General features: G+C 48.0%; 102 protein-coding genes and 1 riboswitch (2 of these 103 running past the window's edge). Of the genes, 72 read left to right on the top strand and 30 right to left on the bottom strand.

The features are described 5' to 3' along the window. Positions 1-218: the end of a dual-specificity RNA methyltransferase RlmN gene (gene rlmN, locus LOZ80_RS30755; RefSeq protein ID WP_238168169.1), read on the top strand. The gene continues 865 nt to the left of window position 1, outside the view; only the last 218 of its 1083 coding nucleotides appear in the window; the start codon falls outside the window, past its left edge; the stop codon is at positions 216-218. Between the two features lie 303 nt (positions 219-521). Here rlmN and LOZ80_RS30750 read toward each other — a convergent pair whose 3' ends face one another. After that, complete coding sequence (locus tag LOZ80_RS30750) at positions 522-1031, bottom strand: hypothetical protein (RefSeq protein ID WP_238173165.1); 510 nt, start codon at positions 1029-1031, stop codon at positions 522-524. A gap of 198 nt (positions 1032-1229) precedes the next feature. Here LOZ80_RS30750 and LOZ80_RS30745 point away from each other — a divergent pair, with 198 nt between their 5' ends. Then, positions 1230-1886 carry a glycosyltransferase gene (locus LOZ80_RS30745; protein WP_238168168.1) on the top strand — a complete coding sequence of 219 codons (657 nt, stop codon included), beginning with the start codon at positions 1230-1232 and terminating at the stop codon, positions 1884-1886. A 51-nt stretch (positions 1887-1937) separates the two neighbouring features. Here the strand turns inward: LOZ80_RS30745 and thrC are convergent, their stop codons facing one another. After that, positions 1938-3326, bottom strand: coding sequence for a threonine synthase (gene thrC, locus LOZ80_RS30740; RefSeq protein WP_238168167.1), 1389 nt, complete (start codon positions 3324-3326; stop codon positions 1938-1940). 141 nt (positions 3327-3467) lie between these two features. Then, on the bottom strand, positions 3468-4532 hold the full coding sequence (locus LOZ80_RS30735) for a copper amine oxidase N-terminal domain-containing protein (protein ID WP_238168166.1): 1065 nt from the start codon (positions 4530-4532) through the stop codon (positions 3468-3470). Positions 4533-4701: 169 nt separating this feature from the next. Between LOZ80_RS30735 and LOZ80_RS30730 the strand changes: the two genes are divergently transcribed. The 12 genes from LOZ80_RS30730 (at position 4702) to LOZ80_RS30675 (ending at position 18918) form a co-directional block, all read left to right on the top strand. Next, complete coding sequence (locus LOZ80_RS30730; protein ID WP_238168165.1) at positions 4702-6444, top strand: ABC transporter ATP-binding protein; 1743 nt, start codon at positions 4702-4704, stop codon at positions 6442-6444. A 24-nt stretch (positions 6445-6468) separates the two neighbouring features. Next, positions 6469-8232 carry an ABC transporter ATP-binding protein gene (locus LOZ80_RS30725; RefSeq protein WP_238168164.1) on the top strand — a complete coding sequence of 588 codons (1764 nt, stop codon included), beginning with the start codon at positions 6469-6471 and terminating at the stop codon, positions 8230-8232. Between the two features lie 32 nt (positions 8233-8264). Further along, entirely contained in the window at positions 8265-8633 is a 369-nt protein-coding gene (locus tag LOZ80_RS30720; protein WP_238168163.1) for a VOC family protein, read from the top strand. 1518 nt (positions 8634-10151) lie between these two features. Then, a complete protein-coding gene (locus tag LOZ80_RS30715) occupies positions 10152-10595 on the top strand; it encodes a MarR family winged helix-turn-helix transcriptional regulator (protein ID WP_238168162.1) in 444 nt (147 codons plus the stop codon). Between the two features lie 83 nt (positions 10596-10678). Next, complete coding sequence (locus LOZ80_RS30710) at positions 10679-11080, top strand: DoxX family protein (protein ID WP_238173164.1); 402 nt, start codon at positions 10679-10681, stop codon at positions 11078-11080. A gap of 76 nt (positions 11081-11156) precedes the next feature. Then, complete coding sequence (locus LOZ80_RS30705; RefSeq protein WP_238168161.1) at positions 11157-12110, top strand: ring-cleaving dioxygenase; 954 nt, start codon at positions 11157-11159, stop codon at positions 12108-12110. Then, positions 12110-12718, top strand: coding sequence for an alpha/beta hydrolase (locus tag LOZ80_RS30700; RefSeq protein WP_238173163.1), 609 nt, complete (start codon positions 12110-12112; stop codon positions 12716-12718). The genes LOZ80_RS30705 and LOZ80_RS30700 overlap by 1 nt, the downstream gene beginning before the upstream one ends. 30 nt (positions 12719-12748) lie before the next feature. After that, positions 12749-13360 (top strand): flavin reductase family protein, encoded by a 612-nt coding sequence (locus tag LOZ80_RS30695; RefSeq protein ID WP_238168160.1) that lies wholly within the window; start codon positions 12749-12751, stop codon positions 13358-13360. 1001 nt (positions 13361-14361) lie between these two features. Then, positions 14362-16260, top strand: coding sequence for a heparinase II/III domain-containing protein (locus LOZ80_RS30690; RefSeq protein ID WP_238168159.1), 1899 nt, complete (start codon positions 14362-14364; stop codon positions 16258-16260). Positions 16261-16278: 18 nt separating this feature from the next. Then, complete coding sequence (locus LOZ80_RS30685; protein ID WP_238168158.1) at positions 16279-17406, top strand: glycoside hydrolase family 88 protein; 1128 nt, start codon at positions 16279-16281, stop codon at positions 17404-17406. A gap of 253 nt (positions 17407-17659) precedes the next feature. Further along, complete coding sequence (locus LOZ80_RS30680) at positions 17660-18019, top strand: transposase (RefSeq protein WP_238167655.1); 360 nt, start codon at positions 17660-17662, stop codon at positions 18017-18019. Positions 18020-18042: 23 nt separating this feature from the next. After that, positions 18043-18918 (top strand): IS3 family transposase, encoded by an 876-nt coding sequence (locus tag LOZ80_RS30675; protein ID WP_238168157.1) that lies wholly within the window; start codon positions 18043-18045, stop codon positions 18916-18918. Between the two features lie 260 nt (positions 18919-19178). Here the strand turns inward: LOZ80_RS30675 and LOZ80_RS30670 are convergent, their stop codons facing one another. The 7 genes from LOZ80_RS30670 to LOZ80_RS30640 all read right to left on the bottom strand — a co-directional run bounded on the left by LOZ80_RS30670 (position 19179) and on the right by LOZ80_RS30640 (position 27155). Further along, the gene (locus LOZ80_RS30670) at positions 19179-20249 is read right to left on the bottom strand and encodes an extracellular solute-binding protein (protein ID WP_238168156.1); all 1071 of its coding nucleotides are present in this window, start codon (positions 20247-20249) and stop codon (positions 19179-19181) included. A 21-nt stretch (positions 20250-20270) separates the two neighbouring features. Next, complete coding sequence (locus LOZ80_RS30665; RefSeq protein ID WP_238168155.1) at positions 20271-21350, bottom strand: ABC transporter ATP-binding protein; 1080 nt, start codon at positions 21348-21350, stop codon at positions 20271-20273. A 48-nt stretch (positions 21351-21398) separates the two neighbouring features. Continuing rightward, positions 21399-23057, bottom strand: coding sequence for an ABC transporter permease (locus LOZ80_RS30660; RefSeq protein ID WP_238168154.1), 1659 nt, complete (start codon positions 23055-23057; stop codon positions 21399-21401). A gap of 92 nt (positions 23058-23149) precedes the next feature. Then, complete coding sequence (locus LOZ80_RS30655; RefSeq protein WP_238168153.1) at positions 23150-24184, bottom strand: ABC transporter substrate-binding protein; 1035 nt, start codon at positions 24182-24184, stop codon at positions 23150-23152. Positions 24185-24208: 24 nt separating this feature from the next. Further along, the gene (locus tag LOZ80_RS30650; RefSeq protein WP_238168152.1) at positions 24209-24997 is read right to left on the bottom strand and encodes a DUF3919 family protein; all 789 of its coding nucleotides are present in this window, start codon (positions 24995-24997) and stop codon (positions 24209-24211) included. A gap of 43 nt (positions 24998-25040) precedes the next feature. After that, positions 25041-26477, bottom strand: coding sequence for a HAMP domain-containing sensor histidine kinase (locus LOZ80_RS30645; protein ID WP_238168151.1), 1437 nt, complete (start codon positions 26475-26477; stop codon positions 25041-25043). Positions 26478-26480: 3 nt separating this feature from the next. Next, on the bottom strand, positions 26481-27155 hold the full coding sequence (locus LOZ80_RS30640; protein ID WP_238168150.1) for a response regulator transcription factor: 675 nt from the start codon (positions 27153-27155) through the stop codon (positions 26481-26483). Between the two features lie 227 nt (positions 27156-27382). Between LOZ80_RS30640 and LOZ80_RS30635 the strand changes: the two genes are divergently transcribed. The 7 genes from LOZ80_RS30635 to LOZ80_RS30605 all read left to right on the top strand — a co-directional run bounded on the left by LOZ80_RS30635 (position 27383) and on the right by LOZ80_RS30605 (position 36709). Then, on the top strand, positions 27383-28291 hold the full coding sequence (locus LOZ80_RS30635; protein WP_238168149.1) for a polysaccharide deacetylase family protein: 909 nt from the start codon (positions 27383-27385) through the stop codon (positions 28289-28291). 172 nt (positions 28292-28463) lie between these two features. Continuing rightward, entirely contained in the window at positions 28464-29510 is a 1047-nt protein-coding gene (locus tag LOZ80_RS30630) for a Delta(5) desaturase DesA (RefSeq protein WP_238168148.1), read from the top strand. A gap of 130 nt (positions 29511-29640) precedes the next feature. Then, on the top strand, positions 29641-30234 hold the full coding sequence (locus tag LOZ80_RS30625; RefSeq protein WP_238168147.1) for a TetR/AcrR family transcriptional regulator: 594 nt from the start codon (positions 29641-29643) through the stop codon (positions 30232-30234). Positions 30235-30298: 64 nt separating this feature from the next. Next, positions 30299-33409 (top strand): MMPL/RND family transporter, encoded by a 3111-nt coding sequence (locus LOZ80_RS30620; protein WP_238168146.1) that lies wholly within the window; start codon positions 30299-30301, stop codon positions 33407-33409. A 542-nt stretch (positions 33410-33951) separates the two neighbouring features. Further along, positions 33952-34635, top strand: coding sequence for a TetR/AcrR family transcriptional regulator (locus tag LOZ80_RS30615; RefSeq protein WP_443147091.1), 684 nt, complete (start codon positions 33952-33954; stop codon positions 34633-34635). Positions 34636-34848: 213 nt separating this feature from the next. Further along, positions 34849-35811: an ABC transporter permease gene (locus LOZ80_RS30610; RefSeq protein WP_238168144.1), complete on the top strand. Its 963-nt coding sequence runs from the start codon at positions 34849-34851 to the stop codon at positions 35809-35811. 16 nt (positions 35812-35827) lie between these two features. Beyond that, a complete protein-coding gene (locus tag LOZ80_RS30605) occupies positions 35828-36709 on the top strand; it encodes a carbohydrate ABC transporter permease (protein WP_238168143.1) in 882 nt (293 codons plus the stop codon). Positions 36710-37374: 665 nt separating this feature from the next. Here the strand turns inward: LOZ80_RS30605 and LOZ80_RS30600 are convergent. Continuing rightward, positions 37375-38421: a DUF7309 domain-containing protein gene (locus LOZ80_RS30600; RefSeq protein ID WP_238168142.1), complete on the bottom strand. Its 1047-nt coding sequence runs from the start codon at positions 38419-38421 to the stop codon at positions 37375-37377. A gap of 325 nt (positions 38422-38746) precedes the next feature. Here LOZ80_RS30600 and LOZ80_RS30595 point away from each other — a divergent pair, with 325 nt between their 5' ends. The 3 genes from LOZ80_RS30595 to LOZ80_RS30585 all read left to right on the top strand — a co-directional run bounded on the left by LOZ80_RS30595 (position 38747) and on the right by LOZ80_RS30585 (position 43319). After that, positions 38747-40342, top strand: a complete 1596-nt coding sequence (locus tag LOZ80_RS30595) for an extracellular solute-binding protein (RefSeq protein WP_238168141.1) — start codon at positions 38747-38749, stop codon at positions 40340-40342. A gap of 86 nt (positions 40343-40428) precedes the next feature. Continuing rightward, complete coding sequence (locus tag LOZ80_RS30590; protein WP_238168140.1) at positions 40429-41469, top strand: response regulator transcription factor; 1041 nt, start codon at positions 40429-40431, stop codon at positions 41467-41469. Beyond that, positions 41466-43319, top strand: a complete 1854-nt coding sequence (locus LOZ80_RS30585; RefSeq protein WP_238168139.1) for a cache domain-containing sensor histidine kinase — start codon at positions 41466-41468, stop codon at positions 43317-43319. Before LOZ80_RS30590 ends, LOZ80_RS30585 begins: the two co-directional genes overlap by 4 nt. Positions 43320-43596: 277 nt before the next feature. On the opposite strand, the gene LOZ80_RS30580 is transcribed toward LOZ80_RS30585, so the two are convergent. Then, positions 43597-43863, bottom strand: a complete 267-nt coding sequence (locus tag LOZ80_RS30580; protein ID WP_238168138.1) for a hypothetical protein — start codon at positions 43861-43863, stop codon at positions 43597-43599. A 40-nt stretch (positions 43864-43903) separates the two neighbouring features. Here LOZ80_RS30580 and LOZ80_RS30575 point away from each other — a divergent pair, with 40 nt between their 5' ends. From LOZ80_RS30575 to LOZ80_RS30505, 16 genes are all read left to right on the top strand, one after another. After that, positions 43904-44671 carry an SDR family NAD(P)-dependent oxidoreductase gene (locus LOZ80_RS30575; protein WP_238168137.1) on the top strand — a complete coding sequence of 256 codons (768 nt, stop codon included), beginning with the start codon at positions 43904-43906 and terminating at the stop codon, positions 44669-44671. After that, the gene (locus LOZ80_RS30570) at positions 44668-46659 is read left to right on the top strand and encodes a heparinase II/III domain-containing protein (RefSeq protein WP_238168136.1); all 1992 of its coding nucleotides are present in this window, start codon (positions 44668-44670) and stop codon (positions 46657-46659) included. Before LOZ80_RS30575 ends, LOZ80_RS30570 begins: the two co-directional genes overlap by 4 nt. Before the next feature lie 27 nt (positions 46660-46686). Then, complete coding sequence (locus tag LOZ80_RS30565) at positions 46687-48990, top strand: DUF4962 domain-containing protein (protein ID WP_238168135.1); 2304 nt, start codon at positions 46687-46689, stop codon at positions 48988-48990. 243 nt (positions 48991-49233) lie between these two features. Next, positions 49234-49482 carry a helix-turn-helix transcriptional regulator gene (locus tag LOZ80_RS39610; RefSeq protein WP_443146990.1) on the top strand — a complete coding sequence of 83 codons (249 nt, stop codon included), beginning with the start codon at positions 49234-49236 and terminating at the stop codon, positions 49480-49482. Between the two features lie 92 nt (positions 49483-49574). Next, positions 49575-50045: a hypothetical protein gene (locus LOZ80_RS30560; protein WP_173220739.1), complete on the top strand. Its 471-nt coding sequence runs from the start codon at positions 49575-49577 to the stop codon at positions 50043-50045. 106 nt (positions 50046-50151) lie between these two features. Next, on the top strand, positions 50152-51438 hold the full coding sequence (locus LOZ80_RS30555; protein WP_238168134.1) for an ABC transporter substrate-binding protein: 1287 nt from the start codon (positions 50152-50154) through the stop codon (positions 51436-51438). Positions 51439-51494: 56 nt separating this feature from the next. Further along, positions 51495-51722, top strand: coding sequence for a hypothetical protein (locus LOZ80_RS30550; protein WP_238168133.1), 228 nt, complete (start codon positions 51495-51497; stop codon positions 51720-51722). 190 nt (positions 51723-51912) lie between these two features. Next, entirely contained in the window at positions 51913-53274 is a 1362-nt protein-coding gene (locus LOZ80_RS30545; protein WP_238168132.1) for an extracellular solute-binding protein, read from the top strand. A gap of 95 nt (positions 53275-53369) precedes the next feature. Next, entirely contained in the window at positions 53370-54260 is an 891-nt protein-coding gene (locus LOZ80_RS30540) for a carbohydrate ABC transporter permease (RefSeq protein WP_238168131.1), read from the top strand. 16 nt (positions 54261-54276) lie between these two features. Continuing rightward, the gene (locus LOZ80_RS30535; RefSeq protein ID WP_238168130.1) at positions 54277-55158 is read left to right on the top strand and encodes a carbohydrate ABC transporter permease; all 882 of its coding nucleotides are present in this window, start codon (positions 54277-54279) and stop codon (positions 55156-55158) included. Between the two features lie 85 nt (positions 55159-55243). After that, positions 55244-57073, top strand: a complete 1830-nt coding sequence (locus LOZ80_RS30530; protein WP_443146989.1) for a sensor histidine kinase — start codon at positions 55244-55246, stop codon at positions 57071-57073. Between the two features lie 2 nt (positions 57074-57075). Beyond that, entirely contained in the window at positions 57076-58248 is a 1173-nt protein-coding gene (locus tag LOZ80_RS30525; protein WP_238168129.1) for a response regulator, read from the top strand. 179 nt (positions 58249-58427) lie between these two features. Next, positions 58428-58958 carry a C40 family peptidase gene (locus LOZ80_RS30520; protein ID WP_238168128.1) on the top strand — a complete coding sequence of 177 codons (531 nt, stop codon included), beginning with the start codon at positions 58428-58430 and terminating at the stop codon, positions 58956-58958. Positions 58959-59085: 127 nt separating this feature from the next. Then, positions 59086-59478 (top strand): pyrophosphohydrolase domain-containing protein, encoded by a 393-nt coding sequence (locus LOZ80_RS30515; RefSeq protein WP_238168127.1) that lies wholly within the window; start codon positions 59086-59088, stop codon positions 59476-59478. 16 nt (positions 59479-59494) lie between these two features. Next, positions 59495-59713, top strand: coding sequence for a helix-turn-helix domain-containing protein (locus tag LOZ80_RS30510; protein ID WP_238168126.1), 219 nt, complete (start codon positions 59495-59497; stop codon positions 59711-59713). 169 nt (positions 59714-59882) lie between these two features. Continuing rightward, a complete protein-coding gene (locus tag LOZ80_RS30505) occupies positions 59883-60083 on the top strand; it encodes a cold-shock protein (protein ID WP_028555213.1) in 201 nt (66 codons plus the stop codon). Between the two features lie 121 nt (positions 60084-60204). Here LOZ80_RS30505 and LOZ80_RS30500 read toward each other — a convergent pair whose 3' ends face one another. The 7 genes from LOZ80_RS30500 to LOZ80_RS30470 form a co-directional block, all read right to left on the bottom strand. Beyond that, the gene (locus LOZ80_RS30500; protein WP_238168125.1) at positions 60205-61530 is read right to left on the bottom strand and encodes an ABC transporter substrate-binding protein; all 1326 of its coding nucleotides are present in this window, start codon (positions 61528-61530) and stop codon (positions 60205-60207) included. 135 nt (positions 61531-61665) lie between these two features. Next, positions 61666-63258 carry a response regulator transcription factor gene (locus LOZ80_RS30495; RefSeq protein ID WP_238168124.1) on the bottom strand — a complete coding sequence of 531 codons (1593 nt, stop codon included), beginning with the start codon at positions 63256-63258 and terminating at the stop codon, positions 61666-61668. Next, complete coding sequence (locus LOZ80_RS30490; protein WP_238173161.1) at positions 63236-64987, bottom strand: sensor histidine kinase; 1752 nt, start codon at positions 64985-64987, stop codon at positions 63236-63238. The genes LOZ80_RS30495 and LOZ80_RS30490 overlap by 23 nt, the downstream gene beginning before the upstream one ends. An 86-nt stretch (positions 64988-65073) precedes the next feature. Then, entirely contained in the window at positions 65074-65919 is an 846-nt protein-coding gene (locus LOZ80_RS30485; protein ID WP_238168123.1) for a carbohydrate ABC transporter permease, read from the bottom strand. Then, on the bottom strand, positions 65916-66878 hold the full coding sequence (locus tag LOZ80_RS30480) for a carbohydrate ABC transporter permease (protein ID WP_238168122.1): 963 nt from the start codon (positions 66876-66878) through the stop codon (positions 65916-65918). Before LOZ80_RS30480 ends, LOZ80_RS30485 begins: the two co-directional genes overlap by 4 nt. Before the next feature lie 443 nt (positions 66879-67321). After that, on the bottom strand, positions 67322-68542 hold the full coding sequence (locus LOZ80_RS30475) for an IS4 family transposase (protein ID WP_238166664.1): 1221 nt from the start codon (positions 68540-68542) through the stop codon (positions 67322-67324). A 328-nt stretch (positions 68543-68870) separates the two neighbouring features. Further along, the gene (locus tag LOZ80_RS30470) at positions 68871-69986 is read right to left on the bottom strand and encodes a YncE family protein (RefSeq protein WP_238168121.1); all 1116 of its coding nucleotides are present in this window, start codon (positions 69984-69986) and stop codon (positions 68871-68873) included. A gap of 181 nt (positions 69987-70167) precedes the next feature. Between LOZ80_RS30470 and LOZ80_RS30465 the strand changes: the two genes are divergently transcribed. Next, on the top strand, positions 70168-71280 hold the full coding sequence (locus LOZ80_RS30465; protein ID WP_238168120.1) for an amidohydrolase family protein: 1113 nt from the start codon (positions 70168-70170) through the stop codon (positions 71278-71280). Positions 71281-71283: 3 nt separating this feature from the next. Here the strand turns inward: LOZ80_RS30465 and LOZ80_RS30460 are convergent, their stop codons facing one another. Continuing rightward, positions 71284-72618, bottom strand: a complete 1335-nt coding sequence (locus tag LOZ80_RS30460) for a 5'-deoxyadenosine deaminase (RefSeq protein ID WP_238168119.1) — start codon at positions 72616-72618, stop codon at positions 71284-71286. 67 nt (positions 72619-72685) lie between these two features. Next, positions 72686-72785, bottom strand: a riboswitch (purine riboswitch). Positions 72786-72887: 102 nt separating this feature from the next. After that, complete coding sequence (locus LOZ80_RS30455) at positions 72888-74930, bottom strand: multicopper oxidase family protein (RefSeq protein WP_238168118.1); 2043 nt, start codon at positions 74928-74930, stop codon at positions 72888-72890. A 347-nt stretch (positions 74931-75277) separates the two neighbouring features. On the opposite strand from LOZ80_RS30455, the gene LOZ80_RS30450 reads away from it, so the two are divergent. From LOZ80_RS30450 to LOZ80_RS30440, 3 genes are all read left to right on the top strand, one after another. Continuing rightward, a complete protein-coding gene (locus tag LOZ80_RS30450; RefSeq protein ID WP_029199448.1) occupies positions 75278-75478 on the top strand; it encodes a cold-shock protein in 201 nt (66 codons plus the stop codon). Positions 75479-75535: 57 nt separating this feature from the next. Next, entirely contained in the window at positions 75536-75811 is a 276-nt protein-coding gene (locus LOZ80_RS30445) for a cold-shock protein (RefSeq protein WP_337951040.1), read from the top strand. A 141-nt stretch (positions 75812-75952) separates the two neighbouring features. Beyond that, positions 75953-77356, top strand: a complete 1404-nt coding sequence (locus tag LOZ80_RS30440) for a peptidoglycan DD-metalloendopeptidase family protein (protein ID WP_238168117.1) — start codon at positions 75953-75955, stop codon at positions 77354-77356. Positions 77357-77402: 46 nt separating this feature from the next. On the opposite strand, the gene LOZ80_RS30435 is transcribed toward LOZ80_RS30440, so the two are convergent. After that, positions 77403-78437, bottom strand: a complete 1035-nt coding sequence (locus tag LOZ80_RS30435; RefSeq protein ID WP_238168116.1) for a potassium channel family protein — start codon at positions 78435-78437, stop codon at positions 77403-77405. 75 nt (positions 78438-78512) lie between these two features. Here LOZ80_RS30435 and LOZ80_RS30430 point away from each other — a divergent pair, with 75 nt between their 5' ends. The 4 genes from LOZ80_RS30430 to LOZ80_RS30415 all read left to right on the top strand — a co-directional run bounded on the left by LOZ80_RS30430 (position 78513) and on the right by LOZ80_RS30415 (position 82067). After that, positions 78513-80834, top strand: a complete 2322-nt coding sequence (locus LOZ80_RS30430) for an ATP-dependent DNA helicase (RefSeq protein WP_238168115.1) — start codon at positions 78513-78515, stop codon at positions 80832-80834. 88 nt (positions 80835-80922) lie between these two features. Continuing rightward, on the top strand, positions 80923-81162 hold the full coding sequence (locus LOZ80_RS30425; protein ID WP_238168114.1) for a hypothetical protein: 240 nt from the start codon (positions 80923-80925) through the stop codon (positions 81160-81162). Positions 81163-81626: 464 nt separating this feature from the next. After that, positions 81627-81737 (top strand): YjcZ family sporulation protein, encoded by a 111-nt coding sequence (locus LOZ80_RS30420; RefSeq protein ID WP_238168113.1) that lies wholly within the window; start codon positions 81627-81629, stop codon positions 81735-81737. Between the two features lie 237 nt (positions 81738-81974). After that, positions 81975-82067, top strand: a complete 93-nt coding sequence (locus tag LOZ80_RS30415) for a YjcZ family sporulation protein (RefSeq protein ID WP_238168112.1) — start codon at positions 81975-81977, stop codon at positions 82065-82067. Positions 82068-82170: 103 nt separating this feature from the next. Here the strand turns inward: LOZ80_RS30415 and LOZ80_RS30410 are convergent, their stop codons facing one another. Then, positions 82171-83334, bottom strand: a complete 1164-nt coding sequence (locus LOZ80_RS30410) for an iron-containing alcohol dehydrogenase (protein ID WP_238168111.1) — start codon at positions 83332-83334, stop codon at positions 82171-82173. Positions 83335-83561: 227 nt separating this feature from the next. Between LOZ80_RS30410 and LOZ80_RS30405 the strand changes: the two genes are divergently transcribed. The 14 genes from LOZ80_RS30405 (at position 83562) to LOZ80_RS30340 (ending at position 99285) form a co-directional block, all read left to right on the top strand. After that, positions 83562-84593, top strand: coding sequence for a GGDEF domain-containing protein (locus LOZ80_RS30405; protein ID WP_238168110.1), 1032 nt, complete (start codon positions 83562-83564; stop codon positions 84591-84593). Positions 84594-84946: 353 nt separating this feature from the next. After that, positions 84947-85954 (top strand): LacI family DNA-binding transcriptional regulator, encoded by a 1008-nt coding sequence (locus LOZ80_RS30400; RefSeq protein ID WP_238168109.1) that lies wholly within the window; start codon positions 84947-84949, stop codon positions 85952-85954. Continuing rightward, entirely contained in the window at positions 85947-86867 is a 921-nt protein-coding gene (gene rbsK, locus LOZ80_RS30395; protein ID WP_238168108.1) for a ribokinase, read from the top strand. Before LOZ80_RS30400 ends, rbsK begins: the two co-directional genes overlap by 8 nt. 23 nt (positions 86868-86890) lie before the next feature. After that, the gene (locus tag LOZ80_RS30390) at positions 86891-87955 is read left to right on the top strand and encodes a BMP family lipoprotein (RefSeq protein WP_189013111.1); all 1065 of its coding nucleotides are present in this window, start codon (positions 86891-86893) and stop codon (positions 87953-87955) included. A 25-nt stretch (positions 87956-87980) separates the two neighbouring features. Beyond that, positions 87981-89528 carry an ABC transporter ATP-binding protein gene (locus LOZ80_RS30385; protein WP_238168107.1) on the top strand — a complete coding sequence of 516 codons (1548 nt, stop codon included), beginning with the start codon at positions 87981-87983 and terminating at the stop codon, positions 89526-89528. Next, positions 89525-90583 (top strand): ABC transporter permease, encoded by a 1059-nt coding sequence (locus LOZ80_RS30380; protein WP_238168106.1) that lies wholly within the window; start codon positions 89525-89527, stop codon positions 90581-90583. The genes LOZ80_RS30385 and LOZ80_RS30380 overlap by 4 nt, the downstream gene beginning before the upstream one ends. A gap of 1 nt (position 90584) precedes the next feature. Next, positions 90585-91553, top strand: a complete 969-nt coding sequence (locus LOZ80_RS30375; RefSeq protein ID WP_238168105.1) for an ABC transporter permease — start codon at positions 90585-90587, stop codon at positions 91551-91553. 35 nt (positions 91554-91588) lie between these two features. Beyond that, entirely contained in the window at positions 91589-92530 is a 942-nt protein-coding gene (locus tag LOZ80_RS30370) for a nucleoside hydrolase (RefSeq protein ID WP_238168104.1), read from the top strand. 11 nt (positions 92531-92541) lie between these two features. Continuing rightward, a complete protein-coding gene (locus LOZ80_RS30365; RefSeq protein ID WP_238168103.1) occupies positions 92542-93489 on the top strand; it encodes a nucleoside hydrolase in 948 nt (315 codons plus the stop codon). Between the two features lie 16 nt (positions 93490-93505). Continuing rightward, the gene (locus LOZ80_RS30360; RefSeq protein WP_238168102.1) at positions 93506-94441 is read left to right on the top strand and encodes a nucleoside hydrolase; all 936 of its coding nucleotides are present in this window, start codon (positions 93506-93508) and stop codon (positions 94439-94441) included. Between the two features lie 75 nt (positions 94442-94516). Continuing rightward, positions 94517-95437 (top strand): EamA family transporter, encoded by a 921-nt coding sequence (locus LOZ80_RS30355; protein ID WP_238168101.1) that lies wholly within the window; start codon positions 94517-94519, stop codon positions 95435-95437. 66 nt (positions 95438-95503) lie between these two features. Next, entirely contained in the window at positions 95504-96355 is an 852-nt protein-coding gene (locus LOZ80_RS30350) for a MerR family transcriptional regulator (protein WP_238168100.1), read from the top strand. A 68-nt stretch (positions 96356-96423) separates the two neighbouring features. Further along, complete coding sequence (locus tag LOZ80_RS30345) at positions 96424-97353, top strand: NAD-dependent epimerase/dehydratase family protein (protein WP_238168099.1); 930 nt, start codon at positions 96424-96426, stop codon at positions 97351-97353. A gap of 132 nt (positions 97354-97485) precedes the next feature. Beyond that, entirely contained in the window at positions 97486-99285 is a 1800-nt protein-coding gene (locus LOZ80_RS30340) for an ABC transporter ATP-binding protein (RefSeq protein WP_238168098.1), read from the top strand. 159 nt (positions 99286-99444) lie between these two features. Here the strand turns inward: LOZ80_RS30340 and LOZ80_RS30335 are convergent, their stop codons facing one another. Beyond that, positions 99445-101388, bottom strand: a complete 1944-nt coding sequence (locus tag LOZ80_RS30335) for an AAA family ATPase (RefSeq protein WP_238168097.1) — start codon at positions 101386-101388, stop codon at positions 99445-99447. A 339-nt stretch (positions 101389-101727) separates the two neighbouring features. Between LOZ80_RS30335 and LOZ80_RS30330 the strand changes: the two genes are divergently transcribed. The 6 genes from LOZ80_RS30330 (at position 101728) to LOZ80_RS30305 (ending at position 107133) form a co-directional block, all read left to right on the top strand. After that, positions 101728-102777 carry a hypothetical protein gene (locus LOZ80_RS30330; RefSeq protein WP_238168096.1) on the top strand — a complete coding sequence of 350 codons (1050 nt, stop codon included), beginning with the start codon at positions 101728-101730 and terminating at the stop codon, positions 102775-102777. Positions 102778-102895: 118 nt separating this feature from the next. Beyond that, positions 102896-103885: a Gfo/Idh/MocA family protein gene (locus LOZ80_RS30325; protein ID WP_238168095.1), complete on the top strand. Its 990-nt coding sequence runs from the start codon at positions 102896-102898 to the stop codon at positions 103883-103885. 214 nt (positions 103886-104099) lie between these two features. Next, the gene (locus LOZ80_RS30320) at positions 104100-105158 is read left to right on the top strand and encodes an ABC transporter substrate-binding protein (protein ID WP_238168094.1); all 1059 of its coding nucleotides are present in this window, start codon (positions 104100-104102) and stop codon (positions 105156-105158) included. Positions 105159-105229: 71 nt separating this feature from the next. Continuing rightward, positions 105230-106144 (top strand): ABC transporter permease, encoded by a 915-nt coding sequence (locus LOZ80_RS30315; protein WP_238168093.1) that lies wholly within the window; start codon positions 105230-105232, stop codon positions 106142-106144. Beyond that, a complete protein-coding gene (locus tag LOZ80_RS30310) occupies positions 106144-106938 on the top strand; it encodes an ABC transporter ATP-binding protein (protein WP_238168092.1) in 795 nt (264 codons plus the stop codon). Before LOZ80_RS30315 ends, LOZ80_RS30310 begins: the two co-directional genes overlap by 1 nt. Positions 106939-106989: 51 nt before the next feature. Further along, positions 106990-107133, top strand: coding sequence for a hypothetical protein (locus LOZ80_RS30305; protein ID WP_238168091.1), 144 nt, complete (start codon positions 106990-106992; stop codon positions 107131-107133). 351 nt (positions 107134-107484) lie between these two features. Here LOZ80_RS30305 and LOZ80_RS30300 read toward each other — a convergent pair whose 3' ends face one another. Continuing rightward, positions 107485-108966, bottom strand: coding sequence for an MDR family MFS transporter (locus LOZ80_RS30300; protein ID WP_337950984.1), 1482 nt, complete (start codon positions 108964-108966; stop codon positions 107485-107487). A gap of 116 nt (positions 108967-109082) precedes the next feature. Here LOZ80_RS30300 and LOZ80_RS30295 point away from each other — a divergent pair, with 116 nt between their 5' ends. Next, complete coding sequence (locus tag LOZ80_RS30295) at positions 109083-109622, top strand: PadR family transcriptional regulator (RefSeq protein WP_238168090.1); 540 nt, start codon at positions 109083-109085, stop codon at positions 109620-109622. A gap of 90 nt (positions 109623-109712) precedes the next feature. Continuing rightward, on the top strand, positions 109713-110348 hold the full coding sequence (locus LOZ80_RS30290) for a DUF2306 domain-containing protein (RefSeq protein ID WP_238168089.1): 636 nt from the start codon (positions 109713-109715) through the stop codon (positions 110346-110348). Between the two features lie 16 nt (positions 110349-110364). Here LOZ80_RS30290 and LOZ80_RS30285 read toward each other — a convergent pair whose 3' ends face one another. Together LOZ80_RS30285 and LOZ80_RS30280 are read right to left on the bottom strand one after the other, a co-directional pair. After that, the gene (locus tag LOZ80_RS30285; protein ID WP_238168088.1) at positions 110365-110838 is read right to left on the bottom strand and encodes a dihydrofolate reductase; all 474 of its coding nucleotides are present in this window, start codon (positions 110836-110838) and stop codon (positions 110365-110367) included. Between the two features lie 40 nt (positions 110839-110878). After that, positions 110879-111382, bottom strand: coding sequence for a hypothetical protein (locus LOZ80_RS30280; RefSeq protein WP_238168087.1), 504 nt, complete (start codon positions 111380-111382; stop codon positions 110879-110881). Positions 111383-111592: 210 nt separating this feature from the next. Between LOZ80_RS30280 and LOZ80_RS30275 the strand changes: the two genes are divergently transcribed. After that, complete coding sequence (locus tag LOZ80_RS30275) at positions 111593-112270, top strand: response regulator transcription factor (RefSeq protein ID WP_238168086.1); 678 nt, start codon at positions 111593-111595, stop codon at positions 112268-112270. Beyond that, positions 112267-113409 (top strand): sensor histidine kinase, encoded by a 1143-nt coding sequence (locus LOZ80_RS30270; protein ID WP_238168085.1) that lies wholly within the window; start codon positions 112267-112269, stop codon positions 113407-113409. Before LOZ80_RS30275 ends, LOZ80_RS30270 begins: the two co-directional genes overlap by 4 nt. Before the next feature lie 595 nt (positions 113410-114004). Here LOZ80_RS30270 and LOZ80_RS30265 read toward each other — a convergent pair. From LOZ80_RS30265 to LOZ80_RS30255, 3 genes are all read right to left on the bottom strand, one after another. Next, positions 114005-114442 (bottom strand): GNAT family N-acetyltransferase, encoded by a 438-nt coding sequence (locus LOZ80_RS30265; protein WP_238168084.1) that lies wholly within the window; start codon positions 114440-114442, stop codon positions 114005-114007. A 129-nt stretch (positions 114443-114571) separates the two neighbouring features. Beyond that, positions 114572-115261 (bottom strand): DUF4956 domain-containing protein, encoded by a 690-nt coding sequence (locus LOZ80_RS30260; protein WP_238168083.1) that lies wholly within the window; start codon positions 115259-115261, stop codon positions 114572-114574. A gap of 24 nt (positions 115262-115285) precedes the next feature. Further along, positions 115286-115343: the 3' end of a polyphosphate polymerase domain-containing protein gene (locus tag LOZ80_RS30255; RefSeq protein ID WP_238168082.1), read on the bottom strand. It continues 638 nt past the right edge of the window; only the last 58 of its 696 coding nucleotides appear in the window; its start codon lies off the right edge, out of view — the gene reads right to left on this strand; its stop codon occupies positions 115286-115288.

The following is a 115343-nucleotide window of genomic DNA, read 5'->3' as shown; positions in this document are numbered from 1 at the left end:
CTAACGTGAACCTGATCCCTTACAATCCGGTGGATGAGCACAGTCAATATCAGCGGAGTGAGCGGGAGTCCGTAAGGGCTTTCTACGATACATTGAAAAAGCAAGGCATCAGCTGCAGCGTACGTCTGGAGCATGGAACAGATATTGATGCAGCTTGTGGACAATTGCGCAGCAAGCAGATCAAACGCTCCACAGAGGACAGTCTGGTTGTGGGCTAAATAAAGTGAAGAAGAACCCGCGGTATCGGCATTTGGCCGAGCGGGTTCTTTTGCGTGGTTGGCTAACCTTTGTTTCATTCTGATACGTGAAGCCTAACAGGAATTCCTCCTGCTAAATTTGCCATGCGTAACTCGGAACCGTCATCTAGCGGGAAAACCTCCCTCTAATTATGAGAGAAATGGCTTTTTAGCGAGAAAAGCTCATAAATAACGGGAGCTTTTCCCTGTAATCCCGCTTTTTGCGCTGAAATTCCCCAAATAACGGGAGGTTTTCCAGATAGTACAACCGCAGGAGCCAACCTGCTAATACGATTTTTGGCGGTTGCGCATAATCATCATCAAGCCGCCGGCTATAATGAGGACAATCGCGATAATCGATTGATTATGGAACAGGGTGCCGAAGAGGGTGCCAATGGAGAAGATGGCGAAAAACAACAGGGACATCACGGTCAAAATGTTGATTGGAATGAGCAACCATTTGTTACGGCCACCGAACCAATATAATTCGAACAAGCCGACAGCCACAGCGAGCATGAAGCCTGGCCAAGTGAGATGCCAGATATCGAACAAGGCGGAGAGCTGGCAAACGACCCCAGCTGTCAGTACGATGCCGCCAGGAACCAGCATGCCTACTCCTTTGCGCTGCAGGATGAAGAAGTACATCCAATGGAAAAAGATCCCGACGGGAATGACGAACAATGTCGGCCAGAAATACTCGAAAATCGTTCCGGTCGAGAAGGTGTTTTCCCCTTTTAGAAACATAAAAATACCTAAAAGAATCAAGATAGGGCCTAGAAAGGCGCTTCGATTCATGTTCAACATCGTCAACTCCTATTCGTATAGTCGCGTAATTCATTACTTTAAGAATAGCATGACAGTAAGATCATGTCTTCCGACTTAGGGGAGAACGGATATCGGTCGGAGGGCTGATTTTTCATGCATGAAAATTTGGTAGACGCTAACAATAAACGGACTGTTCACCAAATCATGCTTTAAAAGGAGAAGATGTAGATGCAAGGCAAGTTCCTCAAGCTAACATTGTTATCGGTTGCAATTGCTTTAAGCGCTGCGCCCATGCAGGCGGAGGCCAAAATGGACGAGCATGCGGTCATCAAGAAGCAAAAGTACACGCAATCGATGGTCAATCTCAAGAATGATCTCAGGAAGCTATGGATGGAGCACGCTCTATGGACGAGAAACTACATTATCAGCGATATCGCCGGTCTCGAGGATCAAGAGAAAACGCTGAACAGGCTGCTCAAAAACCAGCAGGATATTGGTAATGCATTCAAGCCTTATTACGGAGAAGCGGCCGGCAATCAGTTGGCAGAACTGTTGAAGGAGCATATTCTTCTGGCAGGCAAAGTGCTGGATGCCGCCAAAACCAGCAACAAGGCCGATTTCGAGAAATATAATAAAGAGTGGTATCGCAACGCGGATGATCTCGCTGTATTCCTGAGCAAAGCCAACCCCTATTGGTCAGAGAAAGCGCTCAAGGATATCCTCTATAAGCATTTGGATATGATCACGATCGATGTGACGGCGAGGCTGAAAAAGGACTGGGATGCCGATATTGCTGAGTTCGATAAAGGCGTGGATCATCTAATTATGCTCGCTGATTTCCTCTCGGAAGGCGTCATACAGCAGTTCCCTAAGCAGTTTAAATAACTAGAGGCTGTCCCCAAGGTATACAACCTTGAGGACAGCCTCTTCTATTAGTTAGAAAAATTTCACGAGCTGATCCTTGATCTCGTCGTTTGAACCGCCAACAACCGTTTGGAATTGGGGTTTGTCGAACAGGGCTTGGATTTGCTCTGGATAGGTTTGCTTAATGTTACGCAGACGGATCGACTCATCGAATTTAGCGGGATGAGCAGTGGACAGCGCCACCGTGACTTCGCCGTCAGCAACGATTTTATCGGCAGCGGCAACGCCGCAAGCCGTATGCGGATCTAGCAGATACGCATATTTCTCATAGTAAGTGCTGATGGTATCCAAGCACTCCTCGTTCTGCACGCCATATGCGGCAAAATCAGCTTGCACGACTTGCAGCTTGTCGGAAGGGATAATGACGCGGCCTTCGGCTTTGAACTGGTCCATGATGGCCGTAACAGCCTGAGCATCCTCACCGTACAGATAGAACAAGTAGCGCTCAAAGTTGCTGGCGACTTGGATATCCATGGACGGGCTGTAGGTGCCGCGGAATGCGCCTGGTTGGTAGACGCCTTCTTGCACGAAGCGCTCGAGAATATTGTTTTCATTCGTAGCTAGAATGAGTTTATGAATCGGAAGCCCCATCTTCTGAGCCAGATATCCGGCAAAAATATCACCGAAGTTCCCTGTAGGCACACTGAAGTTGATCTTCTCGGCTTGATTGTTCTTAGCTAATTGGAAGTAGGCGTAGAAGTAATACACCGTTTGCGCCAAAATACGAGCGATGTTGATGGAGTTAATCGCACGCAAATGGTAGCGATGCTTGAACTCTACATCGGCAAAAAGTTCCTTGATGATGCGCTGGCAATCATCGAAAGTGCCTTCAACTGCAAGATTCAGCACGTTGGCATCGTCAACCGTTGTCATTTGCAGTTCCTGTACTTGGCTTACCTTTTGGTGCGGATGAAGGATGCAGATGCGAATGCCTTCTTTGCCGCGCACGCCTTCAATGGCCGAAGCGCCGGTATCACCGGATGTTGCGCCAAGAATGTGGATGATGGAGTTCGTTTTCCGAGAAACATAGGCGTAGAGGTTGCCTAGGAATTGCAGGGCAATATCTTTGAACGCAAAAGTAGGTCCGTGGAACAGTTCCAACACATACGTGCCATCGTTCAGACGTTTAACAGGTGTTACCGCTTCGTCGCGGAATGTCGCATAGCTGTCGTCAACAAGCTGTTTCAGCTCATCGCGCGGGATTTCGTTGTTTACGTACAGGGAGAAGATTTCAAGCGCTAACTCCGAGTAGGACAGATTCTGCCACTGTTGCAGTGTTTCCTTTGAGAGCTGCGGGATCGTTTTTGGTACAAGCAAACCACCGTCGTTCGCCAAGCCCATCAGGATGGCGTCGATAAAGCCGAGGGGTTCTACTTTTCCACGCGTGCTAATGTATTCCATATGAGTCCCCTTATTCGAATGAATTTTCAGTTATTGTACCAAAAATCGAGCCATTTGGACAGTGTGATACCTTGGGATGCACAAAGAATAGCAAAAAGAAATCTTCCAGCAGAAGCGCGGAAGATTTCTCACATCATATGCTTATTCGGATTTAGCGGCTACAATGACTTTCCATGCGTTGCCGATCGGCGGCAAGCTTTTCGTCAAGGCAGGACCATAGAACCCGATGACGTTCGCACCCTTCACGAGTGTGGCTTGATCCACTTTGTCCCCGTTTTTATCTACAATAGCGGTGTCGTTGGTCAACTGCAGAACCACTTCACCTGGAGCCGTTTCTGTTAGTCCTTTACCTTTGATCAGAATGCTTTTGTTGCCTTTATCATCTGTACGCACTTCTTCGACCACACCCGCTGTGCCAATGGTGCCAGCATGCTTGGCCGTGTCGAGTACAGTGACTTTGGACGTAGGCGTTTGCGGCGGCAAGCTAAGCGTTGCGATCATCGAATGTTCAGCAGAAACGGTTAAACCAACATGAAGATCGGACAAACTAAGCTTCGTGCCATCCAACATTTGAAACACTGTATCTTTGTTTACATTAAGAACGAGACCTTCTGTGTTGACACCTTGAATTTGAATGGAGGCATCATTGCCATTGGTGCGGATGGACGTAATAACGCCAGTTGCTTGCACTTTCTTTTGGTCTTCAGACAGCGCTACGGATACCGAAGTTCCCTCTGTTTTCACCGTTCCATGCAGCACTTTGCTGACAAAGGAAGCAGGCACATAAAGCTTGTTATCCACGAGCTCAGGCGCCGTGCCGAGCGTTGTAAGCATTTTATTAATAGCATAGCGGTCTTCGCCTGTTTTAACGGCTGTGAAGACATTGCCTTTATTCAAATCAACGGACATCGTTGCTTGGTTCCAAGTCAGGGTGAAGCCTAATTTTTCTGTCACTGCGCGCAGCGGCAGCATGGGCTCTGTCGCTGTTGCTTTCAGGTAACCTTGTTCATTAATTGCTCCGCCATTTACTTGAACAGTGATTGTGGAGGAAGCTGGCGCGTTGATAGGCATTATAGAAATTGGAGCATTGATGGGCATGATGGATATAGGTTGCGCTGTTTCATCCGTTGCTGCATAAGCAGCACTTGTTGTCATCATGGCGGTCAGGGAGAGAACAGCTAGCGTTTTTTTCATCGTAGATTTCATTGGTTTAATTCCTTCCTGTATGTAAGTTTTGTAGGTTGTCTATCTTTCTAACGAGGGGATTCTGAGAAATGTTGCAGGAAAGATTCGTTATAAAACGAGATAGGTAGTAGACTTCCCCAAGATGAACCGATAAAATCAGGAAGTACACATATGGAAAGAGGTGGAAAGCTTGTCTTTTGTGATCAAATTGCAGTGGTTCTTCAAAGAAAGATGGAAATACTATGTGCTGGCTATTGGACTCTTGATCGGCGTTAATTTATTAGCAACGATTCCTCCTAAAATGATCGGAAATACCATTGACCATATTCGCAACGGAGATTTAACGCAAACCAGTTTGAGTCATACCGTGCTTTTGCTTGTGGGACTGTCTTTATTGCTGTATGTGATGGCGTTTATCTGGATTACGACACTGTTCGGCAATTCTGCACTGATTGAGAAAGTGCTTCGGGGTCGTTTATTAACGCATTTGACGAAAATGACACCCGCTTTTTTTCAGCGCAACAGCACGGGACAGTTAATGGCTTTGGCTACGAATGATGTACTGGCGATTGGTCAGACTGCTGGTTATGGCGTGATGACGCTTGTTCATACCCTGGTTGGCGCCTCCGTGGTCATTATCACGATGGTTTCTCTGATTAGTTACAAATTAATGCTAGCTGCGCTCATTCCACTGCCTTTTTTGGTGTTGGTTATTAATAAGCTCGGCAAAAGCGTGCGAACACGCTTCCTCGCGGCCCAAGCCTCTTTCGGCCAAATGAATGATCATGCGCTGGAATCGATCTCGGGAATCCGAGTTCTTCGCTCCTATGTACAGGAGGACCATGATCTAACGGCGTTCGATAAAGTGACGTCCGACGTGATGAATAAGAACAGACGCGTTTCTATGTTAAATGCACTTTTTCAGCCGCTTACAACGTTGATTGTAGGATTAAGCTATTCGATTGGGATCGGCTATGGTTCCTATCTGGTCTTTCATCAGGAAATTACGCTGGGACAGCTGATTTCTTTCAATATTTATCTCGGTATGCTGATCTGGCCGATGATTTCGTTCGGCGAGTTTATTAATGTTCTTCAGCGCGGAAGCGCCTCGGCAGACCGTTTGGATAAAGCTTTGACGCAGCAAGCGGACATCGTTGATGTGCCTAAGCCAATCGCCGTCCATAAACCTGAGAGTATCGAAATGAAAGGGCTAAGCTTCACGTATCCGACGGCTAATCACCCTAGTCTCACGAATGTCTCCTTCCAACTGGAACGCGGACAGACGTTAGGCATCGTTGGTCGCACGGGCAGTGGCAAAAGCACACTTCTCAAACAGCTGCTGCGCCAGTTTCCGATTGAATCGGATAAGCTGCGCATCTCTGGTGTATCAATTGAACAGATCTCTTTGGATCAAGTAAAGGGCTGGGTAGCTTATGTTCCTCAGGAGCATTTGCTGCTGTCCAAATCGATCCGTGATAACGTGGCGCTAGGCAAGCACGACGCCTCGCCGGAGGAGATTGCGCGAGCGATTGAGATGGCTTCTTTTACACAGGATATTAGCCAAATGCCGGAAGGTCTGGGGACCATAGTCGGTGAAAATGGCGTGATGCTGTCCGGTGGGCAGAAACAGCGTCTGGCGATTGCCAGAGCCCTGCTTATCAACTCCGAAATCCTCCTGCTGGACGATTCGCTGTCTGCGGTAGATGCTCGAACGGAGAATCGCATCCTAGGCCATATCCGTCAAGAACGCGCAGGCAAAACAACATTGATCACGACGCACCGCCTATCGGCTGTGAGCCACGCGAACTGGATTCTGGTGCTCGATGAAGGACGGGTTCTCGAAGAAGGAACCCATGAACAGCTTATGCAGTTCGGCGGCTGGTACCGGGAACAGTGGGAACGCCAACAGATGGAAGCGAGTCTGGAAGAATAACGAAGCGAAAGAAGGGAGGATGCCATGAGTCAACTTCAGCATCCACAACAACCAACAACGACGAGACGGCTGATTGCTTATGCACTCGTCTATAAATTCAGAATTATCGGCGCTATGCTTATTCTATGTTGTGCCGTAGGCGCCGAGCTTGCAGGGCCTTACATAACCAAAACCATTATCGATCAGCATCTCACGCCTGACGTTAGTCAAATGGGACCTGTCTTGAAGCTAATTGGCCTCTATATGGGCCTGCTGCTCTTAGCGAGCGTCTGCAACTACTCGCAGGCGTATCTGCTGCAATCTACAGCGCTGCAAATCATCAAGAATATGCGCATGGATTTAATGCGCCACATTCAGCGAATCAGCTTGCGCTACTTCGATAACACGCCGATCGGGCAAGTGGTATCGAGAATTGCCAACGATACAGAAGCTGTTCGGGACTTGTTCATGAGCTTCATGGCCACCTTTGTCGTCAGCATGATGCAGTTGGTCGGTATTTATGTGGCATTATTCATTTTGGATTGGAAGCTGGCCGCTTTTTGCTTAGTACTGCCGCCTATTTTTGTGCTGATTATGAGGATACATTTGAAATATTCGAAGATTTTCATCACCATTATGCGGGCAAGGCTTAGCGATATGAATGCTATGATCAATGAATCGATTGTGGTGATGCCGATTATTCAAGCTTTTCGCCGAGAGAAAGTGACGTTGGAAGAATTCGAGGTCCTGAATAAGGACCGCTATGTGAATCAGGTCAAGCAGTTCCGCATCTACGCCCTATCCTCTCGAAATGTTGTAGGTACGATTGGGAGCTTAGTGACCGCGATGGTCATTTGGTATTTTGGCCATGCATCGCTGCAAGCGGTGATTTCGTTTGGGGTCTTTTATGCGTTTATTGATTATTTGGGGCGGATTTTCCAACCGATTATCGGGATTTTCGATCAATTGACGAATGCGCAGCGCGCGTTTGTATCCGCAGATAAAGTATTCACGATTCTGGACATGGAAGGTCAGGACGTCGAGAAAGTTGAACGGACCGCGCGCCCGGAAGGCATCGTGAAATTCGATAACGTCACTTTTGCTTATAAAGAAGGGGAGAATGTGCTCAAGCACATTTCATTCGAGGCCCGCAAAGGGGAGACGGTCGCTCTGGTCGGGCATACCGGATCTGGCAAAAGCTCGATCATGAACCTCTTGCTTGGTTTCTACGAGCCTGCTGAGGGCCGTATCACGATAGACGGCAACGACATCACACAGATGTCGAAGCAGGCGCTGCGCAAGGATATGGGGATCGTGCTGCAAGATCCGTTCCTATTCGCGGGGGACATCAAGTTCAATGTCAGCCTCTATGAGGAAGATATTTCACTGGATCGTGTGAAAAGCGCGCTGCGAGACGTCGGCGCAGCGACGTTCATCGAGCAGCTGCCTAACGGCTATGATGAGCAGGTTGTGGAGCGGGGCAGCACGCTGTCCTCCGGCCAAAGGCAGCTCATCTCCTTCGCGCGAGCGCTCGCGTTCGATCCGTCGATCCTCATCCTCGATGAGGCGACAGCGAGCATCGACAGCGAGACGGAGGGGCTCATCCAGCAGGCACTTAAGGTCGTCAGCGAAGGGCGGACGACGCTCGTCATCGCGCACAGGCTTTCCACGATCCGCGATGCGGATCAGATTCTTGTGCTGCACCGCGGCGAGATCGCCGAGCGCGGCAATCATGACACGCTGATGGCGCTGGGCGGCCGCTACGCGAAGATGTATCAGCTGCAGAAGGGCGAGGCTGTTGTGGGGTGAATATACTTCGAAAAAGGAAGGAAGTGGCGAGCATGAGCAATCGCGTATTGCGATTCGAAATTCAAGTGCCTGATCCCGAAGCTGCGATCGTTTTTTACAGCCAAACCTTTGGTTGGGAATTCACGAAGTTTCCAGGTCCGCTTGATTATTGGTTTATTAAAACAGGGTCAGAGGAAACCGCCGGCATAGATGGCGGGTTGCTGAAATCGATGGATGGAGCAGCGAGAACAGTCAATTCCATTGAAGTACCCTCAATAGATACGTATCTGGCATCGGCGGTAGAGAATGGAGCAACCATAGTCGTACCTAAGATGAGTATGCCTGGCATGGGCTATCTAGCTTATATCTTAGACCCGTTTGGGATTATATTGGGCGTATCCCAAGTGGATACGAGCGCATAGGGAACTGAACAAAGGGAGCTAAGCGGCTTGTATATAGCTCAGCTCCTTTGTTTTTGGTGTGCACCGCAGATTCCTTGCGCAACAATCTGTCAATTAATGAACTGTATGATGCTTATACACGAAAAACTGGCTACTTTGAAGATCTAATGAACTGAGTTGGCGTTATCGAGCAAATTTTAGGCGGAATGGTGATCATTTTGCTTGAATAACGCAACGAGGATTCGTTAGATTTTTTAAATGCCCTATTTTGAGCAAATAAAGGGTATTGAGTTCGTAAGGGAACTTGCCTCAAAAGTACATTGACCTTGTGGCACCTATTTTCCGTGCAGAACAGCAGAACTGAGTGCCGCCGCTCTGCCTTCCCCCCGCGCGACAGCCGTCTTCCGGCGCACACCAGCCGCTTTCGGGCCCCGCGCATCAGCCTCACCCCCCGAGCCCCCGCACAATCAAGCTGTCATTCTAATGAACTGTATGATGCTTATATACGAGAAACTGGCTACTTTGAAGATCTAATGAACTGAGTTGGCGTTATCGAGCAAATTTTAGGCGGAATGGTGATCAATTTGCTTGAATAACACAGCGGGAATTCGTTAGATTTTTTAAATGCCCTATTTTGAGCAAATAGAGGGTATTGAGTTCGTAAGGGAACTTGCCTCAAAAGTACATTGACTTGTGGCACCTATTTTCCGTGCAGAACAGCAGAACTGAGTGCCGCCGCTTTGCCTTTCCCCCGCGCGACAGCCGCCTTCCGGCGCACACCAGCCGTCTTCGGGCCCCGCGCATCGGCCTCACCCCCCGAGCCCCCGCACAATCAAGCTGTCATTCTAATGAACTGCATGATGCTTATATACGAAAAACTGGCTACTTTGAAGATCTAATGAACTGAGTTGGCGTTATCGAGCAAATTTTAGGCGGAATGGTGATCATTTTGCTTGAATAACACAGCGGGGATTCGTTAGATTTTTTAAATGCCCTATTTTGAGCAAATAGAGGGTATTGAGTTCGTAAGGGAACTTGCCTCCAAAGTTCATTGTCTTGTGGCACCTATTTTCCGTGCAGAACAGCAGAACTGAGTGCCGCCGCTCTGCCTTTCCCCCCCCGCGACAGCCGCCTTCCGGCGCACACCAGCCGTCTTCGGGCCCCGCGCATCAGCCTCACCCCCCGAGCCCCCGCACAATCAAGCTGTCATTCTAATGAACTGCATGATGCTTATATACGAAAAACTGGCTACTTTGAAGATCTAATGAACTGAGTTGGCGTTATCGAGCAAATTTTAGGCGGAATGGTGATCATTTTGCTTGAATAACACATCGGGGATTCGTTAGATTTTCAAAATGCCCTATTTTGAGCAAATAGAGGGTATTGAGTTCGTAAGGGAGCTTGCCTCAAAAGTTCATTATCTTTTGGGGCAGTCCTTTTTTATAAAATAGCTGTTGACATTTATCTTTAAATAAAGTATCTTTAATTCAAGATAGTTGCAACGCAGACGACGAACACTAGGAAATGAGGTGAACGAAGATGAGTGAAGCAAGGAATGATTCCTTAGATCTTTACATTGCACTTTCCAGAGCCAGTGAATGGGTGAATGCCCACGGGGACCGCGATATTCGAAGTCACGGTTTGAATCGCACCGAGTTCGGTGTGCTCGAACTTTTATATCATAAAGGCGCACAAGCGATTCAACAGATTGGCAGCAAGGTGCTGATGAGCAGCGGCAACATCACTTATGTCGTGGATAAACTCGAGAAGAAAGAGTTCGTGAAGCGCAAGACATCAACCGAGGACCGTAGGCTCATTTACGCAGAGATTACAGATAAAGGAAAGCAGTATATCGAAGACATTTTTCCTCAGCATACTTTGGTGATTGAGAACGCAGTAGCGGGTCTTACGCAGGAGGAAAAGAAGGTCGCCAGTCAATTGTTAAAGAAGCTAGGCAAGTTTGCTCAGGATGGTTTTAAGTAGTTGCCCTCGTCAAGAGGCGTTAACTGCTTAACCTTTTATCAAATGTCTTAAAATAAAGATTCTTAAATTGGAGGAGAAAGATGATGAGTATCGCGTTGGGACTTTTAATTATTAGACTGGTTGTAGGATTAAGTTTTGTCGGGCATGGGGCACAGAAACTGTTCGGTTGGTTCGGAGGCTATGGGCCGAAAGGAACCGGTGGTTGGATGGAGTCCATCGGCATTAAACCGGGTGTTGCAATGGCTGTCATCGCTGGATTGATGGAATTTGTTGGCGGTCTATTGTTCGCTGCTGGATTAGGAACGGTTGTCGCCGCGCTGCTGATTGCCATGACGATGATCGTCTCGATTGTCAAAGTACACGGCAAGAATGGCTATTGGGCTACAGCCGGCGGTTACGAATATAACTTGCTGTTGCTTGCGATTGCAGTAGCTGTGGCCGTCATGGGCGCAGGTACTTACTCGATTGATGCACTGCTCAACTAATTCCTGTTGGGTCTGGACATAATTAAAACTTAAATATTGTCATTCAAACAAACTAAATTCTAAGGAGCTGGATATCATGACACAACAACAAACTGCAGGGATTCACCATATAACCGCTTTCGTACAAAACGCACAGGAAACCGTAGACTTCTATGCAGGAATCCTAGGACTTCGCATGATCAAAAAAACAATCAATTTTGACGCACCTGAAGTGTACCATCTGTATTTTGGCAATGAAGCTGGAAGTCCTGGTACCATCATCACCTTCTTCCCTTGGGCTCATTCCCGCAAAGGACGCATAGGCGGCGGTCAAGTCGGCATTACGACATACGCTGTGCCTACTGGCAGCCTGTCTTTCTGGGAAGATCGGTTAACACAGTTCAGCATTGCTTTTGAAAAAACAGTCAGATTCAACGAGACGTACTTGCAATTCGAAGACCGTGACGGCCTCAAAATGGAGATCGTTGAACGCGAACAAGGAGCGCTTAGCCAGTGGTCATTCGGCGGTGTGCCTGTGGAGAAAGCGATCAAAGGCTTCGGTGGCGCTGTTCTGTACAGTACGGCTCCCGACAAAACTTCACAGCTGCTTGAGCAGGTCATGGGCCTTACGAAAGTTGGGCAAGAGGGAGCTTATGCCCGCTTTACGTCCTTCGGTGATCTGGGCAACGTGATTGATATCAATGTGACTCCGATGGCTTACGGTGTGGGTGGAGCAGGTACGGTCCATCATATTGCATGGCGCGCCAAAGATGATCAAGAGCATGCTCTCTGGAGAGCGCATGTGCAAGCGAATGGTTTCCAACCTACGCCTATTGTGGATCGTCAATACTTCAACGCGATCTACTTCCGTGAAGAAGGCGGCATTCTCTTCGAGATTGCTACCGATCCTCCAGGCTTTGCTCGTGACGAACAACCGGAAGCGCTGGGCGAGAAATTGATGCTGCCGGAATGGTTCGAAGAGAACCGTGCCCAAATTGAACGCAATCTGCCACCGATTGCAGTGCGCGTATTGGAGGCGAATCAACAATGATGAAGCATATTTATCAGCAAGGAACGGATGCTGCGGCTCCGGTACTCGTGCTCTTTCACGGAACGGGAGGCACCGAGCGTGACCTCTTGCCCTTGGCTCAAGCGATAGCACCGACTTCGTCGGTGCTCAGCGTGAGAGGCAATGTGCTCGAGAATGGCATGCCGCGGTTCTTCCGCAGGCTGGCAGAGGGGATTTTCGATGAGGAAGATCTCATCTTCCGCACGAAGGAAGTGAACGAATTCCTAGACGAGGCGGCTTTGGAATATGGCTTTGACCGCCGCAACCTCGTAGCGATCGGCTACTCCAATGGTGCCAACATCGCCGGAAGCCTGCTGTTCCACTACCCGGATGCGCTGCGGGGGGCGGTTTTGCACCATCCGATGGTGCCGCGGCGCGGCGTCCAGCTGCCGGATCTGTCAGGAACCCCGATCTTCATCGGGGCGGGGAAGAACGACCCGATTTGCTCCCCGCAGGAGACCGAAGAATTAAATCAACTGCTGAGTGCAGCAGGGGCAGCTGTCGAGATCCACTGGGAGCAAGCAGGGCATCAACTGACACGCTCGGAAGTGGATGCGGCGGCGGTGTGGTATCAGTCTCATTTTGCATAAAACTTCAGGTGAAAAGGGGGAGGGATGCTCATGATTCCTATAGATCCTACCAATCAGAGTGAGAGGGAGAATTATAAGCTTCTTATTGGCAGTATTATTCCAAGGCCGATCGCATTCGTCACCTCCCTCTCGACAGCGGGCGTGCTGAATGCGGCTCCGTACAGCTACTTCACAATTGTTACGGCTAATCCACCGATGGTGGCTATCTCAGTTCAAAGAAAGCAAGGCATTCGCAAGGATACTTCACGCAACGCAGTGGATACAGGTGCTTTCGTCGTTCATATTTCCGACGAGTCTTATATAGAGCAGATCAATCAGACAGCCGCTGCGCTGCCGCCGGATGAAAGTGAAGTTGCTTTGGCCGGCCTTACGCCGGCAGCTAGCGTGAAGATCGCTGTACCTGGCATCGCAGAGGCCAAGATTCGGATGGAATGCGTGCTGGAGCAAGCTATTCCAGTGGGCGGCAGCGAAGGAGTTCCGGCCGCCGACTTATTAATTGGCCGAGTCGTGCAATTCCATATTGACGAGTCGTTATATGAGCAAGGCCGTATCGACGCCGAAAAACTTCAGCCTGTGAGTCGGTTAGCTGGCAATTCCTATGCGAAACTGGGCGAGCAGTTTGAGATCGATCGTCCAGTGTAATAGTTTGAAGCTCCTCAAGCCTGTATGGGTATAAATAAGAGGCTGTCCCGGTTGAAAACGCTGGGGGCAGCTTCTTATTTTGCGTGCAGAGTGTGCGGTGTATATCTATAGTCCATAACTCGGGGCCCCTCAACCACAAGTTTTCCCGGCATATCCTGACTACACTCCGGTATTCCATTGGAGACGTGTAGAGTCTTCGCCTTTTCAAGCTTCGATCCACCTCACCTCTACCTACTCAGATACCTATCCGCGATGGACGAACTGATGGAAAATAGCAGGGCTGCTCCTATAAAAAATGAATAAAGCAGGACTGCAAATTCTGAAATGAAAAATTCCGGTCTTCCTAAATAGCCAAAACCACCGAACATAAAAGGGACCATAGCAGCTGCAAACAAGCTAAACACTATGAACATAACTGTCTTTATTAATGTATTTACTATGATTGAACGAACCTTGAATAGGCGAAGAAATAGGATTATTACCAAATAAATCGGAAGAGCAAAGAACAGAAAAAAGATAGTTATCCAGGGATATAGCAGATTGATCTCGCTTTTTTCAGGTATTGCGAGTAGATTCTGTGTTGCTTTGTAAAATAGAACTCCGGAAAAGTAACTTATGACGACAATTAATGCATAAATTAAGAATCGTTGCATGGCTAGTTAAACCCCTTCCGTGAGACTACCTTTTAATTATGTGATCCAACTCTTTGGATACTATAAATTCCATTTTAACATATTATAGTAATTTTTTGTGGTAAAGTGCTGAATGAAGAATAGCCTTTATAATCAAAAACCTGCAAGACCGCACACAGAAAATTATTGATTCAGCTAAGAAGTAGTTTCTGATATAGTCAAAATAGCTTAGATAAGTTGGGCTGTCCCTAGGGTCGTAAGGCTTTGAGGGCAGCTCCAGTCTGTTTCCCCAATAAGAGTCGCTACGAAACGTACACGACGGAGGGCAGATGCCTTCACATTTTATTCAGGAAAGTGGGTCGTAATACAGTGAATGTACCAACTGGGAACTTGGAAAGTTTGAAGACTGCCTTGCGGAATGTGAGTATGGAGCCATTGGACCTGCTGTTAAACGGAGAAGCGCCGGAGCAAGTGAAGGCGCGTTTGCTGCAAGGCAGACACGGCGCAGAGTTGGTGGAGGAGATTCGGACAGAGGGAAGCAAGCTGCTGGAGACATCCATGCCAGAGCTCAGCTATGCCTTGTTTCGCTTATACGCGGACAAGGGCTCGCGAATTGAATATGAGCAAGTGTATTTCGGTCGTCGGAATCGCTTGACGACATTTGGTCTGTTAGCGTGGTTAGAAGAGGAGAAGGGCGTTTATACAGAGGCTCTTATGAATACAATTTGGTCCATCTTGGATGAGTATACGTGGTGTTTGCCAGCACATATTATGCAGGGGCCGGAGATGCGCGAACAAGGTGCCGGGGCAATAACGGGGAGTCCAAGTCCAGAAGGACTCAGCCGAGGTGCCGAGGAAGCCTTCACGATTGATCTGTTCTCCGCGGAGACCGCCTTCGCGCTGAGTGAAATCAGCGTGCTGCTCGGCGAAGCGATGCCTGCCCTGCTTCGCGTGAGGATTCGCGAAGAGGTGCTGCGCCGCGTGCTGCGGCCGCTGATGATGCAGGCTCCCAGCAGGTGGGAGACGCAGACGCACAACTGGGCCTCTGTCTGCGGAGGCTCCATTGCCGCGGCAGCGATCTATCTGCTGCCTGATGAGGCTGAGCTAGCCGCAGTCCTGACGCGCGTGTTCCCTGCGCTGGCCTCGTACCTGAGCGGCTTCGAGGAAGACGGCGCCTGTACCGAAGGGTACATGTACTGGCAGTACGGATTCGGCTACTTCACGTATGCCGCTGATTTGATTAAACGGCGAACCGGCGGTGCCGTAGACTGGTTCCAAGATGACAAGGTGCGGCAGGTGGCCTTGTTCCAACAGAAATGCTTCATGGATGGACGGAAGGTTGTGAATTTCTCCGACTCCCATTGGCAGGCGGGTATCTTCATGGGTCTCAGCAGCTATCTGAAACAGCTTTATCCGGAGATGGAGCATCCGGAGCTTTCTTTGCGCGCTGGCTTCAGGGATGACCACTGCAGCCGCTGGGCATCGGCGCTGCGGAACTTGTTATGGTCCCGCGAGGATGCGGGAGGCAGTCCGTGGCCGACAGCCTCTTATTATTTACCCGATGCGCAGTGGCTCATCTCCAGACAAATTCAGCCTGCTGGCACGTTCGTTTTTGCAGCCAAAGGCGGCCATAATGATGAGCCGCACAATCATAACGATCTTGGCAATTTCCTGCTGTACGCTCAAGGAGAGACGCTGCTTGCCGATTTGGGGAGCGGCCGCTATACGCGCGCGTATTTTGGGCCGGACCGCTACGAGATTCTGTGCAATGGGTCACAGGGGCATTCCGTTCCGATCCTCGATGGCTTGTACCAGCAAGCCGGGGCCGATTATCGCGCGAAGCTGCTCGAGATCAGCCAAACCGACGAGCAGGACGTGCTTGTAGTGGACATTGCTGGAGCCTATGGCTTAGCGAAGCTGCAAGAACTAGTGCGACGCTTCACGTGGCGCAAGACAGTTCCGCCCACGCTGGAGGTGTCGGACAGCTTTCTTTATGCAGAAGCGCCGGAAAGCGTTGTGGAGCGCTTCATGTCATGGCATTCTCCGCGGCAGCTGGAGGATGGGCGGATCTTGATCGCGCCGACGGATGAGGCGCGGCTTTACATCACCTATGACCAGCGTCAATTCGACTGGTCAGTCCAGATGTTCATCCACGATGATCATTACGAGAATCGACGTGAGTGCTATGCCCTTGATTTCACAGGGAAGTTAAGTCAGCAGGGAAATTTAAGCGTTTCAACAACATTTCAATTTACCTTCGAATACTGAGATAGGGAGTGAGCTTGCATGAGTATACACGCTGGTTGGGCGCAGGGAGCTTGGCAGAAGACTGCTGCTAAGGTTGCAAGAACAAGCAAACGAATCGGAGACGGTTTCCCGCATGCCAGTGTGCAGGGCGAATACAAGCTGGAACCTGCCTACTGGTGGACAGCTGGTTTCTGGCCTGGTCTGCTCTGGCTGTTGTATCGCGAGAGCAAGGACGAGCAGCTGAAGCTACTGGCCGAGTCCTGTGAGCAGCAGCTCGATCAGGTCATCGCGGATTACTACCGCTTAGACCATGATATCGGCTTTATGTGGACACTGACGAGCGTTGCGCGCTACAAACTGCTGGGCGCGGAGGATTCCAAGCGTCGCGGCCTGCTCGCCGCGAATTTGCTGGCTGCACGGTTCAACGTGCAGGGGAACTTCATTCGCGCCTGGAATCCTTGGCGCGAAGGGGAAGACAATGCCGGCTGGGCCATCATCGATTGCCTGATGAACCTGCCGCTGCTACATTGGGCCTCCGATACGACTGGAGACCCGCGGTACAAGCAGATCGCCGTCCGGCATGCCGACATGGCGCTGGAGCACTTCCTCCGTCCGGATGGCTCCGTGAACCATATCGTGATCTTCGATCCGCACACGGGCGAGCAGCTCGAAGTGAATGGCGGGCAGGGCTTCGCCCCTGACTCTGCTTGGTCGCGCGGCACGGCGTGGGCGATCTACGGCATGGCTTTGAGTCATCTCCATACGGGAGATGAACGATACTTGCATGGCGCTAAGCGCGCTGCGCATTTCTTCTTGGCTAACTTGCCGGAGGATCATGTGCCGCATTGGGACTTCCGGTTGCCGGATGATGTGACGGCTTACCGTGACTCCTCGGCTGGCGCTTGCGCAGCCTGCGGCTTGCTGCTGCTCGCTGATCAAGTCAGCGAGCAGGAAAGCGTCCTTTACCGCCAGGCGGGCGAGAGAATTCTGCATTCGCTGTACGTGAACTACGGCGCTTGGGACTCAGAAGCTGAAGAGGGGCTGATCCTGCATGGGACGAGCCATTACCCAGAGGGCAAGAATATCGATGTGCCGCTCATCTACGGGGACTATTACTTCGTAGAGGGACTATCTCGTTTGCTTGGGCATGGCGAGCTGTTCTGGTAGAGTGAAAAGCTGAGCCGTATCCATAGGTTTTGCCTCCTGATAAGAGTCTCCAAGGGCTTCTATTTGTGTGAAATTGCCACTTTTAGCGCAACTAAGAGCTCCTAGAGGCTCCTATTGCTTCATTTGGGGGAGTTTATGTGTGGTTTCGCCGGAAATAAGAGTCTTTAGGGTCCGCTATTCTATTAAGCCCCCTAATTAGATTGGAGAATACCACGGGAAATAAGGTACACTTTTTATTAGGGAGGCGAATACCGTGCAACAACGTAACAAGGTGTTTGAAGAAGTGCGTTTCAAGGTAGCTCAAGAAGCGCTTGGTGGAATTAAGACGGGTGTTCTTTCGCGAAGATATGATGTATCGCCAAAAACCATCCGTAACTGGGTAAAGGAATATCAAGAGACCTTTGGGGATGATGCGTTACCAACATTAGATGAACGTATGGCTGAATCCAAGCGCCTAGCTGAACTGGAAGAAAAATATGCTTGTGCGCTAAAAGCACTCGGAGAGAAAGAGTTGGAAAACAATATTCTGAGAGAACTTGTAAAAAAGTCCAGCCCTGCCTCGAAGATAAACTCAACATTGCCCAAACGTTCATCGAGCAGGGACATCCCATAACGACTGTACTGCGCCTAACTAATGTGGCTTCTTCGACCTACTACGACCGTCACAAAGTTATGCGTTCTTCGCTAAAGCGCCCTTCAGCACCTGGAAGGGGGCGTCCAGCCACACTTCACTCGAAGACGCATACGGGTCAAATCGTAAGCAATGCCCAGATTGAGGAATGGCTGTTAGAGCTAGTTTCGGGTGAGGAGCATAGTTATGGTTACGTTCTACTGACGGAGTGTTTGCGCGTTCAACATAGCCTTGTAATCAACAAAAAGAAAGTGTATCGGTTATGTCAGAAGCTCGGTATTTTAAATCCGCAGCGGCGCAAAAAGATTCATTATCCGAGACGTTTAGCCCGCAATCATACCATTAACGCGTCCAACCAACTATGGCAATTAGACATCAAATATGGGTACGTAGCAGGCTATGATCAATTCTTTTATCTCGCGGATATTATCGATGTATTTGATCGAAGCATCGTCGGCTATCATCTTGGATCCAGCTGCGAAGCTAAGCATGTTTGCCAAGCGGTTAAAGACGCTCTACGTTCACGCATAGCATCAGGTGCAAGCAAGCCGATTATTCGCACAGACAACGGTCCTCAGTTTATTAGCAAGGCTTTTGGAGACATGTGTGAGGATGAAACGATGATTCACGAGCGGATTCCACCCAAAACGCCCAATAAAAATGCCTATATCGAATCATTCCATGCCACATTAGAGCGTGACTTATTGAGGAAAGAAAGCTTTGAAACGTTTGAAGAAGCTTATCGAGCTATTCATACGTACATGGATTTTTATAATAATCGTCGCATGCATAGAAGCCTCGGTAAACGATCGCCAGCCGCATTTATGAGGTGGGTAGAAAAAGCATCGATGGATACGTCCAGCTATGTGCTCGCCATTTAACTAGCAAAAGAAGCCGACAGCGCTTCAAAAAACAAGCAATACGAAGATAACACCTTGTTGTACAACCGATTCTCCGGAATTAGGGGGCCTGACCGTATTCATGAAAAGCCCCCGCTTTTTGTGCAAATAGGAGCTGCTAAAGACTCTTATTTGCACATTTGCACATCTGCAGGTCTGCACATTTGCACATTTGCACATCTGCAGATCTGCACATCTGTACATCTGCACCACAGCTGCACAAGGGCGAGAGCTGCTAGCTGCTACTCCATCGCATCCCGCCAACCGCTCAGCAATTTCTCATGCTGCTGCGCGGCTAGATCAAAGCGGTACGTAGCCAGAAGATTCTCCAGCTTTACGGGAGCAAGGAGCGGGTTCACCGGGATATTCGGTGTCACCGGGAACGAAAAAGCTGTGTTCATGTAATCGGTTTGAATCTCCTGGGACAGCATGAAATCCACGAGCTGTTTGGCTGCTGCGGGGTTGTTCCCTCCCTTGAGGATCGAGACAGCGCCGATCTCCCAACCGGCTTGAGGCGGGATGAACGAACGGATGTTATAGCCCGAATTTTTGAAGCGCAGCTGGTCGCTCAGGAAGGAGACAGCGGCGGCCATCTCGCCCTCTGCCAGATGCTGCGCGCTTGTGTTGCCAGCGAACGTCATCGAAGCGCTTTGCTTCTTGAGCGCCTGCATCAGCTCGATCGCTTCACGGTCCCCGCGCTGCTGCGCGAGTGAGGCGAGCAGCGTATAGCCTGTTCCTGATGTCTCCGGATCAGGAATCTCGATCTTGCCCTTGAGCTCAGGGCGTAGCAAATCCTCATACCGCTGCGGCAGAGGCAGTGCCGCAAGCTGAGGGTCCTGTTGCCAGACGGTTTGGTTCACGCCAATAGCTAACGCGCCCATATACATCCCAGTCCAGTAGCCGTCGCTGTCTTTGTATTTGGCGGGAATGCTGCCTGCGGCGGCGGAGGAATAGCGCAAGGATTTGCTTTTGTTTTTGAGCTGCTCGTGCAGGTCGGCGGGTCCGCCAAGCACTACGTCGATGCCGGTCTTGCCCAGTGTCAGCAGATGATAGCTTGCCTCGCCGCTGGACATCCGGATGATATCATAGGGCTGATCCGTCTTCTTTTTGAAAGTCTCGAGCAGAATTCGCCCAGCGTCCTCCTGAAAGATGACATAGACCTTCAAGGGCTGATTGCTCTTCTTCTCCCCCAGAACGAGAAAGCCAAGGATCACCCCAACACCAACCATAAGCACGAGCAAGCCTTTTTTCCACATGATGCCATTCCCTCCTGAACAGCCAAAAAAGGAAACCAAAGTTCCCCTTTTCAGCAAGCTGCTATTCTTATTTATGTCCTATTCGTTAATCTTGATTAAATGGATTTTATCATCGGCGGCACTGATCTTAACATTTCCTTGGAATCGGGTTAAACCGATGTCATACGCGTCGACAATCCATTCTTTCATATTATCATCCAGAATAAAATACCGTTCCTTCTCGCCGAGGAACATCGATGACTTCACGAAGCCGCTTACGGCGAATTCGCCAGGTTCACTTGCATTAATGCGCATGGATTCTGGGCGGATACTGAGCAGAACCTTCTCGCCGGGCGTCACCGCTTCATCAATGCCTACGCTAGCTGTGCGGCCGCTGCTGCCGTACTCGACAACGGCCTTGCCATTCGCAGATTCGCGGACAATGGCATCAACGAAGTTGGTCGTGCCAATAAAGTCAGCCACATAGGGCGTGCGAGGCTTGTAATAGATTTCGTGCGGTGTGCCGTATTGATCGATCGCGCCTTTGTTGAACACAACGATGTGATCGGACATCGACAGCGCTTCAAGCTGGTCATGCGTTACATAGATCACTGTCAGGCCAAGCTCCTGCTGAATGCTGCGCAATTCCACACGAACTTCTTCCCGCAGTTTCGCATCCAGATTACTGAGCGGTTCATCAAGCAGGATGATTGGCGAATTCATGACCAGAGCGCGCGCCATAGCTACACGCTGCTGCTGACCCCCGGACATCTCATGCGGATAGCGCTCTTCCAGTCCTGTTAATTTGACTTTCGCCATGGCGGACTTCACGCGCTCCTGCACTTCGGCTTCAGGGCGCTTCTGAATATCCAGCCCATAAGCAACATTGTCGAACACAGTCATGTGCGGGAATAGGGCATATTCCTGAAACACCATCGGTGTACCGCGCTTGTAGGGCGGCAGATCGTTGACGAGCTGGCCATCAATCCAAATCTCACCCTCATCCACCGTGTAGAAGCCAGCGATCGAGCGCAGCAGCGTTGTTTTCCCGCATCCGCTCGGTCCAAGGAAGGTAATGAACTTCCCGCGTTCAATTTGCAAATCGATCTGTTTGAGAACGTGATTGCTGCCAAATACTTTACTGACATTTTTTAAATCCAACAATATGTTTGAACTCATGATTTCTCACTCCTTAAAGCTTATCTTCAGATCGTTCATCTTAACCGGTTAGAAATCGAATATTTTGACCTTCGAGCGGAAAATAAGTTTCATGACGCCAAGCGTAGCCAGTGTTGTCCCCATCAAGCCGACGGCAACAGCGGCTGCCCAGTAATAGGTTCCTGTTTCGGCATAGTTGAAGATCGAGACGGCGGCGACCACCCATTTGGGCGTAATGAGAAAGACGATCGTACTTAATGTGTTCATATTTTTCATAAAGGCATAGACGAAGTTGGCGACGATGGTCTTTTGCAGCATGGGGAACACGATAGTTGTCAGCGTGCGGCGGCTGTCGGCCCCAAGATTCGTTGCGGCTTCCTCAATCGATTTGTCCACCTGCTTGAAGGAAGCGGTAAGACCTCGATAACCGACTGGCATCTGCTTGAGCAGCATGGCCACAATAATCAGGATGGCTGATCCTTGCAGCATGATAGGTCCATTGCTGAAAGCGACGATCAAAGCCAAGCCTACGAACGTCCCTGGCAAAGCAATCGGGAGCACGGCAGTGAAGTCCAGTATTTTCTTGCCAGGAAATGGTTTGCGGACTACGACATAAGCCAGGACAAGGGCGAAGCCAACAGCCAGTATGGAGCTGATCAGCGATAGCACCAAGCTGTTAAGGACGGCCGGACTGGACGGATTGAATACGATTTTGAAAATATGATCCAGCGTAAACGTATTATCCCGACCGAAGTTTTTGGTGAAAGCGAACAAAATGGTGATTGCAAACATGGACAAGATGAAGAGCGCCATGATGCTGTTGAAAATAAACAGAAAGACATCTGTCTTGCGGGAAGTTTTCACCCGGTTAAGCCCGGAAACCGGCTTTCCTGTAATAGTGGAATAGGAACCCTTGGACAATAATCGGCTTTGAATCACGAAGACCAGCAGGGCAGGGATGACCAGAATGAGACCCATGACGGACGCGAGGCCCGGTTCGTTATTAATGATTTCTCCATAGATTTCAACAGCCAAGAGAGAATAATTGCCCCCAATCAGCTTGGGATTTCCGAAGTCAGCAAAACAGTTGATAGCTACCAATAAGAAGGCGTTAATTACGCCAGGCAGCGCCAATTTAAACGTAATCGTTCGAAAAAGCTTGAAACCGCGGGCACCCAGATTCTGGGCTGCGATTTCCAAATTCGGCGAAATAGAGCGAAGAACACCTGTAATGGTCATATAAGCAAGCGGGAAATAGGAAATCGTTTGGACGATCCAGAGACCTGGTAATCCGTATAAATCGAGCTCGACATTAAACCATGCTTTCAAGGTTTGCGAGACCATGCCGCCTCGGCCGAAGAGCAGTAGGAACGCTAGACCGGTCATGACGGATGGTGCCAGAATCGGCAGGAATGCGATAAAGCGGAAGAACTTTTTCCCTGCAATGTTGCTGTAATGAATCGAATACGCATAGATAAAGCCGCAAACGGTCGCGGTTAGCGCCGATAGGGAGGAACTGACGACTGTATTCAGCAGTGCGGTGCCATACCGGCTTTTGCTGAAGAAAGTTGTCCAATCCGTGGCTCCCGGAAGGGCAATAACGTAGATCAGCGGATAGATGACGAAGAGACAGAGAACAGCGAAACTGATAAGCACAAGGATCAGCGAGGATGGATCTTTCACCAGTCTGCCGATCGATGAACCCATACCCTTTTTTTCTATGATCATAAGGGGTTCACGACCACCTTCCAAAATTCATTGTGTAGGAGGGCATGGGCAGGCCAGACAGGCCTGCTCCAATGCCCTGTAACCGCTTACTATTATTTGAGGTTTTTCAGCGCATCTTGCAGTTCTTTACGCTGTTCGGCAGCTTTCCACAAGCTGTAGGTCGTGTTGTATTTCGTTGTTTTAATGTCAATTCCGCCTTTTGGAATCGGCACGGTAGGTTTCACAGAGCTTGCAAAAGCAGATTCGGTATAAAGCAAGCCAGGCTCATTCGTTAACATGAAATCCATGAGTTTTTTGGCGCCTGCGGTGTTAGCGCCGCCTTTGACGATCGCAAGTCCGCCCACTTCATAGCCAGCGGCTTCAGGAACGATACTGACAATCGGGTTGCCTTGATTTTTCATTTTTAATTGGTCGCCCAGGAAGGTAATGCCAATCGTGTATTCGCCTTTAGCTGCTTTCTGAATCGGCTCGATGCCGGATTTCGGTCTCTCTTTCAGGTTTGGCAGCAATTTGGCGACATATTTCAGCATTTCGTCTTTGCCCCAAACTTGGGCTAGCGAAGCTACCGCTGTGTAGGCTGTGCCGGATGTAGCTGGGTCGGACATGCCGATTTCGCCTTTGAATTTCGGGTCAAGAAGCTCTTGGAACGTCTGCGGATAAGGAGCTGTGGCATATTTCTCTTTCCAACGCTGCTCATTGATCCCAATCGCAATTGGATTCAAGTAAAACCCTGTCCAAGCGCCTTCTTTGTCTTTCATATTGTCAGGAATATCTTTGGCATTCGGGGAAATGTACGTTTCCAGCGCGCCAGCTTTTTTCAGCACTTCATGCGAATCAGCGGGACCGCCCATCAGGAAGTCGGCCTGCGGCTTGCCCATTTCATTCTGCACGCGAGTTACCGCCTCGCCGCTTGGCAGACGAAGAACGTCGTAGTCGATGCCGGTTTCTGCTTTGAATTTATCCAAGATTTTACGAGCTTCTTCCTCTTGGAAAATGGAGTAAACGGTAATCTTGCCTTTGGATTTCCCTCCAAATACACCGGATTTGTACAGGAAGAATCCTGCTACCAGGACGACAACAATGATCGATAGGATCATAACGGAACTATTGCTTTTCTTTCTAGCCATTTCATCAACCATCCCCTCAATAGGTTAGGAGGCATCACTTAACTTGAAATAGGCTTTATGGTTGGTTTCATCCAGCAAATCGAAAACGATGAAGTAAGCGTTGTCATAACGATCAACATGCAGCCAATGCTTCCCCTTCACTAATTCGTCGGTTAATTGTACAACAAAGTGGGAACTGGGTTGTTCGGCCAAGAAATCGAAGTGACTGAAATCAATCAGCCTGACAGCAGATCGCATCTGCCTCGTAAGCGCTGCTCGATCAGTATCGGAGAGCGCTGTGAGCAGACCATCATCCTGCAAACGGAACACCTGATGGCTGCGGTTCGCGATAGCGCCAGCAACCGTATCCGAGGTCAGCGTTTTGTCGATGAGCATGTTCTGCAGCTTCCGGATTTCTGCGCTAATGTCCAGGGAGTTGACCCAGTCCGACCCAAAGCGAAAGCCGCTCGTTCCGATTTGGAAAGGGATATCCTCCTGATCCAAATAAGCAATGGAGCCCGTTAACAGCAGTCGTGAAGCGTTTGCACGATTTTGCTGCGTGCCCCCGCTCAAGATTCGGGTGAACGATGCTTTCCAAGCGATCAGCTCTTTGGGATCGTCAATCGATATGGTGCCAATTCCCGGGTAGGTCACATTCATACGCATGGGAACACCATCGAACATATCCCGGCTGTTTACTTCTTTGGGTACGATACGTACTTCATCGACACCGATGCGGAATACATAAGCAAAAATGGCGATTATCGTACAACCGATCACGATTTGCAATAAGATGAGACGCATCCATGAAAGCCCTTTCTTCTCCTCTTGCATGTAGACTACTCTCCTTTTATCTCAGAAAAATCATCGATTTGTATCAATTTTGTAACAGAACGGGAAAGGGCACCGGTTCGATTGGGAATTGGAGAACGACTTCCGTTCCGCTTCCTTCACGGCTGTGGACGATGATATCGCCGCCTTGCAGCTCCATAAGCTGCTTGCAAAGCAGCAGGCCAAGCCCGTGTGATTGCGGGGAAATAGGTCGGTTTTGCTTGTGTTCGGTTGCTACGAACAGGGTGCTTGTATCCTGATCATTCATCCCTTTGCCGTTATCGATGATGCGCACAAGACATTGATATTCTTGCTGCTCCAATCGAATGGTCAGTTCCGTACATTCACTGTGCTTGATTGCATTCTCAATGACATTGAACAGCACCTGCTGGGTGCGCTTGGGATCGACGTAAACCTCGCACGGCGCGACCTGGACCGTTGTCATAATCGAAGATTTATGCAGGGTTGGCTCCAGAATGCGCAGACTGTCCGTGAGAATGGCAGCCAGATCGGTCCGTTCGACTTGGACACGCCAAGCTTCATCGCCTTTGAGCGAGGATTGGAGCAATTCCTCCACCATTTGCAGAAGACGCGTGCTTTCCTTGCGAATATAGACATTGCACGTCCGAATATCATCGGTGCGCTCCATTTTGTCAATCAAATCGGAGAAGCCAATAATCGACGTTAGCGGCGTTTTGAGCTCATGAGTGACATTATCGTAAAACTTTTTTTGTTTGCTCTGCTCGTAATGCAGCAGTTCGATATGTTCTTGCAGCGCTTTCGACATTTGGTTGAAGTCGTCAGCCAGTTCGCGGACCTCATCTTGGCTGCGAACCACAATTTTGCGGCTGAAATCGCCGATCGTGACCAGTTTCAGCGCCTGCTGGAGGGCATGCAGAGGTTTCATGATAAAGAAGGAGAACGAGTAGCTCGCCAGGAGGGCAATGAGCAAACAGCCGAGAGCAACGCCAATAAACCAGGTACGCATCTCTGAGAGCGTCTCTTCGTGCTTGTTCAGATCAAGGAGGTAGCGGAACCCGCCCACGGTCTTGCCTTCATAGGTGAAGGGAGAGGCATAGATAAGGATCTTGCTGGTTTCCCCTTCGGTAATGACGGTGGCAGTTTGTCCGGCCAAGGCTGCATCGATATCGCTTCGTTTAATCAAATCCTCTTTGTTGCCGCTGTCTCCGATAATCGTTCCTTCAGGATCAAACAACTGTACCTGAAAGTTGCTGTTTGCCGCCAGATGGGAGGCGATCAGCGGGGCATAGGCACCGGAAAACAACTGCTCGATGCTGATTTTCTTATCGTTCACAATTTTCAGAGCTTCAATGCGATGCAGCGCATAATACTGATCCAAAGTTTGGGTGTCACGCTCAATCATGCTTTTACTCAGCGTATAATTCACCACCACATACATCGCGGCTAGCAGCATAACGATGGTGATGGTGTGTTGTATGAATAGTTTGTTGCGCAGTTTCATCGCTTAAACCTCCAACTTGTAGCCCATGCCGTGAACCGTGGCGAGCACATGGTCGTAAGGTTTGATTTTCTCACGCAGACGATTCACCATCATATCGACAGAGCGCGTCTGTCCGTAATACTCGAAGCCCCATACTTGGTCTAAAATGTGCTCCCTGGTGAACACTTTCTTGGGGTTCTTGCATAATAGCCAGAGGAAATCAAACTCCTTGCTGGTCGTTTTGACGAGCTTTCCGGCTATGGTCACAGACCGCTCGTTCCGATCGATCTCGATGAGGCCAACCACAAGAACATCCATCGTTGGTGAGGCTGCATCCGGGGTCATCCGCCGCATAACGGCGCGAATTCGCATAATCAGCTCGCGCGTCTCGAACGGCTTGGTCAAGTAATCATCGGCTCCGAGCTGGAAGCCTAATATTTTATCATTCATCTCATTCTTGGCCGTTAGCACGATGACCGGAATTTCTTTGTAGGCCGTTTGCAGCGTCTTCAGCAGTTCGAACCCCGACTGATCAGGCAGCATAAGGTCGAGCAAAATTAAATCGATATGCTGTGAGCTCAATTCATGGAGACCGGCTGCAACAGTACCCGCCACCATGGGATGGAAACCTTCGACCTCAAGGCTGAGCTTGAGCAGCATCTGGATGCTGGAATCGTCTTCAATAATTAAGATATTCATAGGGAAATTCCTTTCCGCGGGCATTAGGTTTCTAGTTGCATATCCTACCAAAAAGGATAACTAATCCGCAACAAATAATTGATGTTATAAAATCTTACATAAGGTGAAAAAGGTGAGCGAAATGAATTCTGCAAATATTGTCGAATCAGTACAACTTTTTATAGGCAGCACGCGTCTATTCTTACATGAATAATGCCGCTAAGAGCGCATAAAGGAAGGTTTTTGTCATGAAAGTGCAAGTAATGACGCAACGCAAACAACATTGGGTAATAGGTATCACTTTTTGCGGCATGGTTAGTATAGCTCTTATTAATTTTACAGTGACAGGAAGTGTTCTCCCGTTCCCTAGCAAATCGCCCATTATAAGCAAGCAGCAGCATCACGAGGAATCCGCATCCACGGATGCTGCTCCTGCCGGGCCGTCTGCCTCTTCGATCGAAATGAAACCGCAAGAAGCAAGACATTCTCTGAATACCGCTGATGCTCAAATCTCAACCGGGGTGAGTGGGAAACTTTCACAAACGCAGCCGTCAAAAGCAGCCAAACAGGTTGCCATCACGTTCGACGATGGACCGGACGGTAAGTACACGCCGCAGATTTTGAATATTTTGAAAGAGAATGATGTTAAAGCCACCTTTTTTGTTGTTGGAGACCAAGTCAGTAAATTTCCCAATGTGCTTAAGCAAATTCATGAGGAGGGTCATGCTATCGGCAATCATTCATGGGACCATGCGGATTTAACCAAACTCTCCTCCGTTCGTATAGAGCAGGAACTGAATCAAACGGAAGACTGGATCATGCAGACGATCGGTACGGGCTCCTCTCTGGTTAGAGCACCCTACGGAGCTGTTTCTCCACCCGTGAAGAAGGCCGTGGAACAGTCTGGACGCGCATTGGTCGGTTGGGACGTGGATCCTAAGGATTGGGCAGGCACTCCTTCAAAGGATATTATTCAAAACATTAAAACGCATGTTAAGGACGGCAACATCATATTGCTGCACAGCTTCGGAGGCAAAAAAGGGAAGCTGGACAACACGGTTGAAGCCCTTCCCGGCATTATCGCGTATTTGAAAAAGGAGAAATTCGACATCGTGACCGTTCCAGAACTGAAGGCGCGCGTGAAAAATGTCCCTTAAATATAAATATGACTTATATTACATTTTACAAAAAGCGCTTTCCAACTTATGATGGTAGAGCGGTGTAATATTTCTTCTCGCATTAGGGAACTTTATTTGATTCGCAACGTACTACAACAGTTGACAATAATTACATCCGGCACGAAGCGGAAAAAAGGAGTTCTAACTGAATATGAAGCATGAGGAAAAAGGTGGGTGGCGAGCTGACATCGCACCTTACGAAAGACCACATATGAAGCATAGTGTGTGGCAAATTATTAATACACTGGTACCCTTTCTTGTCTTGTGGTACTTCGCTTTCTTGAGTCTTTCGGTTTCAATCTGGCTTACGTTCGCGTTAGACATTATTGCCGCAGGTTTTTTGATCCGTATTTTTATTATTTTCCATGATTGCTGCCACAAATCTTTTTTCAAAAATAAAGTCGCAAATGAAATTGTCGGCACGATAACTGGTATTTTAACGTTTTGTCCGTATCATCAATGGCGCTATACGCATTCCGTTCACCATGCTTCCAGTGGGAATCTGGACCGTAGAGGTGTTGGCGATATTTGGACGCTTACCGTTGACGAATATATGGCTTCCTCATGGGGCCGCAGATTGTACTACCGCTTGTATCGGCACCCGCTGATCATGTTTATTGTTGGACCGATCTACATCTTCCTGATCGATTATCGGTTTAACCGCAAGCGTGCGGGAATGAAGGAACGCATTAATACGTATATCACGAATGTAGGTATCGTTGGCGGCATCGCTTTGCTGTGCTGGGCGATTGGTTGGCAATCGGTTTTACTCATCCAAGGTCCGATGTTTTTTGTATCGGGTATGGCTGGCATTTGGTTGTTTTACGTACAGCATAACTATGAAGACACGTACTATGAGAATGAGGGCGAGTGGGATTACATCAAGGCTGCGATGCATGGCAGTTCCTTCTACAAGCTGCCGCGTGTACTGCACTGGATTACCGGCAACATCGGTTTCCACCACATTCATCATTTGAGCCCGCGGGTACCGAATTATTATCTGGAGAAGGTTCATAACAAGAATGAAGAACTGCGCAAGGTACAGACAATCACATTGCTGACCAGCTTGGAATCGTTGAAATTCCGAATTTGGAACGAGGAAACGAAGAAATTCATTCAATTCAAGGATTTGAAGCGTTTCAGAACGAAGCCAATCATTGCTCCAGAAGTATTGAAAGTGAAACCAACAGTGGATTAAATAAAAGATGTGCGTATAAGAACCTAGCCAAAAGCTAGGTTCTTCCTTTTTTTTTGCGCCAAAGTTGCAACTCTGAGATGGGCGCGGTATAATGCTCATATTCCAATAAAAGTGAACGGGTGTTTATTATATGCAGGTGCTTAAAGATGATGTGAAAAATAGTATTCGCCAAGCAGCTCTTTCCGAGTTCAAAAAACACGGATACTTAAAAGCGTCTATGCGTCATATTGCAGATGCGGCTGGGATAACGCCAGGTAACATTTATCGGTATTTTGAGAGCAAAGATGATCTGTTCCATGCGTTGATTCATCCAATTTATGAGCAGTTCAATACGTACATCTTGGAAGTTAAGGACGAAGTCGAAAGCACGCTTTGCAAGGATGCTTCCGATCATTTGAATATACTGCGCAAAGTTGACGCGACGATCCTACGGCTTTTCAAAGAATCGAGCATCGAGTTGACCATTCTTCTTAATTTGAGCGAAGGATCTCGATTTGAACCTGTGAAACAGGAACTGATTACCCTGGTGTATCAAATTCTGGAGAAAGTGTTACCTAATGAACAAACGACGATTCAGATGTTCGCTGAGACCCTGATTGAGGGCGTAAGCCTTATTCTGCGCGACCATGAGGATAGCAATACTATTAAGATGTTGGTTGATGAACTGTTATATCTATATTCTGCTGGTATTTCTGAAAAAATTAAGCTTTCGAGTCTGGCTTAATTTTTTTTGACTTAATAATGAACACTTGTTTACTAAAATCATCCCGCAAGGAGGCAAGCAAGACATGAAGCAAATTATTAAATGGCGCTGGACCATTCTCGCCGTATGGTTGGTCTTAACCGTAGTTCTCACGGTAGTTCAGCCAGACGTGAATGCCATTCTGGGCCTTAGAGGTCAGGACCCGCTGGCCAAAGACAGTCCATCCAAAGTGGCAACGTCTATTTTGAAGAAGATGAATGGGGTAGAAGGAACGAGTGATATTGTCGTATTCCATAACCCTGATAAGCTGACCGAAGCGGATATGAAAGGAATCGAGTCGGGCATTGCCAATATGAAGGCGCACCAAGCTGAGCTTGGGTTCGATCAATTGCTCGATCCATTTTCCCTGCCGGACGCGAAGTCTTCCCTTATTTCTGAGGATCAAACGACTTTGATGGCAAGCTTTAGCCTGGATAAAAGAGGCCGTCATGTCGAGGAGATAGGCAAGCAATTTGATGAAGCGCTCAAAGATGTGAAGGTCCAGTACTACTTATCAGGTGAGGATTTCATCCAGGATGATTACATCAAAGCTTCCGAATCCGGCGTGGAAAAAAGCGCGGCGCTTACGGTTATTTTCATCTTAGCGGTGTTGGTCATAATGTTCCGTTCGGTAGTTATTCCCCTTGTATCGCTGCTTGCAGTAGGGATCTCCTACCTGGTTTCCATGGGGATCGCTGCGCAGTTAATTGATAAGTTCGATTTCCCCGTGACTAGCGTGACGCAAATGTTGTTGATTCTGATCCTGTTCGGGATTGGGACCGACTATAACATCTTGCTGTTCAATCGCTTCAAAGAAGAGTTATCCCACGGATTGTCCGTGGACGAAGCCATTGTTGTCACCTATAAGACAGCTGGAAAAACGATCTTTTACAGTATTCTAACGGTATTTATTGCTTTCGCGAGTTTAACTTTCTCGGACTTTGGGATTTATAAATCGGGAAATGTGGTTGCTATCGGAACCGCGGTGCTATTGCTTGAAATTTGGACGGTAACGCCGTTTCTCATGAAAACATTAGGCAACAAGCTGTTTTGGCCTTCCAAAGGAGCAGCAACTGGACATAAGGAAAGTAAATTCTGGGCGAAACTTACGGGTGTTGCCGTCAAAAGTCCAGTCCTTACAACCTTGTTGATTGTCATCGTCATGATTCCGATTATTCTTTCCAATCATCAGAAATTGTCCTTTGATCAGTTGAAAGAATTAGGCAATGGCCACGATTCTACGAAAGGTTTCAGCCTTGTAGCGGATCATTTCAGCAGAGGCCAGGCGCTGCCGACGATGGTCGTTATTGAGAATGACAAAGAATTGAACAACAATGACGGATTAGCTGCGATTGATAAATTAACGGATAAATTGAAGAGCATTCCCGGCGTAGATAAGGTGTCGAGTGTGACCCAGCCGCAATCGAAGCCGATTGATAATTTCTATATTTCAACGCAGACGACAACGGTAGCAGAGGGAATTACCGCTTCACAAAAAGGCGTTAATCAAATCCAAGATGGTATTAACCAAATGGAGAGCAAGCTTGTTAGTCCGGATTTCTCCAGCACGGATCAGCTTGTCTCCGGTACTGGCAGAGTGCAGGATGGCTACGTACAGATCACAACGGCGCTGAATCAGGTTGCCAAAGGGATCTCGCAAGGTGCGGATGGTGCCGGAGATTTGAACGCGGGGATCACAGGCTTGAAAGATGGCATGGCACAAGTTGATGCCAATACAGCCAAGATCAGCAGTGGGCTGACGCAGCTGCAGCAAGGATATACCGCGCTGACGGACGGCTATGCGCAGGTCGAGGGGCAGGTTCCGGCCATTCAGCAGGGGCTGACCGGGATGAACGGGTTGATCAGTCTGCTGGGCGGGAAATACACGCAGCTGACGACCGACGCTGATTATGTGAAGCTCAAGCAGACGGGGGAAGGGCTGGAGTCTGGCCTCGCCCAGCTGGGCGGCGGATTGCATGAGCTTGGCGTGAATGCCGCCAAACTGAATAGCTCTTTCGCTGAAGCTGCGAAAGGGTTGGAGCAGATCAGCGGCGCGCAAGCGAAGCTGACGGAGGGCTTGACTGGCCTGCAGAGCGGCTCCGCTGAGCTGGCCAAGGGATTAGTGCAAGGCAGCGCAGGCAGCCGCGAGATCGCCGCGAACATGGCGAAGCTGAATGCAGCGCTTGGCAGTGTCAAGGACGGTCAGCAGAAGCTGAACGAGGGCTTGTCGGGTCTGGCCGGCGGCATGAGCCAGCTGAAGGACGGCCTCGGCGCGAGCGGCAACGGACTGGGTGACGTGTCTGAAGGGCTCGGCAAAACGAGCCAGTTCCTGACACAGCTGAACAGCTCGAAGACGTTCTTCATCCCGAAAGAAGCGCTCACGAGTGCGGATTTCGCGAAGTCGCTGGACAGCTTCATGTCCAAAGATCGCAAGATCACGAAGCTGATCGTGATTCTTAAAGATGATCCGTATTCATCAGCGGCGATGGACACGATTGAACGTATCAACACCGAGCTTTCCGCTGGTTTGAAAGGAAGTGTGCTTGAGAACGCGAAGGCGGGAGCCTCCGGTCCGAGCTCCACGACGTACGACACGAACAAAGCACAGCTTAAATCGTTCAACAGCACAGCGATCATCGTGGTTATCGGTGTATTCATCGTCTTGCTGTTTGTGATTCGATCTTTCTGGCCAGCTGTGTACATCATTCTGTCGCTGCTTGCTTCTTATTACGCGGCTATGACTGTTACGAATATTGTAACGGAGAAAATTATCGGGGCTGACGGCGTTTCTTCCTTCGTGCCGTTCTTCTCCTTCATCATCATCATCGCGGTTGGTGTCGATTACAGCATCTTCCTGATGATGCGGTACAAAGAGCTTGGTGATATGTCGCCAACGAAGGCCATTGTGCAGGCCTCCAAGCACATCGGTGGCGTCGTCATCTCGGCGATGATCATCTTGGGCGGAACGTTCGCAACGCTCGTGCCCTCTGGCCTGGTCTTGCTGATCGAGCTGGCCGTCGCGGTGATTGTTGGTCTTGTCTTGCTTTGCTTCATCCTGCTGCCGATGCTGCTGCCAGCTTTGCTGGCGATGCCTGAGGCGCTTCGGGCGAAGCGTAGAGCCTTGAAGAAGCTGTCCGTGGAGAGCAATTCAGCTTAGTATGGCTTTGGACTTCGGGACTGTCCCAGAAGGGAACGGAACTGTGCAAATTCGATAGGGCAATCACTGTTATTTTAGGCATGACAGCTAGGAACACAGGCGAGGCTGATCTCCAGGTTTTCCACCTGAGACAGCCTCGTCTTTTTTCTAGCGTCTTAACGCTGAAAAACAGCGTTAAGGTCGAAGTGTGGAGGAAAAGCAGCCCGTTAACGCTGAAAAACCACCTCTCAGCACGAAATCGCCCCACGAAGTAGCCTAAAGGCGAAGTTAACGCTGAAAAACAGCGTTAAGGTCGGAGTGTGGAGAAAAAGTAGTACGTTAACGTTGAAAAACAACCTCTCAACAGGAAATCGCCCCACCAAGTAGCCTAAAGGCGAAGTTAACGCTGAAAAACAGCGTTAAGGTCGGAGTGTGGAGAAAAAGCAGCATGTTAACGCTGAAAAACAACCTCTCAGCAGGAAATCGCCCCACCAAGTAGCCAAATGGCGAAGTTAACGCTGAAAAACAGCGTTATCGCTAGCAGCAGGAGCAGCTAGTATGCTATAAATAACAATATGAATACTACAAATCGAACGATTGTTAGTCGCCGCTCACGACCCGCCAAAGCGCCGTTGAGTCAAGAAGTTATTGTAAAGACGGCATTAGAGTTGCTGAGGAAGGAAGGCTCATCCGGGCTAAGCATGCGTAAAATCGCTAAAGTGCTGGACACAGGCCCTTCGTCCCTCTATGTGTATGTAACCAATCTTCAAGAATTGAATGCATATGTGTTGGATCTTGGTTTAGAAGAGGTCCTACTGCCAGATGTGCATGCGGAAGATTGGAAAAAGGAGCTCTTTGATTTTCTGAAATCGTACTTGGACGTACTTTATCAGTTCCCAGGCCTGGCTGCACTTGTGCAAACGACGATTTCCGTTGGCCCGAACTCCTTGGCAATTACCGAGTGTATTCTGCAGCTCTTGAATAGAGCCGGCATTCATTCCACCGCTGCCGCGTGGGGGAGTGATTTGTTTCTCTTTTACGCCGCTTCTGTCGCATTCGAGCAATCTTCTAGGGATCAGAACGGTACAACGCTGACTTCGATAGCTGCGTTTTATCAGTCGTTAGATGCCGAGCGCTATCCCGTAACTGCCAGCTTGAAAGAGGAGATGCTTTCCGGGGGAGAAGATAGATTTCGCTGGGGGTTAGAGGTTATTTTGCAAGGAATCTTACAGCGAGCCGGATCCTGAAGATCCTCAAGATTTTGCTAGTATGACGAAGAGAATAAGGCTTTCCCGTTAGTAGGGGAAGGCCTTATTTGCGCAGGAAGAAAAGGCTTCCCTCCCTCTTTTTTACCTAAAAAAAACACAAGTCAGTGAAAAGGCATTCCATTGTTGGAAGCGCTTTATAAAGGTAGGATAGAACTATAACATCGACGAGAATAAAGTGAGGGGGGCCAGAGAATGGCGGTCAACGCACAAGCTGTGAAGCAAGTGAGACAAGGCGCACAGGTCAGCAAGGGTAAAGGCTTTCTACGAAAGCTTTGGAAGTATAAGGCGTTATATCTCATTTCGTTGCCGGGTATTTTGTATTTTATTATTTTCAAATATGTGCCGTTGCTGGGGTCGGTCATTGCTTTCCAGGATTATAACATTTTTGATGGTTTTACCGGGAGCAAGTGGGTTGGTTTTGAGCATTTTGCCCGGATGTTTGCCCATTACGATTTCCTGAAAATTTTGAAGAATACGATGCTGATTGGGATCTATGATCTCGTGCTGGCTTTCCCGGCACCTATTGTTCTGGCTTTGCTGCTGAATGAACTAAGAGTCGTCCTCTACAAGCGCATTCTGCAAACGGTGGTGTACATGCCTCACTTCCTATCGTGGGTTATTGTAAGCGGTATCGCAATAGGTATTCTTTCTCCGTCTACGGGGGCTGTGAATCATTTCATTACGCTGCTTGGTTTCGATCCTGTGTACTTCTTGGGTGAAGAGTCGTGGATTCGTACGGTACTGATTACGTCGGGGATTTGGCGAGACTCCGGTTACGGGACGATCATTTATTTGGCCGCATTAGCAGGGATTAATCCCGATTTATACGAGGCTTCTGAGGTGGATGGCGCCAACCGCTGGAGACAAACCATTTCCATCACGCTGCCATCGCTGCTGCCAACGATCATGATTTTGTTCTTGCTGCATATCGGGAAGTTCCTGGATTTCGGTTTTGAACGTGTTTACGTGTTCTTGAACCCTTTGAATAAAGAAAATGGCGAAATTCTAGATACGTATATTTATACCGCTGGGTTATTGAATCAACAGTTCAGCTATACAACGGCGATTGGCTTATTTAAAGCTCTCGTTGGGGTCATGCTCATCGTCATCGGAAATGTTATGAGTAAAAAAACAACCGGGGAAAGCCTGTACTAAGACGGAGGTGAACGCTATGAATCGCAAGCCGACTGCCGGCTGGCAAACGTTTAATGTTTTTAATGTGCTTTTTCTGACACTCTTATCGCTAGCGATGCTCCTGCCGTTCTTAAACGTGCTGGCTCAATCCTTTAGTTCGTCGGAAGCCATTGTAACGGGGAAAGTCCTGTTTTTTCCTGTAGAATTTACGTCGATTAACTATCAATATGTGTTCAGTGACGCGGCGATATGGCGGTCTTTTGGAGTTACGGTCTACATTACAATTGTAGGTACGCTGATTAACTTGATTGCTACAGCATCGCTGGCTTATCCGGTTTCTCGCCCTGAATATGCGGGCCGCAACGCGATTGTCATCATGGTGCTGATCACAATGGTTTTCAGTGCGCCACTGATTCCCAACTTTATTTTGATGAAAAATTTGCACCTGACGAATTCCCTGTGGGCTCTGCTGCTTCCGGGAGCTATCAGTGCCTTTAACTTCTTCGTGATGCGTTCGTTCTTCCTGCAAATTCCGAGTGAACTGATTGACTCTGGGCGTATGGATGGCTGCTCGGAGCTGCGCATGATCTGGAGCATTGTCCTGCCGTTGTCTAAACCGGTTATGGCTTCCTTGGGGATTTTCTATGCTGTGGGCCACTGGAATACGTATCAAAGTGCGTTATACTATATTAACAAACCGGCGCTGTGGCCGCTTCAGGTGAAGCTGCGTCAGTTGATCGCTTCAGAGGACATCAGCATCGACCCGAACTCTTCGCAGTTCAGCGGGCTGGCTCACATGGATCCGGAAGGGATCAAAATGGCGACAATTATCATTGCCACAATTCCAATTATTCTGATCTACCCGTTTTTGCAGCGTCATTTTGTCAAAGGGATGATGGTGGGTTCGGTTAAGTCTTAAGGCGAAGAAGGAACTGTCCTTGTGGGGATGGTTCCTTATTTTTGAAAGAATTTATGATTTTGGGTTTGGGGCGAGCGAAGCTTACTTTAAATTCCTCTTTGGGCCCCATCATGATGAAGGGGTTCTATGCGCTGCGAATAAGGTAGCTGAACGTGCTTATTTGTTCGAATTGCTGCTGTTTTGGAGATATAAGCTAGGGGATAGTGCTTATTGTTCGTTCATGAGCCAAGTGGGGGAGGAAGTGCATCAGATAGTACGCTCTCACACCCCCGAGCACTAAAAGTTATGAAACCTAGCCGCAGGCTAGGTTTTTCGCATAGAAAGTATAAGTTTTTGGGTGGATTTAAGGGGGCTGCCTTAATAGAAATATTAGAGTTTATATGTTTTGGGGTGAGCTCGGAGGTATGGGAACTAGAGGGCGCTATTCTAGCCAAAAGTGGCATTATAGCGAGGTTGAGGGAACTACAGTACGCTATTTTGCTTTTTCGTGGGAAATTCAGCGCTTTTCGTGGAAATAAGACCCTGTAGTTCCGCTATGACCCTCGCTTCCCTGCCATTTGCCAAAATAGCGCCCTAGAGTTCCTCTTACTAGGTTTTGTCGCTAACAAGAGGCGGATCTCTCAGGGCGGCGAAGCAATTTTTCACATAAGTAGAAGTTATATTTTCTATAAAGAATCTTCAATCTCTTCGAAAGCCATGTAAAGCTCAGGCAAATTGAAATTGAATTTCAATGTAATGCCTAGCTTATCAGTAGTGTCCTTTAAAGCGAGATATGCTTTCTTGGAGCTTACTTGTATGGAAGCTGGCTTATGGTCAGACTCCTTGAGCAAATTGAGCAGCTGTTCCACATATGCTTGAATGAAATTATGGTTATCCGCCAATCCGCCAGCCATCACAAGACCAGTTGAAGCGCTCATCCATAGACTCAATCGAGGATAGCTTCCTCGTTCATCCTTTTCGCCGAATGCTTGGGAAATGTATCGAAAGTCGGAATGCCAGATCTCTGCTGATTTCTTCAAACTTTTACCTAATTGGCGAAGTTGCAGTTCGTTTGGATATACATATGGGGTTAGAAATTCCCCCTCTTCCAGCCAAGGAAGCCAAGTATCTGACCAAGTAACACTGGAGCTCATGACCTTCGGGATGCGATGCAGACGTTGTTCACCAGTCCCTTCATCCGTTTGGTCATGTTCAAAGTACAATTCAGGATTCTCTCGGAACCGATCTGCTACAAGCATGGTTTGCTCTAGGGCAGCTATTAGAAATCTCACTTCTCGACCATTAGGCTGCGCGGGTAGGAAGCCGGGTTCAAAGCTGCGGAATTGCGGCCAAGCCTGAGCACCGCGAAATTTATAACCAAGGTCACGGATTAATTGGAGATCATCTTTGTCCAACTGATCGCGGTTCTCAAAACCAACGGTGATGGCTCTCATCGAATAAGCCAATTCAATCTGATCATCATCCAACTGATCATTAACGCCGCTCAATTCCTGCAGGAATTGTCGTGCTTTGGGACCTATATAAACATTTAGCCCATAATTGATCCTGCCCGCCCCCAAGACAACACAACAACCAAACTCGCCGCTCTCAGGATCGGTTATCAGAAAGTAATCATCATCCTCCATCCAATCCCAAGGGGCCTGTTTTTTAAATTGATTTGTTACTTCAAAAAGCTGCTGCCATTCTTCCTTAGTTGCCTGTAAGTTGGTCATTTCCAAACCTCCAACTATTATTTATTTCATTATGTTGGTATCCTTTTTATTTGACAAGCCTTAACGAGCCCAACCTAAAAAAAACACAAGCAAGTGAAAAGCCATTCCATTGTTGAAAGCGTTTCACGGGGGTAGGATATACCTATAACGTCGACGAAATTTCTATTGAAGCTGTTTAATTCTGCATGAAATCTCCTTATTTAACAGGATTCTAAAAAAAAGACAAATCGAACTAAAGGCATTCCATATCGGCAATTTGTAAACGCTTTTACAATGAAGGTGTGAAAGATGTCTATCAATTTGCGAAAAGAAAAGAGGGGCATACATGAAAAAATGGATTCCGACTACGATGGCGGCTGTTTTAATGGGCAGCATGCTGGTTGCTTGTTCGTCCAAAACTTCGGAGCAACCGAGTTCAACAAACGCTGCTGGCGCAACGGCTGGTGCGGCGAGCACGAAGCCTGCTGAGAAAACGAAATTCTCCATCTCTCTGCGTACCCTGGCTTTCGGGCATGTCGAGAAATCACCTGATATTAATCAAGATAAATGGGTGAAGAAGGTTGAAGAGATCACGAATTCCGATATGAATATTGTGCTGGTTCCGCACAAAGAATATGAGCAAAAAATGATCCAAATGTTCGCAACGAACGATATTCCGGATGTTGTTCAGGGCAGTGGCGGAGTGAACGGCAAGGAGATGGCTGGTTCCGTGAAAGCCGGCGTGTTCATGCCATTGGATGATTTACTCAAGCAATACGGCCCGAATTTGCTGAAAAAAATTCCCAAAGATGCTTGGGACAGCGTGACGTATCAAGGTAAAATCTTCGCAATTCCGGAGTACTTGTCCAACCCGTCCCGCCGCGCGATCTTCGTGCGCAAGGATTTGCTGGATAAAGCCGGTCTAGGCGTTCCGAAAACGGTTGATGAGTACATGAACGTACTCCGCAAGTTCAAGGAAATGGGCGTAGAGAACCCGTACATGGGTCGCGAGAACTTCAAATATGCCGATTCCTTCTTCGGCGCATATGATGTGTATCCGTACTTGTCGATGTTTGAGAAGCAAGGCGAGCAAATTTTGCCGAAATTTTTTGACACTGAGAATATGACGAAAGCGCTGCAAACGTACAAAACGATGTTTGACGAAGGCTTGATCAACAAAGAATTCGCAACGATCAACGCGACGGTGTTTAAGAACACAATCCTTGCCGGCAAAGCGGGCATGTGGTCCATGAACGCGAATGAAATGCTGCAATGGGAAACACAACTGAAAACAACGGTACCAACAGGCGATATTGAAATCATTCCTTCACCAACAGGCCCGGATGGCAAAGGCGGTCACTACTTGTACGGCGCAGCGCCACGGACTTATTTCATCAATAAAAATGTGAAAAATGCCGGACAAATCATCAAGTTCTTCGATTGGATGATGTCGGATGAAGCTGAGAAATTCTTCACGTTCGGGATCGAAGGCGACACCTACAAAACGGTAGATGGCAAAATCGACTACAAATCCCCTACAGACAGCGCGGGCGTCGATGAAGAGCGTTATCGTCAGTCCTTCTTGTGGCTGGTGCAAGATACGACTTATAATAAAGGCACACTTGGTTTGACGGATGAAGGCAAGAAATTAATGAACATCTATGATACAACACTGAAAAATGAAGGCCGCGACGGCATCAGCTTCGAGCCGCGTCTGGATTCATTAATGAAAAACGTGGATATTTCACCGCTTTCCGATCAAGCGCCTCCGGTTATTTTGCAGCACATGGTCAAAATGGTGTATGGCAAAGAACCGATTTCCGATTGGCCGAAAGTATTGGAAGAGTGGAAATCCAAAGGTGGCAACGATGTTATCAAGGAAGCCACGGAGAAATTCAATAGTAAAGATTCCGGTACGACGGTGTCGATGCCGCGTAAATAAGCTCAGCAACTGGGCATGACCGTCTCCTCACGTGCTGTGCACGTGGGGAGCGGGCATTTCATAAGGGTAAGAAGGGAGACCTCCTCATGTACCGCATACTCATTGTCGATGACGAACCGATGATACGCAAAGGATTGCAAAAGCTCGTGGAACAATCGGAACTGCCGATTGAAAGCCTGCGAACGGCTGAGAATGGCGTAGTCGCGCTGCAGCGGATTGGGGAGGAACGACCTGACTTCCTGTTCACCGATATTCGCATGCCTAAGATGGATGGACTTGAGCTGTGCGCTCGGGTCGCCGAGATGGATGCAGATATCCAAGTGGTGGTCATCTCCGGGTACGGGGATTTCGAATATGCCCAGAAATGCGTTTCATATGGGGTTAAAGAGTATTTACTGAAACCCGTTAATATCAAAGGCTTCCAAAACGTGCTGGAGAAGCTGATTCGCACCAAAACCAAGGTCAGTTCAGAGACCTTCGTGGCGGTCACGAAGCTGGAACAGTGGGCAAGTCGCATGGAGCATGCCGTCTGGATGCTGCAAGAAGCTGAACTGAAGGGCTTAATCAGCGAAATCCTGGATGAGTTGCAGGCGTATAAACTCAAGCTCAATCGTGTGATTGATATTTTGCAAGAGATTCATACCCTTTTACACCAAAGATTGAATGTACGCGATGTGTACCTCATGCAGGGGGAATTGGAGCTGACAGGCGCAGCAGATGAGCAGGAAGCTTGGTGCCGGTTCACAGCGGCGGTTCATGGACATCTGGGAGAACTCCGCGCGAAGCGCAAGGGCAAGTTGAAGGACCCGGTAGAGGAGGCTAAGCAGTACATTGAAACCCACCTCGCAGAGGAAGTTTCGTTAGAGGAAGTGGCTGATTTCATCGGGCTCAATCCCTCCTATTTCAGTCAATTGTTCAAACAAAGCACACAAGAGACGTTCGTGCAGTACCGTACCAGAAGGCGGATGGAGAAAGCGAAGAAGCTGCTGGAACAGCCGCAGTGGCGCATTACGGATATTTCCGGTGAGGTCGGGTATGCCGACCATCCCCATTTTACGAAGACATTCAAGAAGTATGAAGGCTGCCTCCCTTCGGAATACCGTCAACAAATGGGCATTCGTACATGAGAAAAAGAACGCTTTCAGGTCAAATTTACTCATATTTTCTCATTGTGATCGTCTTGTCGCTACTGTCTGTCGGCGCTTTCTCCTATATCCAATCGTCCAAGGCGCTTGATGGTCAGGTGAAGCAATATATGGAGCAAATGATCGATAGCGCGAGTTACCAGACAGATAGTTATTTGCAGGCTTATGAGCTGTTAAGCAACACGGTTTCGTCCAACTCCGATGTGCGGTCTTTTATGGAAATGAAGCCGGATGATGCTTATGAATATTATGTGTACTCCGATAAAATCAAGAAATTTGCCGAGGCGTCGGTGCAGTCCGTCGTTACTTTGTATAAACAGTTGAACATGATTTATGTCGTTGGTCAGCATGGACGCTCCGTTATTTATGAGAATCAGAACCTGCTCAACTTCGACCCTGTGCTCGTGCAGGAGCAATACGATAACCTGATGAAAATTGCGGGCGACGGCAAAATCGCGCTGCTCAACATGAGCATTCGTCCTGTCGATCAGGGCTCTGTTGTCACGATGGCTCGTAAAGTGCGGGGCCCTTCCTATGGAGATGAGAATCGCGGCGTTGCCGCTATTGAGATTAAGCTCGCGGAGCTGGCCAAAACGTGGGACCGTGTCAGCTTGGGCAAGGAAGGCTTTTTCTTCATCGTGGACGATACGGGGAACTATATTTATCCGCCGGCAATGGGGCAGCGCAAGCCCCAAGATGAGCTGTCATCTTTGATTCTGGCTAGCGGGAATCAGACATTCATTCATAAATACAACGGGGAAGAACGTATGTTTGTGTCGCGGAAATCGGCTTACTCCGATTGGAATCTTGTGGCTTCTATGCCTGTAAAAGAGCTGCGCCGCCCTGCGGATACGATCCGAACAACGACTATTATCGTCGGGCTGGTGACATTGACAATAGCCCTTTGGCTGGCGTATCGCTTCGGTCGCTCCATTATCGCCCCTATTCGGGGGTTGAAAGAGAGTATGCGGGAGACGGAGAAGGGGAACTGGCAGTACATTGAGGAGATTGGCCGGACCGATGAAATTGGCGGACTCATTCACAGCTATAACCTGATGGTAACGCGCCTTTCAGATATGATTGAGCGTGTCTACGAAGCCGAGCTTGAGCAGCAGAAGAATGCGCTGGAGCTAGGCGAAACGAAACTGGAGAGACAGCGGGCTGAATTTCAGTCGCTGCAATTGCAGATCAATCCGCACTTCCTGTATAACACCTTGGAAACGATTAATTGCTACGCGATTGTGCAGGATTCCAGTGAAATTACGGAGATGGTGGAGGCCATGGCCTTCATGCTTCGCTATTCCGTGCAGACCAACTTAGAAGAAATAACCGTCGCGAATGAATTGAATCATGTGCGTAATTATATGATTGTTTTGCAGCACCGGACAGGCAAAGAATTCGAGATTGAAGTAGCGATTCCGCCTAGTCTGCTGCTCGAGAAGATGGTCCGGCTGACCTTGCAGCCGCTGATCGAGAACATTTTCCAGCATGCTTTCCCTGACGGTGTAGAGACGCACCATATCATTCGCATCGATGCTCGCAAAGAAGACGGCTTGTTCCAAGTCTTCGTCGAAGATAACGGCATCGGTATGAAGCCGGAACGACTGGCTGAGCTGCGCCAGAAGCTGGAGCAGAATCGTTTGGCTGAACCCGAGGAGGCCCAAGGGGAAGGCAGTTCGCAGCGCGGAGGCATCGGGCTGATGAATGTCCATCGCCGGATTCAAATGGTGTTCGGCGAAGCCTTTGGTCTCTCCGTGGACAGCGAGTGGGGCCAAGGGACCCGCTTGACGATGACCATGCCGGAGACCGCGCGGCCTCGCATTCGGGGCTGAGTCGGCGCTAGGCGGGCATCCTTGCGGGTGAATAAGAGCCTCTGGAGGCTCTTAAACGAACCCAATATGCGATCAATTCGGAAATAGAAGCTGTTAAGGACTCTTATTTGAATATAACTTGGCCGAATAGCCTCATTTTGCGGGAATAGCAGTCTTCAAAGGCTCTTATTTAAGCGAAACTAGCTGGAAAAAGTGAGATAGAAGTCTCTGGAGGCTCTTATGTCGCTTCAATACTGGATGGGAACTAGTAGGACTACTACTACCATCAAGATCAAGATCACACTAATACCAATGCCAACATCAATATCACACTAATAAAAATAAAAATACCAATACAAATACCAGTACAAATACCAATACAAATGCCAACACCAAAATCAATACCAATACCAATACCAACATCAATACCAACACCAACACCAATACCAATACCAACATCAATACCAACATCAACACCAACACCAACACCAACACCAACACCAACACCAACACCAACACCAACACCAACACCAACACCAACACCAACACCAACACCATCAACCATCAACCAACACCAAACTACACAAACAAATGGAGGAAATCATATGAACATCAATTTAACGGGCAAGATTGCGCTTGTAACAGGATCTAACGCAGGAATCGGTCGCGCTATCGCATTGGGCTTGGCAAGCAATGGCGCTAAAGTTGGGGTGAATTGTTTAAACAACGTTGCGCAGGGGCAGGAAGTTGTAGCGGAAATTCAGGCAGCAGGCGGCGAGGCTGTGCTAGTGCAGGCGGATGTGACGAACTTGGAGCAAATCGATCGACTTGTTCATGAAGTGGAGCAGGCGCTCGGCGGTACGATTGATATTCTGGTCAACAATGCAGGTCACCTCGTGCAGCGCGTACAGAATGCAGAGATGTTCGAAGAGATGTATGACCGCATTATGGACGTGAATTTGAAAAGTACCGTGTTTATGTCCAAAAGGGTGCTCGCTGGCATGAAAGCCAAAGGCGGCGGCCGCATCATCAACATGACATCCGTAGCAGCACACAACGGCGGCGGACCGGGTTCAAGCATCTATGCAGCAAGCAAAGCAGCCGTACTGACTTTCTCCAAAGGACTGGCGAAAGAAGTAGCAGCCAGCGGAATTACAGTTAACAACGTCTCCCCTGGTTTCATCGGCAATACAATGTTTCATGCCACATTTACAACGGATACGGCTCGTCAAGCTACGATCAACGGAATTCCACTGCAGCGGGAAGGAACACCGGATGATGTGGCAGGCGCAGTGCTTTATTTGGCTTCCGATCTGGCTGCCTATGTTACGGGTGAGACGATTGAAATCAACGGCGGGATGATGATGCGATGAGTACGGTGCTGAGGCTAAGCGAAAAGCTGGAGAATCTGACTTGGGCAGGCCGTATAGCACAACAATTAAAAGAGGAAATCGACGGGCTGCTGCAAGCAGGCAGCCTCTCGATTCCCAAAGAACCTGGGGGATGGTGGCACCAGTATGTTTGTCCACATCATCATACCGAACTGACGTTCGATTCGATGCAAGTAGATGCAGCTGACTTTCACTGTCCGCATGGCTGCGTCATTGAAGGTGAGGAATATCACGGTGCTTGGCTCGTGTTCAAGCACCAGTCTTTGGCTCGCGTCGCTTTGCAGGCGGCTGCTGTTTATGCGGCGCTAGGCGAAGTATCTTATGCGTCGCTCAGCAAAAGACTGCTCGTCGAATACGCCGAGCAGTTCCCGCTCTACCCCGTGCATCCGGAGGCGCAAAGCTGGATGCTGAAGGGGCGCGCTTTTCACCAGGCGCTAACGGAAGCGATCTGGTCTACGACGCTGATTCGCGCGTACTTATTGCTGCGCGATGAGGGGGTTGCGTTCGCGGTGGCAGAGCAAGCGGCAATCGACGCGTTCTTAGGCCTGCTCGCGGGCAGCATGGAAGAATACCGGCACATCCTTATCCATGAGCGGAACAATGCGGAGAACAATTACACCGCTTGGCTGAACGCGTCATTGTCTTGCGTCTACGCTGCTCGCGGGGAGCAAGCGGCGCTCGAAGCCCTGATTGAAGGCCAAGGCGGCTTCAAGCATCATCTATCGATCGGCGTGAAACCCGATCAGATGGAGTTCGAGGGAAGCACGTACTATCACGTTTTCGTGCTTCGGGCGTACTTGATCTCTGCGGAGATGGCGCAGCGGTTCGGCATCGATCTCTACGCCACGACCGGCGCAGAGGGGCAGTCCATGCGCGGCATGCTCGAGGTCTTGGCCGATCTGGCCGACGACCAAGGCGCTCTGCCCGCGCTGCACGACGGGCCGCTCGCGCGCGAACCCTACGCGCGCGAGATCGCCGAGATCGCGGAGCAGGGGCTCGCGATCTACGGCATCGCCGGCCTCGCGCCGGTGCTGCGCGAAGCGTACCGGCAGCTGGGCGCGGCCGGCGGCGAGCAGCTCGAAGCGCTGCTCTACGGCTCCGGCGCAGCCGCCGGCGTTACTTCGCCCGGCCCGCGGCCGGCGCGGCTCTGGCCGGACTCCGGCTTCGTGCTTGGCCGTGTAGCGGGGAACCCGCTGTCGTTCCTCGCTGATTTCGGCGAGCACGGCGGTTCCCACGGCCACTACGACAAGCTGCATCTGACGTTGATGCACAACGCGCAGACCTTGACGCCCGATTTGGGGATGGTGCCTTACGGCTCATCGATGCGCAAATCGTGGTTTGTCGAAACCGCCAGCCACAATACCGTGTCGCTGGATGGCCTCTCCCAAGCGCCGCATGAAGGGCGCTGTGTCCGTTATGAAGCAACCGAATCCTCCGTATACGCGTGGTTGCAGTCAACGGACGGTTACGAGGGCTGCACGTTGAATCGGCATTTGCTTTTGACGGAAGATTGGCTGCTGGACTGGTATCAGGTTGAGCTTGCTGGCGAAGAGCCCCGAAGCATTGAGTGGTGGATGCATCCTGTTGTTGAAACGAATGCGCCATTGCAGGCTCGGGAGAGAGATCAAGACGACAAGATTCTGGGTCGATTCCTTCATGATACTCACCTTCACGCCTCCTACATGCTGGCAACTCAGGCAACCGTGTTTCACACGGTATTTGTACAGCCGGGCGATGAGCTTCTAGCTGTGCAAACACCGGGAGATGCAATCGACCCGAGCAAGCCGCTTACGGCTATGCTGCATCGTCGTCAGGATCGACGCGCGGACTTTATTCATATCTACCGTTCAGGCAGCCGTGCGGAGTTGACAAAACATTCCGCCAATGAGTTGGTGGTCACGGTTCCTGATCATTCAGTCAGTCCTGTACGTATGCAATTAACAAGTGAAGACGGACTGCTTTTCACATAGAGATCATCACCCGGGAGGAGAATGGATATGACCTTATTGTCGCCCTTATACGAACCGCAGAGCGGCGTGTTGACTGTACAATACGAACCGAATGAGCAAACGATTTTGCTGGAAAACCCACCTCGCTTTACGTGGATTCCTGCACAATTGGAGCAGGATCGCTATGTGCTGCAAATTTCGTCAACGCCTGCTTTCTCACAGGAAGATACGCAGACTATACAGCCGATTCCTTATAACTTATACACGCCCGATGAAGCGCTGCAGCCGGGGACCTACTTCTGGCGGTATGCTTTGCTTCAAGAGCAGGATTCGCATACGGCATGGAGCCAAGTGCGACGCTTTGAGGTCCCGGCAGATTTGCCGGAGACTCCGCTGCCCAGCCGCCACCGCCGCTACGCGGAAGCAACAGTGCAGCATCCTAGATTATGGCTGCAAACTGCCGAAATCGAAGATTTTCGTCGTCAATTAGCGGTAGATCCGAGTTATTGCGGATTTGATGTTTTTTATGAAAAGTCGGTTCGGCCTTGGATAGATCGGGAGCTGATTGCTGAGCCGTTGCCATACCCCGGCAACAAACGAGTTGCTAAGCTTTGGCGTCAAATGTACATGGATACGCAAGAAGTGCTTTATGCGATTCGTCACCTTGCAGTGGCGGGTACTTTAACCGAAGATGCTGCCCTCTTGGATCAGGCCAAAACTTGGCTGCTCCACGCCATTTCTTGGAATATGGACGGCACGACCAGCCGTGACTACAATGATGAAGCTTCCTTCCGTATGACGGGTGCTATCGCGTGGGGTTACGATTGGCTTTATGCGGAGTTGTCTGAGGAGGAGCGTGTGCAGGTGCGCGGGGTTTTGCTGGCTCGCACACGCCAAATTAGCCAGCATGTGATCGAACATTCCAAAATCCATCATGTGCCGTTCGACAGTCATGCCGTTCGTTCGCTATCCAGTGTTCTCGTTCCCAGCTGCATCGCTTTATTGGAGGAGGAGCCGGAAGTCCGCGAGTGGCTCGACTACACCCTTGAATACTATGCGTGCTTATATTCGCCGTGGGGCGGACCGGATGGCGGCTGGGCGGAAGGTCCGATGTATTGGACGACCGGGATGGCCTTTGTCACGGAAGCGATGAATTTGCTGAAGAAATATACGGGCATTAATTTTTATCAAAGACCATTTTTTGCGAAAACCGGCGATTTCCCGCTGTATACGTTCAGCCCGGACACTCTCCGCGCCAGCTTCGGGGATCAATCCACGCTTGGTGATCCGGTGAGCTTGAAGACGGGCTTCAACATTCGTCAATTTGCTGGCGTTACCGACAATGGGTTGTACCAATGGTATTTCGAGCGGGTGCGCGAGACGGATACCGATTCCGAGATGAAATTCTACAATTACGGCTGGTGGGATTTCCGTTTTGACGAGATGGTCTACCGTCACGATTATCCGCAGGTGGAGGCGATAGAGCCGACTGACGCCAATATTGAGTCGGTCAAATGGTTCCGCGACATCGGCTGGGTCGCCTTCCATTCGCAAATGGCCGATCCGGAGCGACATATCATGCTGCTGACGAAGAGCAGCAAATACGGCTCCGTCAGCCATAGCCATGGCGACCAAAACGGCTTCCTGCTGCACGCCTATGGCGAACCATTGGCCATAGAAAGCGGCTATTACGTGGCGTTCAACAGCACGATGCATATGAACTGGCGTCGGCAGACGCGTTCGACGAACAACATTTTGATTGACGGGCGGGGGCAGTACGCCGAGAAAAATAAAGTGCTGAACATGGCTGCCAGCGGCTTCGTCGAAGTGGCCGAGCAGCGCAAGGGCTACGGATACTCCCGCAGCAACGGCACGGCGGCATATCTGGAGAACGTGCCATATCTAGAGCGCTATGTGCGCGAATTGTACTTCTTTGGCACGTATGTTGTGGTTGTCGATCATATCGACCTGTCGCAGGCAGGCTCCGTCGATTGGCTGTTCCAGACCCTGTACGAGATGAAGCTGAACGGACAGACCTTCAAAGTCCAGGGCCGCAAAGCGGACATGGACGGTCGCTTCGTGTACTGCTCCTCCGGTGAACTGGAGCTGACGCAGCATCAAGGCTTCGCGGATGTTGATCCGGTCGAAATCGAAGGCTTGCCGCAGCATTGGCACCTGAAGGCAACCACCAAGCCGGCGCGCAGCCACCGGATCGCGACGCTCCTCGTGCCGATCAAGCACGGCGAGCCGAAATACGTGTCCTATTTCATGGATGACCAAGGCTTCGACACGCATATCTACTTCACGGAAGACGGCATCACGAATAAAGTTGAGGTACCTAAGGCTTACTAAGTTTGTATATTGGACTTATCTATAAAGATCGATTCCATTTCGCCTATCAAGCGAATGGGTCGGTCTTTTTGTCGATTTTAGCTTCTTTGTGATGAACATCAAAAAAACCACGTATATAAAATACAATAAAATACATTTAATATATATTTTGTGAAATGAAGTATTTACTGCATAAAGAAAAGTGTGGTTAAATAATAAATGCCATAAAAAGGGAATCTCTGCAGCGAAAAAGGGGAGGTTATTATGATAGAACCGCATCTTACAAAAAGAAATGCAGTGTTAAGGACAAATCTACTCAAAATAAATGATCTAACAGAAAGAGAGAAAGAAGTTTTACTTCACTGGGTAGTAGATGATTATAATTACAAAGAAATTGCCAGTGTACTCACAATAAGCAAGAATACGGTTAGAACTCATTTACAAAATATAAATAAGAAGCTAAATGTGAGCTCCAAGACAATGCTAATAATTATGATTTTAAGTAACATATAAATTACATATTTTTACATATGAAGTATTTACTGTAATACGGAACTGTGGTTTAATTTTTTTGTGTGGTGAAAAAATGGGAGGAATAGTAAAAAATGAAAAAAATCTATTCAATGGCTTTTGCATTAATCTTAATGCTTAGCATGGCGTCATCTGCATTTGCAGATTCTTATCAAAACACTAAAACAACGTACAACATCGCAACTGCCTACCATTTGTTGGATAGTGATTCTAACTGTGTAGGTTGTGGAAATCTAACAGTTTCACTAGCGGGAACAGTAACAAGTACTACTACTGTTAGTATTACAGCCACTGCTTCTTTTAAAAGTTCATTTTCTTATGCAACGAACGTGCAATGGGTAGATACGGATACTTGGACTAAAACTCTTACATACACGCTTACTTCAGGTGAGAAAATTTACTTTTTTGGGTACCAGTATCTGACTGGTTATGTAGGTAACTATACAGTAACCCACTGGTATGGGGATGATCATTATTATAATGTTGAATCCGATTTCCCTCAAAAAGCAGGCAACTCTTGGACTTCACACGATCCCCAGGGTTAAGTTTTTAATTAAATAGATAATTCACCACACACGAAAGGGGGATTGAGTGAATCAATCTCCCTTTCCATTAATAATTTCGAAAAAATATAAAGGTGTGAACTCAAAGATGAAAAACATTGCGCTTGGGCTAACTGTCTTATTTTGTACAGTATTTTTGACTAGCGGTTGTCAAACTACCTCTAAAGAAGATAAAAATATTCAACTTACAGTTTTAGCAGAGGATTCGCAACAAGTACGGCAAAATTGGATTGAACCATATCAGCTAGTTCACCCTAATGTAAAAATCAACATTCTTGATCTAAACACAATAATAAGTAAAGATGAGAAGAAAATTAATGATCCCATCAATGCAATGATTAATATTATTAAAGAAAATCCGATTGATGTTGCCTTTGTAAGAGGGCCTGAATTAACAACATTAGTAAATGAAAATTTATTAGTAGAGTTAGATCCTCTAATGAAACAAGACAATTTCGATTTTAATAATTACGCTGATATTGTGAAAACTATGATATCTGTCTACGGAGATGGAAAAACATATGGATTAGCACCGTTTTTTAATTCGTTTGGTTTGGTTTATAACAAAAAAATATTTTCGGATTTAAATATAGATCCTCCTTCTGATCATGAAAGTTGGGATGATTTAGTTCAAAAAGCTGAAGCTATATCAAAGAGATTAGAAACCGAAGGAATATATGGGTTGGATTTACCGCAACCAGATCCATTTGATGCTTTGGGCATTTTTACGTACGCGAATGAGTTAAGTCTTGTTCAAGGGGATGGGAATAAAATGGTTGTAAACACACCGTCGTGGAAAAAAGTGTGGGGGCAGGTTGCAGATTTATATAGTAAAAAAATTGTGTTTACTCCGATGGTTGCTAAGAAACAAGGAATTAGCCCAAACTTCGGAAACAATAAAGTGGGTATGGCAATTTATGATTATAGCAGGATAGTTCAAGGTGGATTAAATAATAAAGATGATTACGGAGTTGCAAGTTTGCCGTATTTTTCAGATAATAAGGAAGGGTTGAATATAACTTTATTCGGTTTATCTGGAATAATAAGCAATAGCACTCACATAAAGGAATCTTGGGATCTAATAAAGTTTATTAATAGTGAAGGGGTAGCAAAGGTTAAATCTCAGAATTTACCTTTGCTTACTTCAAGAAGTAATATTATGCGTGATGATGATTTCTCTAGTAAGTTTTACGATTATAAAGTGACTTATAATCAAAGAGAATCAATCCACGTAGATACAATAAAGATTTCTAAAATTGCAGCAATCGGTTCGGAGTTACTGAATCAAACTATTCAAGGTAGAATTACGACAGAAGAGGCTTTAAAGGAGTTCGAAGAAAAAGGCCAAGAGATACTTGTAACGTCAATAAAGTAGTATGAATTCTCTTAAAGGAGCTGTATGGGAATTAATATTCGAAAGTGGGGATTATTTTGAATAAAATAGCAGGTACTTTATTAATTATTTCAGGCGCTTTTTACTTATTATTTTTAGAGTTGGCAACGAAATATTTCATTTATTATCAAATGGTTGAAGCGCAAGGCACTGTGAAAGATTTTCCTCTCCCTGAATATATTTATACCTTGCCTTGGATACTTATAGTAGGTGGTTTAGTTTTTGTTGCTTTTGATATCATAGTAAGTTTTAAAAAGGGTATTTAGTTATTACGAATTAATTCAAGCACTGACTGAACAATCTCAATGAGGGGTTGTACAGTCGGTGCTTTTTCGTCGCTTCCCAGATACCTATAAAAAGTAAACATCATACCTATAGTTCCCACATTGTAAGCACTCCCATTTTCGCGCAATAATAAGGACATCAAGATCACCAAACAAACGAGGGGGATTCACATTGGTAAAAAAATATAAAGGTCTTCAAGTTATCGGCGCAAGCTTACTGGCAATCAGCTTAACAGCATGCGGTTCAGGCAGCGGAACAAGCACGAGCACTGCCACACCGGATGCCAAAGCAGCAGCAACACCAGCGGCTACGACCAGCACAGTAGAGAAAAAAGAGAACATTACCATCACGTTCCAAAACATATATCCAGATCCAACGGACCCGAAAAACGGCATGTTGAAGAAAATCGTCAATGACTACCAAACGAAAAACCCGAACATCAAAATCGAGCTTGATTCCTTGAACACGGATCAGCAAAAGCTGAAATTGAAAACACAAGCGGCATCCAAAGAAGTTCCGGATATCACGATCGTGAATCCAGCGGCGCAAATGAAGCCTTTCGTTGATGCTAAACTTTTCGCTCCGCTGAACGATATGGTTGAGCAAAACGGCCTGAAAGCAACGTTCCAAGACGGTATCCTTGACTGGTACACGTTCGACAAGAACATCTACGCGCTTCCAGACGGCAACAACATCGGACTTGTTTATTACAACAAAGACTTGTTCAAACAAGCTGGCGTTGAAGTGCCGAAAACATTCGAAGAAATGGTTGCAGCTGTCAAAACACTGAAAGGCAAAGGCATTCAGCCAATGGCCATCGGTGAAAAAGATTCCTGGACCGGTTCCTTCTTGTTCATGAACGTCTTGCTTCGCACGAACGGCGGACCTGGCTTCCTGCAAGCGGTTGTTGACGGCAAGAAGACTTTCGCAGATCCAGCTTTCACAGACGCCGTCAGCAGCTTTGAAGATTTGATCCAAGCTGGCGCATTCCAAGAAGGCGCAACATCTTTTGACTACAATGCCGGTGAGAACTTGTTCAAAACAGGCAAAGCGGCTATGTACTACATGGGCAGCTGGGCAACTGGCGGCATCGAAACTTCTTCCGTTAACGGTAAAGTGGGCGTATTCAAATTCCCGACAGTTAAAGGCAAAGGTAACCCAGATGAGTTCATGTTGGCACCAGGCAGCGCGTTCGCAATCTCTGCAAACAGCAAACATTTGAAAGAAACCAAAGATTTCTTGAACTTCTTCATGCTTAACTTCCCTAAAGAAGCTTTCGCAGTTAAAGGCGCAGTAGGTATCGCACAAAAAGTAGACGGCGACTTCAAAGCAGCTGGTTACTCCGACATGGCGATGGAAGTGCTTGGCTTGTTCAAACAAGTAAAAGGCGGCGACTTGGCATTCGACAACACGATGAACCCAGGAACATCGCAAGGTCACTTAACTAGCATCCAAAACCTCTTCGTGCAGAAGAAAGATCCTGCTGAAGTAGGGAAAGAACACCAAACAGCCTACGACACGAACAAAAAATAAGATGAATTAGCAGCCAAATCGGAATTTATCCTGAGCGCCGCGAGTGTGCTGAGGGTGAATTCCGATTGGTATATGCCATGAAGGAGGCGAGCCAAGTGAATGTGTTAAGAGTCTCCAAGTGGACGATTGCCATGTTTGTACTGCCGTGTTTGATTATTTATGTCAGTCTCGTTTTTGTCCCGATTCTCGTATCGCTTTACAGCGGACTACTGGATTGGAATGGAATTGGCGAGTCGACGTTCGTCGGGTTCAAAAATTTCCACACCTTGCTTTTCGCAGACCCCGTGTTCTGGCCGTCTGTTCGCCGTACCTTGATGTTCGCCGTGTTTTCCATGGCTGAAATTCCGGTCGCTTTAGGCGTGGCGATGCTGCTTAACCGTTTTATCAAAAAACCGAATTTTCTCGTTTCGAGTTACTTTTTACCGGTTATTTTATCCGTTGTTATCATCGGTCAATTGTGGAAAACGATCTACAACCCTGCCGCTATGGGGGGCATGCTGAATCAAGTATTAGACATGCTGAACTTGCACAGCTGGACCCATTCGTGGTTGACAGAACCCAAGATTGCGATGTACTCGCTCTACTTCGTGGCCCTGTGGCAGTACCTTGGTTATCATACATTGATCCAGTTTACCGGCATTCAGAACATCCCTGCTGATATTTATGAAGCAGCCCGGATTGACGGTGCAGAGGGGCTTAAAGCCGACTGGCATATTACCTTCCCTATGAATATTCCGATTTTCAAAATATCGATCGTCCTCGCCTTCATCGGCTCCCTGCAGGCATTCGACATGGTCATGGTCATGACCGCAGGCGGCCCGGCGCATGCAACTGATGTGATTTCGACGCATATGTACAACATGTCATTCCTGTCCATGAAATATGGCTACGGAAGCGCGATTGCCGCCTTCTTGGTTGGTCTGTGCTTAATTGCAACGGTTATTATCAATACGATTTTCAACAAACTAGAGAAAAGATTTTCATGAGGAGGGGAGTGTCGCCATGCAAACGGCAAGGGAGATAGCTGCGGCTAAACCTGCAACAATTCGGAGACGCAAACGCCTCTCTTTCGTCAAAATTATCGTCGTCGGATTTCTTTCACTGCTCGTGGTTACGCAAGTTTATCCACTGCTTTGGCTCTTTATTTATTCGTTGAAAACGAATGAGGAAATTTTGTCGGGCAAATTTTTCGCCCTGCCGCATGCCCTTCAGTGGAGCAACTTCTCCGCTGCCATCGATGCGGGACATTACTTCCAATACTTGAAAAACAGTTTGTTCGTCACATCGGTCACGATGATCTGTGTGATTCTGCTGGGCTCCTTGGCCTCCTTCGCGATTGCGCGGTTCAAATGGAAATACGGCCAACTGGTTATGGTGATCTTCCTGATCGGGATGATGGTGCCGCTGCAAGCGACGCTGCTGCCGCTCATGATTATTTTCAAAAACTTGCACGCGCTGAACACGCATCTCTCGATTATTCTGCCTTATATCGCTTTCCAAACGCCGATAGCAGTGTTCATTCTAAGTGGATTTATGAAATCCATTCCGGCTGAAATCGAGGAGTCCGCTGTCATGGATGGCGCGGGGGTTTTCCGGATCTTCTGGAGCATTATTCTGCCGATATCGATACCGCCGATGATGACGGTCTGTATTTTAACTTTCATTAATATATGGAATGAGTACATTCTCGCGGCGACGTTTATCTCCTCCGAGCGGCTCAAGACGCTGCCTTTCGGGGTCAACAGCTTCGTGAGTCAGTATTCCGTCAACTACGGAGCCATTGGCGCATTCCTCGTTCTGGGCGCATTGCCAGTCATCATTATTTATTTCTTGTTAGCTGACAAAATTACAAAAGGTATGGTAGCGGGAGCGGTGAAGGGTTAACTTCACCCCTCTCTTTTTTGCTATTTCGGAGACGGTCTTGGTAAAATAGCCAGTAGCTACTGACGGAAAGGGGAACGATCATCCAGTGACACGGGGACTGCATTCCATTCATAATCGGCTGTTTCTACTCTTTATCTCCTGTATGTTAGTTCTCGTGCTCTTGGTGAGCGTGGTCTATTACAAGAAAACAACGGACATTATCCATAGTAAAATCAGTGATTTGGCAGAGAAAAATATTTCCCAAACGGTGGGTTTATTTGATTTGCTGCTGCAAGGGTATGACAGCATTACCAAGTCCCTTAACAGCAACTACGAGATGCTCAGGCTCATTCAGGAGCGGGATTCGAGCCGGGATGAGACTGTCAGCATTATTAATGAGCGAACGATTACGAATATTATTGGCGCTATTTATTACTCCCGCGATGATATCGTGGGGATACATGTGGTGACCAATGCAGGTAAAAACTATAACTATGAACGCGGGTTTGACAGTGTCATCGATACCGATTACGCCACCTCGGAGTGGTATCAGAAGCTGATGGATTCTTCGGGAGAAATGGTGTGGCTGGGTCTCTATAAAGGTTCTGTCATCAATCGGTTTCAAAAGGATACGCTGTTCGTCTTCGGCCGCAAGCTTTACGATTTATCGGACCACCGGATGATTGGGGTCATGCTCATAGAAACGAACCCGCAGCCGATTCTGGCGGCGCTTTCCAACGTTACGATCAGCCCGAACAGCCAGGTCTACATAGTGGATCGGGAAGACCGGATGATTGCCTCGACGGCAAGTGAGAAGGCGAGTATGCCGTCCTTCGACGGACTGCCGCGCCCGCAAGCCAGTGAGATCATCGTGGACGACAGGACGGGTCAGCTCATTGTCGCAGCGAAGGCGAAGATGTCCGATTGGACGGTCTTCGGCTTAACGCCCAAAAGCGACATCAACGCCGAGGTTGTGAAAACACGGGAGTACCTGTACGTCGTCATTCTTGTACTCATTCTGCTCTCGACCGTGCTGGCGAGCATCGTATCCCGGAATATTTCTTCACCGCTCAAGCTGCTCATAAGGGAGATGAAGCAAGTGGAGATGGGGAATTTCAAAGGCTCCGTGACGGTCAAATCGTTCGAGGAAATCAATTCTTTGGTTTCCTCGTTCAATCGCATGGTGAATCGGATGGATGAGCTCATTGAGCGTATCACGCTGTCCTCCATGAGCGAGAAGAACGCCGAGCTGCAAGCGCTGCAGTCGCAGGTCAATCCGCATTTCCTCTACAATACCTTGGATATGATCTACTGGATGCTGGATGAGCGTGAGAACGATCGATTGGGGAGGGTGATCCTAGCCCTGTCCCACATGTTCCGGTACAGCAGCGACTGGCAGGAGGCCTCTAAGACGACGCTGAGGCAGGAGCTGGATCAGATGCGGCACTACATGACGATTATTGAGAATCGGCTGGAAGGCAGAGTGAGCACGGAGCTGCACATTGATCCGGAATGTCTGGATGTCGTGCTCCCGAAGATGACGCTGCAGCCGATCATCGAGAACGCTGTCAAATATGGACTTGAGCCGCTCGATCGACCGGGAATTCTTCGGGTCTCAACGGAAATCTGCGAGTATGAGCTGCGCATTATCATTGCCGATAATGGCGTGGGCATCGAAGAGAGTACTCTGCAGGGGATGCAGGCGATGTTGGCCGCGGAGTCTACCGAGAATGATGGTCAGAAAATGGCTGCCCTGCAATTGGAACAGGCGACACCCGGCACCGATGTGAAAACCAGACGGGGCATTGGGCTTACTAATGTCCACAGACGTATCGTTCTAATGTTCGGAGAAATCTACGGACTCCGTATTCATAGTAAGCAAGGGGAGGGCACGACCGTTACGATTGCGATGCCGCTCCCCCGGAAAGGTGTGTAACCATGGACATTCTCATCGTAGATGATGAAACAGTCATTCGTGAGGGCATTCAGCGTACGCTTCAGAATCGCTTTCCGGAGCATAATATCCATCTTGCCGCGAATGCGGAGCAAGCGATTGCCTTGCTGCGCAGCCACCGCATTCATATTGTGCTCACCGACATTCTCATGCCGGGAATGACCGGGCTTGAGCTCATGAATATGTCGCGCAGCCGTCACCCGCATGTGAAATGGGTGGTCATCTCCGCGTACTCGGAGTTTTCCTATGCCCAAGAGGCTGTACGGCTTGGGGCCAAGGATTATTTGCTGAAGCCTATTGGCAAAGAAGTGCTCAGCGAAATGATTCGCAAGCTCAGCGAGGAAATCGTACACGAAACTGAGCTGATCGAAGATGCCGAGCTGCTGAAGGCGAATCGCAAATATTTGCAGGAAGCCGTCTTCCAGCGATTCGCGCAAGGCTTGGATACCGGCCGCATTGATATGGGGCCTTTCATGGAACAGCACCCGTATTTCCACCTGATCATGGTGAAAATGGAAACCGATAAGCCTGTCTTCCTCGAGAATTTCATTATCGAGAATGTTCTCCAGGAGCTTATCCAGCGCTACGGCAAGGGCTTCGTCACCGTGCACGACGGGAAGAGCCTGCTCGGCCTTGTGACGCTTCCTGAAGGCACGAGCGTGACGCTGCTAGTCGATGAGCTGCGCAGCCATCTCGTGAAGTATTTGAAGGTTCCCTTTCAAATCATGAACACCGAACGGATCGAACAGATCCAAGCCGTTCCAGCAGAAGTGCAGCGCATGCGTCAGGCTTCGACAACGCAGGTTTACGAGCATCATGCGAGCGGCAGCGATCGCTCCATAGAAGTCGCGCTGCAGTATATGCGCACGCACTATCATGCCGACCTGTCGCTGGAGAAGGTCGCTTCCATCGTCTATCTGAATCCGGTCTATTTCAGCCAGCTTTTTAAACAAAAGACCGGTCAGGGCTTCAAGGAATATGTGACCCACCTGCGTCTGGAGCAGGCCAAACAGTTGCTCTTGAATCCCAAGCTGAAGCTGGCTGATGTCGCCGAACGTATCGGCTATCAAGACATGCGGCACTTCTCGCAGGTGTTCCGCAAGAAGTATGGCGTAACGCCCTCTGACTATCGTCAAGAGCATACACAGATGGTCTGAGCTGTCAAGGGATTGACGCACAGGCAATTCTCATGAAACTTTAAGATTGGCAGTCAACGTCAGGTGTGGCGCGTCTTTCTTTATTTCCTGGTAAATTCAGGATGGATGAGGTGTGATATGGTAGTTGCAGGGGATACCCCCGGCCATCACACACGATCCATGAAGGAGGACATCCAATCATGCAAGCAATGAAGAAGAACCGCCTTAGCAAATCGTTAGTGGGGATTAGCCTAAGTCTATCCTTATTAACATCGGGGACCATGCTCCTCAATCCGCATGCCGCTCAGGCTGCAACCGCCGATACAACTGCTGCCGCTACAGCGATAAGCACAAGCAAGGCGAATAGCCTGATTAATACAGCTGAGTCGTATATCGGCAAGGTTCGCTATGGCTTTGGTGTCAGAGATACCAAGCGTCTAATCTTGGACTGTTCTGCTTTTACCCAACTGGTCTTCAGCAAGAACGGCATCACGATCCCGTGGGGCTCCAAGGCGCAAGCTCAGGTAGGCACCGCGGTCAAAAGCAAGTCAAGCCTACGCAAAGGCGATCTCGTCATGTTCAGCGTAAGTAAACCCGGCCAGATTAACCATGTCGGGATTTATATTGGAAACGGACAGTTCATCAGCAATACGACGAGTTCGGGTGTCGTGATTCGGGATATGAACACCGGCTACTGGAAAGACCGCTTTATTACTGGCCGCCGTCTCTAAGACTGAGACGCACAGGTAGATTGGAGAAGCCCCTTCGTGTTCGCATGAGGGGGCTTTTCCTGTTGACCTCTACCGCTTTTTAATGGTATATAAAAGAAAACCATCGCAAGGGAGCCGAATTCTCACCATGACACTAAAGAAAGCATTTGAAGATATTAAAAAGTTTCACGAAACGTTCGAGCATCCGGTAGGAACCGTACCGCAGCGTTTATCTGCAAGCCGCAAAGCTGCCCGCTTAGCTTGGATGCAAGAAGAGTTGAATGAATATCAGGAAGCAGCCACGCTGGAAGACGAAGTCGATGCGATGATCGACGAATTATATTTTGTTCTCGGGACCTTGGTTGAGATGGGTGTGGAGCCTGGACCGATTTTTGATATTGTGCATCATGCCAATATGTCCAAGGTGTGGTCGGATGGACTAGTCCATAAGAACGAATTTGGCAAAACCATCAAACCGCCGGAATGGCAGGACCCTTTCGACAAAATTAGTGCTGAAATTCGCAGGCAGCAAGAAAAATAGGAGAAGGTGGCACAGGGTGAAATTTCATGAGAAGTTAAAAGAGTTGAGACAGCAGCAAAATCTCACGATTCGCAAACTTGGAGAGAAAGCAGGGGTCAGCTACTCGATTCTCAATGCCATCGAAAACGGTCGAATCGAGCCGTCGAAAGATGTCGTAATTGCTCTAGCTATCGCCTTGAAAATCCAGGATAGAGAGGAACTCTTATCCTTAGCAACAAATCCCTCTGAGGGATAATTGCATTACATAAATTTGTGTGGTACAGTATTAATAGTCTTAAAGGTAAAACCTGAATTGCGTATTGCAAAGGGTTATCATTTAAGTAAATGAAACCTTTTCCAATGTGTAATTTTTTTGTTCGAAACAAGAAAAAAGACATGTTAATAAAACTTTGGAGGTATTACCCATGGCAGTAGGAACAGTTAAATGGTTTAACGCAGAAAAAGGATTTGGATTTATCGAAGTTGAAGGCGGCAACGATGTATTCGTACATTTCTCCGCAATCACTGGCGAAGGTTTCAAATCTTTGGACGAAGGCCAACGCGTTGAGTTCAACGTAGTTCAAGGCAACCGCGGACCACAAGCTGAGAACGTTGTAAAACTGTAAGCTCCAGCTTGCACAAATAGCATTCTCGAAGAACGGCTCTTAACTCACGTTGAGGGTCGTTCTTTTTTGCGTTCAGACACGAAGAAGAAGAGCCCCTAGAGGCTCTCCATCCATCTGTGTTTTATTGATATTCTTTTGCTTTTTTGACGAGCTCGTCATAAGCGGCTTCCGGTGTTATTTTGCCGAACATCACTTTTTCGCCGATATTCTTGAAGTCCTTCGCTGTGTAATTGCTCCAGCCTTTCGCTCCAGCATTGAAAGGTTGGGCGTCAGGAGCGACATTCTTGATTAGTTCAATCTGCAGTTTATCCGCGGCGGTGAGTTTAGGTGTTAAGTAATCAAGCATTTTCTTGGATACAGGTACGCCTCTAGTTGTGGTCAGAATATCGGCCGCTTCGCTGTCATTGACGAACCAATCGATGAATTTCTTGGATTCTTCCGCGTTCTTGGAATCTGCGCTCACGGACCAGAACATGGATGGTTTCAGCCAACCGCTGGCTTGCTTGCCCTTAGGTTGAGTAACGAAGGAGTAAGCGCCGGGCTTAACGCCTTCATACCCAGGGTATAGAGCGGCAAAGCTGCGTTTCATCAATACGGTATCATTGTTCATTAAATCCTGCTTGGCGTCGGACTCTTTATCCGTGGTGGCAATCTCTGCTGGCGGCACAACGCCGGCTGTGCGAAGCTCGGTATACTTTTTGACGAAGCTTACATAGGTGTCTTTATCAATGTTGAATTTGCCGTCTATCGTGATAGGGTAGTCTTTGCCTTGGCTAATTTGATAAGCGCTATATGTTGTATAATCGGATGTCGCATCCATTAGGACGTATTTATCTTTGTCCAGTTTGGCTTTCGCGTCTTTGCCGAATTGGAAGTACTCGTCCCAGGTCCAAGCGTTTTTGGGAGGCGTAATGCCCAGTTTATCTACAGCGTTCTTGTTATAAATCATACCTGTTGCATTGTTGCCCAGAGGGATCGCGTACAGCTTCTCTTTGAATTTGCCGGAATCCACGAGCGATTTGTCGATATCTTCGGTGCGAATGCCTTTGGATAAGTCAGCCAGTTGGTTTCTTCCTGCGTACTCAGCAAGCCATGCGGGATCCATTTGGATAATATCAGGAGCATTCTTCGCCGCTGCTTGGGTCGCTAGTTTATCCGCGTATCCGTCAAACCCCGAAAACTCAGGCTCAAAAGTCACATTCGGATGTTTCTTCGTATACGCATCCAGAGCTTTGAGCGTAGCGTCATGCCGTGCTTGTGAGCCCCACCATACAATACGCAGCTTAACAGGTTGGGAGCTTGCAGGGGCAGCTGTTGGCTTAGTAGCCGTTGTTGCAGCGGGACTGCTGCTCGTACTTGCTGTATTTCCGGAACCACACGCGCTTAGGGACAGCGCTATCATGGCAGTCACGCCAAGCATGCTCCATTTTCTCATCTGCACTTTCATTGGAAATCCCCTTTCGCTACCTAAGTATCTTCACAATTTAATTATAGGAACAACGGTCAGGAAGAAACAGGAGGGTAATGAACACACTTCTATCACTTTTGATCACAATTGTCGGACAACGAACAGGATGTGAGCCTACAATCCGCTTTTCGCGATTTCGCTGGGACTGACACCGGCATACTTTTTGAAAATAGAGCTGAAATAAGGGACGTTCTTATAGCCTACTTTCTCCGAAATCTCATAAATCAAGTATTTGCCTTCGGCCAGAAGAGCTTGCGCCTTTTTCATGCGAACCTGAATGACATAGTTGGTGAAGGTTTCACCAGTTGCTTTTTTGAAGATTTGATTCAAATAGTTTCGGGATAAATAGAGCTGTTTGGACATGTCCTCCAAATTAATCTCCTCGGCATAGTGCGTGTGGGCATACTGCGTCATGAAATCAACGATTTCTTTGTGTTTGGAATTCTCATGCCAATGCCGACTGGTGGCAATGATATGGATCTTATTGCCGAGCCATTGCTGCAAGTGCGTTGGCGTTTGGATTTGATTCAGCTCCAACTGGAGATTCATGTCTGGAAACAATTCATCCAGTACAGTTCCGACGCTGTATAAAGAGTAGGCAAAGATGGTCCACAACTCGGTGCATAAATATTGCAAATAGGCAGGCGTTATCGTAGGCATGCTCTGTAATTGAAGAATGTAGGCTTCTACAATTTGCGCCGCCGTTTCTTCTTTGGAATAAACAATGGCTTCTGCAAGCTCCTGATAGAACTTAATTGGTCGAATAGCAAGGTCAGCGGACGTAGAAGACAGCTTGCTCGGCGGCAGTGTGTTGCTCATCTGCAAGAGATCGAGAAAGGCTTCCTCCGTAGAATCCGATATTTTCTGCCAAGATGCCTTCATTTGCCCCATTCCAAGCCGGAGGGTCAACTGCAGATAGGTGCGAACACAATGTGTAATGCGCTCGCCAACCGCTTTGATTGTCTTATACGCCTCCTCTGAGGGCATTGTTGGCTCGATATGGAACATAATGGCGGCGTGGTGGCTATGGAGTTCAATGAAGTCGGACTCTGGCCAATCTTCGGCCAGAATTTCCCTGATAATATTGGCTAACGCAAAGCGAAATAAATGCCAGTCGATGAGTGACAGGTTGGCTGTGCGAACTGTACTTAACAGCTCGATGCCCATGACCATATGGCTTCTATCGAGCCAGTAAGCCATCTCAGCAGGCGGAAGGCTCTGGGCGGCGAAGGTGCCGGTGATGACGGACTTCAGCCATTCTTGCTGGCTGAAGGGCTCGTGCAGCAGCAGCCTCTTCTTCACTTCTTCTTGTTCCATCTTGATGAATTCCTTCGCTTCCAGCTCTTTGATAACTCTAGTGAGCACAATCCTAAGTTCTTCCACGGTGACGGGCTTCGATAAATAATCGCTCACTTGCAGCCGCAAGGCTTGCCGGGCGTATTCGAAATCTGTGTAGCCGCTTAGAATAATCAATTCACCGGGAAAGTTCGTTTCGCGGAGCTTCTCGATCATCTCCAGGCCATTCATAACCGGCATATAAATATCGGTAATGACGATATCCGGTTGGGTTTGCTGGATCATCATCAATCCTTCGGCGCCATCGCTAGCTTCACCCGCGAATTCCGCGTCTATGGCATCCCAGGGGATGGCCTTTCGCATCCCTTCCAGCACTTGAAAGTCGTCATCAATAATGAGTATTTTCCACATGATAGCGCTCCTCGACTTCGTCTTTGTGATGGATTTGCGGCAGCAGAATCTTCACCTCGGTACCTTGACCCTCTGCACTAGTAATATGGACCCCGTACGGGTGGCCGAAATAAGCGGCAATGCGTTCTCGCACATTGCGCAGCCCGTAACCGCCGGTTTTCCTTGCTTTCGGCTGATTCCAATCGGGGTGCAATCCGACGCCATTGTCCCAAATTAGGAATTGAATATCTTGATGAATGAGCTGCACGCTGACGCGGATTTCTCCTGTTTTCCTGCCGTGGAAACCGTGAATAATCGCATTCTCAATAAAGGGCTGTAGGGTTAACCTTGGGATATAGAGATCTTTGGCGGTCTCATCCATGGTGATGGTAAAGGCCAAGCGTTCTCCCCAACGGATTTGTTGAATTTGCAAATAACAGTCCATGTGCGTCATCTCATCGGCGAGAGGAATCAGCGTTTCCCCGTTGGATAGGCCGATGCGAAACATTTTGCCCATCAGAGATAGAATTTTGCTGATTTTCTCTTGACCGGAATCGATCGCCAGCCAGTTCAACTGATCCAGTGTGTTGTATAGAAAATGCGGATTAATCATGGCTTGCAGCGCTTGAATTTCGGCATCGCGCTGCCGCTTATGCTGATCCTTCAACGATTGGAGCAATTCATCGATTCGTTCCATTTGTTTGCGGTAGCCATTGAATAAATTGCCGAATTCATTGGTGTAGTCCATAGGCAGATCGGATACTAAGCCGCGATCCGGCAGCTTGCCCATGTAAGCCACTAGCAATTTAATTGGATTGGTAAACTGCCTGGATATGAAGAAAGTGACGAAGGAGGCGATAAATATCGCTGAAAGTCCTACAGTCAGCAGTATCAGCGCTAAGCGAATACTGCCATTAATAATGCTTTTCCATGGAGTGACCTCAACCAATGTCCAGTTTGAAGGTGACTTGCTCCATACGAGCAAGGATTCGCTTTGCTGTTTAGCGGTTAAATGAACACTCCCCGATTTCTCTTTGATGAGCTTGATTTTCTCCAGTTCGCTCTCCTGCAAATTGGGATTGCCGATTGCCGCGATTTTGCGGCCGCTGGCATCGAATAACAGCCGGCTTCGCCCTTCCGTTTCCCCGCGAATCAAATTCTGGATCTCGGATGATTTTACATTGAGCAGGAGCAGCCCGTAGTAGATGCCTGAGTTATTGTACAGCTTTCTTGCAAAGCCAATGACAGGCAGAGACCCCCTGTTGGCTTGAATCGTACGTTCTTCAATCCAGGCGAAATCATTGTTCTGGATGTCTGGATACCAGGCCTCATCCTTGACTTGGCGCAAATCATAGATGCGAATGGGGCCTTGAGCATCCGTCATAAACGGCTGTTCTGTATATAAATGAATCGATTGTATCATCGTTGTGCTGTAAGTAATGTTGGCCAGTAGATCGCTCAAGTCTTTCCTGCGGCGATTTCGCTCGAATAAGTCGGTATCCATCGGATCGAAGCCAATGGTATCAATATTTCTGGAAGCGGCCAGCGACATTTGTTCAATCGAGTTCAACTGCGTGACTAATCGCTTATTCAATTCATTTAATAAGTCCTGCTGATAATTGGCGGTATTCGCAGCTAACTCCCGTGAAGTTAAGCTGTAACTGATCCAGGAGGAAATGAGCAGCAGCACAGCGATGAAGACGGCGAAGCTGCCGAAGAACAATCGGCCGACGCGGACGCGTTTGAACATGGTAAACACAGCCAATCCCTCCCCAGTCCTACGATAAAGTGGAAAAAAGGCTGCAGGTAGCGCAACCTTTTTGTACTGCTATTATTCTATCCTTTCACTGCACCGGAGGCAATGCCATCGACAAAATGGCGCTGAGCCATAAAAAAGATAATCAGAGAAGGGATGATCGAGACGAGCGACATCGCCAGGAGCTGGCCCCAAGGCAAGGCGGATTGGCTGTCGACGAACAGTTTCAGAGCTAATCCTACCGTGTATTTGCTGACAGAGTTGATATAAAGCAGGTGACCGAAGAAGTCGTCCCAATTCCACAGAAAGCAATAAATACCGACGGTGACTAGCGCGGGTTTCGTCAGAGGGAGCACGATACGCCAGTAGATGCCGAACCAGCTGCAGCCGTCAATCTTGGCGGATTCATCGAGCTCTCGCGGAAGGCCGCGAATGAACTGGACCAGCAGGAAAATGAAGAATGGGCCGCCGATTCCACCTGCCAAAGCATGCGGCACATAGAAGGGCAGATACGTATTGACCCATCCCCACGTGTTGAACATGATGTACTGAGGAACCAGCGTCACTTGACTTGGCAGCATCAGGGTAACCATCAGAATTGAAAACCAGAAATTTTTCAGCGGAAAATCCAAGCGGGCGAAGCCGAACGCGACCAAACTGCAGGAAAGTATGGACGTAATCAGAACCCCGGCAATCAATTCGAACGTATTGATATAGAAATGAGTGAAAGTAAACTTAGGAATGGCAACCCAGCCTTGGCTGAAATTGCTCCATAACCACTCCGTAGGAAACAGCGCAGGAGAGCTCATCTCTGCATTGGATTTGAAAGCGGCTCCGAACCACCAGAGCATCGGATAAATCATAATTAAGCTGAATATGGCTAATAAGATATGGGTTCGTAACGTTCGTGGCAGCATCGTTTTCATTTCCCTTTCGCTCCTTCTGTCTCGTAGAATACCCAGTATCGGGATGAGGCGAAAATGATCGCCGTCACGATCCCGATCACGACGAGAAGGATCCACGCCAAGGCGGAAGCATATCCCATTTCGTATCTGGAAAAAGCGCGATCGTAAAGGTATAAAGCGTACATATACGTTGAGTTGATGGGCCCGCCCTTCGTAATGATGAAGGCTTGGGTGAACATTTGGAAGGACCCGATGGTTTGCAGCACCAGATTAAATAGCAGTACGGGTGACAGCATGGGCAAGGTAATCGTGAAAAACTGCCTGATCTTCGAAGCCCCATCCACGGAAGATGCTTCGTAAAGCTCAGCGGGAATTTGTTTTAAACCGGCCAGAAAGATAACCATGGAAGAACCGAATTGCCAAGCAACGAGAATAATCAATGTTCCCAGGGCTGTTTTGGGATTGCTGATCCAACTGATACCCTGAATGCCGAACAGGCCAATGAACCGGTTGATAAAACCGTCAATGCCAAATATATTTTGCCAAAGAATAGCTACCGCAATACTGCTGCCAATTAAGGAAGGCAAGTAGATGAATGTTCGATAAATCGAGATCCCTTTCACCTTTTTATTGAGCACGATCGCGACCATCAAAGCACTAAAAAGTTTAATCGGCACGGACAGCACCACGAAGAGAATCGTGATCTTCAGCGATTGGCGAAATAGTTCATCATCAGCAAAAATTCGCTCATAATTGCGCAGACCAATCCACTCGGGAGCATCTAATAACGTATATTTGGTGAAAGAATAATACATCGATTGAACCATAGGCCACAGGGTTAACAACAGGAATCCTAGCAGCCACGGAGAAATGAATAAATACCCGGCAATCGGCGACTCCCAGCGCCCTCTCAAGCTGAATGTTGTTTTCGATTTGTGCAAGGGAAGATTCTGCGGAGAAACTTTAGTCTCAGCTTTCATTGGAAAACCGCCTTTCATGTCAGTAACACCTTTGTGTTAAGTATAAGAGGGATTCGCTTCCTGAAAAATGAGAGTAATGAACACAATTCATTCAGAAATGAACAAAAAGCCTCCGATCCACAGTTGTGGCATGGGAGGCTTTCTCTAGAAATAGAAGAGTTTAAATGTCTTGGAGTGAACGCGGAGTTAATCCGGCTGCCTCGCGCAGAGGGAGGGAACTGCAGTCCGCTATTCTAGCAAAAGTGGCATTATCGCGTGGTTGAGGGAACTACAGTCCGCTATTTGGCTGTTTTGTCACTAGCCTTGCAAAGAAGCTGACATCAGATCATTGTTTTGCTTAAGGAATATTTTTACAGTTTATTGTTGTGAAAAAGAACAAAAACAGTAACATTCAAATACGCATAGACAAATTACCATTTTTTTCAATTTACTCTTCAATTGTTTTAGTTCTGTTCAAGTTTCTTTTTCTGCGCTTTTTTCTTGATAGGATGAATTCGAGGACGCCCGCCCTTATTTTTCTTTCGACGTCCTTTTGAACTTCGCGTGGGCGCTCTGTTTAAAGCAGCAAGGAACTTTTCCCAGCTCATCATCACGTAAATGCGAACTAACTTCAGCACTTCCCATGTACTTTTTGTTGTTTTCGTTTGCAACTTGACCAGGATGCACAGTCCGTAGGCTAAAAGTGTCATGTAGATTTGGTTCCATACCGCATCAGGTTTATAGCTATAAAGTTTAGCCAAGTGAAGGTGCTGCTTCATCCATTTAAAGAACAATTCGATCATCCAGCGATCTCGGTACAAGTTAGCGATTTCTCGTGCTGAGAGATCCCACCTTGTTGTAACCACGCGGTAGATTCGTTTTTTGTCATCTTTGAATTCAACCAATCGGAGCGTTACTTTTTGATCAGGGTGCTTCGGAACCACCATTTGGACATCAGCATCTCGTAAAAGGCCAGGATCATCTTCTGGAACAGGTCGTGCCTGGATGACGGTTGTCTTACTATTTGCTTGTATTCGCACGACAAAACGAATGTTTGCTTCTGCCCATTTCTTGAAAAAGGCGTAGTTAATGTATCCGCGATCCATCACATACGTTGTGTTTTTATCTGTGAGAAGTTCGATCGCTACTTCCGAGTCAGCTACAGCTCCCGTCGATAAAATAACTTTGCTGGGATAGGCCATATCCGGGAAATCTGTGCAGAGGTAGGTATGCATTTTTACGCTATTTTGCATTTTGCTGCAGTAGGCCCACTGACCGTGAAAGTTGGGTAAAGAGATGGTGGTAGAGTCAATGATCGTTAGCTTTTTTACATCTCGCACCTTTACATGGGATGATTCTCGTAAGGTCTGTGCAATACGCCGATTGATTTCTTGAAAAGCGTACTGGAGTAAAAAAGTAGGTAACTCGTTCAATTTACGCGAGAAACGGGAGGCGCTAATCGATTTTGTTCCTACAAGAGCCTGCAAATTTTCGTTAGAACGCAAATGCTCCTCAATGGCAGTCGGCTCTTCGCGCCGTGCCAACTGAGCTTCGATGAAAAGTAGGATTGCACTGCGAACGGTAAGTTTTTGAGTCCGATAATCCAAAATGTCGCAGACTGCCTTTGGTAAATCCAACAATTGAAGACATTGACTAATAACGGTTTTATCTGGTACGATACCCATGCGATTTCTCCTTTTGATGAGGAAATGGGTAACATGCCTATTCCTTAACATTAGGGGATTTTTTTATGTCTTACCAGATAAAATAGTGAAATATATTCATAATATAGAAATTATTATATCTATAAGTTTTCATGTCAGGTTCGATGCAAGGCTAGTGCTGTTTTGTGGGAAATTCAGCGCTTTTCGTGGAAATAAGACCCTGTAGTTCCGCTATGACCCTCGCAACCCTGCTTTTTGCTTAAATAGCGTCCCCTAGTTCCCTTTAAGAGGCTCTATTGCGAATAAGAAGCTGATCGCTCAGGGCGGCGAAGCTGGTTTTCTCAGCGACTCAACCTACGCATACGCGCTTGGAAAGAAGCGGCTTGGGACTGGCTGAAGTCGTCGTGTCCCGCTCATCCTGAACCACAGTAATCGTCCCTGCATTACCTACATAAATTTGGTTCGTTCTTGTGTTCAACGCCATATTGCCGGCTGAATTCCCAGTACGCAGCTTAGTCAGGAGTTCATTATTTTGGCCGCCATAGACAAATAAATCGCGGTTATCCGTATCTCCGATAAAATAGTGGTTTGTTAGTGGATTTACAAGCAAGGAGGCAAAAGTCGGAATGCGCAGTGTCTTTACGATCCGATTCGTATCCCCATCCAGCACAAAAAGCTTGCCTCTGCCTTCCTGCTGGGCACTAGTCACGTAAATCCGGTTCGTTCCAGCATTCATGGCAAGCTCGCTTTGCCGGCTTCCAAGGTGGATGGGGATGCTGGGAAGAAGCGTATTCCCCTGGATCAGCGAGGCATAATTGCTCAAGTTATTGGCGATATAGATGCGGTTCGTTACACGATTAATGCCAGGGATAATAATGGGGTTTCGCCCGACCTTCAAGCTTTTAATCACTCGCAGGGATGTTCCACTGATGACATGAACCGAATCTTTCTCGACGTTCGTCACATAAATCCGGTTCGTCCGCTCATTCACGGAGACCAGTGCGGGCGCTCCGCCGACCTTCAACGTTTGTACGACACGGTTGGAATTGCCGTCAATGATACTAATCGTACCGCCAAGATTGGCGACGTAGATGCGGTTCCCCTTAGGGTTAATCCCTAGCCCAAAAGGGCGTTGCCCAACGGGGATAGAAGTTAGGACACGGTTCGTTTGTCCATCCAAAACAGAAACGCTGGCATCGCGAAAATTCGTCACATAGATGCGATTCGTCGCGCTATTCACAGCAAGGTAGGTGGCTCCCTCCCCCACTTTCACATTTTGGATGACTTGCTGTGTTGCACCATTAAGAATACCTACTTGGTTTTCGCTATGCACATAATAGACGCGATTCGTCACGGAGTTGACTTGAATATCGCCTACATCGCCAGCGACTGGAATGATGCTGAGAACTTTGGGCAGCTTGGACTGTGCCTTAACTTGTGTAGGGGTTTGTGACAGCCTCTTCATATGAGATCCCTTCCTCCATTAAGGTATGCATTCTTACTACTATATGGGTAAAATGGCCGTTGGGAACTTGGGTGGGCAAATGGACAGAATTTTAGGCAGGCCTTATTTTGTAATAGGGAAAATATGGTACAATTAATAGATCATACACAAGCATGAAAACAAAGGAGCTGCCGCATCTAACATGCCAAAAATGAAAGCGAATTCATATGTAGGTATAGGGCTTGCTGCGATATTAATTGGAGCAGGATATTGGACTTGGCACAACAATAAGAATGCAAGTGAATCAACGGGTTCCAGTGCGGCGAGCGCTGTGCCCAGCGAGTCTCCGGTCCAAATAGCGGTCACTGCTCCTGCCAAGAAAAGCCTAGCTGCTTTGCTGCAGCAATACGGCTCCCTCCCTCTTGCGGACATGCATAATCATGATGCGAGTGATAAGAAGTATTTAGGGATGAAGGATGTCTGGCAGCGGAATGGGATGGATCGTGTTGTGCTGTTCGGGGATGTTTCTGAGTACAGTGCCATTCGAACAGACGAGTATGCTTGGGAGGCCTATACGGAGAAACCTGATTTCTTCGTACCTTTTTTCTCAGGTTTTGATTTGCGCGATAAGTCCAGTTTGGAGGTTATTCGCAAGAATCTCGAGATGGGTTACTTAGGCTTAGGTGAAATTGCCGGGGCGTCCTATAACTCACCGGTATTGTCCAAGGTGGAATGGAAAGCAAAGCATCCGATGGACGGCTTTCTACCGCAAATTTATGAGCTCTGCGCCGAGTATCAAGCTCCGATTTTACTGCATATCGATCCGCCGAATGGCTTTGTTTTGGAGGCATTTGAAGAAGCGCTGAAAGCTCATCCCAAAACTACATTTATTTTCGGCCATGCCAATGCCTATAATTCTCCTGATAATATCAAAATACTGCTGGAGAAATATCCGAATGTATACATGGATTTCTTTGCGGGATTCACGCTGCTCAATCCCGAAAGCGCGAACCGGATCGAGGATTTCCTGCCAGTTATGAAGCAGTTCCCTGACCGATTCATGCTGAGCACGGATTCCGGCTACGGCGTTCAGAGTGAAGAGGCGGCGATCGAAGCGATGTATCGCGTCTTGGACGCTTTGGGCGACTCAGAACTAGTCAGCAAGATAGCCTATGGGAATTTAGACGGCATCTTGCGCAAGGAGCCTGCCACCCAAACGCAAAAAGCCGCGCTTCTGAAGCGCGACCCTTCTCGTGATATGGCCAAGCTGTCCAAGCTGGAAGCGGGACAACTGCTCTGGGGCAAGGAAAAGTGAAAGCTACCGCAGATTAGCACGCTTGAGCAACCGCTGAATGGAGCGGTTCGCTTCGGGAAGGACGATGTCCTTGTCGATCGTCCGCATGATGCGGTTCTCCATGACGATCCGACCATTGATGATCGTCGTTTCTACATCGGCGCGCGTCGCGGAGTAAACGATGCGCGAGATCGGATCCACGTCGAAGGACGGATACGTGTGGAAGTTCACGAGATCGAGAATCGCCAAGTCGGCTTTCTTGCCGACTTCGATGCTGCCGATCTCCTTCTCCATCCCGACCGCGCGGGCACCGCCGATGGTCGCCATGCGGAAGACCGTCTGGGCGTTCATCGCCGTCGGTCCGTGGATCGGCTTTTGGATCAGCGCGGCAAGCCGCATCTCGTTAAACATATCGAGATTGTTGTTGCACGGCGCTCCATCTGCTCCTAAGCTGACGGAGATGTCCATCTTCAGCATCTCCGGCGTCTCGGCAATCCCTGAAGCAAGCTTCAGATTGGAGCCGGGACAATGGCTTACATGCACGCCGCGCTCATGGATAATGCGTTTCTCCTCCTCATCGAGCCAGATGCAGTGAGCCAGAATCAGCCGCTCATTGGCCAAGCCGAGATGGTCGAGGTAGACAACATTGCGCATGCCCGTTTCGGCTTGCACAATCTCGATCTCGCCGAGGTTCTCGGAAGCGTGTGTATGCACCTTCACTTGGTACTGCTCCGACAGGCTGCGCACTTCACGCAGCAGTTCTTCGGTGCAGGAGATAACGAATCTCGGTGAGAAGGCGTATTGAATCCGGCCGTCATCGTGACCGTGCCATTTCTCAAGCAAATCAACGCTTTGCTGCAGCGAGTCAGCCGTTTTCTCCTGCAAGGCGTAAGGCACTTCGTCCCCTTTATCCATCATCACTTTGCCGGATAATGCGCGGATTCCGCTGGAAGCGATGGCCTGGAAAGCGAAGTCCGTATGATGTACGGTCTCCATATCGACAATCGTTGTTGTGCCGCTTTGAATCAACTCGCCAATCCCGAGCAGCGCGGAGTAATAGATCGATTCCTCATCGTGGGAGGCTTCAAGCGGCCAGATCCGCTTTTTCAGCCAATCCATCAGCTCCAGATCATCGCCTTTGCCGCGGAATAATGTTTGGCAGAGATGGATGTGGGTTTGAACAAAGCCGGGAATGACCGTGCGGTTGGTCGCATCGATGATTTTATCCACCTGTGCCGGGTCCAAATCTGGTCCGATTGCTGTAATCCGATCATTTTCGATCAAAATATCTCCAGTAATGATCTCTGATTTCCGGTTCATAGTTACAATTTCGGCATTTTTGATTAAAATGGTCGTCATCGCGATAAACCTCCTGCATATTTGTCATCGTAAAAGCTAGGGAACAAAAAATAGCCACGAAAAATATGCCAGTGTGCACATTTTTCGTAGCTAGAAATTTACGGTTTCTAAGTAGAGACCCTTAATCCAATTATTAAGGTTATACGAAATGGTTCCTATTCAGTTCTGTCCTTGCTTTCTTCTAGCGTAAACGGATCGGAGTCATTTGTCAACAGTGCGTTAGATTAACTGACATGCCCTCCCTCTTTTCTGAAAATCTCATTTTCATTTCATAAACCTGGATGATCAGCAACGAAAGCAACTTCATAGGTTTCACCGGGTTGCACGCCTAACGTATCGGTCCACCATGGACTGCCTGTGGAGGGCTTTCCATTACGGGATAATACGAGCATATGGTGTCCGAGAAGGTGCATCGGATGATCGACATTGCCGCGATTGACGATGGTGGTTTTGACGAGATCACCTTCTTTGAACATCGGCATCGGAGTGTCTGGGAATACATGCCCATTCATTGTGTATAGGAAGTCTATATTGCGGTTATAAAAACCTAATTTATGATCTAGGATTAAAGTGAAGTCGTGATTGAATCGGCTATTCGCATCCACGGGTGTAGCAGCCGGGCTGCCATAGTGAAGAGGATCAAAAGCAACGGTTCGGGAGATTGCCGGCACCTCGCCTTTCCCATCCGGGGACATCAAGATCCCCAATCTGCCGTTATCCCCAACGCTGAGGTAAACCGGATGCTCCGGCATTATGAATGTCAGATCATAACGCCCCCATGCAGCAGCTACGATATGCGTGTTGGTCAAAATATCCGGTTTATTAAGTTCAGTGCCGTCAATAGCGGCAACCTCGAAGTGGGTGCCAATGAGCGTATATTTTTGCTGAACCCAATCATCCGTATTAATCAATCGCATACGAACCGATGTGCCTGGCTCAATCGTCATACGCTCCAACTGGTCCGTTGATCCGATAGCCATCCCGGCTTCTTTCCACTGATGCGGCATGACTGTAATATCCTTCACCGTTTGCATTGGTGTCTCTTTCGGCTCGACGATCAGGGCTCCGAACAGCCCCGAACGGATGGAATCCTGTGAAACCTGGTTGGAATGATACCAGAATGTCCCGACTTGCTCAGCGCGGAGACGGTACGTGTGCGCTTCTCCCGGCATCACGGCACTCTGCGTAGCGCCGGCAACGCCATCCTCGGCATTGGGGACATCCAGCCCCTGCCAATCGGCAGTAACGCCTTGCTCAATATCTTCGTTGACCAAGGTGATTTCGACCAATTCCCCCTCTTTCATGCGCAGTTCAGGCCCTGGGATTTGTCCGTTGTACGTCCAGGCGTCGATCGTTTTGCCGGAGCTAAGTGTGACGGTCTTTTTCTGCGCGGTCAGAGTGAAGCGACGATTCGGCGTTCCTTCTTGCGGGCCAGTCAGATCGGCGACCGATACTGTTTTAGCTGAGGAACCGTTCAGTCCCTCCACACTGCTTTGTTGGTTGTGCGAACTCATGCCCACTGGTATGGCCTGACCGCCATAATTAACGGTTCCGCTCGCCATATCAATTTCTGTCGGCAATTCACTGTTATTGATGGCGGTAGTAAATAAATAGTAAGCTGATCCAGCGATGATGACGCATACGCCTAACATTGCGGAAGCGCGTTTCCAAAAGGCCGGAACCACATAATTCGGTGCTTTGCCTATCTGTTTGAAGCGGATGTGGTGTCTCGCCCAAAGTCCGGCAGTAGCCAGGACGAAGACTGCCAGGGGAACAGTAATTTCCAGCCATTGCAACGGCATCGGCGGCACCCAAGCAAAATAAAGGGCTGTCAGTGCACCTAGGGCTGTCATTTGAAAAGGAAGAATGAGCGCTGGGCTTGCGGCTCTTTGGTATACCGGGGAATTAGGCTGCAATGCCGCGTTATGCTCATCTTGATCCGCTAGGCTATGCTCATTCGTGGCTTGTTCCGCCAATATTTGCTTCGTGACACGTTTGAGTTTAATCAACTTAGGCACCGCTGCGAACCATATGGCTAATATAGGCACAATAATAAGCGGGGCTTGGATGAAAACACGATCCAACCAAAAGTCTTGCTCCATGGTTTGCTGCATCCAAGCGATTGTCGCTATGATCAAGGCCGCTGGAAGTACTGGGAACCACGACCAGAAGAGTAATTTGCGTGTTTTGCGGTTCAATCGCTCGATGCTTGAGCTGTATAACAGTCGTGATGCTTTGACGCTGCCGATCCATGCGAAAATAAAGAAAAGCGGACTGACGAACAATATAATATTAATGCTTATGCTATACACAATGAAGAAACCTCCTAGTTAATTTGCGATAGTCTAAGTATAGTACCCTGCCGAAACCCTTCATACGGTCCCGAGACTAAGTCAAACCCTAGACTAAAGTTGGGGAATCAAGCCATTGCCCCATTGCGCCCATTTTTATGAGGTAAGCGATTGCATTGTTGTGAATAATCTGGAAATAGTTTGCGTTTTCAAAATGGTTATGGTATGATGAATCCAATCGACAAAAAGAACCTGAATTCACATATTGTAAAGGGTTTTCATTTTTGTTAGTGAAACTTTTACAATGTGTGAATTTTTTTCTCTTTGAAGAATAAAAAACATGTTAATAATTTTTGGAGGTATTTCTCATGGCTACTGGTACAGTAAAATGGTTTAACGCAGAAAAAGGTTTCGGTTTTATCGAAGTTGAAGGCGGCAACGATGTATTCGTTCACTTCTCCGCAATCCAAGGCGACGGTTTCAAAACTTTGGATGAAGGCCAACACGTTGAGTTCAGCGTTGTTCAAGGCAACCGCGGACCACAAGCAGAAAACGTTGTAAAACTGTAATATAATTAAAAAGACTGCCTTTACTTGTGTAATGGCAGTCTTTTTCAATTTAGTTCCATGCTAGGAAGAGTTTTGCCAAATAGCGAAACACTAAGGAGGTTTATCATGTATTCCAGAAAAAAGTCGCTTGAAGAGATGCCTCTAGAAAATGTGACGATATGGTCTTGTGAAAAAGAAGGCTGTAAAGGCTGGATGCGAGATAATTTTGCATTCGATCACGTACCGACTTGTCATTTATGTCAGTCCCCCATGGTTCGAAGTGTCAAGTTACTTCCATTAGTTAATAACACGAATAGTGATCAGAAAACGCTCAAAAAGGGCGTACAGATATAGAATTACAAATGATTTGGAAAAACCACACAACTCGGAGACGTTATTGTTTCCGGCTGGTGTGGTTTTTTTGCATCAAGAGGGAATATGTTATCATAGGATCATAGAGTTAATTTCTTTTGGCGGAAGGGAAGTAATGTTTGAATGAAACTGCGAACGCGCCACGAGCGCCGCTCCTCACTGCTGTACTCACCTAAGTATTGGCTTCTTCTTACTATTTTTTGCTTGCTGGCGGCTAGTATTGTTGTGTTCTTGGGAAGGCAGTATTTTACGTTGACGCCTACAATGGAGCAGAAGGCAGAACAGCCAGCCCCGACAATGGCGCCCGTTCATCGGGATGCGCTCGATTTCCATATGGTTGACTTCGAACATGGCTGGCTGAGATATTCGGACGGTGTGATGAAGACGGAGGATGGAGGAGCACAGTGGCTGGAAGCGGAGGCAAGCTTGCCGAGTGAGGCGGCTGTGGGCCATGAAGCGGTAGACGAAACGACACTCGGAATGCTGGGAATGAGCATGAATCAGCAGGTGACCAGCCTGATGTTCGGATCCAAGACGTATCCGGTCAAACAAACCCAGTTTCTGACCGACCGGATCGGATGGGCACTCGTGGGAGAGGCCGGGGCGCTGCAGACTCCTTTGTTGGTGACGACAGATGGGGGACAAACGTGGAACGGTGAGGTGACATCTGCTGTTCGTGCCGCCATCATCGCAGAGAAAGAGCGGCTTGTACAGTTGAAAAAGGAAGCCGCGCTATACGCGTCTACCGATTCAGCCAAGGCGGCCATCCAGTCGGAGTGGACACTTATTCCGAATATGTCAGCCCCTGGCGACGTGGTTCTCGTTCGCCATAATAAGCCGGGGAAAGTCGAGTGGCTGGGTAAAGAGTATAACCTTCAGCCCTTCGGGGGCGGTTATTTTACTTATTTGCCGATCACGATGCAGGCGAAGCCGGGCAAATATCCGATCGGTGATCAAACGTTAACCATTCAGGCGAAAAAATTCGAAACGCAGTATTTGAAAGTCACCGCTGAAATGGAAAGCATGAAGCAGGATACGGCGCGCATTAATGCCGATCAGAAGAAGATTGATCTGGCGCGCAGCAAGTCAGAGCCGGAGTTTCTGTTCAGCGGGCCGTTCGTGAAGCCGATCGAGGGGATTTTGACGACGCCGTATGGATACACGCGGTATGTGAACGGGAAATACGACAGCGCGCATCTGGCTGTCGATCTGGCCGCGAAGGAAGGCACCCCGATCAAGGCGGCCAATGACGGGGTTGTCGCGCTTGCGGACAGCCTGTACCTGACGGGCAATTCCATTTATCTCGATCATGGGATGGGTCTGTTCTCTCAATACGCCCACCTTTCCGAGCTGCGCGTCAAAACGGGCGATCGCGTCAAGCAAGGCGATATTATCGGGCTAGTCGGCACGACGGGATTCTCTACCGGGCCGCATTTGCACTTTACTTTTTGGGCGCATAACGTGCAGGTCAATCCCGATTTGTTCTGGGCTACGACACCGTTTCGCTGGGCGGAACCGAAAAATTAAGAGGAGGGACACTGAGCGCGCATGGCTGCTGCGCAGGTGTCCTTTTTCATTCGATAACAGAAATGCGTTCATAGGTTTCCATGTCACAAATGACGAACAGCCGAGCCTCCTCGGGAATCAGTTGGTCCAGCTTGCGGTTGATGTTCAATTGATCGCCATCAGAGATCAGAGTAGCGCCCTCTTCAAGCAGCTGCTCAAAAGCGTCGCGGTAGGTTCTCCAAGCTTTTCTCCGGCCAAGCACATGGAAGTTGCTATCGGATTGTTTGGTCAGAAGCTGGGACACAATGCGGGAAGACCCTGGCGCGAAAGCGGAGCGGACGGCAAGTTGTGAAATAGTTTCGTTGCCAAGGATGAATTCATTGACGTTAACGTGTTGGAAGTTTTGCATATTTTCCCGGTTTTTAATCTCAACAATGGAGTGAACGTGCCGATAATTTCGCTCAATCGTAGTGGCGACAAGCAGGGTTTTGCCATCAACGAAGGAAGGATCGCGAAGCATGGTATGGTCTTCGGTGGTGTCATTCGCAAAGACAAAAACGGCGCGCGCCTTCGTCATATTGGCCATATCCAACGTTTCCAGATGTGTCGGGTTTCCTTGGATGTAATGAACGCGATTATGAATGATAGGCGTCTTTTCCAGTGTATCAATGAGCACGATCTCGGTTTCTGCATCGGAATTCAGAATTTCCTGGATGGCAAGCTCCGCATGTTTGCTCCAATCGATCATAACGAAGTGCTTTTCGCCTTGATATCTCAATTTGCCCGCCTCCTTTCGTTGTCTGTAAATGAATAGGGAGTCAATCACTTTGCCAATGGTTACAGAGATTAAGCCGATACCGAAAATGTAGAGAAAGATCCCGAGGCATTTGCCTGCTACCGTTCTGGGATAATAATCCCCGTAGCCGGTTGTGGTCACGGTTGTCATGACCCACCAGAGGCCGTTGAAGAGATTGCCGAAGGTTTCTTTTTCCAAGAGATAGGCACAGGAAGATGACAGCATAAGAAACAGAAGGGCGAGACCGAATACAAACTTGTTATTCAATCGCAGCAATTTGAGAAAGAACTTAGTGAAATAGAACATGTGCGGCATCCTTTCTCTTGGGGATCATTTCATGTTAAAATAAGGAACAAATGTTCTGGAATGGAGAATCATTACATGGCTGATATCGTCAATATTTCTGTGCGCTCTTTGGTTGAGTATGTGTATCGCAGCGGCAGTATCGAGTCCGGCTTTCGAACGAGCAAGGCGCTGACCGAAGGCACCAAAGCCCATCAGAAACTGCAGAAACAATATGGCGAATTGGATCAGCATGAGGTGTATGTATCAGCAGAGATTCCCTATGAAGGCCTTATATTTGTCATTGATGGACGCTGTGATGGGTTGCTGATGGATGACGATGGCCTAACGGTTACGGTCGATGAAATCAAATCGACATCCGGAGATATCACGCTGATTGAAGCGGATTCCTATCCCGTTCACTGGGCGCAAGCGAAGTGCTATGCCTATATGGTAGCCAAAGATCGCGGTCTTAGCCGCATGCGCATACAACTTACTTATATGCAGGTCGAGTCGGAGGAAACGCTTCGCTTTGTGGAGGAAGCAACGGCGGACGAGCTGGAGCAGTTCGTGTGGCAAGTGGTGCGGCTGTATTATCCGTACGCACAGGCCAGGTATGAGCATGAGGAGCGAAGGAATCAGAGTGTGAAGGAGTTGGCTTTTCCGTTTCCGAGCTACCGCGAAGGGCAGCGCAAGCTTGCTGGGGCTGTCTACCAGACGATTCAGGAAGGGCATAAGCTGTTCGCCAAAGCGCCAACAGGCATCGGGAAGACGATGTCGACCTTATTTCCCTCCGTCAAAGCGATTGGACAGGGGCTGCTGCAGCGGATTTTCTATTTGACGGCGAAGACGATAACGCGCACCGCTGCGGAGGAAGCCTTTGCGCTTTTGCAGAGCCGAGGATTACAGCTTCATACTGTGACGATAACCGCGAAGGATAAGGTTTGTTTTCAGGAGGAGGTTCGCTGTACTAAGGAGCATTGTGAGTTCGCAGACGGGTACTTTGACCGGATTAATGAGGCGGTGCTGGATGTGCTGCGGCATGAGACAATTATGACGCGTCCTGTTATAGAATCGTATGCGCGTAAGCACCGCGTATGCCCTTTTGAGTTTTCACTGGATATCGCTTATGCGGCGGATGCGGTTATTTGTGATTACAATTACATTTTCGATCCTCGCGTGAATTTAAAAAGGCTGTTTGAGGAGCAGAAGCGGCATACCGCTTTGCTGGTGGATGAGGCGCATAACCTTGTGGACCGCGCGCGGGAGATGTACAGCAGCGAGCTGCCCAAATCGAGTTTTCTCGCACTGCAGCGGGAATACAAAGGCGTTCGCGCAGAGCTGCACGATGCGGCTAAGGCGCTTAATCAGTATTATATCGCGCTGCGCAAAAGGATGGGCGACAGCCAGATGCTCGTGGAACCTGAGCTGCCGGAGAGCTTGATCGCCCTGCTCGAAGTGTTCATTGCGGCGGCAGAGAAAGAGTTGGCCGGGCAAGGGGGCTCGGCGGCTGCCTCCGCAGTTCTGCTGCTGGAGGTGTATTTTAACGCGCAGAACTTCGTGCGGATTGCCAAGTTATTCGATGAGCGGTATGTGACGTTTACCGTCAATGAGAGGAACGAGATCAGCGTGAAGCTGATCTGCCTCGACCCCTCCCATCTGCTCCGCCAGATGGGGAAGGGGTACAGGTCGCATGTGTTCTTCTCTGCGACGTTATCCCCATTGTCCTATTTCATGGACACGCTGGGAGCGGGAGAGGAGGACTACTCTGTGACGGTGCCGTCTCCTTTCAGCAAGGATCAGCTGGAAGTATTCGTGCAGCCCTTGTCGACGCGCTATCAGGATCGTGAGCGCAGCCGGGAGCCGATAGCCCGCTCTTTGTACGAATTGGTGACCGGGCGGACGGGCAATTATTTGGTGTTCTTCCCTTCGTATGCCTATATGAGCAGCGTGTACGAGGTTTTCACTGATCTTGCTGCGGGCAGCGAGATGAGGGTGCTCGTTCAACAGGCGCAGATGTCCGAGGAGGAGCGGGAGCAGTTTCTGGCGGAGTTCCAGGCGGGGACGGAGACTACGCTTGTGGGGTTTGCTGTGATGGGCGGCATCTTCTCCGAAGGCATCGATTTGGTCGGTGACCGACTGACGGGTGTCGCCGTCGTGGGCGTCGGTTTGCCGCAGCTGGGACCGGAGCGCAACCTGATCAAGTCTTACATGGACAGTACCGGCAAAAACGGCTACGAGTACGCCTACGTCTTCCCCGGCATGAACAAAGTGCAGCAGGCCGGCGGCCGCTTGATCCGCTCCGAAACGGATCGGGGCGTGCTGCTGCTGATCGATGACCGCTACTTGCAGCCGCTGTATCAGCGATTGCTGCCGGAGGAGTGGCGGGCGTACACTGTGCTCCCTGCGCAGCGCCGGTAGGGGGAACTTTGCTGAGCGGTTGGGGGGGGGCAGGCTAACGGCTAACGTCTAATGGAACGGGCCCGCGGGGGGGAACCAAGAAGCTTCTGTGGCTGGCACGCCGAGTGAGATAACGCTGTTTTACAGCGTTAAAGCTGTAGGTGCCGGACCGAAAGCAGCTGTAACGCTGAAAAACGCGCTTACAGGAAAGGAAAATGCTGAGAACCTGCCCCACCATGATGGAGTGGTTCGATGCACTGAGAATAAGGCAGCTGAACGTGCTTATTTGTTCGAATGGCTGTTGGTTTGGAGGTATGAACAAGCTATTTGGCAGAATGAGATCCTCTAGCTTGGCAATCGTGCGATTATAAGGGAACGTCAGGCCGCGATACTAGCAAAGTGTCAGGATAGCGAGTTTGAGGGAACTACAATACGCTATAATTCTGAAAACAGCTATATTTAGCGCCAGAGGGAACTACAATCCGCTATGTCACCATTTCCCGCTTGAAATCAGCAGGATCCGCTTAATTAGCGGATCCCAGTTCCCTTTCATGCCACGTTTACCCCAGTTTCCGCCAGTTAGCGGATCATAGTTCCTTTTCGCGCGACGCGGTCTGTTACTGCAAAGCCCGAAGGGAACTAGGATCCGCTATATTGTTGAAAACCGTTATGAAGACGCTCATTTCTTAGAGCGGCAAAGCCGCTTTTCTTATATCGATGAAAACAGGCGGTCATTGACTGACGTTCGTCCATGCATTTCAAGTGCCATTGCAATACAATAAACCATCCGATGCAGAAGGGAGCGAAGTTAGAATGGGTTATGCTGCAGAAGGTTGTTATAGTGGTGTAAAGGGTACAAGTTCGGCAATTGTCCTAGTTCTCTTCATTCTTTTAGTTATTATTACTAGTGCATTTGTTTGGTAATTCATATTAGACTCATGCTTGTTTAGAGATTGCAACAATGGTTAAAGGGGCAAGTTTGAGATGGTATCGTGGATAAGCGCTCGCGTGACAAAATCTATTTTCGTTCAAATGCCAAACCGCTAAGCGTAAGCAAGCACAAGCGCGTTTTACACCGTTCAGCCCATTCTTTAATCCGATCATCCCGGCTTGTCCTTTTTGAGTTGTTGGTCATACTTACGAAGAAAGGAGTGACTGAATATGGGATATGGAGCAGGTGTAGGCAGTAGTACAGCAGCAGTATTGGTTCTCTTTATTTTGTTGGTTATTATTACTATGACTTTTGCCATATAATAGGCAGTTCGATGACTTTCACCCGCACAAGTTGCTACTTAATCGCGAAATCAAAAAAAGAGTGTTCTCCAACGCCGCGGCGTCAGAGGACACTCTTTTTTATTTATAGCGACATACGGTAAATGTTCACGACATCCTCGCGCGTCAACTTCTTGAAGTTGCCGAAATCGCCGTACACCATGGCCTTGTCTGCCATGATTTCGAGGGTGGAGTCGTCGATGTTGTAATCGGCTAATTTGCTTGGAGCGCCAATGGCCGCGAAGAAATCGCGCAGGGCTGCGATACCCTCTTCCGCAACTTGGCGATCTGATTTGTCAGTCGTCTCGATGTCGAAGACGTGCTGTGCAAACTGTTTGAATCTCGGTACGTTGGCATCCAGCGTATAGGTCATCCAGTTCGGGAAGAGAATGGCCAATCCGCCGCCATGCGGGATATCGTGAACGGCGGACACGGCATGCTCTAAGTTATGCGTCGCCCAGTCGCCCCGCACGCCCATACTCAAGATGCCGTTAAGTGCCATGGTGCCGCTGTATAGAATTGTGGCGCGATCGTCCAGGTTCTCCAGATCCTGCAAGAGCCGAGGAGCGGTGTCGATCACTGTGCGTAAGATGGTTTCACAGAAGCCATCCTGCAAAGGGCTATTTGTTGTGTGATGGAAATATTGTTCGAAGACATGGGACATGATATCCACGATGCCATATACGGTTTGATTTTCCGGCAAGGAGACGGTGTGAGCAGGGTCGAGGATAGAGAATTTCGGGAAAGCAAACGGGCTGCCCCAGCCGAGTTTCTCTTGGGTTTCCCAATTGGTAATCACGGAACCCGAATTCATCTCGGAGCCAGTGGCTGCGATGGTGAGGACCGTCCCAAGCGGAAGCGCACCCTTAGGGGAGGCTTTACGCGTAACGATATCCCAGAAGTCGCCTGCATACTGCGCGCCTACGGCAACGGCTTTGGCACAATCGATGACGCTGCCTCCGCCAACAGCGAGAATGAGGTCGATGTTTTGTTTGCGACACAGCTCGACACCGCGATGAACGGTGGTCAGCCGGGGATTCGGTTCCACGCCGCTGAGTTCGAAGACTTGAGCATCGATGCCTTTTAACAGATGAAGGACGTTGGTGTAAATCCCGTTATTCTTGATGCTTCCGCCACCATAGACGAGCAGCACGTTTTTGCCGTATTTGGGAACCTCAGCTGTTAATTTCTCCAGTTGTCCCTGACCGAAATGCAGTGTGGTTGGATTGTGGAATGTAAAAGTATTCATCGATATACCTCCTCTGTAAATCTGTTGGACAGGTGTAGTCCTTCTTCATTGTATAGAATACGGTGTGAAAAAACAAAACGAAGCAATGAAGGAATACGTACTTATAAGTTGGTTACCCTATCTAGTTATTGCTGAATCTAATTATAGATAAATAGTGGAAATGATTGATCCATCTTGGAGATTTCAACGTTAGATGTATAATTTCACTTTTGGGAAGTGAGTACGTCATGTTTGCAACTAGAAAATCGGATCATGTCTTAGAAACTGCCTATAGCTGTGTAAGATGGTTTTTGGTGCCGACATCGACCTTGCTATTTTTCAAATACTATTACCACACGACGTCAGATTTGATTCTTTATTTCACGCTATTCATTTTTGCTATTGCTTATATGACGGGGACAGAAATTGCTCTGCATCGCAGTCCTGTCGATTCCATGTTCTATCGCTATATGACGAGAATAGGCGTTGTGATGGATTATTTGGCCTTTCTTGCAGTTGTCTCACTGACCGGGGGAACCCATAGTCCGCTGTATCCGGTTGCCTATTTGGTGCTTTTGCATGCGTCGCTGTATTGGAGTTTGGTAGGCGCTATGGTGGCAACTTTCATGGTAATTCTCGGCTATATTGGCATTGTTGTGACCATAGATGGCGGTTTCACGCAAGGGGAGATGCCGCGGCATTTATTTAACTTTGCTTTTTTAATCATGATTGGTGTCATTGGCGGCATCATTGTTTCACGGGAACGAAAGCATTTTGTAGAGAAGGGTATTTTTGAGAATTTGGCTAAAAAAGACTATCTGACCGGGCTTTACAATCACCGCAGTTTTCAGGAGCACATTAGGGAAACGATGGTGAAGCAACAGCGGTTTGCCCTGGTGATGGGTGATATTGATTATTTCAAACAGGTGAATGATCAATATGGTCATCAAGTCGGTGACGCGGTTCTGCGATCCATCGGTACACTGCTTGATTCGATGATCTCCTCGGCCTACGGCCGGGTATTTCGATATGGCGGGGAGGAATTCGCGATTATTCTGTATACGCAAGACCAACATATCGCGAGTGATTTGCTGCATCAATTCATGGACAAGCTGCGTGAGCTGGAGTTCGGAACTGAACAGGAAAAGTTCCATATCACAATGAGCTTGGGCGCTACGATTCGAGATAAAGAGCAGCGGACGACAGAGTTAGTTGCGACAGCAGATTCCCTTTTGTATGCAGCCAAGGAACAGGGCAGAGACAGACTCGTATGGGGATAGACACCGTAATCCTATAATCATGTAACAGGAGCAATTCCTATTACATGCAGCGCTGCATAAGCCAATGAGACTGCTCACGAGGTTGTCGACTTTATGAGACAGCTTCTTTGGCGTTTAGTTAGGCAACTTTTTGCTTGACACTTTTTGAAAAAGGGGGATATAATAAAAATGTAAGATGTGTAACCGGTTACACATTGGTTGTTACATCAAGCAGTAAAGTAAGAATTGTTCTTTTAATAATTGGTAATTATAGAGATAAAGGAAAATTTCGGGTATGTGTAACCGTTTACCTAATAGATAACATCGTTGGGTGTAGGCGGATTGCTCGCATCAGTAGGAGTGGGTTGCAACGAATGGCAACAATTAGAGATGTCGCGAAATTAGCTGGTGTATCGGTTGCGACGATTTCCCGTTATTTGAACAAGAATGGGTACGTCAATGAAGATACCAAGCTCAAAGTGCAGCAAGCGATCAAGACGCTTCAGTATGAGCCCAACGCGATAGCGAGAGGGCTTGCGGGAAGGAAGACAGGGACGATCGCCCTTATTTTCCCCGATATTACGAATCCGTTCTTTGCTGAACTGGCCCGAGCTGTTGAAGATGTGGCACGGATGTACGGGTACACGGTTATTTTGTGCAACTCAGACAATCAAGCAGACAAAGAACAGACGTATATCAAAGTATTGAAGCAGCGATATGTGGATGGCATTCTGTTCGCCTCTTACAACCTTCGTTCCGACGATGTAGAAGCACTGAAGAATGAAAAGATACCAATGGTTATCCTAGATAGAGCGCCGCGTGATGCTTCTTGCACAGTGGTCAGCTCGAAGCACTTGGAAGGTGCCCAGATGGCTGTTCAGCATCTGATGGATGTGGGATGCAAGAAGATTGCTCACATTTATGGCCCGCAGGAGACAGTAACCGGCAGAGAGCGGTTCATTGGGTATGAACAATCGGTGAAGCATTTGCCATGGTATTCACCTAGTCTCGTCGAGCCAGGCCACTTCCGCGTTGATGGCGGGATGACTGCCGTAGAGAATTTGATGCAGCGTCATCCGGATATTGACGGTATTTTTGCAGGCAACGATATGATGGCGCTGGGAGCTCTCAAGAAGCTCCAGAGAATGGGGCTTAAAGTACCTGATCAAGTAGCGCTTGTCGGTTTTGACGGTATCGATTTAACACTCATCGTCGAACCGGAGATTACGACAGTGGCTCAACCGATTTATGATATGGGCATGCTGTCTACGAGGCTGCTGATTAAGAAGATTGAAGGCGACATTCAAGAAGAGCAAACACATCTTTTTGATGTGAATCTCATTACTAGAGGATCGACAGAAAGGAAACGAACTGATGAATAAACCCCGTATTGTGGTCATCGGGAGCTTGAATATGGACATTGTAGTGGAAACGTCCCGATTTCCACGTGTTGGGGAGACGCTGACAGGCGAGCATGTCCATTTCATTCCAGGCGGTAAAGGCGCGAACCAAGCGGTAGCAGCTGCTAGACTGGGAGGCCAGACGACGATGATCGGCTCGATCGGAGACGATATGTTCGGGCAATCTCTCCTCCAATATCTGAACGAAGATGCCATTGTGACAGATTACATCAAGCAAGTTCCAGATAAGCCAACAGGAATTGCTTCCATTATGCTGGCGGAATCGGACAATCGAATCGTGGTCGTTCCGGGTGCGAATGCCTGCTGTTTGCCAGAACACATTCAAGCATTGGAATCTGTCATTGCTGAACATGATATCGTGCTTGTGCAGTTGGAAATTCCGCTAGAAACAGCATCGGCTGCCTGTATACTAGCCAAGAAGTTAGGCAAGATCGTGATTCTGAACCCAGCCCCTGCACAGAAATTGCCAGCGAACATGCTGCAAAGTGTGGACTATATCACACCGAATAGACTGGAGCTTGCGACTCTAACGGGTTTCGAAACCGCTGGCGACGAACAGTTGCAGTCGGCAATGGAAGCGTTGCTGGATATGGGACCGAGCTGTGTCGTAACGACGCTTGGCGAGGAAGGTTCTGCCTTTCTGCGTAAGGGCGAAACAATCGTGAAAATTCCGGCCTACCGAGTTCCTGTGGTAGATACGACTGGCGCAGGCGACGCTTATAATGGCGGACTAGCCTATGCGCTGGCTGCCGGCAGCAGTTTAAGTGAAGCTGTACAATTTGCAAGCAAAGTATCCGCAATGTCAGTAACCAAGCTGGGTGCCCAAGCTGGCATGCCAACCCAAGACGATTTAACAAGACTTCCCATCCAATAAGACCATCCTAAGGGGGATATACGATGAAAAAAAGATTAGGAATTACTGCTCTATTGCTGCTTTCGGTTTTGGTTATCTTAGCTGCTTGCGGGAAGTCTACGACAACGCCTACCAATACGGCCGAGGCAGGCAAAACGGCAACAGCCAAGAAAATCAATGCAGCGTACTTCGTGAACGGTACGCTTGGCGATAAAGGGTTCTTCGACTCCGCGCAACGAGGTGTGAAGCAAGCGATTGAAACTCTCGGCATGGAAGTGAAGACGGTAGAAGGCGGCACGAATCAGGCAGACTGGCCTGCAGGTCTGGAATCACTCGCTTCCAGCAAAAAATATGATGTCATCGTCCTAGGGACAAGCCAAATGACAGACATCCTCAAAGACGTAGCGAAACGTTATGACAAACAGAAATTTATTTTCTTCGATGAAGCGATTACGGGCATTCCCAATGTATATTCCATGACCTATTCACAAAATGAAGGTTCCTTCATGGCGGGCGCATTCGCCGCATTAGTCACGACGAGCACAGAATTGAAAGGCGCTAATCCTGAGAAAGTCATCGGCTTTATCGGAGGCATGGACATCCCTATTATTAACGACTTCAAAGCAGGCTATGAGCAAGGCGCGAAATACGTGGATCCTGCAATCACGGTAGTTTCTTCTTATGTTGGCGATTTTGCAAACGCTCCCAAAGGGAAAGAACTGGCGCTAGCGCAATATAATTCACAAAAAGTAGATATCGCTTTTAACGTCGCAGGCGGAGCTGGGCTTGGTCTTCTGGAAGCCGGCAACTCTTTGGGCAAATATTCAATCGGGGTAGATTCCAATCAAAATGGACTATATCCAGGCAGCGTTCTAACATCCATGGTGAAATCCATCGATAACTCCGTTCTGCGGGCATTGACTTTATACAGCCAAGACAGACTAGGTTTTGGTAAAAATGAAGTGTTAGGTATCAAAGAAGGCGGAGTAGGCTTGGCGAAAGATGATTTGTACAACAAAAATGTTCCGAAAGCAATCCAAGATAAAATCATGGACATCGAACAGAAGTTAAACAAAGGCGAGATTAAAGTACAAACGACTTTGAAATAAGCCGGTAACGAGGGGGAACGCAGCCATGACGATTTTGCTGGAGATGAAAGACATCCATAAAACGTACCCCAACGGTACGAAGGCGAATCGTGGTGTGGATTTAACCGTACATGAAGGTGAGATCCATGCCCTGGTCGGCGAGAATGGAGCGGGCAAGTCGACGCTTATGAAAATATTGTTCGGTCTGGAAGCGCCTACAAGCGGCTCGATTCTCTACAAAGGACAGCCGCTGCGCTTCCAAGGACCGAAAGATGCGATTAAGCAAGGCATGGGGATGGTGCATCAGCACTTCATGCTCGTCCCTTCGCTCACCGTATCGGAAAACATCGTGCTTGGCGAGGAGCCCGTCAAAGGGCTTTTCTCCCTCGTACGAGATCGCGCCAAGGAATTATCGGAGATCGAGAAGTTGATTGAAACTTTCAAACTGAAGGTGGATCCGCGCGCGACGGTTGAAACGATATCTGTAGGCCAGAAACAACGTGTAGAAATTATCAAAGTGCTGTACCGCGGCGCACGCCTTATTATTCTGGACGAGCCTACGGCAGTTTTAACGCCGCAGGAAACGGATGAACTGTTCGAATCGATCCAAACGTTGGTACGACAAGGGTATACGATCATCTTCATTACACATAAACTGCGCGAAGTTATGGAAATATCCAACCGTGTTACGGTGCTGAAAGCAGGCAAAACGATCACGACCCTGCTCACGAAGGATACCAATCCAGAAGAGATTTCGAGACTTATGGTTGGCCGTGAAGTTCTATTCCGTGTTGAGAAGCAGCCGGCTGAGCCCAAAGACACGGTGTTGTCCATTAAGGATCTGTACGCTTCAGATGATAAAGGAGCGCCGGCGCTTCGTGGGATATCTCTTGATATCCGGGCTGGAGAGGTTTTGGGAATCGCCGGTGTAGAAGGCAATGGGCAAACCGAACTGATTGAAACGATCACGGGTTTACGCAAAGCAGCGTCAGGCCAAATTCACTATTTTGGCGAGGAATTGATCGGGAAAAGCGTAGCCCAAATCCGTGCTATGAAGATCGGACACGTTCCGGAAGACCGGCAAACAACGGGGGCCAGTTTAACATCCACGATTGCCGAGAACTTAATTCTTGACCATTACCGGAATCCTGAATTTCGTCGGGGACCTTTTCTAAATAAGAAGAAAATCAAGCAATTTGCCAAAGTTATGATGGACATCTATGACGTCCGCGCTCAAAACGAGGATGTATTGGCGGGCGCATTATCCGGAGGAAATTTACAAAAAGTGGTTATTGCTCGGGAAATATCCAAGAACCCTAAGCTGCTGATTGCTTCGCAGCCGACAAGGGGCGTCGATATTGGAGCCATCGAATTTATCCATCGCGAGATTATCAAAAGGCGGGATGGAGGGGCGGCGGTGCTGCTCGTTTCCGCTGAATTATCGGAAGTCATGGGTTTAAGCGACCGCATTGCCGTTGTGTACAATGGCAGCATCGTGGCGGTACTTGACAACCATGAGGGGCTGACGGAGGAAGAAATCGGCTATTACATGCTGGGGATTAAGCATCAGGAAAGGAAAGAGGCGCTCCAATGAATACAAAACAAGCGATCTATCTCGAAATCACAGGTATCATTGTCGCAGCCGTTCTGGCGATCCTTTGCGGGTTTATCGTTATTATGTTCTCCAGTGAACAGCCGATGGAAGCCATTAGCTCTTTTCTGGGCGGCCCCCTGTCCGGGGCGTTTAATATCGGTACCATTTTGAACAAAGCAGTTCCGCTTATTTTCACGGGGTTGGCACTGTCTGTCGTCTTTCAATGCGGCGTCTTCAGTATGGGAGCCGAAGGTCAGCTGTACGTAGGGGCATTCGTAGGGTCACTAGTCGCTGTGTATGTACATGGATTACCGGCATGGATTCTGCTTCCCTTGGTTCTTCTATGTGCGATGGCTGGCGGGGCGCTGTATGGCGCTGTTCCGGGCTGGCTCAAGACCAAATGGGATGCCAACGAAATTGTGACTACGCTGATGCTGAATTTTGTGGCTATTCTGACCACGTCCTATTTGGTTAACAATGTGTTTAAAGACTCTGCCAGCGGCGGCTATGCCCGTATGCATTATGTGGCGGATGGCACCAAGCTGGGCAAAATTTTCGCTGGTTTTCCGGCACACTATGGAGTGCTTATCGCTCTGTTGGCTGCTGTTGTTGTATATCTTTTTATGTATAAAACAAGATCAGGTTACGAGATGCGATTAGTGGGCAAAAACAGCCGATTTGCCAATTATGGCGGCATTTCCACGAAACGTGTTGTGATCGTAAGTGTCATGATTAGCGGTGCGCTTGCTGGACTTGCCGGCATCGTGGAAATTCTAGGCGTGCATGGCACCTATAAAGATAATTTTTCATCAGGTTTAGGATTTGATGGCATTATCATTGCGCTTCTCGCGAGGAATCATCCGATTGGCGTTGTGGCTGTCAGCCTGTTTTACGCTTACCTCCAAGTGGGTGCAACCCAAATGCAGGTTGGAAGCGATGTGCCGCGTGAACTAGCCATTATTATTCAAGTTATGTTGGTCCTATTCGTATCCTCACAAGCGATATTCACTTATTTGAAGCAAAAATCTGCGCTACGTCAAAAGGCGGTGAACTAAGATGCTATCAGCTCTCTGGGCACAAATCATCGACTTGTCTCTCTTCATTGTCTTGCTCAGGTTCACAACGCCGATTCTCCTCTCGGCTCTTGGCGGTCTGATCGCTGATGTTGCAGGCGTCATCAATATCGGTTTGGAAGGCCTGATGTTAATTTCGGCATTTAGCGCCATTGCGGTGGGCTCTGTTACGGACAGTTGGGTTCTTGGTATGGTCGCAGGCGTTGCGTCTTCCATGCTCGTTTGTTACGGAATGGGTTTCTTCTCCCTCAAACTGAAAGTAGATATGATCATTACCGGCTTTGCCGTGAATATTTTTGGTTCAGGCGTAACGATTTTCCTTATGAACAAAATCTTTGGGGTGACGGGCAATTACTCCCCATCGGCAATCCACAACATTCCAGTCGTGCACATACCGGTTATCGAATCGATCCCTGTTCTGGGCAAACTGCTTAGCGGTCATAGTCTGATGACGTGGATTGCTTTCCTTTCCGTGCTGATATGCGTATTTATTCTCTACAAAACGCCGTACGGCGTTCATCTCCGTTCGGTTGGGGAAGCTCCGCAAGCGGCCAAATCGCTCGGTATTTCTGTCCATCGCATTCAATTCTCGGCGCTCGCATGGAGCGGGCTGTTCACAGGGTTGGCTGGCGCGTATTTATCAATGGGCATGACGAGCATGTTCGTGAAAGACATGACGGCGGGAACCGGATTCCTGGCGTTGGCGGTCGTCTTGTTAGGGAACCGCAATCCCATCGGGATTCTGTTCGGCTCGCTGATCTTCGGATTGGCAAGCGCCATTGCCACTGTCGTCCAAACCATTCCAGGAAGCAAGGTTCCGAGTCAGTTCATCCAAATGATTCCTTACCTTGTGACCATTGTTGCACTGATCTTCTTCGCTATTCGCAAGAAGCGGAAGCTGAACGATGCGCTTAGAGCGCAGACCGAACGATCCAAGATAGCTGCGGCCTAGCAGACAACTGACTAAGAGGATGGAAGGCGGAGCGTATGATGGAACATGTGAAACGTAAAATTATCATTGATTGCGATCCTGGGCACGATGATGCTATCGCGATCTTGTTGGCAGGGGCTAACCCCTATGTGGAGTTGGTCGCGATTACAACGGTTGCTGGCAATGCCGAGGTGGAGAAAACGACAGTAAACGCGTTGAAGGTATGCGAATTAGCCGGCATTACGCACATACCAGTTGCCAAAGGGGCCGGACAGCCGCTCTTGCGAGTGCGCCAGACGGCAGCGGACATTCATGGCGATTCTGGCATGGATGGCCCTACGCTGCCTCATCCGCAGAAATCGGAGGAGCAGGAGCATGCTGTTGATCTCTTGATCCGCAAATTGATGGAGTCAGATGGCGATATTACGCTGGTTCCTGTCGCGCCGCTCACGAACATTGCCCTGGCGATGCGGAAAGAGCCTGCAATTTTAGGCAAAATACAGGAGATTGTCATTATGGGCGGAGGTACGTTCGGGAACACGACACCAGCTGCTGAATTCAATATTTATGTGGATGCGGAAGCGGCCAAAATCGTTTTCGAGAGCGGTGTGCCGATCACGATGATGGGTCTGGATTTGACGCATCAAGCGATCGTTACCGACGAGATTCACCAGCGCATTCTCGATGTAGATAACAACGTCTCTCATTTTGTACATGAACTGTTAGGCTTTTTTGCCCATACGTACAAGGAAGTTTTCGGCTTTGCGGGGGCTCCGATTCACGATGCCTGCTGTGTTGCTTATTGCATTGATCCGACGGCCTTCGGAACGAAGAAGCTGCGCGTTGACATCGAAACCAAGGGTGAGCATACCTACGGCATGACGGTCGTTGACTTGCTTGGCGTCACAGGACGGGAACCTAATGTGAATGTCGCTTTTACGCTTGATCAGGATAAATTCTGGGATATGCTCATTCAAACTTTGAAAAACTACACATAGAGGTGATCACCATGCAAAATGTTCGGATGATTCTTGATGTTGATACAGGTATTGATGATTCAATGGCGATTCTGCTGGCTTTGAAAACAAAACATATTAAAGTAGAGGGCATTACCACCGTGTTCGGCAACACCGATGTCGTACAAGCGACTCGCAACACGCTGCAAGTGATTGAGCTGTCAGGCGTCCCTTATGAAGTGCCCGTTGCTATGGGGGCAGCGCGCCCTTTGTACCGCGACTGGAAGGGACCTGTCACGCACATTCATGGCGATAACGGGATTGGCAACTGCGAGCTGCCTGAGCCCAAAGGCAAGGCGATTCCAGAGAGCGCATCTGACTTCATCGTTCGTATGGTCAATGAAAACCCGCATGAGCTGACGTTCGTGTTCGTGGGCCGCATGACGAATCTAGCGCTCGCACTCGCCAAAGATCCAACCATTGCTTCCAAGGTGAAGCGTCTGGTCATCATGGGCGGCGCAGTCAAAGTGCCTGGCAACGTTACGCCTGTTGCTGAAGCGAACATCTATGGCGATCCGGAGGCAGCGCACCGCGTGTTTGAATCGGGCATCCCGATTACGCTTGTCGGTCTCGATGTCACGATGAAAACAATCATCGGCGAAGAACACCGCCTCGACCTGATGGCATCGCCGATTCCTGGTAATGAAAGAGCTGCTGCTTACATCGGTGAAGCCTTTCAATTTTATTTCGGCGCGTATGATAAGCAAAATGGTTTCTACGGCGCACCGCTGCATGATCCGCTCGCTGTTGCCGTTGCTGCTTACCCGGATTTAATTACAACCGAAGACCATTATATAAGGATTGAAACGAAAGGGACCATGTCCTACGGAGCTACCTTGGCGGATTTACGCAGATCGGTAGAAGTTACGAACACAGCAGTAGGGGTCGGTGTCGACAGCCCGCGGTTTCTTGACTATTTCATCAACACATTAAAGAGCTAACGAGAGGAGAACTAAGATGAAACCGATTATTTTGGATGTCGATACAGGTATTGATGATGCGTTAGCGATAAGTTATGCTGTAAATTCCCCTGAACTTGAGTTGTTGGGGGTAACGACTTGCTTCGGCAATGTAACCGTTCAGGAAGCCACCCGTAATACGCTGCTGGTTCTGGAGCATCTGGACAGCTCGCTGCCAGTTATTCCTGGCGCAGCTAAGCCGTTCTTCGTGAGCCGCGTGAAGGCGAGTGCGGTCCATATCCACGGCAGAGATGGCATGGGGAATACACTGAGCGATGGCAAGCTGCCTAAGCGTGAAGCATCGTCGCAATATGCGCCGCAGTTTATTATTGATCAAGTACGAAGCAGACCGCATCAGGTAACGATTATTACCGTAGCCGCGATGACCAATCTTGCGCTGGCGATTATGCAGGCTCCTGACATTGTGAACCTGGTCGACAATGTCATCGTTATGGGCGGGGCTGTTACACGCGCCGGCAATGCTACGCCACATGCGGAAGCGAACATCTATGCCGACCCGGAAGCAGCGGATTATGTCTTCGCCTCCGGCATTCCGATTACGCTCGTCGGTCTGGACGTGACGATGGAGACTTTGCTGCCTAAGAAAGATGTCGAAGTGTGGCGGGACAAGCAGACGACGCTTGGGGACTTGATGGCGGACATGACCGACTTTTACATTGATGCCTATGAAGACTTCTACCCAGGCATTGGCGGCTGTGGTCTGCACGACCCGCTTGCTGTAGGCGTAGCGATACATCCAGATTTCGTAACGACGTCCCCGATGCATGTTCGGGTCGATCTGGATGGCTTCCACACGCTGGGCCGTACAGTTGGAGACCTGCGCAGCAAGCCTGCCAATCAGCCTAATATGCAAGTTTGTTTGCAAGTAGACGCGGATCGTTTCCTGAAACATTTCCTAAGTAGAGTTGTTTAAGTTTATCAAATCGTATATTAACGAAACGTGGCGGACTGGGCACAGTCCGTTTTTTTCTTTTCGCAGGGAGGCATCATGAAGTACATTCTATTCGTATTAGCCGGGGCATGCAGCTTCGGCATGTTATCGACGTTCGTTAAGAAAGCTTACGAATCCGGCTTCAATGTCGGTGACGTAGTCGGCAGTCAAAATCTTTTTGGTGTCATCATGTTGTGGATCTTAGTACTCGTATCGGTCAAATCGACTAAACAAGCGGCGGCTTCAAGCGCCTTCAAAGTAACCAAGCGACAGATCCTCCCGCTCATGGCAGTAGGAACCACGACAGGTTTAACGGGCATTTTCTATTACGCGGCGCTGCAGTATATTTCCGCTTCTTTCGCCATCATTCTGCTGTTCCAATTCACCTGGATGGGCATCCTGTTGGAAGCTATCGTGGAACGCAAGCGTCCTGGCAAGGAAAAGCTGCTGTCCCTCGTTATTTTGTTTGTTGGAATCATCATGGCAAGCGGCTATATCGGCGGCGGCCAGGAAGCAATATCCTGGATAGGTGTGGTTCTAGGTCTGCTCGCTGCTGTGACGTATGCCCTGTTCATCTGGTTTAGCGGCAAGACGGCCAAACAGGTCGCTCCCATCACGCGAAGCGCCATTATGCTTACTGGCTCTTTCATTCTGGTCATGCTGGTATTTCCACCGCATTTTCTTGTGAACGGTTCTTTGCATGAAGCGCTGCTGCCTTGGGCGCTGCTGCTTGCTTTCTTCGGCGTGGTGATTCCACCTTTGTTCTTCGCTATTGGTGTACCCAAGATTGGCGGCGGGTTGGCAACGATTCTCAGCGCAGCTGAACTGCCGACAGCGGTCATTATGTCCTATGTCGTGCTGAGCGAGTCAGTGAACTGGCTGCAATGGTTAGGCGTGGTGGTGACGATGTGCGGCATCGCCCTGCCTGAGTTGGCGAAGCGGAGGAAGAGGCAGGGTATGATAAGTGCTCAAATGTAAGGCGTGACAGGAATTTCAATCGAGCATGCCGAATTCTTCCACATAGGTATAGGAGGGGAGCCGACCATGCAAGGATACACGGTAGGACAGACTGCTAAGATATGCCAGACCTCAATCCAAACGCTTCATTTCTATGACAAAATCGGGCTTGTTAAGCCGCATCGAGTGGATGCCCAGAATGGGTATCGCTATTATTCGAGCCATGACATTCTGGCCATTAAGGTTGTGCAGGACCTGCAAAGCATGCAGTTTACGCTTGAGCAGGTTGGGCAGGTGTTCAAAAACAACAGCATGGCCAGCATCCCTGAGCTGATGAGTGCGAAGAAAGCGGAGGCCGAAGAAACCATTCGGACGCTGCAAACCGTTGTCGGAACCATTGATGAGCGGTTGAAGCATTTGGATGACCATAGTCAGCTGCGCAAAGCTTTTGAAGGAACGGATTATTATTTGGAACTGCAAACGTATCCGGATCGATTCATGGCGTATGAACGCCAAAATGCTGTATGCGGCATGGAATCTTCCGTGATCCGATTCATGGCTCTATTTGACCGGATCAAAGAGCATGGGTTGACGGCGGATGGCTACTTCTGGACGATCTATCACGAGGATCTGCTGACATTTGACCGCAACGACTCGGATATCGAGGTTTGTATTCCCATACTGCCTTGCGAGCATGAACCTTCGTTCACAAGATGGCTGCCTGGCGGTGACTACATATCGGCGGTATTCGCCGGGTTCCCGAACGAGGAATCGTGCAAGGGTCTCTATAGACGTCTGAGACAGTGGATGAACGAAAATGGTTACGAAGAGAACGGTCCTGTATTGGAACGTTATCTGGTTGATTTTACACATATGAGGAATGTCGAAGAGTTTATCGTTGATTTGCAAATTCCTGTAAAACGCGTATTGACCCTATAGTTGCTATAGGGTTTATTTTTATTTTATAGGCTGGTTAACCGGCGATAAACGCTTAGGAGGATGGCAGGATGGAAGTCATTTTAGGAACGGGACCATTGGGTCGGGCTGTGATGAAAGAACTTTTACGCAAAGGGAAAAAGGTTAGAATGGTCAATTCTTCGGGAAAAGCTAACGTCCCTGGCGATGTTGAAGTGGTACAGGGCGATCTGATGAGCGAAGGCGGAGCGCTAGCGGCGTTAAAGGGGGCAACCCATGTATTCCAGTGTGCAGCCCCTCCTTATCACAAGTGGGAGGGCTTGTTTCAGCAAATGATGAGCTGTATTACCCAAGCGGCAGCCTTCCATCAAGCCAGTTTGATCATGGGAGATAATCTCTATATGTATGGAGAGGTTCAAGGCCCCATGCATGAGGGAATGCCTTATAAGGCGCATACGCGCAAAGGGAAAGTGCGGGCAGAAGTCGCTCAGAACCTGCTGAATTTGCATAACCAAGGCATACTTAAGGTGGCAATCGGCAGAGGATCGGACTTTTATGGACCGCATGCGGCGAATTCCTCATTTGGCGGGCGTTTTTTTGGGCCGCTGATAGCCGGGAAGTCGGTTGCTCTGATGGGGAACCCCGATCAGCTGCACACAGTAACCTACGTCGAGGACTTTGGCCGAGCCCTTGTCGTCCTGAGCGAGCACGAGGATGCTCTCGGTCAGATCTGGCACGTGCCCCATGCGGAGACGGTAAGTGCCCGCAGGTTCACAGAATTGGCCTTCGAGGCTGCGGGACACGCTCCGCGGATCGGCACGATGGGGCGTGGCATGCTGCGCATTGGCGGCTTATTCATACCCGCGGCGCGCGAAATGATCGAGATGCTGTATGAATTTGAGCAGCCATTTGTGATGGATTGCACGAAATTTACACAGCGATTTGGTTCGGTGATGACGCCAACACCGCTTCGTACAGCGCTCAAGGAAACTGTGGCGTGGTACCGCACGCAAGCAAAATAAGAAGCAAGCTACTTCTAGCGACGGATTCATTTTGTTTATATTCCGTTTAAAATAGACGTGTATGATCTGGTTAAAGAAGAAGATCATACACAGACGGATGTAAATATCCGATCGGTAAAGGAGTAGATAGATATGGGAACGGCAACTACAACGAAAGATGAGCTCAAGGGCAAAGGCAATTGGCGCGGTTTTATCCGCTTGCTGCTCCAGACCAATCCCCCCAAGCTTGTACTAGGCATAGCATTAGGATTGAGCGTGATCTCGACCTTGGTCGGCTTGGTTATCCCGCTGTTCACGAAGAATGTCGTCGACAGCTTCTCTATTGATTCGCTGAATTGGCTGCAGATTAGCGGAATGGCTATTGCTTTCGTTGCTTCGGCGATCGCCTCTGGCGTTTCCGTCTACTTGCTGAATTTCGCCGGACAGCGGGTTGTGGCCGGGATTAGAGAGCGACTATGGAAAAAGCTGCTCGTGCTGCCGGTTAGCTATTATGACAACCACCAGACAGGTGACACGATTTCTCGCATGACGAATGACACCGCCGTTATTAAAGGTTTGATCGCGGAGCATATGTCAGGCTTTGTTACAGGTATTATTTCGATTGTCGGTTCCATCGTCGTTCTAATTTATATGGATTGGAAAATGACACTCATCATGTTCAGCGTATTCCCCATTGCATTCGTAATTCTCTTCCCGCTGGGTCGACAAATGTTCAAAATATCCAAAGGCATGCAAGCAGAGACGGCCAGCTTCACATCGGTGCTTAACCGGGTATTGTCGGAAATTCGTCTTGTCAAAGCTGCGAATGCCGAGCCTGTCGAATATAAAGAAGGCAGCACAGGCATTCAGAAGCTGTTCAAATTCGGCTTAAAAGAAGGCCGCATCCAAGCGCTGATGGCGCCGCTGGTTACCTTCGTTATGCTTATGCTATTCGTTGTGCTTTTTGGCTATGGCGGCACACGTGTAGCCTCGGGAGCGATCACGGCCGGGCAGTTAGTCGCCTTCATGTTGTATTTGTTCCAAATTATTATGCCGATTACGCAAATTACGCAGTTCTTTAATCAAGCGCAGAAAGCTATGGGGGCTACAGACACGATTCTCAATGTGCTCGATTACGAAGAAGAGAACCCACATGCTGGCGTCCCTGTTGCGAACGCTTCGCAATCGCTGCTGTTCGATCGGGTGACCTACGGGTACAAAGAAGGGGAACCTGTCTTGAAGAATGTCAGCTTCACCATGGAAGCGGGCAAGGTCACGGCTATCGTAGGTCCGAGCGGAAGCGGGAAGACGACGATGTTCTCGCTGTTGGAGCGGTTCTATACACCTCAGCAGGGGGCTATCTCACTGGGTGATGAGGGTATTGACCAGTTCTCGCTCATCTCTTGGCGCAGCCAGATCGGGTATGTGTCGCAAGAGAGTCCGCTGATTGCCGGGACGATTCGCGATAATATTTGTTACGGCTTGCAGCATGACGTGTCGATGGAAGAGCTGCAAAGAGCTTCGAAGATGGCCTATGCCGATGCTTTCATTGATGAACTCCCGCAGAAGTACGATACGGAAGTTGGGGAGCGCGGGATCAAGCTATCCGGCGGACAACGACAACGGATTGCCATCGCTCGAGCCTTGCTGCGCGATCCGAAAATCCTAATGCTGGACGAAGCGACATCGAGTCTGGACAGCAAATCAGAGGTCGTTGTGCAGCAGGCTTTGCAGAATCTGATGCAAGGGCGCACGACACTCGTCATCGCGCACCGCTTATCGACGGTCGTCGATGCCGACCAAATCATTTTCCTCGACAAAGGCGTAGTCACAGGCAGCGGCACGCATCAGCAATTGGTGGAATCACACGAGATGTACCGCGAGTTCGCGGCGCAGCAATTGCAATTGCAGGAGCAGATGGTTGCGGAGCATGCGCCTGGGGTTGGGTTGTAGAAATTGGTTAAAGCCGCTTCGGGATATTCGTATACAAAGGAAGAAACCGCTCCTAAAATGGAGCGGTTTTTTAATAGAAAACATAAATAATTCAGTCCATTTAATCTGTTGAAAAAGATATAAAAAATAAAAATGCTATCTAAAAATATCGCATTTTTATCATGTTATTTTAGCAAGCTGATCACTTGGAAATATTTCTTCTAATAAGTTTTCTAACAATAGATAATATGAATCTTCTAAATCGGCTGGCTTTAGATTTTCAATTACCATATCTTTTATTTCCTCGATTATTTGCTTCCTACTTTCTTTATCCGTTTCAACAACTTTTAATGCATCATCAAGTATTAGCAATTTGGGTTTTGTAGTTATAAAAGACTCTTTTGTTATAAGTGGTAGATTTTTATATGTATTTTCTCGTAATTCATCAATTGTTCTTATGAAGCAATGTGGTTTAATAAAATCCTCCACAGTACTTACATTAAATCCTTCAGTTAATTCATCATATCTCTTCCATACTCCATGCATTCTTAACTTAACAAACTCTTTCTGCCATTCTCTGGCAGGTTTATCATTATCACTTAATATTATATATTGCCGATTAGCAAGTTCAAGAATATTCGCAATGTGTTTAACATCTTTTACACCTTTAGCATGACATAAACCAGCATCTATTAGTTTCTTTACATCTTTATATTTTTCTGGAACATTTGTCATTGCAATGCTAAATAATTCCTTGTCCTTCCATCCTTCAAAAATAATGTTCTTGCTTTTTAGAGTTTCAAATACTGAGAAGCCTAAAGCTTTGAATATTACTTCTTCATCAACAAAGTTGGACTCATTAACTTCGGTTACTTTTGTTTGTTCATCTGATTTATCTACAATTAAATGTCGTGATATTTCCTCTTTGTCAATCATGAAAATCGAGTGTGTACTGTAAATTATGTGGTTATGCGTAGAAATTTTTATTAATTCATCTCTTAAATACTTTTGGCCAGAAGGATGTAACCCCAAATCAGGCTCGTCAAAAAGTAGTAGAGCATTTTTCATGTTGTCGCTTTGAACCTTAGCGGATATAGATAGGAGGAAACTTATAAATCTTTTAAACCCGTCACTACGCTGGACCAATTCATATCGATTAAATTTATCCTTAATGCTTGCTTCAATATGTTCGCCATTAGGACTTAACTCAAATCGGATATGATTATATTCATTCCAAACGTTTTGAAAATGTTCTGTAGTCTTTGTGGCTACTCTATCTAATAAATTTCTTAGCCCTTGTTTATTTTTACTTATTGCATCCTGAATAGTTTCTGGAATATTATTTATTCCTGCTAATTCAAACATCGACTTTAGTGGAAGGCAACTATCTGGATTAGAAATGAAAGTGCTTATTATTATACTGGGTGGTAATAGATGTTTATTTTCATAGCGCCAAAAAATTGTATCTACTTTATTATTAAGAGCAAAATCATTGATAGTAGTAGATATACATTTTAGTATATATTGGCCTGTAACATTCTCGTAGTGAATTGGGGGAATCTCAGGGAAATCTTGAATATTAATTAGATCAAAACTGTTTAAGTTGACTAACTCTCCATTTAAATCAAAAGTATATTCAGTGTTAGCAATTGGCTTTTTTAGATTACTTGGGACTACGTAATTATCAGCACTTTTCAACGGAGTAGTAGATTGCATTCTTTTACCCGTAGGAATGGCTACTTTATAAATAGTTTCATCATAGCAGGTATCAATAATGTTTTTAAGGAGTTCTTCTTCCCCTTCTTTAGTAAATAGTGCGAGCTTGTTTATATCTTTTGTTAGTACTTTCTTGGTTTGTGAAACAAGTATTGTATTTTTGTCTTTGGAGTCCAAGGTGAAGAAAAACCATATTTTCCCTTCTCTAATTAAATTCTCATCTGGCAAACCATCTCTTAAATCATTGTTATTAATTTTATTATTCGAATTTAACGTTGATAGGGCTTTTAAAATATTGGATTTACCAACTTCATTCTTTCCAACCAATACCCTGCATTTTGTAATGAAAGATATTGTGATTTTTTCAATTGAGCGAAAGTTCTCAATTGAAACTCTATTTAAATACATGTAAGCACATTCCTTCCTTTCATCTTCTTTCGATTGATTTTAGTTCTATAATACTACAAAATTTTCTTTATTAAAGAAAAAATGTTGAATTCTAGCCTTAATTGGCGAATTGTGACTAAAGTTATATTGTGGGAAGTGTTCCCTGTATTCCCATTGTTTGAACCTTATCTAGTTTTAAAAGAGTCTACATTAATGATTCAATCCCCAAATGTCAAAACTCTTCAAAACGGAAGTATAGGAAAGGCTGGTAAGGCGTGGAATAATCGACAAAGTAGTAGCTTCGATTTATTGAGGCCATAGATTAGCAGAGTATAGAGGGCAACGGAGGTGATGAGAAAAATGAGGGCTATTCAAAAAGTTGTTGCAATTACAATTATGATCATGTTTATTGTATCAAAAGACCCAACTGAAATATTGCTTACCAAAAAGCAAGAAGTATGGGAGAGTTACCTGTATAGGATTATCAGGAACCGCGAAGTGGATTTATTATATACACAACAGGATTTTGAAATAAATCTTGAAGAATACATGAAGCAAGATAAGCTTTCCATAGTGAGCAACCCATCTGAAATGGATTCTATTAAAAATTATTATGAATCATCTTACCTTATTGACATTGATAAAGATGGCATTGATGAACTATATGTAATAACGTGTGAAGGTTCAATTAGACAATATTACGGAAATGTGTTCAAAAAGAAAAATGAAGCTTATGTCTTGGAAAATACATTTGATGGGCATATCATTCCCATTAGATATAACAATGATTTACATTTTATAAGCATAGAAAATGATTTTGAAACTAAGTTTATAGATTCAGTTATTGAGTATGGAGTAAATGGTTTAGCCTTTAAGCCAAAAGAAAAATTGAATATAATATATACTTATGATTCATCGGAGATTCCCGAATCAATGACGAAAATGCTTGATAATGAATATTTGAATTCATTAAATAAATATGAAATGTTGGGTTCAAATACTGCCAATATTACGAAAATATCTGAACAACCTTCCTATGACGTACAACTAATAGACGACAAGTATAAAAATGTATTTAATTTGACTATCAAACTATGGCTTACATCTGTGGGATATGCACCAAATCATTGGGAAATTAGCACTCATGATGACAGTAAACATCATTTTAAGGGCATGGAACAGATTGAAGCAAATGATGAGTCAGTATGTTATGGTTTGAAATTCTATAAGGATAAATCAGATCAAGTGTTTTTGGTGAAAATATCATACCCGTTCTATACATTGGAAGCTCGTAAAGATGGCGATTTAATAATACAATTATTCAAGTTTCATAGAAACTTTATTGAGGAAGTTGAAAACATACGGATTGAGCCTGAAATTGAAGTTCGCGCTGAGATAATTAGTGCATAATGTGTGGGCTAAGAGTAACCCAGTTTCTTCCCAGATCCCCACACCCTCAAAGGAAGCAACAAGCGAACGTCGAATACTCTATTCATTAGCTAAAATAGTTACCTCTAGGAGGAGCGAGATGATGGATAAAGTACGTTGGGGAATTATCGGCTGCGGGGATGTTACGGAAGTTAAAAGCGGTCCGGCGCTGCAAAAAGTAGAAGGCTCCGAGCTTGTCGCCGTCATGCGGCGTAATGGCGAGCTGGCTGAAGACTATGCCAAACGGCACGGGGTAGCCAAATGGTATGCTGATGCTGAGGCGCTGATCCATGATCCTGATGTGAATGCGATTTATGTCGCGACACCGCCAGCTTTTCATCATGAATATGCCTTGTTGGCTGCGAAGGCCGGGAAACCTGTGTATGTGGAGAAGCCGATGGCCAGAAATCACCAGGAATGTCTGGAGATGATAGCCGCCTGCGAAGAGGCGCAAGTTCCTTTGTTTGTCGCCTATTATCGAAGAGGGCTGCCAAGGTTTGTAGAAATTAAACGCTTGCTGGACAGCGGCGTTATAGGGGATGTCCGCTTCGTGCAGACCACCTATTTGCAGCAGTTGAAGGATAAGCAGGGCGAAGAATTGCCTTGGCGCATCCAGTCGGAGCTATCCGGTGGCGGGTTGTTCGTTGATTTAGCGAGTCATACGCTGGATATTCTTGATTATCTATTGGGCTCTATTGGAGATGTCAAAGGCTTCGCTAGAAATCAGTCCAAGCGCTATCAAGTAGAGGACATCGTAACGACGACCTATGCATTTGAATCCGGTGTGATGGGGACAGGCATCTGGGGCTTCAATACATTTACCTACAAGGATAGCAATGAAATCGTTGGCAGTCTGGGGAAAATCACATTTTCCACATTCGGCGATGATCTGCGCATAGAACGAATCGATGGTCAAATCGAGGAGCGGAAGATTCCGAATCCGCCACATGTTCAGCAGCCGCTGATTACGAAGGTTGTTGAGGAATTAAGAGGAATTGGCCAAAGTCCAAGCACAGGGGTTACGGCTGCCCGGACGAATCGTGTTATGGATGAGCTGTTGAAGGATTACTATGCGAAGCCATCGCTATGATTGCGCTTGCACCAGATATTTACAAATCACACACATATGCGGATAAAACAATTGACGGAAACCCAAGAGGCAATTAAACTATGGTTAATTGTCATCCATACTTGGGTGTCTCACAGCCCCGCATCCTCACGCTTTTCCAAGCGAAAGCGTTAAAGTGATGAGTGGAAAATGAGACCAATTTCAACAAATGGGAACGTAGAGAGGGGTAATTCATTTGAAAAAGAAAGCACTCGCGTCACTCGTTTTATCAGCAGCACTTATGCTTGTAGCAGCAGGTTGCGGGCAAAAGGCGGCGGACAAGTCTCCGGCAGCCACCACGCCAGCATCGACAGCACCGGCAGCAACAGCTGCAGCAGCGAAGAATTATAAAATTGCCATTTCGCAAATTGTTGAGCATCCTTCTTTGGATGCAACGCGTCAAGGCTTCTTGGCAGCGCTCAAAGATGCCGGGATCGTAGAAGGCACGAACTTGAAGGTTGATTTCAACAATGCTCAAGGTGACCAAACGAACAATTTATCCATCGCCCAAAAAATTGCCTCCGCGGACAATGATTTGGTACTCGGGATCGCAACACCATCCGCACAAGCAGTTGTGCAGCAAGTGAAGAAAGCACCAATTCTGTTTGCAGCTGTAACGGATCCGTTGGCTGCCAAAATCGTTAGCAGTGTAGACAAACCGGGCGGCAATGTGTCCGGAGCATCCGACACGAATCCAATGGCTGTAGCTCAATTAATGGATTTCGTAGCAACGAACATGCCAAAAATCAAAACGGTTGGTCTTGTCATCAACGAAGGCGAACCGAATGCTGTTATTATGGCTAAAAATGCGGAAGAATCCCTTACCAAACACGGTATTAAACTGATCAAAGCACCGGTAACGAACACTTCCGAAGTGAAGCAAGCAGCGCAATCTCTTGTAGGTCGTGCAGATGCGTTCTTGATCACGCTGGACAATACGGTTGTTAGCGGTGTAGACGGAATTATTCAAATTGCCAACGAGAAAAAGATGCCTTTCTTCTCCAGTGACCGTGATACGGTTGAAAAGGGAGCATTCGCAACAGTTGGTTTCAAATACTATGACCATGGCTACCAAGTAGGTCAAATGGCTGTAGAAATTCTTAAGAATGGCAAAAAACCGGCTGACATGAAAGTAACAGTTCCTGAGAAGCTGGATCTGATTTTGAACTTGAAAGCAGCGGCAGCGCAAGGCGTTGAAGTAACGGACGCGATGAAAAATGCCGTCAAGGATAAAGAGAAAAACATCATTAAGTAAGCAGTAGGACACATAAGGGGTGAACGTCACTTTCGTTCACCTCTTTTTTCAAAGCTAGGGAGGTTATTCAGATGATGGATTCCATGGTGGGTGCCGTCGAGTTAGGACTGCTTTATGCCTTAATGGCATTGGGCGTTTATATCACGTTTCGTATTCTTGATTTCCCCGATTTAACAGTAGACGGCAGCTTCACAACAGGCGGGGCAATCGCCGCGATCATGATATCGCACGGTTACTCACCAATCTTGGCTTGCTTGGCTGCTTTTGTGGGCGGACTTGCTGCTGGCGCCTGCACGGGCTTGCTTCATACGAAGGGCAAGATTAATGGCTTATTGTCAGGAATTCTGATGATGATTGCGCTGTACTCCATTAATATGCGTATTATGGGAAAACCGAATATCTCGCTGCTGGGCGCGGATACGCTGTTCTCCACCATGAAGCCGATTACGGTCGTGCTCATTATTGTCGTTGTATTCAAGCTTCTGCTGGATGCTTTCTTGCATACGGACCTGGGGCTTTCACTGCGAGCAACGGGGGATAACGCCCGTATGATTCGCAGTTTCGGAGCGAACACGGACCGCACGACGATTCTGGGCGTTAGCTTGTCCAATGGATTAGTCGCGCTGTCCGGTGCTTTGATTGCACAGCAATCGGGCTTCGCTGATATCTCGATGGGGATCGGAATGATCGTGATTGGGCTTGCTTCTGTCATTATTGGGGAAGCGATCTTCGGAGCTGGTTCAGTCTTTCGGGCGACGCTGGCGGCTGTTCTTGGTTCTATCGTGTACCGTATCGTGGTCGCGTTGGCGCTTCGCGTTGAATGGCTGAAAGCTTCTGACTTGAAGCTGATTACAGCCATCATCGTTATCATCGCGCTGGTACTGCCTTCTATTCAGCGCTCCATCAAGCAAAAAGCAATGGCAAAACGGCGATCGGCGGAGCTTATCGCTCGCGCTGTGCAATTGAATAAGGGAGGTAAACGCTGATGCTTCAGCTCTCCAATGTTTCCAAGCTGTTCAACCCTGGCTCGGCGGATGAGAAAATTGCCCTGATCGGGATCAACCTCAACCTGAAGCCCGGAGACTTCGTCACGGTCATCGGCAGCAACGGCGCCGGGAAGTCGACGCTGATGAATGTCATCTCCGGCGTCATGACGCCGGATGCCGGCGAAGTGCGGATCGGCGGCGAGGTCATTCACCACCTGCCGGAGTACGAGCGCAGCCGGTGGATCGGCCGCGTCTTTCAAGATCCCATGGCGGGGACGGCTCCTCGAATGACCATCGAGGAGAATCTCGCCATGGCGTATGCCCGCGGCAAGAAGCGCGGGCTCAGCTTCGGCGTCACCGCGCGCAAGCGCGCGTTGTTCCTGGAACAGCTCCAGCGCCTCGGGATCGGCCTGGAAGGCCGACTGCGCGCCAAGGTGGGGCTGCTCTCCGGCGGCGAGCGCCAAGCCCTCAGCTTGCTCATGGCGACGTTCACCAAGCCGCAGATTCTGCTGCTTGACGAGCACACGGCCGCGCTCGACCCCTCGCGCGCGGAACTGATCACACGATTGACCGAGGACATCGTGCGCGAGATGAAGCTGACCACCTTGATGGTCACGCACAACATGGAGCAGGCGATCCGACTCGGCAACCGCCTGATCATGATGGACAAAGGCCGCATCATCCTTGATGTGACCGAAGAACGCAAAAAGAACCTCACGGTAGAGCAATTGCTCGGTGAGTTCGAGAACATAAGCGGCACCAAGCTGGCAGATGACCGCGTGGTGTTGGGATAAAGCAAGAGGCTGTCACCAAAGGTTGAAAACCTAAGGAGCAGCCTCTTTGCCATGTTGGCGGAAGTAATGCTTGCAACGCTGGAAACGGCGTTATGGCTGCGTGCCCCCGCCAATCCCATCTGCATCTGTCATTCTAATGAACTGTATGATGCTTATAGACGAGAAATTGGCTACTTTGAAGATCTAATGAACTGAATTGGCGTTATCGAGCAGTTTTTAGGCGGAATGATGATGATTTATATGAAATAACGTATCGGGAATTCGATAGATTTTTTTAATGTACCATTTTGAGCAAATAAAGGTTGTTGAGTTCGTTAGGCAGATTACCTCAAGGTCCATTGGCCTTTTGGGCAAGCTTCGCTTACCCCATCTCAAATAAAGGCTGCCGAGAATTTCTCGACAGCCTGAATTGTTCCCTATATCATTCCAGCGAGAGGGATTCCCGTTAGCGTTGTCCCCAGCTGCTGCTTTTTAATAAGCGCCGCCTTCTCCTCTAGAACCTACGCCACCGATATACATCTGAGTATAGTGAGGCTTTTCAAAGTATTACTTTGCAGCTGCGCTAGATTTAATAGCAGCATTAATCGCTGCTGGATCTTCTTTCTCAATCGGCCGCTTTTTGATAAATAAAGTGAGCGGCAAAGCGACGATTACAATGAAGGTAGCGAGCAAGTAAACATCATTGACACTCATGGTGAAGGCGTGTGTGCCAATAACCACTTTATCCTTGATGCCGCTGCTTACCAATTCGGTCGTATGGGAAGCGGTTTTGGATGACAGAACCGATGTGAAGAGGGCGATGGCGAACGAACCGAAGACGTTGCGAACCCAGTTGCTGATCGATGTGGCATGGCCGGACAGCGTCCGCGGAATTTGTTCCATACCCGCATTGCTCGCAGGCATGGTCGCCAGAGCAATACCGATGTTCCGAACGATCATCCAGAACAGAATGTAGCTGCGAGATACGTCTACACTTAACCAGCTAAGCGTTAACGTACCGACAGCGATCAACGCAATTCCGCTGAACATAAGGACGCGAGGACCGACAATGCCATACAGTTTCCCGACAATCGGCATGCACAGAGCCATAGCCAGTGATGCAGGAAGCAGAATCAGACCTGTATCCAGAGGGGTTACATGTTGAATATTTTGCAAGAAAATAGGCGTTAAAAAAGTCCCGGAATATAAACTAATGGTCACAATACTGGAAATAATAAGCGTTAACGAGTAACGTGTATTGTGTAAGACACGAATATTCAGCAGCGGTGATTCTACCGTTAACTCTCTCCAAATGAAGAGGAGAAGGACGACGAATCCGAGAGCGAACAAGCCGATAACTTTACCCGATCCCCAACCCCAGGCATGACCTTGGGAGAAAGCGACCAGCAAAGAAAGGCTGCTGATAACGACAGTTAGCAAGCCAATGAGATCGAATTTTTTGGGCACGGAAAGACGGTAATAAGGAATCAATTTCAAAACCAGGAAAATAGCGACGAGACCGACAGGGATGTTCATGAGGAACAACCAGTGCCAGCTCCAATTTTGCAAAAGCCATCCGCTTAGCGTTGGACCGATCGCAGGAGCCATCATCGCCGATAAAGACCATAAGGAAATCGCGATAGGTTGTTTGTCGCGAGGGATTACTTGGTAGACAATCGTCATCGTAGCAGGCATAATGAGACCACTGAATGCCCCTTGTGCGATACGGAAAGCAATAAGCGAAGTTGCATCCCAAGAAATGGCGCATAAAAAGGAAAAGACCGTGAAACCAACGAGCGCTAACGCGTATAAACGCTTGTAGCTAAACCGTTCGCCGAAATAGCCGGTAATCGGGGCAATGGTGCCGCTCGCGAGCATGAAGCCCGTAATCGTCCACTGAATCTTACTTAAATCGGTTTGGAAATGCTCGCTCAAAATCGGTATGGCAATATTAATCGTGCTCATACTTAGGATTGATACGAACGATCCGAAAAAAATGGCAATCATAACGGGCCAGAATCGGACTTGCTGTAAATCATCCTTACTCAAGGTGTTGCCTCCACTCCATCCATTGACTTCTTCGCCGGATTCTCTATAATTTGAATGAAAATCATCATACTACCAAAGATGTAATATGTCAATAATGACATATTAGAGGAGTGTCTATGAATACCCTTTCTTATGGCTTACTTAGTCTGTTAACCAAGCATTCCCGTACGGGTTACGAACTTATGCAGCATATTCAGCCTTTCTGGCAAGCGAAACACAGCCAAATCTACCCACTCCTTGCTCTATTAGAACAGAAGGGGTATGTAGCATTCGTGCATGTCCCACAGTCCGATAAACCGGATAAAAAGGTATATTCGATAACGGACCTCGGCAAGGAAGCGATTCGTCATTGGATTAAGGAGCCTACGGATGATCCTGTTTTTCGCGATGAACTAGCGTTGAAAGTTTACTGCATCAGCCTCGTGGATAAAGAACATGCGTTGAAATTGCTTGCAGATCGCAAAGTATATTATGTAAAGAAAAAAGAACGCTTCAATCAACTGTTCGATAAATTCAAAGAAGAAAGCGGCAAGGATCTGGAGGATTTGGAAATAACCGATTTACAGTTCGGGCCTTATGTTCTTGTGCGGAAAGCGATGATGAAGGTCGACGCAGATCTGGCTTGGTGCGAGTGGATGAAGAAGAAATTATCTTAGTTTAGAAATATTTAAGAGTTTATTTAGTTGCCCTTTAGATGAAGGAACTACACTAGGAGAGGAGTGGTGAATGAAAAGGGGGTTATTGATTTGGGTAAAAAATTTGGAGTTTTCTTGAGTCTTCTTATTGTTGGCGTAGCCATGGCTGCGGTATTTCCTTATCTTTCTCTAGATCCTGCGCGCAGTAGAGTAACATTGGATGCGTCTTTTTCTCTGCATTATACTGTGCTAGTGGTCCATATTGGATTCGCCCTGGTTGCTTTAATCAGCGGCTTATTTCAATTTCATCAGCGTTTTCGTGTCCGTTATCCGCAGTGGCATAGGGCGCTTGGCCGTATCTATGTCGCGAGCATCATGTTGAGTGGGCTGTTAGGACTCGTGATGACTCTATATATCGATAGCTTTACTAAGGCCATGGCGTTCTTGACATTGAGCTTGTTGTGGCTCGTGACAACTTGGAAAGCTTTCCGCTTCGCGGTAAACAAGCAGTTCCGAGAGCATCGCATCTGGATGATCCGCAGCTATGCGGTTACCCTGGTGGCGACTTCGGCCAGATTAATTGTTCCGATTTGTATCCTCCTATATCTCGCTATGCACGGGTTCCACCTGCCCGCAGGCGGACGTGAGCAGATGGTTGCAGAAATACTGGAAGTTAACATTTGGATCGGCCTTCTAGTCAATCTCATCGTAGTTGAGTGGTTCCTCCTGAAAGGCACAAAGGCTTAGCCGATCCGCACCTCTGTTATTTTCTTTCGTAGGTATAATACGTATATGGAATCGTTCCGTTGACTGGCTGTTTGTAGGTTAATTGGAAGGATTCTTTGTCGAATGCCGGGAAATAAATATTTCCCGCGATTTCTTTCTCTACCTCGGTCAAATACAGTTTATCCGCTAAAGGCAGCGCTTCTCTATAAACTTCTCCGCCACCGGCGATGAAAATTTCGTCTTCGTCCTTCAAAAGTTCGAGCGCTTGCTCGAGTGACTTCACTGTTACACAATTCGCGTCTGTGATTTGTACCGTTCTAGAAATGATGACGGTTTTTCTCCGCGGCAAAGGCTTGCCAATGGATTCAAACGTTTTTCTCCCCATTATGACCGATTTCCCAAGCGTAAGTTCTTTGAACCGGATCTGCTCCCCAGGGATCTGCCAGGGAATAAGTTCGTCCATGCCAATGACGCCGTTCATGGAAGCTGCTGCAATAATTGATATGATCATGCAATCCTTCCCCCCTTGTTGCTGTATGGTAACAGCCTTTTCAACTGCCGACATCCTGAATAAGCGTTTGAATCTTCTGCAAGCGAATATACTCTGATTTTTCCAATTGAGGCCGGAAGTACGCATATAAATAAGCCGCATCCAGGAAATCGAGCCCTGGGTAACAAACGACTTCCTGCACGACGTTCGGATTATCCATAATCACCTGCCACTCTCCAGTGCGGTCGGCTGGCGCAATAGCTGTAAGCGCGTGTTTTTTGGCCCCGATCGTTGCTTCAAGTTCGGCCCAGACATATTCCCACGACGGACTGAATTGAACAGGTTCCGGGAATAGGCTTCTGCCTTTGCTGATCGCGCTTTCGATCTCAGCGATGTCAGCATCTAAAGCCGTTTTAATGGCCTCTGTAAGGCCGTCCAGCAGCCTTCTGAAGCCGGAGTAGCCTTCGGATTGCACTTCGTTTTGGAACGCAGCTTCTGCTTCGCTGGAAGAAAGACTTTTGAATTCCGTATAGGCTTGATTGACCATATCCGTGAATACCCCCAAATGGTTTCCTTTCTCCAAAATGTATCACAAAGTTTTTTCCGAAAAAAGTCCTTGCCTCACAAAAATTCGAAATGGTTTAAATTCAGTTTATAAAAGTTGTGTATGCTAAGTACATCCAACGGCACTAGCTAAGTAAGCCAAGCGTTCTATGCTAAAATAAGGTTAAAGTCAATTCGGCGAAGATTCTAATAAAAGCGAGGCTTGAGGCAGATGGCTCCAATTCTGATTGTTGATGATGATCCTTATATCCGCGAACTGATCCGCGTATTCATGCAGAATGAGGGCTTCGATGTTGTCGAAGCCTCGGACGGCGCAGAAGCGCTCAAACTGCTCGAGACCGTCCAGGTAGATCTGGTGATCATGGATATCATGATGCCCAATATGGACGGCTGGGAGCTGTGCAAGGAGCTGCGGGAGCATTATGATCTCCCGCTGCTGATGCTCACCGCCAAAGGCGAGACCTCGCAGAAGGTCAAGGGCTTCGAGCTGGGCACAGACGATTACCTCGTCAAGCCTTTCGAGCCCATGGAGCTGGCCATGCGGGTCAAGGCGCTGCTGAAGCGTTATAAAATTGCTTCGTCCCAGACCGTGCAGGTCGGCGATCTCAGCATGAATCGCAAAACCTTCGAGATAACGGCTGGCACGGAGAGCGTCACCCTGCCGCTCAAAGAATTCGAACTGCTCTACAAGCTGGCGAGCTACCCGGGAAAAACCTTTTCCCGTGACCAGCTCATCGAGCAGATCTGGGGGTTTGATTATGAAGGCAACGAGCGTACCGTTGACGTCCATATCAACCGCCTGCGGGAACGCTTCCCGGAGGAGCAGCATGCTTTTCGCATTGCGACGATCAGGGGGCTAGGGTATCGGATGGAGGTCCTGCGATCATGAACGGGGAGAAACGCCAGGAGCAAGAAGCGAGAGCAGAGCGAGAATGGCGCAAGGGGCGCCGAGAGCGCAGAAAGAAGCCGATAACCAAGCATTCGGCCATGCAATTTATTAGGGGCTCCCTATTTGCTCTAGGCATATTTACTCTGATTGTTGGGTATTGGCTCGCTTTGTTCTACGGAACTTCTTGGTTATATGACTACCTTAACATGCGTCCTGCAGAGGTAGTCGTGCAGCTCATTAATTCGATAGGCGGGATGTTCCTGTGGGGCGTTACCATGGCCATTATGGGCCGGTTTTTTCGCAATAAACAAATGATCTTTTTCCAAAAAATGATTGAGGCCATTCGCAGCATGTCCCGAGGAGATTTCAATGTTTCTGTGGAAGAGGACTTGCATGATAATGGGCCTTTCAACGAACTGGTAGAGTCTATTAATAACATGGCAGTCGAGCTGGGGCAGCTGGAGAAAATGAGACAGGAATTCATATCCAATGTCTCTCATGAGATTCAGTCTCCGCTTACTTCTATCAGCGGTTTCTCAAGGGCGCTGCAGAATGAGCAGATTTCTCCGGAAGAGCGAAAGCACTATCTGGAGATTATTGAAGCAGAGAGTACAAGGCTCTCGAAACTTAGCGACAATTTGCTCAAGCTGACCTCACTGGAATCGCAGCATCATCCTTTTGAACCGACCAGCTACCGGTTAGACAAACAAATTCGCAATCACATTCTGGCTTGTGAACCACAGTGGGTGGATAAAGAAATTGAGATGGACATCGAATTAGAGGCAGTAACCCTGTCGGCGGATGCTGACTTGCTTAGTCAGGTATGGACAAATCTCATTCATAATGCGATTAAATTCGCGCCATTTGGCGGTACGATAGGCGTTCATATTACGGCAAGCCAAGAAGAAGCGATTGTTCGCATTTCCAATAATGGCGTCCATATATCGGAGGAGGATCTGCCCCACATATTTGAACGCTTCTACAAGGCAGATAAGTCGAGAAACCGACTTTCAGGTGGAAATGGACTGGGCTTGTCTATTGTGAAAAAGATCATCGATATGCATGGAGGCTCGATTGCCGTAGAAAGTGAGCCTGAGAAGAGGACGACGTTTATTGTTCGTTTGTCCTTACCCAACTAAGTTCTTGAACACAAATAGGGACCCCCGCTTATCTGAGATAACCGGAGGCCCCTAAGGTTCATTCATAGTATTCAATTGTACCTACACACACTCCAATCAACCAACTGACGTTGAAATTACGACATTACGTACTTACGGATCCTTTCCTCGAATAAACGCTATTCACATTTACCGGTTGGATTCCCACATGTCCGATGAACGTTACCGTTCCCGCACCTTTTCTTCTGTCGTTTGAAGGAAAAGTGGACATGCTTCGCTAACGTGGTCCATTGGACTATCCCCTTCCTTAGTTAGGGTATCCTCGCTACTCTCCGAATGCCGTACCATCTGTCCGGCTTGTCCTTCAAGTAAGCTTGTCCTTATATTAATCTATTGTTTTAATATTGTAAATATTCAGAATATTTGGTTATATGGGTTCTAGAGAGCCTAGCTTTACATTTTCTTAATAATCCTCGCGTATTCGTTGTTTTTGGATATCAACCATCAGTTGATCTTTTGCCCCACAAAGCAGGATAAAAAAAGCAAGGAAAAGGCGGCTACGCAGAGGCAAGAATTCCGTGCTAAACCCAGATGACATGAGGCTCACTCCTGTGAGCTATAAAAAACGCTTAACGAATTTGTAGCCTGTCTCATGAAAGCCAAGAGGCTCGCGGTCTGCATGTAATTCTTTATGTTTCTCGGAACCTGAGATCCACCACATCCCTGTGCAGTCGTGCTTCTGCGTTAGTTGCTCGGCATAGCTTTTCAATTTATCTGCAGCTGCTGGGAGGTTGTTGGCCTCGTCGCCTGAAATTACAGAGATTTCACTGTATTTAAAAATGGTGTCTGCGCTATGCCGAACGCGAAAGCCCAAAGTTCCCAGAATCTGATTCTTTTCCTCATATACATAAAGGGATTCATTGGGATTTTCCCGCATAAAATGCAGCCTGTTCTCAATGTGCAAAGGGGATATCGTTTTCCCGGTGCGTTCTGAAATAAAGGAGCTAATTTCTTTGGTATCTTGGGATGTAGCTTCACGAATGATATAAGTCATAAATAAATAGCCTTCTTTCTTGTGTCCTATGTTTCTGTAATTATACCATATATTGGAATATGAGTTCTAGATTTTGTTAACGTAAAAAAGCCTCATCTGCTTGAAAGCAAATGAGGTTCTATAGAAATGTTACGGTGCGTAATCACCGTTATAGTTAACAAGGGAGACATCATGAATACCTGGCAACTCCGAAAGTTCATTGACAAAAAAAGTATTATCGGTTTTTAACTTGATTTCTACAGTCATTTCCGTAATGCCTTTACGCACTGTTTTGGAGCGGAGAACACCTTTGAGTTTGGCAACCTGAACTTTAACTGCATCATAAGCCTCGTCTGTATAGTGGATGACCAGCAGGTACGTAGAGTTTTTAATTTTTTTGCGAGAGAGCAAGAGGATCGTTGCACCTACAATAATGGAGCCAAAAATAGCAACGGGCAGCATACCAGCTCCTGCAGCAATACCGGCAAAGATGGACCAATACATAAACATAATGTCCACGGGGTCTTTCACGGCTGTACGGAAACGCACGATACTCAGCGCGCCTACCATCCCTAGAGACAAGACGATATTTGTACTGATAGTAATAATGATTAAAGATGTAATCATCGTCATAATTACGAAGGTAATATTGTAGCTATGGCTGTACACAACACCACGAAATGATTTTTTGTAAATATAGTAAATAAACAAACCTATGAAAAGGGAAATCAAAAGAGTCCAGAATAAATCTACATAAGAAATGGCGGTGAAAGAGTCAAGCTTAAGCATGCTCTTCTTGATAAGATCTCGTGCTCCAAATGTTTCATCTAAATCGTTCATAATAAAACCTTTCCCTTCTTTACGCTAATGGCTGTAGTAGAGTTTTGCTATTTCTCGACAAATGACATATTTCGAAATGGCC

It is taken from the genome of Paenibacillus sp. HWE-109, from assembly GCF_022163125.1.
GTDB lineage: Bacteria > Bacillota > Bacilli > Paenibacillales > NBRC-103111 > Paenibacillus_E.
Note: the sequence above shows the minus strand (reverse complement) of the source record. Positions and strands in the feature narration are given on the sequence as shown.

What these genes read in the sequence shown, in the direction of transcription:
- LOZ80_RS30330 (WP_238168096.1), top strand. Translation starts at nt 101,728, where the DNA reads ATGAGGGCTATTCAAAAAGTTGTTGCAATTACAATTATGATCATGTTT.
- LOZ80_RS30595 (WP_238168141.1), top strand. Translation starts at nt 38,747, where the DNA reads ATGAAAAAATGGATTCCGACTACGATGGCGGCTGTTTTAATGGGCAGC.
- LOZ80_RS39610 (WP_443146990.1), top strand. Translation starts at nt 49,234, where the DNA reads ATGATAGAACCGCATCTTACAAAAAGAAATGCAGTGTTAAGGACAAAT.
- LOZ80_RS30380 (WP_238168106.1), top strand. Translation starts at nt 89,525, where the DNA reads ATGAATACAAAACAAGCGATCTATCTCGAAATCACAGGTATCATTGTC.
- LOZ80_RS30610 (WP_238168144.1), top strand. Translation starts at nt 34,849, where the DNA reads ATGGCGGTCAACGCACAAGCTGTGAAGCAAGTGAGACAAGGCGCACAG.
- LOZ80_RS30565 (WP_238168135.1), top strand. Translation starts at nt 46,687, where the DNA reads ATGACCTTATTGTCGCCCTTATACGAACCGCAGAGCGGCGTGTTGACT.
- LOZ80_RS30430 (WP_238168115.1), top strand. Translation starts at nt 78,513, where the DNA reads ATGGCTGATATCGTCAATATTTCTGTGCGCTCTTTGGTTGAGTATGTG.
- LOZ80_RS30705 (WP_238168161.1), top strand. Translation starts at nt 11,157, where the DNA reads ATGACACAACAACAAACTGCAGGGATTCACCATATAACCGCTTTCGTA.
- LOZ80_RS30630 (WP_238168148.1), top strand. Translation starts at nt 28,464, where the DNA reads ATGAAGCATGAGGAAAAAGGTGGGTGGCGAGCTGACATCGCACCTTAC.
- LOZ80_RS30465 (WP_238168120.1), top strand. Translation starts at nt 70,168, where the DNA reads ATGCCAAAAATGAAAGCGAATTCATATGTAGGTATAGGGCTTGCTGCG.
- LOZ80_RS30640 (WP_238168150.1), bottom strand. Translation starts at nt 27,155, where the DNA reads ATGAATATCTTAATTATTGAAGACGATTCCAGCATCCAGATGCTGCTC.
- LOZ80_RS30335 (WP_238168097.1), bottom strand. Translation starts at nt 101,388, where the DNA reads ATGTATTTAAATAGAGTTTCAATTGAGAACTTTCGCTCAATTGAAAAA.
- LOZ80_RS30585 (WP_238168139.1), top strand. Translation starts at nt 41,466, where the DNA reads ATGAGAAAAAGAACGCTTTCAGGTCAAATTTACTCATATTTTCTCATT.
- LOZ80_RS30270 (WP_238168085.1), top strand. Translation starts at nt 112,267, where the DNA reads ATGAACGGGGAGAAACGCCAGGAGCAAGAAGCGAGAGCAGAGCGAGAA.
- LOZ80_RS30725 (WP_238168164.1), top strand. Translation starts at nt 6,469, where the DNA reads ATGAGTCAACTTCAGCATCCACAACAACCAACAACGACGAGACGGCTG.
- LOZ80_RS30745 (WP_238168168.1), top strand. Translation starts at nt 1,230, where the DNA reads ATGCAAGGCAAGTTCCTCAAGCTAACATTGTTATCGGTTGCAATTGCT.
- LOZ80_RS30645 (WP_238168151.1), bottom strand. Translation starts at nt 26,477, where the DNA reads ATGAAACTGCGCAACAAACTATTCATACAACACACCATCACCATCGTT.
- LOZ80_RS30635 (WP_238168149.1), top strand. Translation starts at nt 27,383, where the DNA reads ATGAAAGTGCAAGTAATGACGCAACGCAAACAACATTGGGTAATAGGT.
- LOZ80_RS30555 (WP_238168134.1), top strand. Translation starts at nt 50,152, where the DNA reads ATGAAAAACATTGCGCTTGGGCTAACTGTCTTATTTTGTACAGTATTT.
- LOZ80_RS30295 (WP_238168090.1), top strand. Translation starts at nt 109,083, where the DNA reads ATGAATACCCTTTCTTATGGCTTACTTAGTCTGTTAACCAAGCATTCC.
- LOZ80_RS30625 (WP_238168147.1), top strand. Translation starts at nt 29,641, where the DNA reads ATGCAGGTGCTTAAAGATGATGTGAAAAATAGTATTCGCCAAGCAGCT.
- LOZ80_RS30365 (WP_238168103.1), top strand. Translation starts at nt 92,542, where the DNA reads ATGCAAAATGTTCGGATGATTCTTGATGTTGATACAGGTATTGATGAT.
- LOZ80_RS30525 (WP_238168129.1), top strand. Translation starts at nt 57,076, where the DNA reads ATGGACATTCTCATCGTAGATGATGAAACAGTCATTCGTGAGGGCATT.
- LOZ80_RS30575 (WP_238168137.1), top strand. Translation starts at nt 43,904, where the DNA reads ATGAACATCAATTTAACGGGCAAGATTGCGCTTGTAACAGGATCTAAC.
- LOZ80_RS30695 (WP_238168160.1), top strand. Translation starts at nt 12,749, where the DNA reads ATGATTCCTATAGATCCTACCAATCAGAGTGAGAGGGAGAATTATAAG.
- LOZ80_RS30460 (WP_238168119.1), bottom strand. Translation starts at nt 72,618, where the DNA reads ATGACGACCATTTTAATCAAAAATGCCGAAATTGTAACTATGAACCGG.
- LOZ80_RS30535 (WP_238168130.1), top strand. Translation starts at nt 54,277, where the DNA reads ATGCAAACGGCAAGGGAGATAGCTGCGGCTAAACCTGCAACAATTCGG.
- LOZ80_RS30720 (WP_238168163.1), top strand. Translation starts at nt 8,265, where the DNA reads ATGAGCAATCGCGTATTGCGATTCGAAATTCAAGTGCCTGATCCCGAA.
- LOZ80_RS30480 (WP_238168122.1), bottom strand. Translation starts at nt 66,878, where the DNA reads ATGAAAGCTGAGACTAAAGTTTCTCCGCAGAATCTTCCCTTGCACAAA.
- rbsK (WP_238168108.1), top strand. Translation starts at nt 85,947, where the DNA reads ATGAATAAACCCCGTATTGTGGTCATCGGGAGCTTGAATATGGACATT.
- LOZ80_RS30405 (WP_238168110.1), top strand. Translation starts at nt 83,562, where the DNA reads ATGTTTGCAACTAGAAAATCGGATCATGTCTTAGAAACTGCCTATAGC.
- LOZ80_RS30700 (WP_238173163.1), top strand. Translation starts at nt 12,110, where the DNA reads ATGAAGCATATTTATCAGCAAGGAACGGATGCTGCGGCTCCGGTACTC.
- LOZ80_RS30605 (WP_238168143.1), top strand. Translation starts at nt 35,828, where the DNA reads ATGAATCGCAAGCCGACTGCCGGCTGGCAAACGTTTAATGTTTTTAAT.
- LOZ80_RS30420 (WP_238168113.1), top strand. Translation starts at nt 81,627, where the DNA reads ATGGGTTATGCTGCAGAAGGTTGTTATAGTGGTGTAAAGGGTACAAGT.
- LOZ80_RS30440 (WP_238168117.1), top strand. Translation starts at nt 75,953, where the DNA reads ATGAAACTGCGAACGCGCCACGAGCGCCGCTCCTCACTGCTGTACTCA.
- LOZ80_RS30570 (WP_238168136.1), top strand. Translation starts at nt 44,668, where the DNA reads ATGAGTACGGTGCTGAGGCTAAGCGAAAAGCTGGAGAATCTGACTTGG.
- LOZ80_RS30415 (WP_238168112.1), top strand. Translation starts at nt 81,975, where the DNA reads ATGGGATATGGAGCAGGTGTAGGCAGTAGTACAGCAGCAGTATTGGTT.
- LOZ80_RS30515 (WP_238168127.1), top strand. Translation starts at nt 59,086, where the DNA reads ATGACACTAAAGAAAGCATTTGAAGATATTAAAAAGTTTCACGAAACG.
- LOZ80_RS30285 (WP_238168088.1), bottom strand. Translation starts at nt 110,838, where the DNA reads ATGATCATATCAATTATTGCAGCAGCTTCCATGAACGGCGTCATTGGC.
- LOZ80_RS30275 (WP_238168086.1), top strand. Translation starts at nt 111,593, where the DNA reads ATGGCTCCAATTCTGATTGTTGATGATGATCCTTATATCCGCGAACTG.
- LOZ80_RS30340 (WP_238168098.1), top strand. Translation starts at nt 97,486, where the DNA reads ATGGGAACGGCAACTACAACGAAAGATGAGCTCAAGGGCAAAGGCAAT.
- LOZ80_RS30485 (WP_238168123.1), bottom strand. Translation starts at nt 65,919, where the DNA reads ATGAAAACGATGCTGCCACGAACGTTACGAACCCATATCTTATTAGCC.
- LOZ80_RS30475 (WP_238166664.1), bottom strand. Translation starts at nt 68,542, where the DNA reads ATGGGTATCGTACCAGATAAAACCGTTATTAGTCAATGTCTTCAATTG.
- LOZ80_RS30390 (WP_189013111.1), top strand. Translation starts at nt 86,891, where the DNA reads ATGAAAAAAAGATTAGGAATTACTGCTCTATTGCTGCTTTCGGTTTTG.
- LOZ80_RS30345 (WP_238168099.1), top strand. Translation starts at nt 96,424, where the DNA reads ATGGAAGTCATTTTAGGAACGGGACCATTGGGTCGGGCTGTGATGAAA.
- LOZ80_RS30650 (WP_238168152.1), bottom strand. Translation starts at nt 24,997, where the DNA reads ATGCAAGAGGAGAAGAAAGGGCTTTCATGGATGCGTCTCATCTTATTG.
- LOZ80_RS30655 (WP_238168153.1), bottom strand. Translation starts at nt 24,184, where the DNA reads ATGGCTAGAAAGAAAAGCAATAGTTCCGTTATGATCCTATCGATCATT.
- LOZ80_RS30735 (WP_238168166.1), bottom strand. Translation starts at nt 4,532, where the DNA reads ATGAAATCTACGATGAAAAAAACGCTAGCTGTTCTCTCCCTGACCGCC.
- LOZ80_RS30325 (WP_238168095.1), top strand. Translation starts at nt 102,896, where the DNA reads ATGATGGATAAAGTACGTTGGGGAATTATCGGCTGCGGGGATGTTACG.
- LOZ80_RS30355 (WP_238168101.1), top strand. Translation starts at nt 94,517, where the DNA reads ATGAAGTACATTCTATTCGTATTAGCCGGGGCATGCAGCTTCGGCATG.
- LOZ80_RS30305 (WP_238168091.1), top strand. Translation starts at nt 106,990, where the DNA reads ATGTTGGCGGAAGTAATGCTTGCAACGCTGGAAACGGCGTTATGGCTG.
- LOZ80_RS30660 (WP_238168154.1), bottom strand. Translation starts at nt 23,057, where the DNA reads ATGATCATAGAAAAAAAGGGTATGGGTTCATCGATCGGCAGACTGGTG.
- LOZ80_RS30495 (WP_238168124.1), bottom strand. Translation starts at nt 63,258, where the DNA reads ATGTGGAAAATACTCATTATTGATGACGACTTTCAAGTGCTGGAAGGG.
- LOZ80_RS30350 (WP_238168100.1), top strand. Translation starts at nt 95,504, where the DNA reads ATGCAAGGATACACGGTAGGACAGACTGCTAAGATATGCCAGACCTCA.
- LOZ80_RS30315 (WP_238168093.1), top strand. Translation starts at nt 105,230, where the DNA reads ATGATGGATTCCATGGTGGGTGCCGTCGAGTTAGGACTGCTTTATGCC.
- LOZ80_RS30580 (WP_238168138.1), bottom strand. Translation starts at nt 43,863, where the DNA reads ATGGTTGATGGTGTTGGTGTTGGTGTTGGTGTTGGTGTTGGTGTTGGT.
- LOZ80_RS30470 (WP_238168121.1), bottom strand. Translation starts at nt 69,986, where the DNA reads ATGAAGAGGCTGTCACAAACCCCTACACAAGTTAAGGCACAGTCCAAG.
- LOZ80_RS30435 (WP_238168116.1), bottom strand. Translation starts at nt 78,437, where the DNA reads ATGTTCTATTTCACTAAGTTCTTTCTCAAATTGCTGCGATTGAATAAC.
- LOZ80_RS30360 (WP_238168102.1), top strand. Translation starts at nt 93,506, where the DNA reads ATGAAACCGATTATTTTGGATGTCGATACAGGTATTGATGATGCGTTA.
- LOZ80_RS30715 (WP_238168162.1), top strand. Translation starts at nt 10,152, where the DNA reads ATGAGTGAAGCAAGGAATGATTCCTTAGATCTTTACATTGCACTTTCC.
- LOZ80_RS30450 (WP_029199448.1), top strand. Translation starts at nt 75,278, where the DNA reads ATGGCTACTGGTACAGTAAAATGGTTTAACGCAGAAAAAGGTTTCGGT.
- LOZ80_RS30310 (WP_238168092.1), top strand. Translation starts at nt 106,144, where the DNA reads ATGCTTCAGCTCTCCAATGTTTCCAAGCTGTTCAACCCTGGCTCGGCG.
- LOZ80_RS30710 (WP_238173164.1), top strand. Translation starts at nt 10,679, where the DNA reads ATGAGTATCGCGTTGGGACTTTTAATTATTAGACTGGTTGTAGGATTA.
- LOZ80_RS30600 (WP_238168142.1), bottom strand. Translation starts at nt 38,421, where the DNA reads ATGACCAACTTACAGGCAACTAAGGAAGAATGGCAGCAGCTTTTTGAA.
- LOZ80_RS30500 (WP_238168125.1), bottom strand. Translation starts at nt 61,530, where the DNA reads ATGAAAGTGCAGATGAGAAAATGGAGCATGCTTGGCGTGACTGCCATG.
- LOZ80_RS30265 (WP_238168084.1), bottom strand. Translation starts at nt 114,442, where the DNA reads ATGACTTATATCATTCGTGAAGCTACATCCCAAGATACCAAAGAAATT.
- LOZ80_RS30385 (WP_238168107.1), top strand. Translation starts at nt 87,981, where the DNA reads ATGACGATTTTGCTGGAGATGAAAGACATCCATAAAACGTACCCCAAC.
- thrC (WP_238168167.1), bottom strand. Translation starts at nt 3,326, where the DNA reads ATGGAATACATTAGCACGCGTGGAAAAGTAGAACCCCTCGGCTTTATC.
- LOZ80_RS30445 (WP_337951040.1), top strand. Translation starts at nt 75,536, where the DNA reads ATGCTAGGAAGAGTTTTGCCAAATAGCGAAACACTAAGGAGGTTTATC.
- LOZ80_RS30665 (WP_238168155.1), bottom strand. Translation starts at nt 21,350, where the DNA reads ATGAGTTCAAACATATTGTTGGATTTAAAAAATGTCAGTAAAGTATTT.
- LOZ80_RS30560 (WP_173220739.1), top strand. Translation starts at nt 49,575, where the DNA reads ATGAAAAAAATCTATTCAATGGCTTTTGCATTAATCTTAATGCTTAGC.
- LOZ80_RS30410 (WP_238168111.1), bottom strand. Translation starts at nt 83,334, where the DNA reads ATGAATACTTTTACATTCCACAATCCAACCACACTGCATTTCGGTCAG.
- LOZ80_RS30370 (WP_238168104.1), top strand. Translation starts at nt 91,589, where the DNA reads ATGATGGAACATGTGAAACGTAAAATTATCATTGATTGCGATCCTGGG.
- LOZ80_RS30520 (WP_238168128.1), top strand. Translation starts at nt 58,428, where the DNA reads ATGCAAGCAATGAAGAAGAACCGCCTTAGCAAATCGTTAGTGGGGATT.
- LOZ80_RS30750 (WP_238173165.1), bottom strand. Translation starts at nt 1,031, where the DNA reads ATGAATCGAAGCGCCTTTCTAGGCCCTATCTTGATTCTTTTAGGTATT.
- LOZ80_RS30590 (WP_238168140.1), top strand. Translation starts at nt 40,429, where the DNA reads ATGTACCGCATACTCATTGTCGATGACGAACCGATGATACGCAAAGGA.
- LOZ80_RS30685 (WP_238168158.1), top strand. Translation starts at nt 16,279, where the DNA reads ATGAGTATACACGCTGGTTGGGCGCAGGGAGCTTGGCAGAAGACTGCT.
- LOZ80_RS30260 (WP_238168083.1), bottom strand. Translation starts at nt 115,261, where the DNA reads ATGAACGATTTAGATGAAACATTTGGAGCACGAGATCTTATCAAGAAG.
- LOZ80_RS30375 (WP_238168105.1), top strand. Translation starts at nt 90,585, where the DNA reads ATGCTATCAGCTCTCTGGGCACAAATCATCGACTTGTCTCTCTTCATT.
- LOZ80_RS30505 (WP_028555213.1), top strand. Translation starts at nt 59,883, where the DNA reads ATGGCAGTAGGAACAGTTAAATGGTTTAACGCAGAAAAAGGATTTGGA.
- LOZ80_RS30400 (WP_238168109.1), top strand. Translation starts at nt 84,947, where the DNA reads ATGGCAACAATTAGAGATGTCGCGAAATTAGCTGGTGTATCGGTTGCG.
- LOZ80_RS30490 (WP_238173161.1), bottom strand. Translation starts at nt 64,987, where the DNA reads ATGTTCAAACGCGTCCGCGTCGGCCGATTGTTCTTCGGCAGCTTCGCC.
- LOZ80_RS30620 (WP_238168146.1), top strand. Translation starts at nt 30,299, where the DNA reads ATGAAGCAAATTATTAAATGGCGCTGGACCATTCTCGCCGTATGGTTG.